Source organism: Rhodoferax sp. LB1P47, assembly GCF_056521445.1.
This window is the reverse complement of the sequence record NZ_JBWMAU010000004.1, coordinates 56,829-166,730: the sequence shown is the minus strand read 5'-3', so window position 1 is coordinate 166,730 and position 109,902 is coordinate 56,829. Positions and strand designations below refer to the sequence as shown.

Sequence of the window (109,902 nt, the reverse complement as noted above, 5' to 3'; positions counted from 1 at the left end):
ACGGTCATGGCGATGGCCGACAGGCCGAAAAACATAAAACCCAGCGCCACCCCGGGCAAGATGGCGTGGCTGAGCGCCTCGCCAAACAGGCTCATGCGGCGCAACGTGAGCAGCACCCCCAGCGGGGCCGCGCCCAGGGCCAGCGCCAGGGCCGAGACGAGTGCGCGGCGCATGAACAGGAAGTCGGCAAACGGGGCAATCGCCAAGTCGTAGAGATGTGGCATGGTGTCAAGCGGCATGGAGGTGGTCGTCCCAGCTCTCGCCCAGCAACCGGGCTTTTGCCAGATGCTGCGGGGTCAGCACCTGTGCCGTGTCGCCCCAGGCCACCACGCCACGCGCCAGCAGCAGGGTTTGCGGAAAGTGCTGATGCACTTGGGCGTGGTCGTGCAGCACCGCAATCACGGTGCGCTGGCGGGCGTGCCAGTCGGCCACCAGGGCCAGCAGCTCGGCGGTGGTTTTGCTGTCGATGGCGTTGAAGGGCTCGTCCAGCAGGATCAAATCCGCGTCTTGCAACAGCAGCCGGGCAAACAGTACCCGCTGGAACTGCCCGCTGGAGAGTGCGGCTATGGGCCGCTGCGCAAAGCCGCACAGGCCCACGGTGTGCAAGGCCGCATCGGCGGCATCCAGCACCGCGCTGTCCAAGCCCCCCAGTGCGCCCGCCGCCTGCCACGCGCCCAGCAGCACGCAGTCATGCACGGTGATGGGAAAGCTGCGGTCGATGGCCGACTGCTGTGGCAAATAGGCAATACGCTCCCGTGGCGCGTTGACCGTCAACCCGCCCTGCGCCACAGGCAGCAGCGACAAAATGCTTTTCAGCAGCGTGCTTTTGCCCGCGCCATTCGGCCCCACCACCGCCGTGAGCGAGCCCGGCGCAAAACTGCCGCTCACCCCGTGCAGGGTGGGGCGGTCGCGGTAGGTGACGCACAAGCCGTCCAGCGTTACCACGGCGCATCTCCCAATGCCCAGGCTACGGCCAGCCACAGTACCAACAAGGCGGGCAGCACGCGCCGCAGCCGTGCGGGGGCAGACAGGGCAAGAAAGGGGTGGCGGGGGTTTTTCATTTGGGGTAATAATGCAACTCGATTGCAAAAGTATATCGCAACACAGTTGCGTTTTAGAATGCGAGTAGCCATGAGCCCTTCACCTATTTCCGCCACCTCCGCCGACGACCTGCTGGTCGCCCACGGCCTGCGCCGCACCAATGCCGCCCGGCTGGTGGTCGAATGGCTGCGCGCCCATGCCGATGCCCGCTGGACCCATGCCCAGCTGCAAGAGGCGCTGGCCCGTGAATCCGGCATCACGCTTGACCGCGTCACGCTATACCGCCTGCTGGACCGCCTGTCCGAGGTGGGCCTGCTGCGCTGCAAGGTGGATGCCGAGCGCGTGCGCCACTACCAGGCGGTGGTGGAAGAAGCGGCAGAACAGGCCCCGCATTTCGAGTGCAACACCTGCCACCGCGACCTGCCGCTGGCCGGCCAGATGGACAAGACCAACGCCGAGCTGGCCGAAGCCGCCATCAGAGCCATCCAGGCGCTGAAAACCCTGGGCCAGCAAAGCGTCAGCGTGGATCTGGCGCTGCGCGGTATTTGCGGCGACTGCGCACCCGCGCAAAGGTTGGCGCGTTGATCCGCACCGCGCAGCTTGGCTATGCCTACCCCGGTGGGGCGGGGCTGGAATTCCCCGACATCGACATTCCCCAGGGCGGCGTGCTGCTGCTGCGCGGCCCGTCGGGCGCGGGTAAATCCACCTGGCTGGCGCTGGCGGCGGGCCTGCTGCGCCCCGGCAGTGGGCACATCACGGTGGCGGAGCAAGATCTGGGCACTCTCAAAAAGGTAGCTGCTGACGCATGGCGGGCGGGCGCTATCGGCTTCTTACCCCAAAAATTGCATTTGAGCGAAGCGCTCACTGTGGCCGATAATTTGGCTCTGGCCCAGTGGGCCGCTGGCGTGCCCGACGACCCGCAGGCGGTGCGCCGCACGCTGGAGGCATTGGATGTGGCCGAGCTGGCGGCCCGCAAGCCGCGCCAGCTCTCGGGGGGCCAGGCCCAGCGCGTGGCCCTGGCCCGCGCCGTGCTGTTGCAGCCGAAAGTAATCCTGGCCGACGAGCCCACCGCCAGCCTGGACGACGCGGCGGCCGAATCCGCACTGGCCCTGCTGCGGATGAGCGCCCAGCACTGCCATGCCACGCTGGTCATTGCCACCCATGACGCACGGGTCACGGCGGCGTTGTCGGGTGCAGTTACATGCCAAATCGGCATCCAGCGCACATTAAATATGCGTGAGTAGCTATGAAATTTATAGCAATCGCCTTCCGCTACCTGTGGTCGCGCCCGCTGGCCGCCGCGCTGAATCTGCTACTGCTGGCGCTGGGCCTGGCCAGCATCACCTTTGTGTGGCTGGTCAGCAGCCAAATGGACAGTGCCTTTGAGCGCGATTTGGCAGGCATTGACGCGGTGGTGGGGGCCAAGGGCAGCCCCATGCAGTTGATTTTGGCGGGCGTGTTCCACATCGACGTGCCGCCCGGCAACATCCCGCTGGAGGCGGTGCAGCAGATCGAAAAAGACCCGCGCGTGGCCCAGCTCATCCCCATCAGTTTGGGCGACACGTTTCGCGGCTTTCGTATCGTCGGCACCAGCCCGGCCTATGCCGCGCACTACGGCGCAGAGTTGGCGCAAGGCGCGTTGTGGACCCAGTCCATGCAGACTGTGGTGGGCGCACAGGTGGCCAAAAACACTGGCTTGGCGGTCGGCAACACCTTCTACGGCTCGCACGGGCTGGGCGGCACGGGGCACATCCACGGCGACTTCCCCTACACCGTCAGTGGCGTGCTGGCCCCCTGCGCCTGCGTGCTGGACCGGCTGGTGCTGACCGCCACCGAATCGGTCTGGAAAGTGCACGAGAAAGCCACCGCGCTGGACGACGAAGACCAGAAAATCCTGGAGCAAGAGCGCGAAATTACCCTGGCACTGATTACCTACAAAAGCCCGTTGGCAGCGGTCACCTTTCCGCGCTTCATCAACACCAGTACCGAGATGCAGGCCGCCGCGCCCGCTGTGGAAATCACCCGCCTGCTGCGCATGGTGGGCGTGGGCAGTGACGTGCTGCGCGGCTTTGGCGCGGTGCTGCTGCTGACGGCGGCCTTGAGCGTCTTCATCGCCCTGTGGAGCGCCGTGCGAGAGCGCCGCGCTGATCTGGCCATGCTGCGCATGTTGGGCGCGCCGCCTTACAAAGTGGCCGGGCTGGTGCTGGTAGAGGCGCTACTGCTGGCCACGATGGCCACCGCGCTGGGCCTGCTGGGCGGGCATCTGCTGGCGGAGCTGGTGGGGAGCTGGCTACAGACCGAGCGCTCGTTGCCCCTGACCGGCTGGATTTGGCTGCCCCATGAATGGCTGCTGCTGCCGCTGGCCGCCGCCATCGCCACCCTGGCCGCCGCGCTGCCCGCCTGGGCCGTGTACCGGCTGGACGTGACCACTTTGTTGAACCACCGTTAACTGGAGTTTGTATGACCAAAACCCTCGCCGCACTGATTCTCTCGGCCCTGTTTACCGCCAGCGCCTTGGCCGCCGAGAGTGCCCAAGACACCAAAGAAGATGTCGCCCGCCACCGCGCCATCGCCGGCGCCCACGAAGCCGCAGCCCAGTGCCGCGAGGCCGGAAAAGGCGAAGATGCCTGCACCAAAGCTTTGCAGGCCGCCTGCAAAGGCATCGCCATTGGCAAATACTGCGGCATGAAACACGAGCACTAGGCTGTTGGAGCAGAGTATGAAATTTGTATTTGTTCTGGTTGCCTGTGCCCTAGCCACAGGTGTGGCCTGCGCACAGCCTATGGATCTGCCTGCCGGGTCGGGGGCGGGTTTCCACAGCCCTAATAGCCCGTTTGCGCCGCTGCCCGACCGGGCCGATGTGGTGCCGTGGTCGGTGCTCACGGCGGTCAAGACCAAGGCCATCAAGAACCGCATCCTGCCCAACTTTGGCATGCCGCAACTGGAGCTGCACCAGAAAACCCAGCGCGTGCAGGGCTTCATGGTGCCGCTGGACGCGGGCGAAAAGCAGAAGCATTTTCTGCTCACGTCCGTGCCGCTGACCTGCTCGTTCTGCCTGCCCGGCGGCCCTGAGAGCATGGTCGAGGTGAAGACCAAAACCCCGGTGAAATACAGCCTGGAGCCGGTGACGGTGGAGGGTACTTTTACAGTTTTGCCCGACGACCAGTACGGTCTGTATTACCGGATGGTGGACGCGGTGGGGGTTCAGTAAGGCCTGAAGGATGCGGCTACTTCACCTGTTGCTTGTCCAGCTTGCGCGCCAGCGTGCGGCGGTGCATGCCTAGCCGCCGTGCGGTTTCTGAAATATTAAAACCGGTTTCTGCCAGCATTTCGTGGATGCGCTCCCACTCCAGGGTTTTGATGGATGTGGAGCGGTTGGTGAGTTGCACTTCTACGTTGCCGGTCGTGCGTCCAAAAGCGGCCTCAATGTCGTCTGTGTTGGAGGGCTTGGCAAGGTAGTGGCAGGCACCGAGTTTGATGGACTCTACTGCGGTGGCGATGCTGGCAAAACCCGTGAGCACAACGATCACCATGTTGGGGTTGTGCTGATTAAGTGCTTGCACGCAGGCCAGTCCGGTGGCATGGCCGTTTAACTTCAGGTCTACCACGGCGTAGTCGGGGTTGCGGTGGTGTAGCAGTATGGCCACGGCCTCCAGGTTGGTGGCCAGCATGACGGTATAGCCCCGGCGCTCAAATGAACGGCCCAGGGTGCGGGCAAAGGCGGCATCGTCTTCAACGATGAGCAGCAGGCGCTCAGGGGTTTGAATGGGCATACGCTGTACCTTCGCCTACCGTGATGGCCGCCAGCGGCAGAGAGATGGTGACTATGGCCCCGCCTTGCGGGCGGTTGCTGGCGGTCACATTGCCGCCTAATGTCCGGGCCACGTTGAGAACCAGAAACAGCCCAAGCCCACCGCCCGTTCGCCCTTTGCTGGACTGGAATGGCTTGCCAAAATGCCGCAGCATGGAGGGCGCGAAACCGGGGCCTTCGTCGGTAATGGTCAGGCGCAGGGCATCGGTATCGCGGTGCGCGTCCAGGCGCAGCCAGTTCGGGGATGCATCCAGTGCGTTGTCCAGTACGTTGTAGACCATTTGTTTGAGCGCCAGATCGGACACCATAGGGAGATCTTGGCCAAAATCATTGGCATAGTCAAATGCATAGACCGGGCGGGTGGCACGCCATTCTTCGGCCAGATCATCCAGGAACCGGCTCACCGTGGTTTTTATGGAGAATTCGCCCCGGGTTTCGCCCGCCGACAGCAGTGTGTTGCTGACGATGGCTTTGCAGCGCAGCACCTGGGCTTGCATTTCATCGATTTCTTGCAAGAGCTCTGGGTATTTGGTGAAAGGCCGCATGTGCTTCCAGTCGCCCAGAATGACCGCCAAGGTGGCCAATGGGGTGCCCAGTTCGTGTGCCGCACCCGATGCCAACAAACCGATGCGGACGATGTGCTCCTCTTCTGCGGCACGTTGGCGCAAGTCGGCCAGATGCCCATCACGCTCGCGCAGGTTACGGCTGATACGGGTGATAAAAATAACCAGCAACGCCGCATTGAGTACGAAGCAGATCAGCATGCCCTGGATATAGGGGCTGTGCAGGCCACGGCTATGGTCGAGCGGTAAATCCAGTGGTTCACCAAAGAGCACAAGGCCCGCCAGGCAGGTGGCCGTTATCGCCACCATGCTCCAGGTGGACCACGCTTTGAGAAGCACCGCACTGAGCGTGACCTGCAATAGGTAGAGAAACGTGAACGGGTTGGTGGCGCCACCGCTGAGGTAGAGCTGGGCCGTCAGCATGCCTACATCGACCAGCAGTGCAAGGAACAGCTCGTTGTTGCTGACCGCATGGTAGATTTTTGCGCGCAAAAAACTGGCCGCATTGAACAGGGCTAGGCAGCCCACGAGTACCAGCATCGGCTCCAGGGGTAGGTGGATGCCGAAGCCAAAGTGCACGATCAAAATCGTGGCAATTTGCCCGCACACGGCAATCCACCGCAACTGGACCAACTGCAGCATGTTCTTGCTGTCGGTTTCTATCTCCGGGCGCACCGTGCTGCTGCTGGCCGCAGGGGGATTCGGCACGTTAGTTGTCGCTGCCATCAACAGCGTCCTTGTTTGCTGGGTTACGCCGTCCCCATCGCGTTACACCTGAAAAATACCCGGTTGCCGCTGCCACCATCGCAGCCAGTGTGAACCAGGTGAATGCATACACCCAGTGGTTGTTATGAAACGCAATCACGGTTAAGCCGCCTACGGGGGTAATCTGTGCATTGCCGGTAGCGGGTTCGGCGGCAAGTATTGACGACGCATCTGCATCGACGAAATAGGGGGCGACCCGGCCCAAACCGTGGGCTGCTGCGATGGCTTGCACATCGCGGGAATACCAGCGGCGGTTCGTGGGGTCGTTCTTGCGTAAAAAAGCACCATCTGGCTGCGTCATGCGCAACAGTCCGGTGACGGTGACGGTGACGGTGACGGTGGATGTGCGGTTGGCCGCAGTAGGGGCGGCTGCGATCTGGTTGACCGCTTCAGGCGGTACAAAGCCGCGATTCACCATCACGATGCTGCCATCGGCTAAACGCAGCGGCGACAGGACCCAGAAGCCACTGCCCCGTTCTGTAACGGCCTGCACCAAGGTGTCTGGCGTGGCGGTAAATGCCCCTGTGATGCGGATGCGCCGGTATTCATCTTTGGCGGCATTGAGCTGCGGCCATTGTGGAACGCCGGGTGCCGCCACGGCGTCGGCATGCGCCCGCTGGTCCACACGGGCCATCAGATCCAGCTTCCATGTGCGGCGCTCTATTTGCCAGATGCCTAATGCCGCAAATAGGGTGAACGCCAATGCGGCAACCACAAGTAAAAGGCCCACATGCTGTGGGCCTGTCTGTGTTTTAGTGGTTTTGCGTACCGAGGATGTCAAGGCATGTTCTTCATGTCATGGGCCGACACCGGCATCATGTTGGCATTCAGGTGGTACATCACCCAGATAGAACCCGCCAACATAATCACCAGCAGCATGACCGTGAAGAGCAGCGCCAGTAGCGACCAGCCACCTTCCAGCTTGCTGGTCATGTGCAAAAAATACACCATGTGCACAACGATCTGTACACCGGCGATGGCCAAAATCACGATAGCCGTCACGTTGGGTTTGTCAAACACCTTTGCCATAACCAGCCAGAAGGGAATGACGGTCAATACCACCGCCAGCACGAAGCCGGTGACATAACCTTTGAGGGTGCTGTGGCCGCCTGAATCGCCATGGCCGTGGTCATCGTGGCCGGTATGGTGGTGGTTGTCGGTATTTGCGCTCATCACAGAACTCCCATCAAATATACAAAGGTGAAAACACCAATCCAGACCACGTCCAAGAAGTGCCAAAACATGGACAGGCACATCAGGCGACGGCGATTCTCAGGAATGAGTCCATGCTTACCGAGCTGGAACAGCAGGGTAATGAGCCAGATGATGCCAAACATGACGTGCAAGCCGTGCGTGCCCACCAGGGTAAAGAAGGCGGACAAGAATGCGCTGCGCTGAGGGCCCGCGCCTTCATGGATCAGATGCGCGAATTCGTACAGTTCCAAACCAATAAATACAGCGCCCAAAAGGCCGGTCACCATCAACCACGCCATAGTGGGTTTCAGGCGATTTCTTTGCATTTCCAGCATCGCGAAGCCATAGGTAATGGAGGACAGCAGCAGCATCGAGGTGTTCAATGCCACTAAGGGCAGATCGAATAAATCCGCACCTGACGGCCCGGCTGCGTAGTTGCGGCCCACCACCGCATACACCGCAAACAAGCATGCAAAAATGAGGCAATCGCTCATTAAATACAGCCAAAAACCGAGCAGAGTGCCGTTTTCAGTGTGCTGCTCAGTGGGCTCAAAGAACTGCAGATTGCTAGGTACGTTAGCTGTACCGTGGGATGTGTTGGCGGTCATTTCAGACATGGCTGGCGAGCAGTTGGGTGCGGGCATTCTCAATCCCAACGACTTCGTTGACGGGAATGTGGAAATCGCGTTTGTAGTTAAAGGTATGGGCAATACAGGCAACCAGCAAGGCGACAAAAGAGATGCCTGCCAGCAACCACATGTGCCAGATCAACGCGAATCCAAGAGCGGTACTGATACCGGCAATCACAATACCTGCCGCCGTATTTTTGGGCATGTGGATCGGGATGAAGCCTGTAGTCGGGCGCACATAGCCGCGTTTTTTCATATCCCACCACGCATCAAGGTCATGGACGCGGGGCGTAAATGCAAAGTTGTACGCCGGTGGAGGCGATGACGTAGACCATTCCAGTGTGCGGCCTCCCCATGGATCCCCGGTGGTATCACGCAAGGATTCTCGGCGCTTGTAGCTCACCACAAGTTGCACCAAGAAGCTGCCAATACCAAGCGCAATCAATAGCGCACCAAAGGCGGCAATCTGGAACCAGATTTGCAGAGATTGGTCTTCGAAGTGGCTTACCCGACGGGTTACGCCCATCAGGCCCAGAACGTAGAGCGGCATAAAGGCGAAGTAAAAGCCGATGCACCAGAACCAGAATGAGCATTTGCCCCAGAACGGATCCAGTTTGTAGCCAAAGGCTTTGGGAAACCAGAAGTTAATACCCGCAAAGACACCGAATACCACACCACCAATAATCACATTGTGGAAGTGCGCAATCAAAAACAGGCTGTTGTGCAATACAAAGTCAGCGGGCGGTACGGCAAGCAGCACACCCGTCATTCCGCCAATCGTGAAGGTGACCATGAAGCCCATCGTCCAGAGCATGGGCACGTCAAACCGAATGCGGCCCCGGTACATTGTGAACAGCCAGTTGAAAATTTTCGCTCCTGTCGGGATCGAAATAATCATGGTGGTGATGCCGAAAAACGAGTTAACGCTGGCCCCTGAACCCATCGTAAAGAAGTGGTGCAACCAAACCAGGTAAGAGAGGATGGTGATCACGATGGTGGCGTAGACCATTGATGCATAGCCAAACAGGCGCTTGCTACAGAAGGTGGCAACCACCTCGGAATACACACCAAACAAGGGCAAGATCAAGATGTAGACCTCGGGGTGTCCCCAGATCCAGATCAGGTTCACATACATCATGGCGTTGCCGCCGAAATCATTGGTGAAGAAGTTGGTTCCTACATAGCGGTCCATCGACAAAAGTCCCAAGACTGCCGTCAATACGGGGAAGGCCATGACGATCAGCACATTGGCACACAGTGATGTCCATACGAAGATGGGCATCTTCATCAAACCCATGCCAGGAGCACGCATTTTGATGATGGTGGCCAGCAGGTTAATGCCGGATAACAAGGTACCCACACCGGCGATTTGCAGCGACCAGATGTAGTAGTCCACACCCGGGTCGGGGCTGTACAAGATGCCCGAGAGCGGAGGGTAGGCCAACCAGCCTGTGCGGGCGTATTCGCCCACAAACAGGGATGCCATAGTCAAAACCGCGCCACCCGTGGTCATCCAAAAACTAAAGTTATTGAGGAATGGAAATGCGACATCGCGGGCACCGATTTGCAGCGGTACCAGATAGTTCATGAATCCGGTGATAAATGGCATCGCTACGAAGAAAATCATGATCACGCCATGGGCCGTGAACACTTGGTCGTAGTGGTGGGGGGGCAAAAACCCGTTGGAGTCCCCAAACGATAGAGCCTGCTGTAGGCGCATCATGATGGCATCGGCAAAGCCGCGCAGCAGCATCACGATCCCAAGAATCATGTACATGATGCCGATTTTTTTATGGTCAATGCTGGTGAACCATTCACTCCACAGATAGCCCCACAGTTTGAAGTAGGTTAGTGCGCCAAGTACGGCAATACCACCCAGTACGACGGCTGCAAAAGTAGCCAACAAAATGGGTTCATGGAATGGAATCGCGTCCCAGGTGAGACGGCCAAAAATGAGTTTCGTAAGATCGAGGTTGTCGAACATCGTTATTCCGGATGCCAAAAATAGTACGGCTAAGGCCGAAATGCCGTAGTAAGCGGCGCGGAGTAAAAGGCTTGTTTGACCAAAAATTTAAATGGGCTGAACACTGGGTTCAAGGACAGCGCCAGTAGGATTGCCCACGGTACACATTGCACCCACATAGGTGCGTGCGGGTGCGCTGTCTATGCCGAGACGTTTGCGCGTTGCGGCATCCAGAGAGGCGATGTTGTAGGTCCCAATTTTTCCTTGCCCGCCACCAGAATCGATCGCCATCATGTCTTTCATGCACATGCGGTTGCTCTCGACGCAGCGGTTCAAAATTGCGTCATACAGATCGGGCGCAACGGTTGCATAGCGCTGTACAGGGTTGCGTTCACTGGGTTGCGCTAACTGGGTATAGCTATCACGGTTCAGTTCACCGCCACCGGATTTGGTTGCCTTGGCCCATTCGTTAAATTTTTCAGTACCCATACCGTGGAATTTAAAGCGCATGCCAGAGAACCCCGCACCACTGTAATTGGCCGATATGCCGTCATATTCGCCCGCTTTGTTTATCACAGCGTTCAACTTGGTTTCCATGCCAGGCATTGCGTAAATTTGCCCTGCCAACGCAGGAATGAAAAATGAATTCATGACCGTTGATGCGGTGATTTTGAACAAGATAGGCCGATCAACAGGCGCCACCAATTCATTGACGGTTGCGACGCCAAGTTCTGGGTAAATGAACAGCCATTTCCAGTCCAGAGCAACCACCTCAACGACCATCGGCTTGGTGCCAGGGATGACATCTCGGTTGGCATCTATGCGCTGTAGGGGGCGGTAAGGGTCGAGGGTGTGCGTGCTGATCCAGGTGATGGCACCCAATGCAATGATGATCAACAACGGAGCGGCCCAAATGACCAGCTCAAGCTGCGTGGAATGGTGCCACTCTGGGTCGTAAGTGGCGGTCGTGTTGGATTTGCGGTAGTGCCATGCAAACCACAGAGTCAACGCAATCACCGGGACGATGATCAGCAGCATGAGGATAGTGGATACGATGATCAGATCGCGCTGTTGCATGGCCACATCGCCGGATGGATTTAGCAGAACTGCATTACAGCCAGTCAGCACAGCGATGGCAGGAAACAGGAGCAATCCACGGAATTTTTTGAAGGAGAGCATGCCGAACATTGTGAGGTTACGTGATCGCATAGTGTATGAAATTTACGTTAAATCATGGACGGCGCACCTAGGACGTTTTGTCCTATGGCATCATTCTCTTAGATGTATGGCTCAGCAGCATCTCTATGTATATTACAACCTCCGAATCACGAGTACGCACGATGTCCAGCATTAATCATGAACACACCGCTGTTGCACCGCCCACTTTTGAGCGGGATGCGAGGTCTTCTGTCGCCGACCACTCCAAAATTGCGCCTGGCGAAATCGCCATCGGTGTGATCATTGGCCGTGCGTCCGAGTACTTCGACTATTTCGTCTATGGGATTGCCTCGGTGCTGGTGTTTCCCGAGATATTTTTCCCGTTTGCCAGCCGCCTGGACGGTACGTTGTGGTCCTTTGTGATTTTCTCGTTAGCCTTTATTGCGCGGCCCATCGGCACGGTTGCTTTCATGGCCATCCAGAGCCGCTGGGGGCGAGGGGCCAAGCTAACGGGCTCCTTGTTTTTATTGGGCATTTCAACTGTCTGTATTGCCTTCTTGCCTGGCTATGCCAGCTTGGGTGTTACGTCTATCGTGTTGTTGTCAGTCTTGCGTTTTATGCAAGGCATTGCGCTCGGTGGATCATGGGATGGCTTGCCATCGCTTCTGGCGCTGAATGCCCCCAAGAATCGCCGTGGCTGGTACGCCATGATTCCCCAGCTCGGGGCCCCACTCGGGTTTATTGTGGCTAGCGGATTGTTCTTGTTTCTGCATTCCAATCTGTGGCCGGTGGACTTCATGGATTGGGGCTGGCGCTATCCGTTTTATGTGGCTTTTGCGATCAACGTGGTAGCGCTTTTTGCGCGACTGCGCTTGGTTGTGACCGACGAATATGAAAACCTGCTGAATGAGCACAAGCTGGAGCCCAGCCCGGTAGGCAAGCTGGTCAAGGCACAGGGCGGCAACCTGTTCATTGGTGCTTTTGCTGCGCTGGCCAGTTACGCCTTGTTCCATTTGGTGACGGTGTTTCCGTTGTCCTGGATCACCTTGTACGCCACGCAACCGGTGAATGACGTGTTGCTCGTTCAAATTATTGGTGCGGCAATTGCCATGCTGGGCATCATTGCTTCGGGTGTGATTGCAGACCACGTGGGTCGGCGTAACACGCTTGGTACGTTGGCGGTGTTAATCGGTATTTTTAGCCTCTTTGCGCCCATGCTGCTGGATGGCGGGCCCTTCCACCAGAATATTTTCATTCTGGTGGGTTTTGCTTTACTGGGCTTGTCTTACGGCCAAGCTGCGGGTGCCGTGAGCGCAAACTTCGACTCCCAGTACCGTTACACCGGTGCCGCTTTGACATCGGATCTGGCGTGGTTGATTGGCGCTGCGTTTGCGCCGCTGGTGGCGCTTGGGCTGTCGGCCTATTTTGGCTTGGCTTATGTCAGCATCTACCTACTCTCCGGTGCTATTTGCACCTTGGCCGCACTGCGACTGAACCGGGCTTTGGAACTGCGTGACTGAGTGAGCGGTTCGCACACGCAGCACTTTGACCCATACAAAAAAGGGGCTTACACCCATGTGGTGTAAGCCCCTTTTTTGCGTGTTGAAGACTGTGTTTTATGGCTTCTTGGCGAGCATGCCGTAGACCACCAGCAAGACCACGGAACCCACCACCGAGGCAATCCAGCCAGCCGGTGCGCCGGGCGCATACCAGCCCATTTTTTCGCCCACAAAGCTGGCACCCAAAGAGCCAGCAATGCCCAAAATGGCCGTCATGATGAGGCCGAGTTTGTCGTCACCGGGCTTCACCGCCCGGGCAATCAAGCCAACGATCAAACCGACGATGACGGTGCCAATCCAAGAAAACATAAAAACCTCCGAATACAAAAGTTGTCTGAAGGCTTACTGTACCCGGGCGAAATTAACTGGCCATGGCGCTGGTAGATTCCAACTGCTCTGACAGCGCTATCCAGCGCACTTCTAGCGCAGCCATGTCGGCGATGACTTTTTTGAGCCGTTTGCCCGCCTGGCCAATCTCAAACGGATTTTTGGCCGCAGCCAATTTTTCGTCCAGACCGTCTTTTTCCAATTGCAAGGCGGCCATCTCTACATCGATTTTGTCCAGGTCGCGCTGCAATGCCTTGGTGTTAAAGACGAGGGTGGGGGCCGCCACGGGTGCTGGCGCTGATGCGGCAGCTTTACCTGCATCTTTCAGCTCTTCGCGCATGCGCTTGGCTTCGTCCAGCAGGTAGCGCTGGTAGTCGTCGAGGTCGCCGTCGAAGGGCTCGACACCGCCGCGCGACACCATCCAAAACTCGTCGCACACGGCACGCAGCAGGGCGCGGTCATGGCTGACCAGCATCACGGTGCCTTCAAATTCGTTGAGCGCCATCGCCAGGGCTTCGCGGGTGGCCAAGTCCAGGTGGTTGGTGGGCTCATCCAGCAGCAGCAGGTTGGGGCGTTGCCAGACGATCATGCACAGCACCAGGCGGGCTTTTTCGCCGCCGCTCATGCTGCCCACGGCCTGTTTGACCATGTCGCCGCTGAAATTGAAGGTGCCCAAAAAGCTGCGCAGATCTTGCTCGCGCGTGCCTTGGCCAGCCAGTTTCCCCGCTGCTGTGGTTTCCCTGACCAGCCGGATCATGTGCTCCAGCGGGGTGTCGGCGGGGCGCAGCACGTCGAGTTCTTGCTGGGCAAAGTAGCCAATATTGAGGCCCTTACCTTCCAGGATTTCGCCGTGGATAGGCGTGAGGGCACGGGCGACCGTCTTCACCAGGGTTGATTTACCCTGGCCGTTGGCACCCAGAATGCCGATGCGCTGGCCTGCCAGCACCGATTTATTGACCTTTTGCACGATGACCGTGGGGCCGGTGCCCTCGGGCGCATCGGCGGGGGCCGGGTAGCCAAAGGTGGCATCCGACATCGACAGCATGGGGTTGGGCAGGTTGGCGGGTTCTTTGAATTCGAAAGTGAAGTCGGCCTCGGCCAGCAGCGGCGCAATCTTTTCCATGCGGTCCAGCGCTTTAACCCGGCTTTGAGCCTGCTTGGCCTTGCTGGCCTGCGCCTTGAAGCGGGAGATGAACTTCTGCAAATGGGCGATCTTGTCCTGCTGCTTGCTAAACGATGCCGACTGCTGTTCCATCTTCTCGGCGCGCATGTCTTCAAACTTGGTGTAGTTGCCGCCGTAGCGGTTCAGCTTGGCGGTTTCAATGTGCACCGTCACGTCGGTGATGGCATCCAGGAATTCGCGGTCATGGCTGATCACCAGCATGGTGCCGGTGTAGCGCTTGAGCCAGGCTTCCAGCCACACCAAAGCGTCCAAGTCCAAGTGGTTGGTCGGCTCGTCGAGCAGCATCAGGTCGGACGGGCACATCAGCGCACGCGCCAGTTGCAGGCGCATGCGCCAGCCGCCAGAGAAGCTGTTGACCGGGTTGTCCAGTTCGGTGGTTTTGAAACCCAGGCCCAAGATCAGCGCCTGCGCCCGCGCCTGCGCGTCGCCAGAACCCGCGTCATACAGCGCCATGTAGGCGTTGGCCATGCGCTCGCCGTCGTCGGTCAGCTCGGATGCGGTGACTTCCTGCTGGGCTGCCAGCAGGTTGGTGTCGCCCTCGATCACGAATTCGGTGGCGCTTTGCTCGGTTTCCGGCATGTCCTGGGCGACCTGGGCCAGGCGCCACTGCGATGGCACGTAGAAATCGCCACCATCTTCGTGCAGCGTGCCGTTGAGCAGTGCAAATAGGGTGGATTTGCCCGCGCCATTGCGGCCCACCAGGCCGACTTTTTCGCCGGGGTTGATGGTGACATTGGCGCTGTCTAACAGCACCTTGGCGCTGCGGCGCAGAACTACGTTTTTAAGGGTGATCATGGTGAACGGGATCACCACGATGCGGTGATCGAAAAAATTAAAGGAGGTTTAGCGCTTCGCGTGTTACGAGTAACACCTGGTCTTCGCCTGCGCTGGTGTCTAGCCACACGACTTCGAGCGCTGGGAAGGCGGCTTCGAAGTGTTCGCGCTCGTTGCCGATTTCCAGAACCAGCACCGCGAGAGGGGCCATTTTCGCAGAAACCTCTTGCAGCAGTTTTCGGACAAAGTCCATACCGTCTTTCCCGCCCTCCAGCGCCAGTGCGGGTTCGGCCTGGTATTCGGCAGGCAGGGCGGCCATGCTCTGGCTGTTGACGTAGGGCGGGTTGCACAGCACTAGGTCAAACGGGCCGTCCAGCTGGGCCAACCCGTCTGATTCCACCAGGGTAATGCGCTCTTGCAGGCTGTGTTTGTCCACGTTGATGCGGGCTACGGCCAGGGCATCGGGGCTGATGTCGGCGGCTGTCACCTGCACATCGGGGTAGACCATCGCCGCCAGCACAGCCAGGCTACCGTTGCCGGTGCACAGATCGAGCACGCGGTGGGTAGTCTCTAGCAACCAGTAGTCGATGCCGCCGTCCACCAGCAGCTCTGCGATGAAGCTGCGCGGCACGATGGCGCGCTCGTCCACGTAAAACGCCACACCTTGCAACCAGGCCTCTTGCGTGAGGTAGGCGGCAGGCTTGCGGCTCAGGATGCGTGCTTCCAAAAGTGTAGCTACCTGCGCTTGTCTATCCTGCGCTACAGGCTGATTTTCTACTGAATCCAGGTCGTCCAGCGGCAGACCCAGTTTCCACATCACCAGCCAGGCGGCCTCGTCAAATGCGTTGGTGGTGCCGTGGCCGAAGGACACGCCTGCGGCCTCCAGCTGGGCGGCGGATTGTTCGATGAGGGTGAGTACGTTCATAGCTGGCAGGACAAAATTTCCAGGGTGCGGCGGTAGATGTTTTTCAGCGGCTCGATGTCGGCCACGGCAATGTGTTCGTCGATTTTGTGGATGCTGGCGTTGGGCGGCCCGCATTCGATCACCTGCGGGCAGATCTGGGCCATAAAGCGTGCGTCGCTAGTGCCGCCAGTAGTGGACAGCTCGGTAGCGATGCCGGTCTCGGCCAGGATGGCGCTGCGCACCGCATCCACCAGCGTGCCGGGCGTGGTCAGAAACGGCAGGCCGCCGATGGTCCAGGCGATGTCGTAGCCCAGGCCGTGGCGGTCCAGCACCTCGTGCACGCGGCGTTGCAGGCCGTCGGGCGTAGATTCGGTGCAGAAGCGGAAGTTGAAATCCACCACCACCGTGCCAGGAATGACGTTATTGGCCCCGGTGCCCGCGTGGATGTTGCTCATTTGCCAGCTGGTGGGCTGGAAGAAGGCGTTGCCGCCGTCCCATTGCGTGGCCACCAGCTCGGCCAGGGCGGGCATGGCCAGGTGGATGGGATTTTGGGCCAGTTGCGGGTAGGCGATGTGGCCCTGCACGCCGCGCACGGTGAGCTTGCCGCTCATGCTGCCGCGCCGGCCGTTTTTCACCATGTCGCCAGTACGCTCCACCGCTGTGGGTTCGCCGACGATGCAGTAGTCGATCTGCACGCCGCGCTCTTGCAGCAGCCGGCAGACCACCACCGTGCCATCGACCGAGGGGCCTTCTTCGTCGCTGGTCAGCAGCAGGGCGATGGACAGCGGGGCGTCGGGCTGGGCCGCCACAAACTCTTCTACCGCCACGACGAAGGCGGCGATGGAGGTTTTCATGTCGCTCGCGCCCCGGCCATACAGGCGGCCGTCGCGGTGCGTGGGGGTGAACGGGTCGCTGCTCCACTGCGCCAGCGGGCCGGTGGGCACCACATCGGTATGGCCTGCGAATACTATTGTTTTAATAGCTGCCTGTGCAGGTGCTACCTGCGCTAGAGGCCTAAAACCCTTGTAAGTGCTGTGTCGGATGGCCCACAGATTGGTGACCCGGAAGTTCTCGGGTCCGCTGACGATGGTTTCAAACGCAAAGCCCAGCGGTGCCAGCCTCTCAGTAATCAGTTGCTGGCATTGCGCATCATCGGGCGTGACGGAGGGCTGGGCAATCAGTTGTTCAGCCAAATACAGGGTCTGGGACATAGAGGTTGGTAGTTAGGAGCGTACATCCAGCGTGAAGTCGGTAAACGTTGGCTCGTCGTCGGCCTCGGCTTGTCGCACATCGACTTCGGTTTTCTGGCTGGCGCGGACAAAGTCGTTTTGCAGCCGCCACATCAGGTTGGTGGCCGAATCGGCGTTGGCCAGGCCTTCCTTGCGGTCGATGGTGCCTTCGGTAATCAAGCGTGCGATGTCGCCTTCGAAGGTTTGCGCGCCCTCGGCGGTGGACTTTTCCATGGCCTCCTTCACGCCGCCAATGTCCCCTTTTTCGATCATGTCGGAAATCAGCAGGGTATTGAGCATGACCTCTACAGCGGGCACACGCTCGCCAGATGGGGTACGCAGCAGACGTTGCGAGACGATGGCGTTCAAGGCCATCGACAGGTCGGCCAGCATGGTGGCACGCACTTCAACGGGATAGAAGTTGACGATGCGGTTCAGCGCTTGGTAGGAGTTGTTGGCGTGCAGCGTAGCCATGCACAAATGGCCGGTCTGCGCGTAGGCGATGGCCGCCGACATGGTTTCGCGGTCGCGGATTTCACCGATCAGGATGACATCGGGGGCCTGCCGCAGCGCATTTTTCAGGGCCACTTCGAGCGATGCCGTGTCCGAGCCGATTTCGCGCTGGTTGACGATAGAGCGCTTGTTCTTAAACAGGTACTCGATCGGGTCTTCGATGGTCAGGATGTGGCCACCCGCGCGCTGGTTGCGGTGGTCGATCATCGCCGCCTGGGTGGTGGTTTTACCCGCGCCAGTGGAGCCCACCATCAGCAGCAGGCCGCGTTTTTGCATCACCAGGTCGCCCAGAATGGCGGGCACCTTGAGGCTGCTGAGCAGCGGTACTTCGACGTTGATGTAGCGCACCACCACCGACATACTGCCGCGCTGGCGCATGGCGCTGATCCGAAAACGCCCCACCCCGGGCACGGACACCGCCATGTTCAGCTCACCGTGGGCATCCAGTTCGGCCATGCGTTCGGGCGGCACAATTTCGCCCAACAGCGTGCGCGGGGCATCAAACTGCAACAATTGGCTGTTTACCGGCACGCACAGGCCGTTGATGCGGATCAGCGCTGGCGCGTTGGCCGACAGATAAACATCGGAGGCTTTTTTCTCCTGCATTAACCGCAGGATGCGTTCCATAGTGCTCATGGCTTACCTCCGAATGTGTGGGGCTAGATTAGTCGCGTATCAATCGCGTCTTAATCGCGCAAGAGGTCGTTCAGGCTGGTCTTGGAGCGCGTTTGCGCATCCACCCGCTTCACGATGATGGCTGCGTACAGGCTGTACTTGCCGCCATCTTTCGGCAACGTGCCGCTGATGACCACCGAACCCGAGGGAATGCGGCCATAGGTCACGGTATCGGTGGCACGGTCGTAAATCGGGGTGCTCTGGCCTATGTACACGCCCATCGAGATGACCGAATTTTCTTCGACGATCACGCCTTCTACCACTTCGGAGCGCGCGCCCACAAAGCAGTTGTCTTCGATGATGGTGGGGCCCGCTTGCAGGGGTTCCAGCACGCCGCCAATGCCCACGCCGCCGCTCAAATGCACGTTCTTGCCGATCTGTGCGCACGAACCCACGGTGGCCCAGGTATCGACCATCGTGCCTTCACCTACATAGGCGCCGATGTTCACGTACGACGGCATCAGCACCGCACCCTTGGCGATGAAGCTGCCACGGCGGGCCACGGCGGGCGGCACCACGCGCACGCCGGTGGCCTTCATTTCTTCGGCGCTCAGGTGGGCAAACTTGGTCGGCACTTTGTCGTAGAAACCGAGTGAGCCGGCCTGGATGATTTCGTTGTCCTTCAGGCGGAACGACAACAGCACAGCCTTCTTGATCCACTGGTGCACCGTCCACTGGCCCACGGCTTCGCGGGTGGCTACGCGCAGGCGGCCGTTGTCGAGCTCATTCAGCACGTGTTCCACGGCATCGCGCACTTCGGCGCTGGCGGCGGTGGGGGACAGGTTGGCGCGGTCTTCCCAGGCGGCTTCGATGGTGGTTTGGAGTTGTTGTGTCATGGTAATTTGGGCGTTTCTTCAGTTACGGGATTTAATGAATTGGCGGATGCGTTCGGCGGCTTCGACACACTCTGCGGTCTCTGCCACCAGGGCCATGCGGATGCGCTGGCGGCCCGGGTTCAGGCCATGCGCTTCGCGGGCCAGGTAGCTGCCGGGCAGCACGGTCACATTGTAAGTAGCCAGCAGGTCGCGGGCGAAGGCGACATCGCTGTCCAAGCCGTCCACAGTGGCCGGGCCGGGCACTTGCGCCCACAGGTAAAAACCGGCATCGGGCAGGGCCACATCCATCACCTCGGCCAGCATCGGCGTGACCTGGGCAAATTTGCTGCGGTACAGGGCGCGGTTCTCCACCACATGGGCTTCGTCGTTCCACGCCGCCATGCTGGCCGACTGCACCACCGGCCCCATCGCGCTACCGTGGTAGGTGCGGTAGAGCAAAAACGGCTTGATGAGTGCTGCGTCGCCCGCCACAAAGCCGCTGCGCAGTCCGGGCACATTGCTGCGCTTGGACAGGCTGGTGAAGGCAATCAGATTCTTGAAGTCATGGCGGCCTAGTTTTGCAGCCGCTTCCAGCCCGCCCAGCGGAGGTTCATCGCGGAAGTAAATCTCGCTGTAGCACTCGTCAGAGGCAATCACAAAGCCGTAGCGGTCGCTCAGCTCGAACAGTTTTTGCCATTCGCTCAAAGGCATTACTGCGCCAGTCGGGTTGCCGGGCGAGCAAACAAATAGCAGCTGCGTACGCGCCCACACGTCAAGAGGCACGCTGTCCCAGTCCACCGCGAAGTTGCGCGCCGGGTCGCTCGGCGCGTAGTAGGGCGTGGCCCCGGCCAGCAGCGCCGCGCCTTCGTAGATTTGGTAGAACGGATTCGGAGACACCACGGTGGCCCCCGGCTGGGCCGGGTCGATGACGGTCTGGGCAAACGCAAACAAGGCTTCACGCGAACCGTTGACGGGCAGGATCTGGGTGGCCGGGTTCAGCTCCAACCCGTAGCGGCGCTGAACCCACAGCGCCATCGCCGTGCGCAAAGCCGGTTCGCCGCCCGTCGCCGGGTAGCCGGACAAACCTTTAATGCCCGCCAGCATCGCCTGCTCGATAAATGCGGGCGTGGCGTGCTTGGGTTCGCCAATGCCCAGGCTGATGGCGCGGTAGGCGAGGTTGGGGGTAACGGCTGCAAAAAGCTGCTTCAGCCGCTCAAACGGGTAGGGCTGCAGGGTGGAGAGCAAGGGATTCATGGGGTGGGATTATCGTTGCAGCCACTTATCATCCCCACCACACAATTACCGAAACTTGCCATGACCGATTTCACCAAAGTAGTCCTTTTTACCGATACCGACGGCATCGCCAAGTTCCGCGACGAGCTGGTTCCACTGACTGAGGGCAAGCCCACCTCCCAACTCAGCGCCCTGCAAGCCAGCGGTGGCTTCCAGTTACGGCACAGCCCAGTAGGCTTTGCCAGTACCTTTCACTGCACCACCGACCCGCAGTGGGTGGTAATTCTGGGCGGGCAGATGGAGATTGGTTTGCAGGATGGCACGGCCCGGGTGTTTAAGCCGGGCGACCATTTTTATTCGGCGGATGTGCTGCCAGCAGGGGCGACGTTTGATGCGTTGGTGCATGGGCACCGGAGTCGGCTGGTGGGGGATGAGCCGCTGGTGACGATGTTTGTGCGGGGCTAGTTTTTCAACGGACTCCTCCGCCCCAAATCCTCCATATACCCCGCAATCCCTGCCCCCTCGCGCTCCAGAAACCGTTCCACCGCATCCGCAAACGCCGGGTGCGCTAGCCAGTGGGCGCTGGTGGTTTTGACGGGGAGCAGGGCGCGGGCCATTTTGTGTTCACCCTGCGCGCCGCCCTCGAAACGGGCCACGCCGTGATGGATGCACCACGCTAGCGGCTGGTAGTAGCAGGCCTCGAAGTGCAGGCAGTCCACGCGTTCGAGTGCGCCCCAGTAGCGGCCATAGGCGACCAGGGGCTGATTTTCAGAGTCTTTTAGGCCGCTGGCGCAAGTGGTATCTGCGCTGATAGCTATCAAACTAGTAGCAATAGGGGTTGTGACTCCGTCCACCTCGCGTTCGGCCACAAACAGCAGCCAGTGCTCCGGCATCGTGTCCGCCATGCGCTGAAAGAAGTCGCGGCTCAGGTAGGGGGCGTTGCCGTGTTCCAGGTAGGTGCGTTCGTAGCAGCGGTAGAAGAAGTCCCAGTCTTGCGGTGTGATGGCGCGGCCCTGGGCGTGGCGGAAGGTGACGCCTGCATCGGCCACTTTGCGGCGCTCTTGGCGGATTTTTTTGCGTTTGTCTGGGGCCATCGAGGCGAGAAAGTCGTCGAAGTCGCGGTAGCCGATTTCTGTGTTTGTCCAGTGGAATTGAACTGTGTGGCGCAGCATCATGCCCGCGTCGGCGCAGGCTGTTACGTCTTCCGGGTTGGCAAACAGCACGTGCAGAGACGACAGATTTTGTTCATCGCACCAGGCCACCACGGCTTGCACCAGCAGTTTGCGGGTGGCCGCATCCCGCGCCAGTAGCCGCGCACCGGGTACGGGGGTGAACGGTGCTGCCACCACGGCCTTGGGGTAGTAGGGCACGCCGTGCTGTTGGTAGGCGTTGGCCCAGGCCCAGTCGAACACGTATTCGCCGTAGGAATGGGTTTTGAGGTAGAGCGCGCAGGCTGCTTGCAGTACCTCGCCTTGCCAGATGGTGACCAGCTGGAGTGTCCAGCCGGTGGCCGGTGTGGCGCTGCCGCTGGCGTGCAGGGCGGCCAGGTATTCATGGCGCATGAAGGGGCTGGCATTGGCTTGTACGGCTAGCAGGTCGTTCCAGGCTGCGGCGGTGATCTGCGCTGGGGTGTCGAGTACCCGAATGACATAATCAGATGCGCTGTCTTCCACCCCATTTTGGCCTGCCGCCACCACTGTATTTTTTGTTTCCATGACTCTCAAACTCTGTGTTGCCCAGCTTAATTTTGTCGTCGGTGACTTGGCCGACAATGCGCAAAAAATCATTACCGCCGCCCGCACCGCGTATGCCGACGGGGCCCGGCTGGTGCTGACCCCCGAGCTGTCGATTTGCGGCTATGCTGCCGAAGATTTGTTTCTGCGCCCGGCTTTCACCGCTGCCTGTGATGATGCCGTGAAAACAGTGGCCCGCGAACTGGCCGGGTTAAAAGGCCTGCATGTGGTGGTGGGCCACCCGCAGGGCGGGGACGACCGGGGCAAGTCGGTGGCGGTGCAACACCGTTTCAACGCCGCCAGCGTGCTGTGCGAGGGCGCGGTGGTCGCCACCTACGCCAAGCGCGAGCTGCCCAATTACCAGGTGTTTGATGAGCGCCGCTACTTCACGCCGGGTCAGGGCGTGTGCGTGTTTGCAGTGGAGGGCGTGCAGGTGGGCCTGCTGATTTGCGAGGATGCCTGGTTCACCGAGCCCGCTGCGCTGGCAAAGGCCCATGGTGCCGAGCTGCTGGCCGTCATCAACGCCTCGCCCTTCCACATGGGCAAGGGGGGTGAACGCGTCCATCGCATGGCCGAGCGCGCCCGCGCCGTGGGCTTGCCGCTGGTGTATGCGCACATCGTGGGCGGGCAGGACGAGGTGGTGTTTGACGGCGGCTCATTCTGCGTGAATGCCGACGGCACTTTGAGTGGCCGCGCCCCTAGTTTTAAAGAAAATCTGTTGTTTGTGCAGGTAGTACCTGCGCAATCAGCTATTGAATTAATAGCAAGCATCGAGCCCGAGCGCAGCCTGCACGCCGACCTGTGGGACGCGCTGGTGCTGGGCCTGCGCGACTACGTGGGCAAAAACCATTTCCCTGGCGTGCTGCTGGGCCTGTCAGGCGGTATCGACTCGGCCTTGGTGCTGGCGATTGCGGTGGACGCGCTGGGCAAGGAGCGCGTGCGCACGGTGATGATGCCGTCGCCCTATACGGCCGATATTTCGTGGATTGACGCGCGCGACATGGCGGCCCGGGTGGGCGTGCAGTACGACGAAATCTCCATCCTGCCGGAGTTTGAGGCGTTCAAGGCCTCGCTGGCGGTGCATTTCATTGGCCGCGACGAGGACACCACCGAAGAAAACATCCAGGCCCGCATCCGGGGCACGCTGCTGATGGCCATGAGCAATAAGTTTGGCAGCATCGTGGTCACCACCGGCAACAAGAGCGAGATGGCCACCGGCTACTGCACGCTGTATGGCGATATGGCGGGTGGCTTCGCGGTGATCAAAGACGTGGCCAAAACCCTGGTGTTCGCCCTGGCCCGCTGGCGCAACGAAAACGATCCCTACGGCACGGGCAGCAACCCCATTCCCGAGCGCATCATCACCCGCCCGCCCAGCGCCGAGCTGCGCGCCGACCAGACCGACCAGGACAGCCTGCCGCCCTACGAGGTGTTGGATACGATCTTGGAGCGTTACATGGAAAACGACCAAAGCCTGGACGAGATCATCGCCGCCGGGTTCGCGCCCGCCGACGTGGAGCGCGTCACCCGGCTGATCAAGATCAATGAGTACAAACGCCGCCAGTCGCCGGTGGGTATCCGGGTAACCCACCGCAGTTTTGGCAAAGATTGGCGCTATCCTATTACGAGCAAATTCCGCGCTTGAAATCAAGAAACCAAAGCCTTATGAAACAAATTACCGCCATCCTGAAGCCGTTCAAAGTTGAAGAAGTACGTGAGGCCCTGGCCGAATGCGGCGTGACCGGCCTGACCGTCACCGAAGTCAAAGGTTTTGGCCGCCAAAAAGGCCACACCGAGCTGTACCGGGGCGCCGAGTACGTGGTGGACTTTCTGCCCAAGGTGAAGATTGAGGTGGTGGTGAAAACCAGCGAAGTAGACCGCTGCGTGGATGCCATCATCCGCGCCGCCCGCACTGGCAAGATTGGCGACGGCAAGATATTCGTCACCAGCGTCGAGCGCGTAGTGCGCATCCGTACCGGCGAGCAAGACGAAGCAGCGGTCTAGCTGCACACCCCGAGGAGCTGGGCGTTAGGCGTTGAAGCGCTGCACCAGCGCCAAAATCCAGACGGTGGCGGTGACCAGGATGGTCAGCAGCACGGCGGCGCTGCCCATGTCTTTGGCGCGTTTTGACAGGGCGTGCCATTCGGGGCCGATGCGGTCGATGGCGGTTTCGATACCGGTGTTGAGTAGCTCCACCACCATCAACAGAACCACCGAACCCGCCAGCAGCACAAATTCCACCCAGTTGGTGGCCAGCCATGCGGCCAGGGGCACCAGGACGATGGCGGCGATGGCTTCTTGGCGAAAGGCGGTTTCATGCCAGCCTGCCCGCAAGCCGGCGATGGAATAGCCAGCGGCATGCCAGATACGGTTGAGGCCTTTGCGGGATTTTTGGGCCGTCGTGTCGTTATGGGATTTCATGCTTATCGGCTCAAAGGCAGCGAGCCCACCAGCTGTGTGCCCGCCAGTGCGTCATGCCAAAACTGGCGTTGTGGGTGAAATCGGCTCAGCAGCGCCCAAATGGCCACCCAGCCGAGCAGCAAAACCAGGGTTTCACCCACCGGCAGTTCAAATGGGGCGACGGCGGCCAAGGGCGGCAGAAACCAGATCCAGCTGCACACATAACGCAGCAGGGCGCGCGGTTGGCTGATGGCGCGGCCATCACGGCCGACCACCCGGATGTTCCAGGTCTTCATGGCCAAGGTTTGGCCCTTGGACCAGAACCAGGTGAAGTAGATGCCAAAGATAACGAACAAAAAAGCTTGCAGGCCGGGGCGGTTGTCCAGAGCGTTGCGGGTCTGGCTGAGGGTGCCGAACAGGTAGCCGGCAATAAATACCACACCAAACATCAGCATCCCCTCGTACAGCCAGCAGGCCATACGGCGGCGCAGGCTGGGGCTGGTGAATGGGGCGGGCGGCGTGGTGGGCGGCGCAAGAGTGGTCATTGCGCTGCCGTCTTGGCCGGGAGCGGCAGCAGTGTTTTGGGGTTGATCTGGTGGGGCGCCGCCGCAATCGATGGGCCTTTGGGCTCATTGTTGCGGGGCGGGGGCACGGTGGCCAGTTTCTGCGACGGGATGAGCTTGACTCCGGTGGCTGCGCCAGGAAGCTTTTTAGGCATCTTTTTGGCCAACTTGGCTTTTTCTTCTGGATCTAGCGTTTGGTAAGCCTCCCATTTGGCCTGCTTCTCGGTGGGCGAAAGCCGTTTGGCCTGGGCGAAATTCAGGCGCGCCTGGCTGCGCTGGACCCCGCTGAGCGCGCCCCAGTCCAGCATCCGCTCTTGCAGAACGGTTTGCATAGTGGGGGACATTTTTTCAAAATTGACCGACAAGGCTAACCATTTGCGCTTTTGCGGCTCACTGATGTCGTTCCAGTGCGTGGCCAGGGGCTTGAGCGCCTGCTGCTGGGCGGGGGTGAGTTCTTTCCACAGCGGCTTTTGTTCTGGCTTGGTGGCGGTGGTCAAGGGGATGGGGGCGGCAGCGCTGGCGGGGGGCGCAGCCTGAGCCCACACCGCCGATGCCATGCCAACGCACAATAACGCCCCAATGCAGGGCGCAATCAATAAAATCCTGGGCGATGGCAGCATCCGTTGGCAGTCCAATAAATCAGGGGGCGGTGTCCAGGTTGGCTTTGAGGTATTCCACAAAGCCAGGATCGGTGTAGGCCGACGTCGGCAGGTCATCGGTGAGCAAGGCGGAATCGACTTCCGCCAGCTCGTCGGCACGGTTGTCATTTTGTACTACGTAGATGGTCAGGAGCCCGGCCACCAGTGCCAGCAGTGGCAGGGTGGCGGCAAAGCGGGTCCACCAGCTGGTGTGGTCGGCTCCAAAACCCAGGGTTGCGGTGCCCCCGCCCTGGCTGGCGACGACGGTGGTGGAGCGCATCACCGCTTGTTTGCGCTGGGCCAGGGCCTGCATGCGGGCAATACGCAGGCGCTCGGAAATGTCGTGCGGCAAGGTGGCCGAGCCTTCAGACAGGCGGGCTGTGAGATGCCGCGCAAAACGGTCTTCTGCCGACAGCATCGAAGGGGTTTGCAGCTGTGTCATAAATGTATTCCTCTGGCCTTGAGCGCCTTGCTGAGCGACTGGACTGCGCGAGAGCAGTGGGTTTTGACGCTGCCTTCCGAGCAGCCCATGGCGCTGGCGGTTTCGGCAACGTCCATCTCTTCCCAGTAACGCATCAAGAACGCTTCTCGTTGACGCGTTGGTAACTCTTGTATCTGATTGTCTATCTCACGCAAAACCTGTGCCCGGCGTGTGCTGTCTTCGGCGCTTTCGTTGCGTTCAGAGTTGCTGGAGGCCTGGAAAGTTTCCAGTAAATCGAAATCTCCGTCGCCATCGGCAGACTCGAAATCGCTCATATTGGAGAACAGGGCGTTGCGGGTTTTTTGGCGGCGAAACCAGTCCAGCGTGCAGTTCGACAGAATCCGCTGGAACAGCATGGGCAGCTCGTTCACCGGTTTGTCACCGTAGTGCTCGGCCAGTTTCATCATGCTGTCTTGCACGATGTCCAGCGCCGATTCCTCGTTGCGCACGTGGTAGACCGAGCGTTTGAAGGCCCGGTTTTCGACGCTTTTGAGGAAATCGGAAAGTTCGCGTTCAGTGGCCAAAAGGGTGGCGCCGGTGGGGCATTTCAGTGAAAAATGGACGTTTGGGGCGAAAACTTGGCCCCCGTGGCTTGCTTGTGCGGGCGGATTATGGCACTGCATTGCGTTTTTCTTGGATGTTCGCCAGGTTTTTGCATTGTGCAGTGCGATAATCCGCCTGCTAGTCAAAAAGCAAACGGATCATGGTTCGGTGTCGCAAGCAGCGCACCCATGGCTTTGGTCTTAAGTTTCGACACAACTCCAAAAGAGTGCGTGAAGAAGCACCCAAGGTATTTCGTTAGAGAAATTCACAAAGGTTCATCATGGAAATCAATAAAGCCGAAATCGCTTCGGCCGCCGCAGCATCCTCTTCTTCCAACGCCTCCACCATCATGCGTCCCGCTCCTGTCGAGCTCATGGGTGCCGAGATTCTGGTGAAGTGCCTCCAGGCCGAGAACGTTAAGCACATCTGGGGCTACCCCGGTGGCGCAGTGCTCTACATCTATGACGCGTTCTACAAACAAGACACCATCCAGCATGTGCTGGTGCGCCACGAGCAAGCTGCCGTGCACGCGGCCGACGGCTATGCCCGCGCCACCGGTGATGTGGGCGTGGCGCTGGTCACCTCCGGCCCCGGCCTGACGAATGCCGTTACCGGCATTGCCACCGCCTATATGGACAGCATTCCGATGGTGATCATCAGTGGCCAGGTGCCCACGCACGCCATTGGCCTGGATGCGTTCCAAGAATGTGACACGGTCGGCATCACCCGCCCCATCGTCAAACACAATTTTTTGGTAAAAGACCCACGCGATCTGGCTGAAACCCTGAAAAAGGCCTTCCACATTGCACGTACCGGTCGCCCCGGTCCGGTGGTGGTGGACATTCCGAAAGACGTGTCGTTCAAGAAGGCGCTCTACGCGGGCTACCCCGAAACCGTGACCATGCGGTCGTACAACCCCGTGCGTAAGGGCCACGGCGGCCAGATCCGCAAGGCCTTGCAATTGCTGTTGGCAGCCAAACGCCCTTATATCTATACCGGCGGCGGTGTTTTGCTGAGCAATGCCTCGGCGGAGTTGCGCACCTTGGTGGACATGCTGGGCTATCCCTGCACCAACACCTTGATGGGCCTGGGCGCGTACCCGGCCAGCGATAAAAAATTCCTGGGCATGTTGGGCATGCACGGCACGGTGGAAGCCAACAACGCCATGCAACACTGCGACGTGCTGCTGGCCGTCGGAGCCCGGTTTGACGACCGCGTGATCGGCAACACCAAGCATTTCGCGCAAAACGAGCGCAAGATCATCCATATCGACATCGACCCGTCCAGCATCTCCAAGCGTGTGAAGGTGGACGTGCCCATCGTCGGTGATGTGAAGGAAGTGCTGACCGAGCTGATCGCTATGATCAAAGAAGCCGGCACCCAACCCGATGCAGATGCGCTGGGTAGTTGGTGGGACACGATTGAAGGCTGGCGCAGCCGCAACTGCCTGAAGTACAGCATGGGCTCCAGCGACGTGATCAAGCCCCAGTACGTGGTTGAAACCCTGTGGAACATGACCAAGGATGCCGACACCTACATCACCTCCGATGTGGGCCAACACCAGATGTGGGCCGCGCAGTACTACCGCTTTGACGAACCCCGCCGTTGGATCAACTCGGGCGGCCTGGGCACGATGGGCGTGGGCATTCCCTACGCAATGGGTGTCAAGCTGGCCAAGCCTGACAGCGAAGTGTTCTGTATCACCGGCGAAGGCTCGGTGCAGATGTGCATCCAAGAGCTGTCCACCTGCCTGCAATACAACACGCCGATCAAAATTTGCTCGCTGAACAACCGCTACCTGGGCATGGTGCGCCAGTGGCAACAGGTGGAATACGCGGGCCGCTACAGCAGCAGCTACATGGACGCGCTGCCTGATTTCGTCAAGCTGGCCGAGGCCTATGGCCACGTTGGCATGCTGATCGAGCGTCCCGAAGATGTGGAGCCCGCCCTGCGCGAAGCCCGCAAACTGAAGGACCGCACGGTGTTCATGGACTTCCGCACCGACCCCACCGAGAACGTATTCCCGATGGTGCAGGCCGGCAAGGGCATCACCGAGATGCTGCTGGGCAGCGAAGATCTTTAAGCCAAATCAGGCTCTGGCGTAGGTTCTGCCTGCGCTAGCAGCTATTATTTCGATAGTATTAACTTTCTGACGAATCTATTGCCCGCCGAGCCTGCACATTACCGTGCGCAGGGGAGGGCGGCAAAAAGAGGAATCTAGTCTTATGAAACACATCATTGCAGTCTTGCTGGAAAACGAACCCGGCGCGCTGTCGCGCGTGGTCGGCCTGTTCTCCGCCCGGGGTTACAACATCGAGTCGCTGACGGTGGCCCCCACCGAAGATGCCACTTTGTCGCGCATGACGATCCAGACCTCGGGTTCCGACGACGTGATCGAGCAGATCACCAAGCACCTGAACCGCCTGATCGAAGTGGTCAAGGTGGTCGATCTGACCGAAGGTGCCTACACCGAGCGCGAACTGATGATGGTCAAGGTGCGGGCGGTGGGCAAAGAGCGTGAAGAAATGAAGCGCATGGCTGACATCTTCCGGGGCCGCATCATTGATGTAACCGAAAAGAGCTACACCATTGAGCTGACCGGTGACCAGGGCAAAAATGACGCGTTTTTAGAAGCCCTGGACCGCACCGCGATTCTGGAAACCGTGCGTACCGGCGCCAGCGGCATTGGCCGGGGCGAACGCATCTTGCGGGTCTAGATTTTGAAACTGTCCGTGCGCGCGTTTTGACAGGCTCAACGCGAACGGATGTGGATGGCGATGTCAAGTTACGTTCGCCCTGAGCCTGTCGTTGGGCATTTCGCCAATCCTTTATTTATTTTTGAAAGCAGAAGAACATGAAAGTTTTTTACGACAAAGACTGCGACCTCAGCCTGATCAAGGGCAAGACGGTTGCCATCATCGGCTACGGTAGCCAAGGCCACGCCCACGCGCAAAACTTGAACGACAGCGGCGTGAACGTCGTGGTCGGTCTGCGCAAGGGTGGCGCTTCGTGGTCCAAGGTTGAAAAAGCCGGCCTGAAAGTGGCTGAAGTCGCGGAAGCAGTCAAAGCCGCTGACGTGGTCATGATTTTGTTGCCCGACGAGCAAATCGCTTCGGTCTACACCGCTGAAATCGAAGCCAACATCAAGCAAGGCGCAGCCCTTGTGTTTGCCCACGGTTTCAATGTGCATTACGGCTTGGTCACGCCCCGCGCTGACTTGGACGTGTGGATGGTCGCCCCCAAGGCCCCCGGCCACACCGTGCGCGGCACCTACGCCCAAGGCGGCGGCGTGCCCCACCTGGTCGCTGTGTACCAAGACAAGTCCGGCAAGTCGCTGCAAATGGCGCTGTCGTACTCGATGGCCAACGGTGGCGGCAAGTCCGGCATCATTGAAACCAACTTCCGCGAAGAAACCGAGACCGACCTGTTCGGCGAGCAAGCCGTGTTGTGCGGCGGTGCGGTTGAGCTGATCAAGGCGGGTTTTGAAACCCTGGTGGAAGCCGGTTACGCGCCAGAAATGGCCTACTTCGAGTGCCTGCACGAGTTGAAGCTGATCGTGGACATGATCTATGAAGGCGGCATCGCCAACATGAACTACTCCATCTCGAACAACGCCGAATACGGCGAATACGTCACCGGCCCGCGCATCGTGACGGCAGAAACCAAGAAGGTCATGAAGCAAGTGCTGAATGACATCCAGACCGGCGAATACGCCAAGAGCTTTATCTTGGAAAACAAGGCTGGCGCTCCTACGCTGATCAGCCGCCGCCGCCTGACCTCGGAGCACCAGATCGAAGTCGTGGGTGCCCAGCTGCGCGCCATGATGCCTTGGATCGCCAAGAACAAGCTGGTTGACCAGACTAAAAACTAATCGCTTTTGCGATTAAACCCACTTCGGGTCTGCTAGCTTCACAGTTAGCAGGCCCGAAGTGCGTTTGGGATATGTAAATTTAGTACTATGTTTTTAATAGCTGCTTGTGCAGACACTACCTGCGCTAGAGGCCTATTTCTTCTAAATTTAACGACCCATGAGTTTTTGCGTTAAATCAGCCGTGGTGGATGCCTTGTACTTGCGCATCAGGGTGGCCCGGTAAATCTCCACCGTGCGGTGGCTGATACCCAGCACTTTGGCGATTTCTTTGGATGTGAGGCCCGTCATCACATGGGCCGCCACTTCGCGCTCACGCGGGGTAAGGGCCGCCTGCACCGGGCGGCGCGACGACAAATCCTCAAAACTCCAAATACCCGCAGCATGCGGCGCTTTACGGTCAAAGGCCCGGCCCGTGACGTGGCACCAAAACGCCTCGCCTTGCAAGCGGCCACCCACCCGTTGCATGATGCGGTCGTCGGCGTAATGGCCCTTGGCGTTCATGATTGGGGCGATGCGCTCGCCGGTGCGCTCAAACTCCACGGCGGTGGGGTAGAGCACCAGAAAAGACTGCCCTATAAGCAGCTCGCGGTCGGCCCCAAACATCTCGCACAGGTGTTGGTTGCAGTCCACAATGGCGCGGTTGCGCGACACCACCAAGCCCACGGGCGCTAATGCAAACGCCCGTTGGTAATCCACTTCCATCGCCATTTCCATAGCGCAAACCCTTTACGAAAAACTACGTAGCTGAATAGGTAGTATCGTCCTGCTTGATCTTTTAACCGGAGAACTGCGTGAACAAAATTTTCCCCTCTGCTGCCGAAGCGCTTAAAGGCGTTGTCAAGGACGGCCAACTCATGGCCGTGGGCGGTTTCGGCCTGTGCGGCATCCCCGAGGCGCTGATCGACGCGCTGCGCGACTCTGGCGTGCAGAATTTGACCGTGATCTCCAACAACGCAGGTGTCGATGGCTTTGGCCTGGGCAAACTGCTGGAGACGCGGCAGATTAAAAAAATGGTCTCCAGCTACGTCGGCGAGAACAAAGAGTTCGAGCGCCAGTACCTTGCGGGCGAGCTGGAACTCGAATTCACCCCCCAGGGCACGCTGGCTGAAAAGCTGCGTGCGGGCGGTGCGGGCATCCCGGCCTTCTTCACCAAAACCGGTGTTGGCACCTTGGTGGCTGAGGGCAAAGAGCTGCGCGAATTCGACGGCGAAACCTATGTAATGGAGCGTGCCCTGGTGCCCGAGGTGTCGTTGGTCAAAGCCTACCGGGCCGATAAGTCCGGCAACCTGCAATTCCGCCTCACCGCCCGCAATTTCAACCCCGCCGTGGCGATGGCGGGCAAGATCTGCATCGTGGAAGTGGAGGAAATCGTCGAAACCGGCAGCATGGAGCCCGACCAAGTGCACCTGCCCGGCATCTACGTGCACCGCATCGTGCGCAACGCCACGCCTGAAAAGCGAATTGAAAAACGCACCATCACCGAAACCGTTACCGAGAAAGCAGGAGCATAAACATGGCCTGGAACCAAGACCAAATGGCGGCCCGTGCGGCCATGGAGCTGGAAGACGGCTTTTACGTGAACCTCGGCATCGGCATCCCTACTCTGGTGGCCAACCATGTGCCCGCTGACAAAGAGGTGTGGTTGCAAAGCGAAAACGGCATGCTAGGCATCGGCCCGTTTCCCACCGTTGACAAGGTGGATGCCGACTTGATCAACGCGGGCAAGCAAACCGTCACCACGCTGCCTGGCTCGGCCATTTTCGGCAGCCACGACAGCTTTGCCATGATCCGGGGCGGCAAGATCAACCTGAGCATTCTGGGCGCGATGCAGGTCAGCGAAAAGGGCGACCTGGCCAACTGGATGATCCCCGGCAAGATGGTCAAGGGCATGGGCGGCGCGATGGATTTGGTGGCCGGCGTGAAGCGCGTCATCGTACTGATGGAGCACGTCGCCAAGAAACGCGACGGCAGCATCGACCTGAAAATTCTGCCCACCTGCACCCTGCCACTGACTGGCGTAGGGGTGGTAGACCGCATCATCACCGACCTGGCCGTGATGGACATCACCTCCGAGGGCCTGAAAGTGGTAGAACTGGCCCCCGGCGTGACGCTGGAAGCGCTACAGGCCCAGACGGGCGTAAAGCTGATTTAACGTCTACGGGGCCAGGCGCAGCAGCTTGCCACTGTCGGTGAGCAGCAGGATGGCCCCGTCTTGCGCTTGCACCACGTCGCGAAAGCGCTCATTGCGGTCGGCAAAGAGTGCCTCGCGGGTCAGCACCGCGCTGGGGCTGACAGTCATGCGCCACAGGGTTTGACCCGCCAGCGACCCTGAGAATAAATGCCCCTTCCACTGCGGCATCAAGTTGCCGGTGTAGAACAGCAAACCCGCCGGGGCCACCGAGGTGGGCACCCAATAGGTCAACGGCTCCACAAACGCCGGAGCATGCACTCCACCGCCGATGCGGCAGGCCGTGCCCACCGGCTCGCCGTAGTTACATCCATAGCTTTTTACCGGCCAGCCGTAGTTGGCCCCGGCGCGGGCGATGTTGATCTCGTCCCCACCTTGCGGGCCGTGTTCGCTGATCCACAAATCGCCGGTGTCGGGGTGCAAGGCGGCCCCTTGGATATTGCGGTGGCCCAGGCTCCAGATGCCGGGCAGGGCACTTGTCCCCAGCGCCGGGTTGTCGCTGGGGATGCTGCCGTCGCGGGCTATCCGTACCACTTTGCCCAGTGTCTGCCCCAGGTCTTGCGCAGGGCTGAACTTCTGGCGTTCGCCCAGCGTGATGAACAGGGTTTTGTCGCGGGCAAACACCAGCCGCGCCCCAAAGTGGCCCGAACCCGTGGTTTTAGGCTGCTGGCGAAACAGCACCTCCACCTCCCGCAGCGCATTGCCCACCAGCCGTCCTCGCGCCACTGCGGTGCCGGTCAACCCGGTCTCGGCACTGCTGCCCGGTTCTGTATAAGCCCAGTACACCCAGGGCGTGCTGGCAAAGTCAGGGTCGATCGCCAGGCCCAGCAAGCCGCCTTGGCCGCTGCTGTTCACCGGCAAGATGCCGCTGATGGGCGAGGTGCTGGAGCCATCAGCGCTAACCCGCAGCAGGCTGCCGCTCTTTTGGGTGATCAGCAGTTCGCCCGACGGCAACACCGCCATTCCCCAAGGGCTGGACAAATGGCTGTTCAGCGTGGTGATGCTGGGTGTTACCGAGGCGATGGAGGGTGTGGCCGCATTGCTGCCACCCCCACAGGCGCTAGCGACCAGCCCGATGGTCGCAGCCAAAAGCCAGCGTAAAGCCAACCAGGAGGGTGTGTGGAGATGGGTCATGCTGCGAACTCCTGAGAAGGGCTCCGCAGGCATTGGCGCGGGGCCAGAAATGCGTGGAGGTGCTTGGAGCGGGTGATGAGAATCGAACTCACGTATCGAGCTTGGGAAGCTAGCGTTCTACCATTGAACTACACCCGCTAAGGTGGCTGGATTATAGGGGGCGCAAAAACCTAGTGGGTGATGTAGCCCATGCTTTGCGGTAGCCAGAGCACGATCTGAGGAAACACTGTCATGGCCAGCAGCAGGCATAGCAGCATGAGCAAAAACGGCCAGCCCTCTTTCATCATCTCGCCGATCGGAATGCCGGTGAGCGCCTTGGTGACAAACAGCAGCATGCCAAACGGCGGATGGATCAGGCCGATCATCATGTTGAGCACCACCAGCACGCCAAAGTGCACCAGGTCCACCCCCAGCAGCTTGGCCGCAGGCAAGAGCATGGGCACAAACACCAGCAGCAGTACCGACACATCCAGAAAACAGCCCAGCACCAGAAACATGGCGTTCACCAGCAGCAGAAACTGGATGCGGGACAGGTGCATGCCGTCCACCCACATCGCCATGCTTTGCGGTACACCTTCGGAGGTGAAGGCGTAGTTCAGCATGAAGGAGCCCGCCAGAATCAGCGTGATGACGGCGCTGCCGCGTGTGGATTCCATCACCACGCCCCAGAAGCTGCGCCAGGTGAGCGCCCGAAATACCACCGCCGCCAGGATCAGTGCGTGCAGTGCTGCCACGGCGGCGGCTTCGGTGGGGGTGAACGCGCCAGAGTAAATGCCGCCCAGCAACACGATGGGCATGGACAAGGGCAGGGCACCACGGAAGATCAGGCCCGCCCACTGCGAGCGGGGCACGGGCTCGTCGCGCGGCATATTGCGTTTGACGGCAATGGTGTGCACTACGCCCATCATCAGCCCGGCCATCAGAAAACCCGGCACCACACCGCCCAGAAACAGCGCTCCGACCGACGCGCCGGACACCATTGCATAAATCACCATGGGAATGCTGGGCGGGATGATGGGCCCCAACGTGGCGCTGGCCACCACCACGGCACCGGCAAAGCCGCGCGTGTATTCGGGCTTTTTGAGCATCTGGCGGATGGTGACCAGGCCCGGCCCGGCGGCATCTGCAATGGCGCTGCCGCTCATGCCCGAGAAGATCACGCTGACCAGAATGTCCACCTGCGCCAGACCCCCGCGCATGCGGCCCACCAAGATGCGGCAGAAGTCAAAAATTCGCTCGCTCACCGTGCCCGCATTCATGATGTTGGCGGCAAACACAAACAGCGGCACAGCCAGCAGCACGTAGCTGTTGTACAGGCCGTTACCCACCTGCTCGGCCACCAGGCCCACATCCTGGCCTTTGACCAGCAGGTAGGCAATGCCGGCTGCCAGCATGGAAAAACCGATGGGCATGCGCAGCAGCAAACTGGCCACCATCACGACAACGAGAGTCCAGAGTCCAGGGGTCATAGTCGTAGCTCCGCTTCCAAGCCTATGCCGCGCACGGCGTTCCAGATGGCCCAGGCGCTGCGGATGACCAGGGCGATCAGCAGCAGCACAAACGGCAGAAAAATCCACATGAAGGACAGGCCCAGCACCGGCGAGCCTTCGCGGGACATGAAGTGCACATAGTCCCAACTGGCCGGTATCGCCACCAGTGCCAGCCCGCCCAGCATCAGGTTGCCCACGATGCGCATCACTTGGCGGGTGCGGGTGTTCACGCTGTTCCACAGCAGGTCGAACACCACGTGCTCACGCTCGGGCACCACCGTGGCCGCAGCCCAGAGGATGACCCAGACGTACAGAATCACGGCGGCCTCATCGGTCCAGGGCAGCGGCTTGTTGAAACCGAAGCGCGCCGTGATCTGGACGATGAAAACGACGAACAGGGTCAGAAAAAGGCCGCCGCCCAAGATGTTGGCGGCCTGTTGCAGTCGGCGCAGCATGGTTTACGGGCCGCTTACTTGGTCGCGTTGATGCGGTCCAGCAAACCCTTGGGCCAGACCTTGGCGTAGTCCGATGCCTGGTAGGTAGCTTGCACCGATTTGCGGAACGCATCCACATCCGGCGTGTTGACCTGCAAGCCTTCCTTTTTGAAGAACTCCACCAGTTGGCCTTCTTCCTTGATGCGGTTCTCGTTGTTGTAGGCCGCTGCGGCCTGGGCGGCGGCAGTGACCTTTTGCTTCTGCGCTGCCGTCAGGGCATTGAAGCTCTTGTTGGCGATGGCGATGAAGATCCCGTCCACCAGGTGGCTGGTCAGCACGATCTGTTTGGTTACTTCGTAAAACTTGGCTGCGCGCACCGAGGGCAGCGGGTTGTCCTGTCCGTCAATCGTGCCGGTTTTCAGACCCATATAGACCTCACCAAAGGCCAGTGGCGTGGCCGTGGCACCCAGTGCTTCGCCCAGGAATAGCCATTCTTTGGAGCCCGGCATGCGCAGCTTCACGCCTTTCAGGTCGGCGGGGGTTTTGACCGGCTTGGCTTCGCGCAGGTTGATCTGGCGGGTGCCCAGGTAGACGGTGGCCAGCGGGGTGATGTCCATCTTTTCAGACACCAGCTTGAACAGCTCGGTGCCGATGGGGCCGTTAAAAATCTTCTGCTGCTGGTCCGGGTCACGCACCACATAGCCGGCGGTGAAGATGGAGAACTCGGGCACCAGTTTGGCAATGTCAAAGGCCGAGATGCTGGACAACTCCAGGTTGCCGCGCGCCATGGCAGCAGGCTCGGTGCCTTGCTTGAACAGCGTGGCGTTCAGGTTGATCTGTACATCGAATTCGCCGGGTGCAGATTTCTCTAACTGTTCTTTGAACACGCTCCACATCTTGGCGTGCCAGTCGTCGGGCACGGCGGGGGTGGATATGCGCAGCACGGTTTTGGTTTGCGCCAGGGCGGGCAGGGCGCTGGCGCCCAGGGCGGCCACTGCGCCTAGCAGGGTGCGGCGGTTCAGGGTGGATGGGGTCATGGTGATGTCTCCTTTTATTTTGAAATGGGGCGCCGCGCGCAATTACACGGTGGCCAGTGCAGCGCCCAAGGCTTGGTAGCCGCTGCGGACTGCATGTTCTTCTGCACGGTCGAGTGGGCTGAGCGGGGCCCGCATGCGCAGCCACGCATCATCTCCGGTTTGCTCTGCCAACATCGTCTTGTAAACCCCTACGAAGGGCATGCCGGCTTGGACCGAAAGCAGGGCCAGCAGGTCGGCGATCAGTTGTACGTCCGCAGGGCTCACGCGGGAGGGCGCATCCATGACCCGTCGCATTAGCCGTGGGGCGATATTGGCCAGCCCATTGATGGAGCCAGAGCCACCTTGGCACAGGGTGGGCGCTACGTGCAGTTCGGCACCCACCAAAATGGCCAGCGCCGGAAAGGCTTTGGCCAGCGCCAGCGAATGTGCCTGGTCGCCTCCACTGTCTTTGATGCCGACCACCTGACCGGGGTGGCGTTGCACCAACTCGGCAATGGCTGCATGTGAAAAACCAAACGTGCTCATGAACGGGAAGTGGTAGAGCAGCAGCTTCAGGCCATCGTCGCCAATGCCGTGCACGACTTGCGACACGGCCTCCACAATGCCGGCATCGCGCGGCTGGTTGAAGAAAAACGGCGGCATCAGCATCTGGCGCTGCACGCCCAGGCGGCTGGCATGCTGGCCCAGCTCTATCGCATCGCCCAGGGCCAGCGCGGTGATGGTGACGATGACCTGGTCGGCGCGCACGCCGCTACCCAGCATGGATTCGAGCAGGCCCTTGCGCTCGGCGATGGTGAAGGCGGGGCCTTCGCCGGTGGTGCCAAACAGCGTGATGCCGTCGCACCCGGCTTGCAGCATGCGGTGTGCGTGGGCCACGGCGCGGGGCGTGTCCAGTGCACCGGTGGCGCTGATGGGTATCAACAACGCGGGCCAGAGGCCATGGATATCAGGGTTCAAAAGCGTCTCCTTGGGGTGGGTTGGTGGTTAAAGCGGTGGGGGTCTGCGGGGCGGTGGGCCATTCGCTGCGCACTTGCTCCAGCGGGGCGTCCATCACGCGGCTGCGCGCGCTGTGGATGTGGGCCTCCAGCAATTCGACGGCCAGCGGGGCATTGCGGCTGCGCAAGGCATCTATAAAACGCAGATGCTCCTGCATGGCGGGAATCAGCCGGCTGGGGGTGATCACGCTGTGTTCCAGCTTGATCAGCCGCACCCGCAGGCTGTTCACGCGGTACATCTCGGAGATGATGTCGTTGCCCAGCGCGTCCACCATGCGGTCGTGCAAGCCCCAGTCCACCGCCTGCGCATCGTCCAGCAGGCTGTGGTCGTCCAGGGCACCGGGCGCGTTGGCGCGCTCCAGAATCTGGCGGTGGCTGGCTTCAATGGCGGCCAGTTCCGCATCGCTGGCGCTATGCGCAAAGTGCACTACCGCTTCGCGCTCGACCATGGAGCGCACCTGAAAGGCGTTGCGGATCAGTTTGAGGTCTACATGCGTCACCTGCAGGCCGCGCTGGGGCACGGTTTTCAGCAGGCCACCCGCCTCCAGCCGGGGGATCATCTCGCGCACGGCACCCAGCGGCATGTCCAACAGCAGCATCAACTCGCGCTGTGAAATGAACTGGCCGGAACGGATGCCGCCGTTGAATATTTGCTGGGTAAAACCTTGGTACGCACGGGCACGTTGGTTGGTTATGGGTGTGTAAACAGGGGTGCTAGCAGGCTGCATGATGACTGACATGTTAGTGTGTCGATGGTGTTTCCAGCTCAGAGAAAACCCTGTGTTGGTAGGGCACAGGGTCGATTTTTTGGCCAGCCGACACCGTGGGCGAGGCGGCGATAATAGAAGGCTCCACAGACCCACAGGACTTACGCAAGCTCCTCTTTGCGCCCAGAGGGCGGCACAGAGGAGCTGCGAAAGTCCTAACCCACACGCCCGAAGAATGCACGACATGACCCAGCCCGTTTTCACCGTTGCCGACATCCGCAAAACCTTCCTCGATTTCTTTGCCTCCAAGGGCCACACGGTGGTGGCCAGCAGCTCGCTGGTGCCCGGCAACGACCCGACGCTGATGTTTGTCAATTCCGGCATGGTGCAGTTCAAAGACGTGTTTTTGGGCACCGACAAGCGCCCCTATGTGCGCGCCGCGTCGGTGCAAGCTTGCCTGCGCGCCGGTGGCAAGCACAACGACCTGGAAAACGTGGGCTACACCGCCCGCCACCACACCTTCTTTGAAATGCTGGGCAACTGGAGCTTTGGCGACTATTTCAAGCGCGAGTCGCTGAAATGGGCCTGGGAGCTGTTGACCGAGGTCTACAAACTGCCCGCCGACCGCCTGCTGGCCACGGTGTACCAAGAAGACGACGAAGCCTATGACATCTGGACCAAAGAAATCGGTCTGCCCCCCGAGCGCGTGATCCGCATCGGCGACAACAAGGGCGGCCGTTACAAGAGCGATAACTTCTGGATGATGGCCGACACCGGTCCTTGCGGCCCGTGCAGCGAAATTTTTTACGACCACGGCAACCACATCCCCGGCGGCCCGCCCGGCAGCCCGGATGAAGACGGCGACCGTTTCATCGAGATCTGGAACAACGTGTTCATGCAGTTCAACATGGCGGAAGACGGCTCGGTGACCCCGCTGCCCGCCCCCTGCGTGGACACCGGCATGGGCCTGGAGCGCCTGGCGGCCATCTTGCAGCATGTGCACAGCAATTACGAAATCGACATCTTCGCCGCGCTGATCAAGGCTGCAGCCCGTGAAGCAGGTGAGGCAGACCTGGGCCACAAGAGCCTGCGCGTCATCGCCGACCACATCCGCGCCACCGCGTTTTTGGTCAGCGACGGCGTGATTCCCGGCAACGAAGGTCGGGGCTACGTGCAGCGCCGCATCATCCGCCGCGCCATCCGCCACGGCTATCTGCTGGGCCAAACGAAACCGTTCTTCCACAAACTGGTACCTGATTTGGTGGCGTTGATGGGCGCGGCATACCCAGCGCTGGCAGCGCAGCAAGAGCGGATTGCCGAAGTGTTAAAGGCCGAGGAAGAGCGCTTCTTTGAGACCTTGGCGATGGGCATGGAAATTTTGAACGAAGCCCTGGCCGACGGCGTGCAAGTGCTGCCCGGCGAAGTGGCCTTCAAGCTGCACGACACCTTTGGCTTTCCGCTAGATTTGTCGGCCGACGTGTGCCGCGAGCGTGGCTTGTCGGTGGACGAGGCGGGCTTCCACATCGCGATGGAAGCGCAAAAGGCCAAGGGCCGCGCCGCAGGCAAGTTCAAGATGGACCGCGCGCTGGAATACACCGGGGCAGACAACCAGTTCGTGGGCTACACCGCGTTGGAGTCTGCCGCGAAAGTTGTAGCTATCTATGTAGATGGCACCAGCGCTACCAGCATAAAAGAAGGCCAAACCGGCACGGTGGTGTTGGACACTACGCCGTTCTACGCCGAGAGCGGCGGCCAGGTGGGCGACGAAGGCACTTTGGTGTCTGCCAGCGGCCGCTTCAATGTGGGCGATACGCAAAAGATCAAGGCCGATGTGTTTGGCCACCAGGGCACGCTGGAGTCGGGCACGCTGGCCGTGGGCGACAGCGTGGCCGCCCAGGTCAACACGGCTTTGCGCGCCGCCACCCAGCGCAACCACTCTGCCACCCACCTGATGCACGCCGCCCTGCGCGAAGTGCTGGGCACGCATGTGCACCAAAAGGGCAGCCTGGTGAATGCCGAACGCACCCGTTTCGACTTCACCCACAACGCTCCAGTGACCGACGCGCAAATTCTGCACATCGAAGCGATCGTGAATGCCGAAATCCTGGCCAACGCTGCCACGCAGGCCGCGCTGATGGACATTGAATCGGCCCAAAAAACCGGCGCGATGATGCTGTTTGGCGAAAAGTACGGCGAAGTGGTGCGCGTGCTCGACATCGGCAGCACCCGCGAACTCTGCGGTGGCACCCACGTGCAGCGCACCGGTGACATTGGCCTGTTCAAGGTGGTGGGCGAGGGCGGCGTGGCCGCTGGCGTGCGCCGCATCGAGGCGTTGACCGGCCAGGGCGCTTTGAAGTACCTGCAAGACCTGGAGCGCACCGTGACACAGGCAGCGGGCAGCTTCAAGGTGCAACCCGCCGAATTGCAAGCCCGCGTGGCGCTGGCGTTGGACCATATCAAGGCGCTGGAAAAAGAAGTCACCCAGCTCAAGGGCAAACTGGCCTCCGCCCAGGGCGACGAGCTGGTCAACAGCGCCATCGACATCAATGGCATCAAGCTACTGGCAGCCAAGCTCGAAGGTGCCGACACCAAGACCCTGCGCGACACGATGGACAAGCTCAAGGACAAGCTAAAAACCGCCGTCATCGTGCTGGCCGCCGTGGACGGCGACAAGGTGCAGGTGGCCGTGGGCGTTACCAAGGACACCACCGACCGCGTCAAGGCGGGTGAGTTGGTTAACTTTATTGCCGGGCAGATGGGCGGCAAAGGCGGCGGCAAGCCCGACATGGCGATGGCCGGTGGCACCGAGCCGGGCAAGCTGCCGGCGGCGCTGGCATCGGTACAGGCCTGGGTGGCCGAGCGGGTGTAACTGGCATCCGCCTTGCGGCGGATTGCTATTAAAAAGCGAGCTTCCAGCGCAGGTTATACATGCGCTGGAGGCTCTTTTTACTCAGCCCTCACTGGCTGGATGTCGGTGACCACCAGCGCACCGTCCACTTGCTCGGCGGTGAATTTCACTTTGTCTCCGGCTTTTACCTTCTCTAGCAAGGCCGGGTTTTTGACCTGGAACACCATGCTCATGGGCGGCATGTCGAGGTTCTTGATTTCCCCGTGTTTGAGGGTGATTTTCTGGGCCGACAGGTCTACTTTGCGGACCTCGCCGTCGGTGAAGGGCAGGGGGGCCTGGGCTTGAGCCAAGAGGCTGAAGGCGGCTATCGCCAGCGCTCCGAGGGAAGATGTGATTAATCGCATGGGGACTCCTTGGGCTTATTTGGCGGCGACGGTGATCTTGCCGACCATGCCGGCCTGGTAATGCCCGGCAATCAGGCAGGCAAAGTCGAAGTTGCCGGGGCGGTTGAAGTTCCAGATGATCTCGCCTGCGCCGTTGGCCCCCACATGCGCCATGTAGGGCGCGTCGTGCTCCATCATGGGGAACTTGACCATCAGGGCGGCGTGCTCGTCTAGCGCGGCCTTGGTGCCAATCACCAGCTCGTGCCCTAGCGCGCCAGTGTTTTTCATCTTAAAGCGGATGGTGTCGCCTTGTTTGACGGCAATGTTGTCGGGGCTAAAGCGCATGCTGTCCAGCATGGTGATGACCACCGTGCGTTTGGCGGCTTTGGCATCGCCTGCAATGCCCCATTCGGTTTGCTCTTTTTTCACCGGGCCGTGGGGTTTGTCGTGGCCGGGCCCGGCCAGCAGCGGACCGGCAGTGGCCAGGAGTGCGGTGGATGCAAGGGCGTGGAGGGCAAGTCTGCGGTGGGTCATGGAATGCTTTCGGTTAATTTAAGAGAAATCGGGCTCTGGCGCATATTTAATATGCGCTAGCAGCTATTATTTTGATAGCAATTGAGGTCAATGGCCGCTGTGTGCGCCTGCGCCGGGCTTGCGCACTTGCACGGTATCGGCCGGTGCAATGGCGGCGGGGCGGGCGGGCTCGGCCAGGCTGCCTGTCCATTCAAACGCCCGCGTACCCGGCGGCTGCTGGTAGGCACCGGGGTCGCGGTAGTCGCCCGGTTTTTGGTCTTTGCGCACTTTCAGGGTGGTGAACATGCCGCCCATCTCGATGGGGCCGTACGGGCCGGTGCCGGTCATCATGGGCAGGGTGTGGTCGGGGATGGGCATTTGCATCTCGCCCATATCTGCCATGCCGCGCTCGCCCATCAGCATGTAGTCGGGCACCAGTTTCTGGATTTTTTGCACCAGGCCACGGTGGTCCACGCCAATCATGTTGGGCACGCCGTGGCCCATAGGGTTCATGGTGTGGTGGCTTTTGTGGCAGTGCAGGGCCCAGTCGCCGGGCTCATCGGCCAGAAATTCAATCTGCCGCATCTGGCCTACGGCGATGTCGGTGGTCACCTCGGGCCAGCGGGCGCTGGGGGGCACCGGGCCGCCATCCGTGCCGGTGACCACAAATTCATGGCCGTGCAGGTGGATGGGGTGGTTGGTCATCGTCAGGTTGCCCACGCGGATGCGCACTTGGTCGCCCTGTCGCACGTTGAGCGTGTCGATGCCGGGGAAGGCGCGGCTGTTCCAGGTCCACAGGTTCTGGTCCAGCATGGTGTTGGGCTTGGGCGTGGTGCTGCCGGGGGTGATGTCGTAGGCGTTCAGAAGGAAGCAGAAGTCGCGCTGCACCTCGGCAATCAGCGGCGTTTTGGTTTTGGGATGCGTGACCCAAAAACCCATCATGCCCATCGCCATTTGTACCATTTCATCGGCGTGCGGGTGGTACATGAAGGTGCCGGGGCGGCGGGCCACAAATTCATACACAAAAGTCTTACCTACCGGAATCTGCGGCTGCGTCAGCCCGCCCACGCCGTCCATGCCGTTGGGCAGGCGCTGGCCGTGCCAGTGGATCGTGGTGTGCTCGGGCAGGCGGTTAGTGACGAAGATGCGCACGCGGTCGCCTTCCACCACCTCAATCGTCGGACCAGGCGACTGGCCGTTGTAGCCCCACAGCGTGGCCTGCATGCCGGGGGCGATTTCGCGCACCACGGGCTCGGCCACTAGGTGGAATTCTTTCACCCCCGCGTTCATGCGCCACGGGCAGGTCCAGCCATTCAAGGTGACCACCGGGTTGTAGGGGCGGCCTGTCGTAGGGATGAGCGGCGGGGCGGTGGCGGGGGTGGTGGCGATCACCGGCTCGGGCAAGGCAGCCAGGGCCACTTTGCTCACGCTGGCAGCGGCTACAGCTGAGAGTGCAGCGCCACCGAAAAAAGTTCTGCGGTCCATATCAATGTCCTTGGGGGGTTGCGGTGTCGGCGGCTGCGCCAGACGATAGGGATGCCAGCGCGCCGGGCGAGGTGCCGGTCAACGCGGTTTGCAAGTCGGCATCGGCCAGCCAGAAGTCGCGCTGTGCCTCGATGGCGCTGTTCACGGCCAGGCTTTGCTGCCGGGTCTCAGTTAGCAGATCCCACACGCTGGCCAGCATGCCGTTGTAGCGCAGCACCTGCTCTTCAACGATGAACTTGCGCAGCGGCACGATCTCGTCGCGGTAGTGCACCGCCAGGTCGAACGCGGTGCGGTAGCCAAAATAGGCCTCGCGCGCTTCCGAGCGGGCCTGGATGGCCACGGCCCTTACCTGGGCGGTGGATTGCAGATACACCGCCTTGGCGCGGGCATGGCGGGCACCGCCCCAGTCGAACAGCGGCAGGGGCAGCTCCAGTTCCCAGCCGCGCTTGGCGGATTTGCTGCCGTGGGCGTTGTCGAAAGTGGTGTTGCGGCTGTAGCTGAGCGCCAGGCCGTCGAAATAGCCCACCACCTTGTCAAAGCCTTCTTGCCGGGCGATGTACCCCGTGCGTGCCACGGCGGCGCGCACGTCCAGCCGCTCGCGCAGTGCCTGGGTTTCGATATCGGTCATGTCAGTGGCGGTTTTGGGGATGTTGGGCAAGCGGTCCAGCAGGGTAAAGCTGGTTTGTACGCCCCACAGGCCCATCAGGCGGGTGAGCTTTTCGCGGGTACTAAAGGCGGTTTGCTGGGCGCGGGCGAGCTGCGCGGTGGCCTCCGCCAGCAGCAGCTGTTCGCGGGCCTGCTCCAGGCGGCTCCAATTTCCCACCCGGGCCATGCGCCGGGCCAGCTCGGCGCCAGTCTCGGCGGCATCTTTTACATCGCGCAGGTACAGGGCGCTTTGCTGGGCGGCCACAGCGGTGATCCAGGCTTTGCGGGTGTCTGCGGCCAGCCGCACCACGTCTTGCGCGGCCTGCAGCTTGGCCATTTCGTGCTGCTGGCCTTGCCACTGGGCGCGCCAGGGCAGGGCCAGCAGCCCGAGCACGTTGAAGCTGAGCATGCGTTCGATCTCGCGCGTGTCGCCCTCGGTGAAGCGGCCAATGGCGAAGTGCGGGTTGGGCAGGCGGCCCATTTGCACCCGGTCAGCGTCGCTGATACCCAGCGTCGCCAGCGAGGCTTGCAGTGGCGGGCTGTTCAGCAGGGCGATGCGCACGGCGGCCTCAGCGCTGAGTGGCTGGGCCAGCAGGTCGGCAATGGCCTGCGGGTTGGGAACCAACTGCGGGCTGACACCGCCCGTTTTGCCCTGGGCGAGCTGCTGTACCGCCCCCAAGTCGCCATCGGGCGATAGCGTGGCGCAGCCGCTGAGTACCAGCAGGGCCAAGGCCATGCCGGTGGTGGTAAAGCGGCGGCTCATTTCGCGGCCTGCGGCTTTTGCGCTGCACGGGCGGCGGCCTGCTCCCACTTGAGCACATCTGCATGGCCCCGGGGGAACTGGGCTACGTCGGCATGGGCTTTTTTCCAGTCCACCAACTGGGTTTCCACTCCGGTGGGCGTGTCGGCAAATACCGAGCGGTAGGCCACAGCGGGTGCGGGGGCCGACGGGTCGGCGGGGTTTTGTGCCCACGCGGCTGCACTTAGCAGCACACTGGTGCTTAAAAATAAAGTTTTCAAAATAATCTCCTGAACGACACAAGCTACGCCCGCAAAGCTGCCGATTTAGGCAGATTGCGGACGGACTACGGCTAGGGGGTTCAGGAAATCGGTGGTTTCAGCGCAAACGCAGCAGGTGCGCTGGCAAAACGGGCGTGGCCGGTGGTGGGCTGCGCATGCGGCAACCAAGGGGTGGGCATTGTGCCTAAGGGGGCAGGCGCGGCCACGGTGTGGCACATCTGGCACAGCGGGCAGGTGCCGCAGGGGGATGCGCCGGGGTCGGTGGTGGCGGCGGTCTCGGGGCTGGCCTCGTTGCAGTGAGCCTGCACTTCAGCATCAAAAGTGCTGCTGGCGCTTATATGGTGTGCGAATGTCGCTACTTTTTGTATAGCAAATGCACTCTGCGCCAGCATGTCCATCGCCATCGCCTCACCCACCCAGCCGCGCAAGGGCAGCAGGACGAGCATGAGGATGAGGACGAAGCGGCGCATGGTGGACCGATTTTAGCGGCTGCGCGACTTCATCGCCCGCTCCACCTCGCGCTTGCCTTCTCGGTCCTTGATGGTGTCGCGCTTGTCGTGCTCGGCTTTGCCCTTGGCCAGGGCGATTTCGCACTTGATCTTGCCGGCCTTCCAGTGCAGGTTCAGCGGCACCAGGGTGTAGCCTTTTTGCTCCACCTTGACGATCATTTTCTTGATCTGCTCTTTGTGCAGCAGCAGTTTTTTGGTGCGCACCTTGTCGGGGCTGATGTGGGTGGAGGCCGAATTCAGCGGGTGGATCTGGCAGCCAATCAAGAACAGCTCGCCTGCGCGCACCACCACATAGCCGTCGGTCAGCTGCACCTTGCCTTCACGCAGCGACTTGACCTCCCAGCCCTCCAACACCAGGCCGCACTCGATGCGCTCCTCGAAGAAGTAGTTGAAGGCGGCCTTCTTGTTATCGGCAATGCGGGTGTTGAGTTCGGGTTTTTTGGCCATGGAGGAGAGGGATGCACAGACAGTGTGCTGGGGGCAAATAGGGGCGGTAAGCAGGTTCTACAATCCCGCGCAGCCTTCCATTCTATGAAAAACGTCCACAAGTCCGTCCTCATCTGGTACAGCCCCGAAGAAATGTTCGCCTTGGTCACCCAGGTGGCGCAGTACCCGCAGTTCCTTCCCTGGTGCGACCAGGCCGCCGTGTTGTCGGAGGATGCCAGGGGCATGACCGCCGAAGTCGGCATCGCCTTTGGCGGTATCCACCAGAAATTCGTCACCCAGAACATCCATGTGGTGGGCCCAGAAGCCTGCCAGGTGGGCATGCGGCTGATCAAGGGACCATTCTCGAAGCTGGACGGCACCTGGACTTTCACTCCTGTGGGCGACGGCACGCAGCGCGCCTGCCGGGTCGATTTGCAACTCAACTACGGTTTTGACAACATCGCGTTATCGGCCCTGGTCGGCCCGGTGTTCGACCGCATTGCGGGCAGCCTGGTGGATGCCTTTGTCAAGCGTGCCGAGCAGGTGTATGGCGGATAGCGTCTTGCACATCACCGTGGTCTGCGCCGTAGCGGCAGGCCAGGTGGTCGAGGTACTGGTGGATTTGCCCCCCGGGGCCAGTGTGGCCGATGCGCTGGGCGCCCGCAGCGTGGTGGCGGCATGGGCCGGGGCGGATGTGCAGGGCTTGGATGCTGGGGTGTGGGGCAAGCTGGCGGCAGCGACCCAGTTGCTGGCAGATGGGGACCGGGTGGAGCTCTACCGGCCCCTAACCGTAGACCCCAAGGTCGCTCGCCGCGAGCGCTTTACCCGCCAGGGGGCGGGCCGCGCAGGGCTTTTTACCAAGAAGCGGGCGGGGGCGAAAGCCGGATATTGAGCCAGGTAGCTATTTGCACTCCGAGGCCATCACGTCTTGCACGCGTTTGACTTCTACGGCCCGGGCCGCATCGTCCAACACCTCGCGCTCGCCTTTTTCGTTGGTCCGGGCGATGCGCATGCCGGAGTCGAAGTTGGCTTTGGACTGTTTGGCCAGCTTGCAGTTTTCTGCGCGGGCGGCGGCTTGTTTGTCGAGTTCGGTTTTGCGTAGCGCGGCTTCGGCATCTTCCGCCTGCTTTTTCTTTTCTTCCAATGCCTTGTCTACGCCGCTGATTTTCGGGGCTGAAGCTGCCGATGCGGGCCGCTCTGGCGCCAACGCCGGCTGGGCTTTGGGTGCGCCGCCAGGTTGTTTGGTAATATTTTTAGCCGGAATATCTGGCGGTGGTGCCCGGTCGCTGAACACTTTGCTGCCGCTGTTGTCGATCCATTGCCACTGGGCTGCCGCACTGAAAGCCAGGGTGCATCCGAGGGCCATTGCAAGCAATTTGTACAGTTTCATGCAACGAGTTTAGCCGTGGCGTGTGGAGTTTTTCATGTTTTGCGCTGGTTCATCCGCTTTGGGCTCGTACTTGTTACAGAAAAGAGGGGCTTGCCGGGCAAGTACAATCCGACTTTTGGAGCTTTCTATATGCGTCTGCTAGGAAAAGCGCTCACTTTCGACGATGTGTTGTTGGTGCCAGCGTTCTCCCAAGTCCTGCCCAAGGACACGTCTCTTGCGACCCGTCTCTCCCGCAACATCACACTGAACCTGCCCTTGGTGTCTGCCGCCATGGACACCGTGACAGAAGCCCGTCTGGCCATCGCTATGGCCCAAGAGGGCGGTATGGGTATCGTGCACAAAAACTTTACACCCAAGCAGCAAGCTGCCGAAGTGCTTAAGGTCAAGCGCTACGAATCCGGTGTGCTGCGCGACCCGGTCATCATCACCCCCAACCACACGGTGCGCCAGGTCATCGACATGTCGGCACAGCTCGGTATTTCCGGCTTCCCGGTGTGCGACGGCGGCAAGGTGGTCGGCATAGTGACCAGCCGCGATTTGCGCTTTGAAACCCGCTACGACGTGTTGGTCAGCGAAATCATGACCCCGCGTGAAAAGCTGGTCACGGTGCAAGAAGGCGCATCCCTGGCCGAAGCCAAGGCGCTGCTGAATAAGTCCAAGCTGGAGCGCCTGCTGGTCATCAACGACGCCTTCGAGCTCAAGGGCTTGATCACGGTGAAAGACATTACCAAGCAAACCAGCTTTCCCAATGCCGCACGCGATGCGCTGGGCCAATTGCGTGTGGGCGCAGCGGTAGGCGTGGGCGAGGGCACCGAAGAGCGCGTCGAAGCGCTGGTGCGTGCCGGTGTGGATGCCATCGTGGTGGACACGGCCCACGGCCACAGCAAGGGTGTGATCGAACGCGTGCGCTGGATCAAGCAAAACTACCCCCAAATTGATGTTATTGGCGGCAACATCGCCACCGGCGCAGCGGCTCTGGCCCTGGTCGAAGCGGGCGCAGATGCGGTCAAGGTCGGCATCGGCCCCGGCAGCATTTGCACCACCCGCATCGTGGCGGGCGTGGGCGTGCCACAAATCATGGCCATCGACAGCGTGGCCACCGCTTTGCTCGGCACAGGCGTTCCCCTGATTGCCGACGGCGGCATCCGTTACAGCGGCGACATCGCCAAAGCCATCGCCGCCGGTGCCAGCACCGTGATGATGGGCGGCATGTTTGCGGGCACCGAAGAAGCACCCGGCGAGGTCGTACTGTTCCAGGGCCGCAGCTACAAAAGCTACCGGGGTATGGGCAGCATCGGTGCCATGCAGCAAGGCAGTGCCGACCGCTATTTCCAAGAGGTCAACACCGGCAACCCCAACGCCGACAAGCTGGTGCCCGAAGGCATTGAAGGCCGGGTGCCTTACAAGGGCTCTATGGTCTCCATCATTTTCCAAATGGCCGGTGGCATCCGTGCCAGCATGGGCTACTGTGGCTGTGCCACTTTGCAAGATATGCAGAACAAAGCCGAGTTTGTGGAAATCACCTCTGCCGGTATCCGCGAAAGCCATGTGCACGACGTGCAAATCACCAAAGAAGCGCCTAACTACCGGTCGGAGTGAATTCCATCGGTAAGTAGTCCCTATCCGGGCAGCCCATGCGCTGCCCGTTTTACATTTTTGACATCCCATTCCCACGCTATGTCCACCCACCAAAAAATCCTCATCCTCGACTTCGGTTCGCAAGTCACCCAGCTCATCGCCCGCCGCGTGCGCGATGCCCATGTGTTTTGCGAAGTCCACCCCTGCGATGTGACGGACGACTGGGTGCGTGCCTACGCCGCCGATGGCAACCTCAAGGGCATCATCTTGTCTGGCAGCCACGCCAGCGTGACCGAAGACACCACCGACCGTGCGCCCCAGGCCGTATTCGATCTCGGTGTGCCGGTGCTGGGCATTTGCTACGGCATGCAGACCATGGCCCAGCAGCTGGGTGGCAAGGTAGAAACCGGTCTGACCCGCGAATTCGGCTATGCCTCCGTGCGTGCCCGGGGCCACACCGCTCTGCTGAAAGACATTGCCGACTTCACCACCCCCGAGGGCGAGGGCATGCTCAACGTGTGGATGAGCCACGGCGACAAGGTCACCGAGCTGCCCCCCGGCTTCAAACTGATGGCCAGCACCGACAGCTGCCCCATCGCCGGTATGGCGGATGAGGCGCGCCAGTTTTACGCGGTGCAGTTCCACCCCGAAGTCACCCACACCGTGCAAGGCCAAGCGCTGCTGAACCGCTTTGTACTGGGCATCTGCGGCACCCGGCCCGACTGGATCATGGGCGACTACATCAGCGAAGCCGTAGCCCGCATCCGCGAGCAGGTGGGCGATGAAGAGGTCATTCTGGGCCTGTCCGGCGGTGTGGACTCCAGCGTGGCCGCCGCCCTGATCCACCGCGCCATTGGCGACCAGCTGACCTGCGTATTCGTAGACCACGGCCTGCTGCGCCTGAACGAGGGCGACATGGTGATGGAGATGTTCGTCGGCAAGCTCAACGCCAAAGTAATCCGCGCCGATGCCAGTGACCTCTTCCTGGGCAAGCTGGTGGGCGTGACCGACCCCGAAGCCAAGCGCAAGATCATCGGCGGCGAGTTCGTCACCGTGTTCAAGCAAGAAGCCGCCAAGCTCAAGGGCGAGGGCGCCAAGGGTGCCAAATGGCTGGCGCAAGGCACGATTTACCCTGACGTGATCGAGTCCGGTGGTGCCAAAAGCAAAAAAGCCGTCACCATCAAAAGCCACCACAACGTCGGCGGCCTGCCCGCCGAACTGGGCCTGAAACTGCTGGAGCCCTTGCGCGAGCTGTTCAAAGACGAAGTGCGCGAGTTGGGCGTGGCCCTGGGCCTGCCGCATGACATGGTCTACCGCCACCCCTTCCCCGGCCCCGGCCTGGGCGTGCGGATTCTGGGCGAGGTTAAAAAGGAATACGCCGACCTGCTGCGCCGCGCCGACGCGATCTTCATCGAAGAGCTGCACAACTTCAAGGACGAAGCCACCGGCAAAACCTGGTACCAGCTGACCAGCCAGGCGTTCACCGTGTTCTTGCCGGTCAAGAGCGTCGGCGTGATGGGCGACGGCCGCACCTACGACTACGTGGTAGCCCTGCGTGCCGTGCAAACCAGCGACTTCATGACCGCCGACTGGGCCGAGCTGCCCTACGCGCTGCTCAAAAAGGTGTCGGGCCGCATCATCAACGAAGTGCGTGGCATCAACCGCGTGACCTACGACGTGAGCAGCAAACCGCCTGCCACGATCGAGTGGGAATAGTAATTGCTATGCATTAAATAGCTGCTAGCGCATTTTCCATATGCGCTAGCAGCCAATTTGATGCGAAATTTCTAGGCCGCCACCAGCAGCTGCGGCCGACGCTCCAGCAGGGCGATGATCTGCGGCAGCAGGGCCTCGGTGGCGCGCCGTCCGGCCTCCACCAGGTAGGGCATGGCGGCGGTGTCGAACAGGCTGACGCGGCGCTCCAGTTGCGGAAACACGCGCAGCAGGCGCATGCCGTCGGCCTCGGCAGCGGCTAGGCGGGCGTACATCAGGTTGTTGGTCATGGCCGAGGTGGTTTGGGCCAACAGGCGGGCGGGTTTGTTGACGCGGTGCGGCATCAGCGCGTCAAAGCCCAAGGCGATCACGGTGTGCGCGTCGCTGGCGGCGCTGACCGGCAACGGGTCGGACACAAAACCGTCGATCAGCCGCTGGCCCGCAATCTGCTGCGGCGCAAACATGAACGGCATGGCCACGCTGGCGCGCAAGGCCTCAACCAGGCCACCCCGGCGAATCACCACCGCAGCACCCGTGGCGGCATCGGTGGCGCTGACGCGCAGGGGAGTGGGCAAGTCTTCGAGCTGCATGTCGCCAAACGCTGCGCGCATGCGGGCCAGGATGAGCCGGTCGTCGCGCAGGCTGAAGTCGGCATCAAAGCGGCCCCAGCCCGGCCACAGCATCTGCGGAATCGCCCGCCAGCGCTGGGTTTGGGTGATTTCGGCGGTCCACAGCGTGGTGGCGATGCGCACCGCGTCAGGCATCGCCATACCCAAGGCTATGGGCGCGCCAAACAAGGCCCCGGCGCTGCACCCCACCACCATATCCGGCCGTATGCCTTCGCGCGCCAGCACCTCGGCCATACCCAAGGCGGCCATGCTGCGCACCCCGCCGCTGCCCAGCACCAGGGCCAACTTGGGCTCGGTCGGCTTGACTGCGGGGCTATGCACGGTGGGCTCCGGCCATGTGGCGCAGCCGTGCGCTCCAACCATGCATGGCTGCAGGTGCCGGGGCCAGGCGCAGGGCCGATTCGGCATGCACCAGGTGCGGATCTTCGGCATCGGGCGTGCAGCAAAAGCGGCAGCGCTGCATCAGGCCCAGCATGGCCCGGTTGTCGGCCAGCACTTCGCCGTGCAGCCAGTGCAGACCGGCGTGGGCCGCTGTGCTGGTTAAGGCGCGCATGGCGCGTTCGCCCAGGCCCCGGCGCTGCCAGCGGTCGTCCACCACCAGGGCGAATTCGGCGCTGTCTTCGCTACCGTCTACCGAATACCGGGCCTCGGCCACGATCTGGATCGGCCCAAAGCGTTGGGCTGTCAGTACAAAAGCCACCTGGCCGCTGCGCTCCATTGGCTCCAGCAGGGCAGGGCGGCTGTTGACACCGCCGTGGAAACGGTGGTGCCGGGCACGCGGCGACAGGCGTTCCAGAAGGGCATCCAGCAGCGGGCCGTCCTGGTGCTGTAGGGGGCGCAAAGTAAGCAGCGTGCCATCGCACAAGCGCCAGCTGTCGTGGGCGGGGTCTGGCGGGCGTAAAGAGGTAAACATGGCCGATGGCTCCTAGCTGAGCGGCCATTTTTGAGGTTTTAGCGGGACTGGTCTGTCCCCATCCGTAGCGACACCGGGGGCCTGCGATGTCGTGCGCAAGCTGCCTCTGCCACCACCGGCGGTCACCGATTGAGGGTTTTGGGGAGAGGTGTGCCCGCGAACTGTGCTGGCGTGTCGCCCATGACCTGCTTGAACGCAGCCACAAAAGCCGATGGGCTGCCAAAGCCCGCCACCGAAGCCACCGTTTTGGTGGAGTCTCCTGCGCCCACCCGGTCCAGGCTAGCAATGATCCGCGCACGCTGTCGCCACGCGCGAAAGCTCATGCCCACCTCGGTGCCGAAATGGCGGGTAAAGCTGCGCTCGGTCATGTGCGCTACACGGGCGATATCGGCCAGGGGTTTGTTCCATTGGCGATGGGCCAGCACGGTTTGGGCGACGTGCAGCAGCGCCGGACTGCTGGGCATCGCCAAATAACTCGGCAGCTCTTGGGCAACCGGTACAAGGCAGAGCAACAAGGCCACCACGCGTTCGCGGATGGACGGTCCGAGTTGGGCATCAAACAGCGCCAGTACCAGTTCGCGCAGCAGCACGCTAGTCACCATGGCCTGCACGCCCGGTATCTCAGGGCAGAGAGACGAACTGAAATACACGGTGCGCATTTCGGTGTCCGACAGCATGGTGACCTGGTGCGCCACCCCAGGTGGTATCCACAGCGCGCGTTGCGGCGGCACAGTCCATTGGCCCTGGTCGGTCTGCACCTGCATGACACCGGATACGGCGAACAGCAACTGCGCGTCTGCATGCTGGTGGCGTTGCAGCACACGGCCACGCAAATGGGTTTTGCCCAGCGTGCGCCAGGCGGGTACGGGTTGGCTGTTCGGCAACATCATTTGGCGTTTGGGGTGCGAGCCGCACCATAGCATGGGGGCACATTCACCCCAAGGAGGTCTCCATGCCCAAACGTGTTGCAGTGTTTTTTTATGGCAGCTTCATGCACCCGGAAGTCATGGCCCAGGCCGAATTCGCCCCTGACTCGGTACAGGTGGCCCAACTGCACGGCCACGACATCTGCCTGGACCCCCACGCCAATGTGTTTGCCAGCCCCATGCACAGCGTGTACGGCATCGTGGTGCAGATCAGCCATGCCGAGCTGGACCGGATGTACGGCAGCCAGGGCGTTGGCTGCTTTTTGCCCGAGGCCGTGCTGGTCACCCTGGCCGATGGCCGTTGGCTACCGGCCATGTGTTACATGCCCCCCAGTCGCAGCAACCAACCAGCCGATCAAGCCTATTTGGCACGGCTGGTAGAGGCAGCCAAGCTGCATGGTCTGCCGCGCGACTATATTTTGCGTCTCCGCTCCTATGCACGTTGACACGCAACTTATCCAGCTGGGCCGCAGCAGTGCTAGGCACGCGGTCAACCCACCTTTGGTGCGTGCACTGGCTCCTACCGAAGCCTGGAGCGTGTACGCCACGCATGCGATCTGAACGGCCAGCATGCGGCGCCCGACGCGTGTTGGTTGGCGCTGCGCGGTCCACGTCGCCGGGTGGCTGCAACAGCAGCCGCAGATCAAACGCCTGCTGTTCCCCGCGCTACCGCAAGACCCAGGTTATGCGCTGTGGCGGCAGCAGTTCAGTGGCACAGCCGGGCCTTTCACGGTAGAGCTTCAGCCCTGTAGCGGGGCGGCGTTTGAGGCCATGGTCAATGCGCTCCAGCTGTTTGGTCTGGGCACCAGTTGGGGTGGGTTCGAGAGCCTGGTCATGCCAGCGATCCCGCACGCCTTGCGTACGTTAAACGCACAGCCAGACGCAGGGCGCCTGCTGCGTTTGCACATAGGCGTGGAAAATGCCGACGACCTGTGCGCAGATCTGGCCCAGGCTTTGCAGCACATACCCACAGTGGCTTAGGACCGTTCGCGCCTGCACTGCAAGGGCCAAGCGCATGTATGGGTGCTATATAAAAAATAGCTGCTTGCGCCGATGGAATAAGCGTGATTACCCTAAAAGGCATGAAGAGGTGAACATGGCCGATAGCTCTTGGCTGAGCGGCCATTTTTGTTGTTTACCCGGGCAAGTCTGTCCCCATTCGTAGCGACATCGCAGCCCGCACATTTTGCGCCAGTGCCCACACGGTAAGCGGTGCAGAGCCTTCGGCCTTGTTGCTGATGGTGACGAAAGTATTCTGTCCCCGGTTGATGGTGCCCGCCACGGCTTTGGCCAGGGTGAGGCGGGTGTCCGGGCCGGGGTCCACGATGCCATTGAACGGGGCGTACAAGTCGCGCACTTCCACCGCCAGCACTTCCGGCATCCGGGCTAACAGGGTCGGCATCGTCGTCGGGTACCTGGGCTGCATATGCTGCATATTGGCTGGCGCTGAGGGCGCGGTAGAAGTTGCGGTCCACGCTCACGGTGCGCAACAGCGGGTGCTGGTCCGGTGGCTTGGGTCGACGAGCGCGCTACAGAAGCTGGCGGTTGCGCGTCGCTGTTGTTATCACCAAACTCGGCAAAGAGCGGGGGTTGATGTGGGGGGGGCGGAGGGTGATGGGCCATGCATCAACCCGGCTGGTAACGGAAGCAGCGTGCGCTGTGGTCGTCCACCATGCCCACGGCCTGCATCGCTAGGTAGGCCTAGGCCTAGGCGTTGCCGATGGTGGCTTCGATCTTGGCGCAGGAACGCACGATGCCGGGGTCTTGCATCAGCCGGTCTACATCGGCCGGGGTGAAGTGGGCCACCGCCACCGTGTCGAACTGGGTGAAGGCGGCACGAAAGCCCTCGCGTTTGCGCAGGATGGTGGCCCACGACAGCCCGGCCTGGAAACGGTCGAGCACCAGCTTTTCCCACAGCTTGCGGCAATCGCGCGCGGGCACGCTCTATTCTTCGTCGTGGTAGGTGGCCATCAGCGGGCTGCTGTCGGCCCAGGTGCAGCGGTAGATTGGTGTGTTCATGGGGCGCTACTCTGGGCCACCCAAGGTGTAAGCCCAGGTAAGCTAGTAAAAATACGTAATACGTGACAAAGTGCCTTGCTATAACTGGCTAAAAGCTTGTAGCTATTTGTAGTGACAAGCCCACAGACGAAGGCATGCGCCCCGACAATGGCCCTACACCGACCGACCGCCGCCCATGCCCGACACCGCCCTTGCTTCCACTATCCAGGTCGCCCTGGTCGAGGACGACGCATTTTTTGCGCGGGCCCTGGCGGATGCCATCCAGGCCGCGCCGGGCATGCATTTGCAGGCCAGCGCCGCCAATTGCCAGCAGGCGCGGCAGATGCTGGCGCTGCCCGCCGCCGATGTGCTGTTGGTCGATCTGGGTCTGCCGGACGGGCCGGGCATCGACATCATCCGCGCCGCCCAGCGCCAGTGGCCGCGCTGCCTAGTGATGGTCAGCACCGTGTTTGGTGACGAAGCCCACGTGATCCAGAGCCTGGAGGCCGGTGCCAGCGGCTATTTGCTCAAAGACAGCTCGCCCACCCTCACGGTGGAAGAAATTCGCAACGTCTACGCCGGGGGCAGCCCCATCAGTCCGCTGATTGCACGCCAGCTGCTGACCCGGTTTCGCCACGCGATGGCCAGCGAATCCACGCCCATGCCGCTCGTGCCCCCGTCATCCAGCCCGCTGCCACAGGAGGAGCAGGCCCGCCTGTCGCCGCGTGAGCGCCAGGTGCTGGACTACATCACCAAGGGTTTCAGCTACGAGGAAATCGGCGTGCTGATGGGCGTGTCGCGCAACACGGTGTTGAGTTTTGTGCGCCGCATTTACGCCAAGCTCAAGGTGCGTTCGCAGCTGGAAGCCATTTATGAAGCCCGCGTTCAAGGCCTACTGGCTCCTTAGCCTGGCCCTGCTGGCACTGGCCGCTGGCGTGGCGCTGTGGCTGGTGCACCACCTGGACCGCCCCGGTGCACAGCATTTTGTGCAGGCGCAACGCATGAGCGGCCCCGGCGGCTCGTTTGCGCCGCTGCCGCCCACCGCAGTGGCGGCCATTGGGGCAGGGCAGACCGTGGCGCTGCCGTACACCTGGTCGCAGCCTCTACAGCCCACGCTGGGGGACGCCCCGCGCGTCACCTGGTTACAGGTGGCGTTGGCCGATCTGCCTGCCTCCTCCACAAGCCCCGGCGGTCTGGTGCTGTACCTGCCGCGCTGGCAAACCATCGGCCGCATCGCGGTGTATGGCGACGACAAGCTGCTGTTTCGTTCGGTGGGCGACGTGGTCTGGAACGGCTTCAACCACCCGCTGTGGGTGCCGCTGGATGCCGCTGGCACAGCCCCCGCGCCCCGGCTGCTGCGCCTGCGCATCGACAGCCTGGCCAGCGCGGGCGGCACCGTGTCCAGCCTGTGGGTGGGTCCGGCCGAGGTGCTGCTGCCCCGCTACCGGCTGCGGCGCATGCTGCAAACCGGCGTTGCCGAGGTGATGGGCATGGCGTTTCTGGGGCTGGGGGGATTCGCCTTGGCGGTGTGGCTGCTGCGCCGGGAGCGCACCTATTTGCTGTTTGCGCTGTTTACCCTGCTGTGGGTGCTGCGCAGCCAGCGTTTTCATGTGGGGCTGGAGCCGCTGGCCCTGCCCAGCGCTTGGTTTGGCTGGATGACCATCAACGCGGGCAATGCGCTGCTGGTCACCTGGTATGCCTTCATGTGCACGCTGGTGCCCACCGCGCCACGCTGGCCGCTGCGGGCGCTGCTGGGTTTGCTGCTGCTGTCGAGCACGCTGACCCTGCCGGTGTGGACCGACCCGGCGTGGATCAGCGCGCTGGCCCCGCTGCCGTACCTGGTGACGAATCTGGCGGGCCTGCCCGCCACCCTCTTGATGGCTTGGGCCGCGTGGCGACACGGTGGGCGGGAAGGCATAGTGGCGGCCAGCATCGGCCTGCTGCATGTGCCGGTGGCCTGGCACGACTGGATGCTGCAAAGCTACCTGGTGGACCCCGAGCACATTTACGCCTGGCCGTTTTCCACCACCTTGCGCCTGGGCATGTTTTTGTACGTCATATTGAACCGGTATGTGGGCGCGCTGAACACCGCCGCGCAGGCCAACCTGCACCTGGCCCAGCGCCTGCGCGAGCGCGAGGCCGCGCTGGCAGCCAGCTACGAGCAACTGCACGCCGTGCAGCAGCGCCAAGTGCTCAGCCAAGAGCGCCAGCGGCTGATGCAAGACATCCACGACGGCATGGGCTCGCAGCTGATGAGTGCCCTGAAAGTAGCCGAAGCCGGCGGCCTGAGCGAGGCGCAAATGGCCCTGGTGCTGCGCGAATGCATCGACGACCTGAAGCTCACCGTGGATTCACTGGAGCCGGTAGAGGCCGACCTGTTGCTGCTGCTGGCAACGCTGCGCTACCGCTTGGCACCGCGCCTGGAGGGCTCGGGTCTGCACCTGCGCTGGGAGGTGGTGGACGTGCCCGCACTCACCTGGCTAGACCCGCGCAGCGCCCTGCATGTGCTGCGCATCCTGCAAGAGGGCATTGCCAACACCTTGCAGCACGCCTGCGCCACCGAACTGCGGGTGGCCACGGGCGAGGCCGATGGTGGGGTGTTTGTGCTGCTGGTGGACAACGGCCAGGGCTTTGTGCCCAAGGCCGACGCTGGCGATGGAGGCCGGGGCCTGTCCAACATGGCCCGGCGCGCGCATGCGATTGGCGGCACGGTGGCCTGGGCGGCCGTGCCGGGCGGCACGCAGTTTCGGCTGTGGTTGCCGCTGCGTGCAGACACCAGCCTTACTGGCTAGCCTGCTGGGTGCTGTCTTTGGGCCAGTAGTCGGCCACTTCCAGCGCGGTGAAATAGCGGCATTGCCCGCTGGCCGATACCAAGAACGCCTTTTGCTTGGCGCTAAGTTCGGGCGACGCGGCTTTGAAGCAGCGCTCCGCATCGCACATGATGCCGGTGCTCTGCCCCACTGCCGCCATGATGCTGGGTGGGCAGAAAAACACCAGTTCTTCATCGGCAGCGGTGGCTGACAAGGGCAGGCAGGTGGCTAGGCCGAGCAGGGCGGTGGTTTTGACAATGGCGTGCAGCATGTTGGGCTCCTGGTAAATGCATGCGGCAAAGTATGGAAGAGGGGCCTGAATTGGTCTGTAGCTATCCATAGCGACAGCCCAAAACCGGCGGGTCAGACCGTAAAATCCGCCCTTGTTTTTCACTGGGGTATGGGATGCGCGCCGTCTTTAGCGTTGTCGGTTTATTGCTGGTGGTGCTGCTCGTCAGCCTGCTGGCCAAGAAGCAAATGGCCCCCACCGTGGCCACGCCGCAAGGCCCGGCATCGGTCCAGAAAATCCCGCAGCAAGTGCAGCAAGCGCTGGATGCCGCGCTGCAAACACCCCGCGCCATGCCCGATGAAAAACCTTAAGACTTTTAGGCCTCTAGCGCATATTGCACCTTCGCTAGTAGCTATAAAAATACTAGCAACCATCCGATGACTGATTTGGATGCCATGCAACTCGCGCTGGACCAGGCGCGGCTGGCCGCTGCGGCGGGCGAGGTGCCCGTGGGCGCGGTGGTGCTGAAAGACGGCGTGGTGATTGCCACCGGCCGCAACACCCCCATCGACGGCCACGACCCCACGGCGCATGCCGAAATCAACGCCTTGCGCGCGGCCGCCCAGGCGCTGGGCAACTACCGGCTGGACGGCTGCGAACTCTTCGTAACCCTGGAGCCCTGCACCATGTGCAGCGGGGCCATGCTGCATGCGCGGCTCAAGCGCGTGGTGTTTGGCGCGGCAGATGTAAAAACCGGCGCGGCCGGCTCGGTCATCAATGTATTTGCCCAAACTGAGCTCAACCACCACACCCAGTTGCAGGGCGGCGTGCGGGCCAACGAATGCGCCGGGCTGCTGCAAAGCTTTTTCCAGCAGCGCCGTGCCGATCAGCGCCAGACCCACATCCCCCTGCGCGAAGACGCGTTGCGCACGCCCGATGCCTGCTTTGCCGATGCGGCGCAGCATTACACCGACATGCACGGTTTGCGCATGCACTACCGCGCAGCAGGTCCGGTGGATGCCACCATCCCCGTGCTGTGCCTGCACAACCGCAGCGGCAGCGGCGCACAATTTCAAACCATGCTGCCCGCCCTGGCCGCTGCGGGCCACCGCGTGCTGGCCCCCGACCTGCTGGGCTTTGGCCGCAGCGACAAACCCAAAAAAGTGGCCTTTCACCGCTGGGACAGGCACCGCGAGGTGCTGTGCGCTTGGCTGGACCAGCTCGGTATTGCCAAGGTGGTGCTGGTGCTGCAAGGCGACGGCCCGCCGCTGCTGCCCGCCGAACGCATCCACACCCTGGTGCGGCTGGATGCCGATACCGCCCCCCCAGATGCCGCCCCGTTCCCCGACAACGGCCACCGCGCCGCGCTGCGCGCCTTTGCCGCCAAAGGCTGGGAGCCGGTCGCGCCTTTCGATGGCCCCACCTTGCGCCTCCACCACCCCCCGGGCGAAAAGGCGGCAGCACTCTTTATCAACCTGTAATTACACAAGCCCAGGCAAACGCCAGAGCGGACACCTAAAGGGATGACGTGGAACCGGCTTTGCCGGGCCACTGGTATCGCCCCCTGCAAGGGGGTTGGCGTAGCGAAGCGCAGCCTGGGGGTGTGTAGACTTCCAGCTGTGACCAAACATATCTATATCTACTCCCCCTCCGGCGCGGTGCGCGACAAAGCCGCCTTCAAACGCGGTGTGGCCCGGCTCAAAACCCTGGGCTACGCGGTCGAAATCGACCCCGATGCCCTCAAGAGCCATATGCGCTTTGCCGGTGACGATGCCGCCCGCGTGGCCGCCATCCACCGGGCAGCGGCCAGCGGTGCCGACATTGCGTTAACCACCCGTGGCGGCTACGGCCTAACGCGCCTCCTGGGCAGCATTGATTACAAAACCGTGGCCAAGGCGATTGAAAACGGCACCCAGTTCGTGGGCTACAGCGACTTCACCGCCCTGCAAAACGCCGTGTTGGCGCAGACCGGGGCCATTACTTGGGCGGGCCCGGCGCTGCTGGAAGGCTTTGGTGTGGACGGCACGCCCGACGACATCATGGAAGCCTGCTTTGACGACCTGGTAGACGGGCAGGGCGAAGGCACCGGCTGGCGGCTGGGCCGCGAGGATACCCAGCTTGCTATGGATTCCGTAGCTGCTAGCGCAGATTCCATAAGCGCCGAGGGCGACTTTTATTTAAAAGACGCGGTTTTGTGGGGCGGCAACCTGTCGGTGCTGGTGTCGCAGATCGGCACGCCGTACTTCCCGCAGATCAATGGCGGCATTCTGTTTCTGGAAGACGTGGGCGAGCACCCGTACCGCATTGAACGCATGCTGACCCAGCTGCTCTACAGCGGCGTGCTGGCGCGGCAACAGGCGATTGTGTTGGGCCAGTTCACCGAATTCACCAAGGTGCCGCACGACGGTACGTTCCGGCTGGCCACTGTGGTGGCCTGGCTGCGCAGCCAGCTCAAGGTGCCGGTGCTGACCAACTTGCCCTTCGGCCACGTGCAAACCAAGGTGCTGCTGCCGGTGGGGGCCAAGGTAGAGCTGGCGGTGCAGGGCCGCGAGGCGCTGGTGGTTTGGGGCCATGTGTCACACGCTGGCGGTGGGCACGATCACCACGACGATCACCACCACCATGGCCATGCACACCATGACTGCTGCGGTCACCCCGACCATGCCTGAATTCGGCTTCAGCCCCGCAGCGGGCTAGACCGCGACATCAAGCCCTTGGGCAACAAGCCTTTGAACAACAGGGTGACGCGGTCCAGTTGGGCCCGCGCGGCGGTTTCGCCATCGCGGCTGGCCAATACGGCCATCAGGTCGGCGCGCAAGTACCACAGGGTTTGGACATCTTTGGCGTGGGCCATGCGGATGTGCAAAATCGACGGCGGCTGGCCATCCACCACCTCGCCCAGACTCGCCAACATGGCGGCCCGCAGCTGCTCCAGCGACTGCACACGCCGCGCATCCACCCGCACCGGCTCCACGCCGAGGATGCTGTAGAGGCTGTTTTTGATGGAGTGGGTGTCCCAGGCCATGGGGTGTTTGCGATGGGTTGGGACTTGTGTCAGTCCGAGTGTGGATGGATGTGGATTAAACGGCGAAACTGTGACAGCTTACCCCGCGCATTTGCGAAAAATGTTTGCAAATGCGCATGGAATGTGGTTCTTTTCGTGGCTTCCGGGGTCCGAAAATCTATCTACCCCGTTTGGCTAGTCGCATTTCACCCCCATAATTTGCATTGAAAAGTGCATGCACTTTTATTGGTTTTAATCGATTCGACCACCAACCACATCTCCAACATGGGCGTTCAGGCCACCGTCGTATTTGCCGATCTCACGGGAAGCACTGCTTTCTACGTGGCACTGGGCAATGAAAAAGCCACCCGTGCGGTAACCCGCATTACGCAGTGGATTGGCGAGGTGTGCGAGGCCCACCAAGGGCGGGTGGTCAAAAAGCTGGGTGACGGTGTGCTGGCCGTATTTGTCGATGCAGGCGATGCGGCCAACGCGGTGATCGCCATCCAGCGCGGGCACCAGCAGCGCCTGCTCAAGTGGCCGGATGCCATCCGCATGGAGATCAAGGCCGGTGTCGCCCGTGGCGAGGTGGTCGAGGTGGATGGCGACTGCTATGGCGATGCGGTCAATGTGGCGTCCCGCCTGAGCGATTTATCCGGGGGCAACCAGATTTGGGCCACCGAGTCGGTGGTGGCGCAAGTAGATGGCGCACAGGGGCTGCGGTTTATGAGCCTGGGTCCGGTCACCCTGCGCGGGCGCAGTGAAGCGGTGCCGCTGTACAAGATTGAATGGCAAGAAGATGCCCAGACCGAATTCGTCACCATGCAGGCCCATCTGGCCAATATCGAGCGGCCCGAAACCCATGTGCCAGGGTCTATCCATCTGGCCTATCTGGGCACCAGCCGCAGCTTTGTATCGACCGAGATGCCGGTGTACCTGGGGCGTGCGGAACAGGCCGAGTTTTTCATTAACGACCCACGGGTGTCGCGTCTGCACGCAAAAATAGAATGGCGCAATGGCGCGTTTTTTATCACCGATCTGAGCAGCTTTGGCACCTGGGTACGGTTTGCCGGTAGCGACACCGACGTGCCTCTGCGCCGCGACGACTGCCAGCTGCATGCCACTGGTGAAATTGCCCTGGGCATGCCGTTCAACGACATCAGCGGCCCCACCGTGCACTTCAACTTCGGGCCGCACGCGCCCTCGTTTTACTGAGCGCTCGCTAGGCCGGGACTAGAATTTGCATACAGCGCCAGAAACCATGTGTTTCTGAGCAACCTATGAACAACCCCGCCCCTTATTGCCATGACGAAAAAATCGACTATTGAGTTTGAAGACATGAACCTGCAGGTGGGGGTGCGGTTGCAAATCATGCCCAGCCAGACCAGCAATCCCACGGTGCACTACACCACGCTGATCGGCTTTGTGTCGGGCGAGTATTTGCTGCTGAAGGTGCCGCAGGAAAGTGCCTCCATGCAGGCGGGCGAAAGCGTCATCATCCGGGTGTTTTCGGGCGTGTCGGTGTTTACCTTTGGCACCAAGATCGAGTCGGTACTGACCACCCCCCGGTCCTTGATGGTGCTGGAGTTTCCGAGCAGCATCCAGAAAGTGGGCCTGCGCAAGGCGGTGCGGGTCAAGGCCAATTTGCCGGTCAAGATCAAAAATGCGCTGGACCCACACAACTTCAAAATGGCCACGCTCTCCGATATCAGCTTGAGCGGTGCCCTGGTCTCGACAGCCCGGCCCTTGGGCACTTCGGGGGATCTGATCGACATCGAATTCTCGCTGCGCGACCAGGCGTCTGACCAGGACGTGACCATTGCCACCACCGCGTCGATCCGCAGCGTGCAGCAGTCGGCAGGCAGCACCGCCGATGGGGCCACCTTCCGCACGGTGTACTCGCACGGCATCAACTTCCACGATATCAGCGCTGCCGACCAGATCATTCTGCAAAACTTTGTCTATGAGACGTTGCTGATCCATCGCACCTGATTTTTTGTCATACAAAATGCTATTAAGTATGTAGCATGTTATGCTTATTCCATATGCGCTAGAGGGCTAAATTACATGTAATTTAGCCCTCTTTGCTTGTGTGAAATGCGTCACGCTCATGTCATTAATTTGACATCAAAACAACGCACACTGGCCGCTACTATTCGCGGCCTTATGTTTGTAACAATTTGATGTCCCCATTGCCAAAAAACCGTGTTTCCCTGGATCCTTCCGCAACGGTAGCGCTGCTAGACCGCGACCACAGCATTCTGGCGTTCAACGAGCGGGTACTGGACTGGGCGGTGCGCGCCGATGTGCCGCTGCTGGAGCGGCTGCGCTATTTGTGCATCGTGTCGGCCAATCTGGACGAGTTCTTCGAGGTGCGCGGTGCTCCGCACCTGATCGCCGCGCAAAGTAACGATTACCAGGGTGTCTACACCGTGGATTCGTTCAAGGCGCTGGCTGCGGCGGCGCATGCGCTAGTGGCCCGCCAGTACGCGCTGTACAACGACCAGTTGCAGTCGGCATTTGCCGAGCAGGGTTTTCAGATCATCTCCCACGGCGAGCGCAATGCGGTGCAGCGGCGCTGGGTCAAAAGCTACTTTGAGCGCGAGGTGCGGCCTCTGCTGGTGCCGGTGGGGCTGGACCCCTCGCACCCGTTTCCCCAGGTGGCCAATAAGTCGCTGAATTTCATCGTCCGCCTCAGTGGGCAAGACGCGTTTGGCCGCGAGAACGACATCACCATCGTCAAAGTGCCCCGGGTGCTGCCGCGCTTTATCCGCCTGCCCGATGCGGTGGCGGGCGAGCGCATGCTGTTCGTGTCGCTCTCCAGTGTGATCCGTGCGCATCTGCAAGAAATGTTTGCGGGCCGCCAGGTGGGGCAGTTCTCGCAGTTCCGCGTAACGCGGCACTCCGATCTGGCGGTAGACGAAGACGAAGTGCGCAACCTGCGCACCGCGCTGCGCCAGGGCCTGGAAGTGCGCCATTTTGGCTTGGCCGTGCGGCTGGAGGTGTCGGCCGATTGCTCGGAGTATTTGTCGCAATTTCTGCTCAAGCAGTTTGACCTGCCCGAGCCGGCCCTGTACCGGGTGCCGGGTCCGGTGAACCTGGCCCGCCTGACGCAGCTGATCGACTTGGTGAACCGCCCGGAACTGCTGTTTCCGGCATTCCATGCCAGCTGGCCCAAACAGTTGGTGCCGGGGCAGTCATTTTTTGAACGCCTGCAACACGGCGATGTGCTGGTACACCAGCCGTTTGAAAGCTTTGATGCGGTGCTGGCGTTTTTGCGCGAGGCTGTGCACGACCCGGCCGTGCTGGCCATCAAGCAAACCATCTACCGCACCGGGCCCGATTCCGAGCTAATGGCCTTGCTGCGCGAAGCCGTGCGCCGGGGCAAAGAGGTGACGGTGGTGGTGGAGCTAAAAGCCCGCTTTGACGAAGAGGCCAACATCAATTGGGCCGAAATGCTGGAATCCATCGGCGCGCAGGTGGTGTACGGTGTGGTGGGCCTGAAAACCCACGCCAAGATGCTGCTGGTAACCCGCCGTGAGGGCAAGCAACTGCGCCGCTACGGCCATTTGTCTACCGGCAACTACAACCCTCGCACCGCCCGGCTCTACACCGACCTGAGCTACCTCACCGCCGATACGGCGCTGACCGGCGACATGGAGCAGGTGTTTTTGCACATCGCCGGGCAAAGCAAGCTGCCGCGCCTGCGCAGCCTGCTATTGGCCCCGTTCCAGCTGCACCGCAAGCTGATCGCAAAAATCAACGCCGTGGGCAAGGCCGCTGCGCAGGGCACGCCGGGGCGCATTGTGGCCAAGATGAATGCCTTGACCGACGAGGCCCTGATCGAAGCCCTGGTGCGCGCCGGGCAGCAGGGTGTGCGCATCGACCTGGTGGTGCGTGGGGCCTGCATGCTGCCCGCCCAAGTGCCGGGCTGGACCGACAACATCCGGGTGCGCTCGGTGATTGGGCGGTTTCTAGAGCATTCGCGCATCTTCTACTTCGGCAGTGGTGAACACGAGGAGCTGTACCTGTCCAGCGCCGACTGGATGAACCGCAATATGATGCGCCGCATCGAGCTGGCCTGGCCGGTCACGGACCCCGTGCTGCGCCAGCGCGTGATTGACGAATGTCTGGTGCCCTACCTGCATGACGGGCGTGATGCCTGGGACCTGGGGGCCAACGGCCGCTATACCCGCACCCATACCGACGGCCACAGCGCGCAGGCCGCCTTGATGAACCGTTACAGCCAGCGCCATCGAAGGTAAGGATCAATATGTTGGAGCCTACGCAAGATACCCTGCTCGCCCTGAACACGCCACCAGGGGGGCTGCGTAAGTCTTCTATGGATTTGATTCTGTGGCGCCATGCCGAAGCCGAAGAGGGCAGCGATGTTTTGGCCGACATGGACCGCCCCCTGACCCCGCGTGGAACCAAGCAAGCCCAGCGCATGGCCCAGTGGCTAGACCGCCATTTGCCCGAAAGCACCCGTGTGCTGGCCAGCCCGGCGCGGCGTACCGACCAAACCGTGCAGGCGCTGGAGCGCAAATTCAAGTTGCGGCCTGAATTGGCCCCCGGCTGCACCCCCGGGCAGTTGCTGGCTGCGGCCCAGTGGCCCGACAGCAAAACGGCTGTGCTGGTGGTGGGGCACCAGCCTGTGCTGGGCCAGGCCATCGCCCAGTTGCTGGGCATGGACCGGATCGAGCTATCGGTGCGCAAAGGGGCTGTGTGGTGGCTGCGCTACCGCGAGCGCGATGGCTGCTGCCAAACGGTGCTGGTGGCCGTGCAGGCCCCGGAGATGCTGTAACGAGAAAAACAAACTTTCAGAAGCCGGGGTGCGCTGCATCCCGGCATGAACGTTAGGCTTTTTTGACCGTCTTTTTAGCGGCGGGCTTAGGGGCTATTTCCGCTGCTGGGCGGCCGGTCTTGATAGCTGGCACGGCCTGCAAAGCGGCCCGCAAAGCGGCATCCGACATTGCCGCCAGCGCCTTGATGCCGGCGCGCAGCAATTCACTCTTTTTGGCCGGTTGGGCCAATGCGATGGAGCGCAGCTTCAGATCGTCCAGCACGGTGTATTCGGTTTTGGGAATGGTGAAGCTGTCGCGCACCAGCTTGGGCTTTTTGACCTTGCTGGGCTTGGCCACGGCGACCGGCTTGGCTTTTGCTACTGGTTTGACCTTGGTTACCGGCTTGGCGACCGGGGGCTTGGCTGGGGCAGCGGCGGGCGGGGTGGCCTTTGCGGCCTTGGCGCGCACGACCGGCTTTTTGGCCGCAACCGGCTTGTCGATTACCACCGCAGGTGCTGCGGCAGCGGGTGTTGTGGGGGCGGGGGGCGCAGTGGCTTTGGGTGCAGTGGTCATCAATAAACTCCATTTAAACGATTTATATAGTTTATATGGTTTTTTATCGCCAATGAAGCTTCTGCTTACATTTTCATCAAGCTGTCATTGCTGTAACTTAGTGTTACGGATTTATTGCTTCTGATGGAGTGGCGCTGTGGATACTTTTGCTGTGGATCTGCCAAGTTTGGCGCGTGACTACTTTCCCGGCAAGGTGCGCCACGGGGTGGGGCCGCTTGCCGATTTGATGCGCAAGAACGCATTGAAGTCGGTGTTTCAACCGATCGTGGATTTGCGCAATGGCGGCATGTATGCGCATGAAGCGCTGATTCGCGGTGTTGAAGGTACGGCCTTGTTTGGCGCCGATGCTTTGTTCAGTGCGGCGCGCAACGAGCGCTTGCTGTTTGAATTTGAACTGTATTGCGCAGGTGTCGCCCTGGAGAGCTGGGGCCGCTTGCAGGAGCCTGGCCGCTTGTTTGTCAACATTAGCGCAGATGCCCTGGTGGACGTGGTGCAGAGCCAGGGCTGCTCCACGTTAGTTGAGTGGGTGCGCAGCTTCGGCGTGTTGCCGCGCATGCTGGTGCTGGAGCTGACCGAGCACGAGCGCGTCAACAATATGGACCAGTTGATCGAAGTGGCGCGGGAGGTACGTGCCGCCGGTTTGTCGTTGGCGCTGGACGACTTTGGCGACGGGCGTTCCAGCCTGCGGCTGTGGTCGCAGGTGAAGCCGGAGATCGTCAAGATCGACAAATACTTCACCAAAGACATCGCCAACCATGCCGACAATTTGCAGACCTTGCAGGCGCTGAAGCAGATTGCCACGATTTTTGGCACCCAGTTGGTGGCCGAAGGCATTGAAACCCAGGATGACCTGCGGGTGCTGCGCGACCTCGATCTGGCCTATGGACAGGGCTATTTGCTGGGGCGGCCCGAGTCAGCGCCCCGGGTCAAGGTTCTTAGCGAGGCGATGGAGGTGTTAAACGATACGCTGGTGTCGATTTTTCCGGCATCCGGGCGGGTGTCGCGCTCGGGGGTGTTGCGCGGCCTGGCGGTGCAGCAGGCACCTTGTGCCGATCTGCACACCACCAACGACCAGCTATCGGCCCTGTTTTTGCAGCACCCAGAGCTGCACGCGATTGCGATTGTGGACAACGGCCGCCCATTGGCACTGGTGAACCGCCACCAGTTCATGACCCATTACGCCACCCAGTATTACCGCGAGGTGCATGGGCGCAAACCCTGTCTGGCCAATGCTAACCACGCACCGCGCCTGGTGGAGCGGGACCACAACGTCGATGAGCTGGTGGGTATCCTGACCTCGCAAGACCAGCGTTATCTGACCGAAGGCTTCATCGTGACCGAAAACGGCCGCTATATCGGGCTAGGCACGGGCGACCAGTTGGTGCGCTCTGTCACCGAGGTGCGGCTGGAGGCGGCCCGCCACGCCAATCCGCTGACTTTTTTGCCAGGCAACATCCCCATCAGCCAGCATATAGAGCGCTTGATGGATGCCGGGGCCGACTTTGTGGCCTGCTACGGCGATCTGAACCACTTCAAGCCCTTTAACGACCATTACGGCTACTGGCGCGGTGACGAAATGATCCGCCTCGTGGCTAAGCTGGCTCTGTCGCACTGCGATGCCAAGCGCGATTTCGTCGGGCATGTAGGGGGCGATGACTTTATTTTTCTGTTCCAAAGCAGCGACTGGGTGCAGCGCTGTGAAGCCATCGTGCAGGAGTTTGCCGAGCGTGCTTTGACCTTGTTTGATGCGCCGGCCCGGCTGGAGGGCGGCATCCACGCCGAAGACCGCCAAGGCGTACCGCGATTTTTTCCGTTCACCACGCTGTCAATTGGTGCGGTGCGTATCCAGCGGGGGCAGTATGGGCATGCGGAGGAGGTTGCCAACGCCGCAGCCCTGGCCAAACACGATGCCAAGGTGCATGGCGCGGGTTTGTTTATCCGGGAAGCAGTGGGCGCAACAGCCGCTTGAGAAGGGCGAATGTACGGCCCTGGGCAGGGCCGTAAACGGCTCTATAAAATGGGGGCATGGCCACCAAAACACCCAAAAAGCCACCGCAGCCCGTAACCCCCACATCCATACCCGATGATGGCGGTTCGGTCGTGCTGGAGCGGCGCACTGAAAAAATCCAACCTCCGCAAATGCACCAGGTGCTGATGCTCAACGACGACTACACCCCGATGGAATTCGTGGTGGTGGTGATCCAGGAGTTCTTCAGCAAAGACCGCGAAACAGCCACCCAGATCATGCTCAAAATCCATCTGGACGGCAAAGCCATCTGCGGCGTGTACTCCAAAGACGTGGCCGCCACCAAGGTGGACCAGGTGCTGGAAGCCGCCAAACAAAACGGCCACCCTTTGCAATGCGTCAGCGAACCCGTGGGTTGATTTGAATGGCTTGAATAAGGCAAAGCACAACCCATGTAGAGTGCGTAGCAAGAGAGTCACAAAGAGTTGTTAGGTGTCGAAATCAGCATGGCAAAAAAGGAATTCACATGATTGCCCAAGAATTGGAAGTTAGTTTGCACATGGCATTTGTGGAAGCGCGCCAGCAACGCCACGAATTTATTACGGTTGAGCACCTGTTGCTGGCTTTGCTGGACAACCCCAGCGCCGCTGAAGTGTTGCGCGCCTGCTCGGCCAATATTGATGATTTGCGCAAGTCGCTGAGCAATTTCATCAAGGACAACACGCCCCAGGTGGCCGGCACCGACGATGTGGACACCCAGCCCACGCTGGGCTTTCAGCGCGTCATCCAGCGCGCCATCATGCACGTGCAGTCCACTGGCAGCGGCAAAAAGGAAGTCACCGGCGCGAACGTGCTGGTCGCGATTTTTGGCGAAAAAGACTCACATGCCGTGTACTACCTGCACCAGCAGGGCGTTACCCGCCTGGACGTGGTCAACTTTATTGCCCACGGCATCAAGAAGAGCGACCCACCCGAACCCGTTAAAGCCGCTGAAAACCAGGCCGAAGGCGAAGAGGGCGGTGGCGAGAAGAACGAGAAAGCCTCGCCGCTAGAGCAATTCACCCAAAACCTGAACCAAATGGCCAAAGAGGGCAAGATCGACCCGTTGATCGGCCGTGAGTACGAGGTCGAGCGCACCATCCAGATTCTGTGCCGCCGCCGAAAAAACAACCCGCTGCTGGTAGGCGAGGCCGGTGTGGGCAAAACGGCGATTGCCGAGGGCCTTGCCTGGCGCATCACGCAAAAAGAAGTGCCTGAAATTTTGGCGGAAGCAATTGTCTATTCGCTGGATATGGGAGCTTTGCTGGCCGGCACCAAGTACCGAGGCGACTTCGAGCAGCGCCTCAAAGGCGTGCTCAAGTCGCTCAAAGACAAACCCAATGCGATTTTGTTCATTGACGAAATCCACACGCTGATTGGCGCGGGTGCAGCGTCGGGCGGCACGCTGGATGCGTCTAACTTGCTCAAGCCAGCCCTCTCCAACGGCCAGCTCAAGTGCATTGGTGCTACCACCTTCACCGAATACCGTGGCATTTTTGAAAAAGACGCCGCCCTGTCGCGCCGCTTCCAAAAGGTCGATGTGGTCGAGCCCACCGTGCAGGAAACCGTGGAAATCCTCAAGGGCTTGAAGTCGCGCTTTGAAGAACACCACGGCGTGAAATATGCCTTGGCAGCGCTGCAAGCCGCCGCCGAGTTGAGCGCCAAGTACATCAACGACCGCCATTTGCCCGACAAGGCGATTGATGTGATCGACGAAGCCGGTGCTGCCCAGCGTATTCTGGCTCCCAGCAAGCGCAAGAAAACCATTACCAAGACCGAGGTGGAAGAGATCGTAGCCAAGATCGCCCGCATCCCGCCCGCCAATGTGTCTAATGATGACCGGGGCAAACTCAAGACGCTGGAACGCGACCTGAAGAGCGTGGTATTCGGCCAAGATAAAGCGCTGGACGTGTTGGCTTCCGCCGTGAAGATGGCGCGTTCGGGTCTGGGCAAGGGCGACAAGCCAATTGGCTCGTTTCTTTTCAGCGGCCCCACGGGTGTCGGCAAGACCGAAGCCGCTAAGCAACTCGCCTACATCATGGGCATCGAGCTGATTCGCTTTGACATGTCCGAGTACATGGAGCGCCATGCGGTGAGCCGTTTGATCGGTGCGCCCCCAGGCTACGTGGGCTTTGACCAAGGCGGTTTGCTGACCGAGGCCGTCACCAAGAAGCCGCATTGCGTCTTGCTGCTGGACGAAATTGAAAAAGCCCACCCGGACATTTTCAATGTACTTCTCCAAGTGATGGACCACGGCACGCTGACCGACAACAACGGGCGCAAGGCCGACTTCCGCAACGTCATCATCATCATGACGACCAACGCGGGAGCCGAAACCATGAACAAGGCCACGATTGGCTTTACCAATCCGCGCCAGTCGGGTGACGAAATGGCGGACATCAAACGCCTGTTCACCCCCGAGTTCCGCAACCGTCTGGACGCAACCGTCAGCTTCAAGGCGCTGGACGAAACCATCATCCTGCGGGTGGTGGACAAGTTCCTGCTGCAACTGGAAACCCAGTTGGCCGAAAAGAAGGTGGACGTCACCTTTACCGACACCTTGCGCAAGTACCTCGGCAAGAAGGGCTTTGACCCGCTGATGGGTGCGCGCCCGATGCAGCGCCTGATCCAGGACACGATCCGCCGCGCCTTGGCCGACGAATTGCTGTTCGGCCGCCTGATCGACGGTGGCCGCCTGACGGTGGACATGAAAATAACTACCGACGAAAAGGGCGTTGAAACCGGCGAAGTCGAACTCGACATCCAGCCGCTGCCCAAGCGCGAAGGCCGTGCCAAGCCCGAGGCCGAGGAAGCCACCGCAGGCTAGTTGCACGCACCCACAAAAAAGGGGCTACACCATGCGGTGCAGCCCCTTTTTTTATAGCACTTCGCGCAATAGGCTAGAGCGGTAGCGTGTCAAAACCTGCATAGGCTTTGCGCAGCCAGGTCTTGACGCGCTGGCGCTCCAGTATGCCCAGGCCATCGGTTTCGCTGCGTTCATGCACGGCGCTCCAGAAGCTGGCACTTTGCCGGTCGATTTTGCGCATGCTGGCATCTTGCAATTGCGGCAACTCGATCACCCGTGCGCCATAGGCCAGGGCTTGCTGCATGGCGGCCGACGACTGCATTAGCGAGAAATCTGAGCCACGGCCGTGGTTCAGCACAATGATGTAGTTGGGCGTGTTGCCCACGCTGGCCATCAGATCGGCCAGCAGGTTGACGGAATCCTTGCCTTCGTCGATGACGTGCCAGAAGTTAATCGACACCCCCATGTCGCCCAGTACCTCGAACAGGTCGGAGTCGTGGATCCAGCGGGCCAGCGGTGCGGCGGTTTGGGCGGCCAAATCCACAATCACGTTTTGCGCGGGATTGGCTTCAAACGCCTCGGCAATCACGTCCAGTCCTTCAAAGCTGTCTACCACCACGGGCGAGGCAAAGTCTGGGTAGAAACGGGTGAAGGAGTTGTGCGAACGGTCGGTGTCAAAGCCGGTAAAGGCCTTGCCGGTATCCAGGAAATACTGCGCCAGTACGCGGGCGGTGACTGATTTGCCCACGCCGCCTTTTTCGCCGCCAATAAAATTGATTGAACTCATGGGTTTTCCTGGGTGTTGCGCATGGAATGGGTCCATACGCGTAAGTTGTCGCGCAGATTCTACGGGGCAGCTTCTATTGATTAGCCGGATTTTAGAAATACGCAAGAACCATGCGCAATGCATAGGCTTCTGGGCAATCCATCGCGTAATTTGGATGTAAAGGCCCGCATATTGCCGTTGAAACAACGCTAAGGGCTCGCTTGCGCCCGGCAATCGGACCTAAAATAAACACCTTAAAAAGCTTATCTAAGTCTTTGATCTTGCGTGAAGTTTTTGGTTTAGATACACTTACTCACATTTGTTTATGCCCGGAGATGACCGCCATGCACTCCTCTGAAAGCCCCGTTTTGAAACGTCTGCTACAAATTGTTGCCACATTGGCTTGCTCTCTGACTTTGATAGCCGCACCCGCGCAGGCGGTGGAGCGCAAAAAAGTGGAAATCAAAAAAACCAGTGCAGTGAAAATTGCCGCAAAGCGCAGCAGCATCAAACCGGTCCGCACCGCCCGCTCGCCCGCTGTGGTGAAAAGCGCGGTCCGCGTAAAAGCCAGCAAATTCCCCAAAGTGGGCGTGTCTGCCAAATCCCGAGTGGCGCTGCGCCCGGTTGCGGCCACCATTCCCGCCCAGCCCTCGTTTGGCGCGTTGGCGGGTTTGCACGGCGCACCTGACGCGCTGGCACTCAAGTCCAGCGTGGCCTTGGTGATCGACCAAGATACCCGTGAAGTGCTGTTCAGCAAAAACGACCAGGCGGTTTTGCCCATTGCATCTATCACCAAGTTGATGACCGGCGTGGTCATCAATGATGCCGCACTGCCAATGGACGAAGAAATCACCATCACCCAGGATGATGTGGACACCGAAAAACGCAGCCGTTCGCGCCTGACCGTGGGCTCCACCCTCAGCCGGGGCGAGTTGCTGCACCTGGCCTTGATGTCTAGCGAAAACCGCGCCGCCCACGCACTGGGCCGCACCTATCCCGGCGGCATGCCTACTTTTGTGGCCATGATGAATGCCAAGGCTAAAGGCCTGGGTATGAAAGACACCCGCTATGTAGAGCCCACCGGTTTGTCTAGTGGAAACCAGTCCAGCGCCCGTGATTTGGCCACTCTGGTGAGTGCCGCCTACAACGATCCCATGCTGCGTGAGCTGACGACATCGCCTGGCTACCAGGTAGAGATCGGCAGCCGCATGATGCAGTTCAACAATACCAACCGCTTGGTGAAAAACCCCGACTGGGATATTGGCCTGCAAAAAACCGGCTTCATTAACGAAGCGGGCCAATGCCTGGTCTTGCAGGCCAAAGTGGCTGGCCGCAAATTGATCATGGTGTTTCTGGATTCCGCAGGCAAGCTCAGCCGCATTGCCGATGCCGAGCGGGTGCGCCACTGGGTGGAAGCCAACCACATGATGACCACCCCCACCACCACTACTACCCGCGCATCGGTCAAGGTGGCAGGTTAAGTACTGGGCAGTTCAGCGGCTGCTGGCCACTTTGTAGCCCAGGGCTGACGAAATCGCGTTGGCGGTGGTCTGCAACTTGGGCAGCCAGCTTTCGTCCAACCGGTCTGCGGGGGCCGATATGGACAGCCCGGCAACCAGTTTGTTTTGGTCGTCATACAAGCCGACGGCCATACACCGCACCCCTAGTTCCAACTCTTCATTGTCCCGGGCGATGCCGTATTGGCGGACCCGTGCCAGTTCCCGCTCCAACTGGCCTAGGTCGGTCAGGCTGTTTTTGGTCTGGCCGCTGAGGCCGGTGCGCGTGGCGTAGGCCCGCACACGCTGTGGATCGTCTATGGCTAAAAACAGTTTGCCCACGGATGTGAGGTGCAAAGGCGCACGGCCTCCAATGGCGCGCACCACCTGCATGCCCGAGCGCTCGCTAAAGGCACGCTCCACATACACAATTTCATCGCCCTGGCGCAGGCTCAGGTTGACCGGTTGCTGGGTCAGGCGGTGCAGTTCACGCATGGGGGTCAGGGCGGCATCGCGCACGCTCAGGCGGCCTTTGACCAGATTGCCCAATTCCAGCAGGCGCATGCCGAGCCGGTAGCTGCCCGGCTCAGGACGGTCTACAAAGCGGCCAGTGGCCAGGTCGTTGAGGATGCGGTGGGTGGTAGACGGGTGCAGGCCCGTTTTTTCGCTGATTTCTTTGAGTGACATGGCTTCTTCGCGCGAGGCCAACACGTCGATCAGCGCGAACATGCGCTCGATGACCTGGACGGTCGGTGTGGCGGGAATACTCGGGTCGGTCACTTTCATGGGCATTTCTCAAAAGATGTGCTGCATCTTACCTTGTGAAATGCCGAATTGCATGATGTGAAATGGGGCGGACTTACCCAGCGTCCTTTGTGTCGCACTCTGGGCGCGCAGAGGGTCTTGCGTAAGTCCTGATGGCCTGGCTTAGCCCTCGGCCCAAACGCCGTTGCTCAGCACCTCGTGGGGCAAAAAGCGGGCCTTGTACAGCATCTTTTGGCTTTGGGCGATCCAGTAGCCCAGGTACACATAGGGCAAACCCAGCTGCTGGGCCTGCTCTATTTGCCACAGTACGTTGTAGGTGCCGTAACTGGCGCGTTCTTCAGGTTCATAAAAGGTGTAGACCGCCGACAGCCCATCGTCCAGCACATCCAGAATGGACACCATTTTGAGTGCGCCCAGCGTGCCGTCTGCCGCTGTTTCGCGGAACTCCACCAGCCGTGAATCGACCCGGCTTTGGAGTAAAAACTGGGTGTATTGGTCGATGCTGTCCTGGTCCATGCCGCCACCCGCGTGGCGGCCATTTTGGTAGCGCAAATACAGCTGGTAGTGCTCTGGCACAAAGCCCAGATGCAGCACGCGGACCTGCAACGCGCCGTGCTGCACTTTGGCCCGGCGTTGGCTACGGTCGGGCAGGAAGCGGTCCACCGGCACACGCAGCGGAAGGCAGGCTTGGCAGCCGTCGCAATATGGGCGGTAAGTGAACAGGCCGCTGCGCCGAAACCCGGTGCGCACCAGCGCGGAATAGGTGTCGCTCTGCACCAGATGGCTAGGGGTGGCCACCTGGGAGCGGGCCTGCCGCTCGGGCAGGTAGCTGCACGGGTAGGGTGCGGTGGCGTAAAACTGCAAGGTTTGCAGGGGCAGGTCGGTCAGTTGTGTCACGGTGGGCAGTGCAGTTGGGGGGACAGCGCATTCCAATACAAGGGGTCGAATTGCCAGACGGGCCCCGGCTGAGCGGCATTGCGTGTCACCTGTGCACAAAACGCCGCCCGGGGCATTTCGCGCGCGCCCAGCGATGCCAAGTGGGCTGTATTTTGTTGGCAATCGACCAGCGGAATGCCGTGGACGCGGCAAAAACACACCAGCGCGGCCAGGGCGATTTTGGAGGCATCGGGCACGCGGGTGAACATCGACTCGCCAAACACCGCCCGCCCTATGGCCACACAGTACAGCCCGCCGACCAGTTGCCCGTTGATCCAGGTCTCTACGCTGTGTGCATGGCCGGCCTGGTGCAGGGCTTCGTAGGCCTGCACCATCTCGGGCACGATCCAGGTGCCCGACTGGCCGGGACGCGGGCTGCCCGAGCAGGCGCGGATGACGGCTGAGAATTGGGTGTCAAAACGCACCTCTGCGCTTATGCTACCTGCGAATGCAGCTATGGTTTTTTTTAATGACCGGTGCAGCCGAAACGCATCGGTATGCAGCACCATGCGCGGGTCGGTGCTCCACCAAAGAATCGGCTGGCCGGTGCTAAACCACGGAAAAATTCCTTGGCTGTAGGCCCGCAGCAGGCTGTCTACATCCAGCGCGCCGCCAGCGGCTAACAAACCCGGTGCGGGGTCCATCGGTCCCCAGGCCTGGCTGACAGGCGGGAAGTCTTCGCCGGGCGTGAGCCAGGGCACTGGTGCGTCAGGGGTGTTCTTGCGTGACATGCCAGCGGGGTTTAAACGATTAAGGGGCCAAGCGCTCACGCTGCCAGCATGAGGTGCTATCTAATGTGTAGCGAAGGCGGTCGTGCAGGCGGCTTTTGCGGCCTTGCCAGAATTGCCAGTTGTCGGGCTGTAGCCGGTAGCCGCCCCAGTGCGGTGGGCGCGGCGGGTTGAGTAAAAATTTAGCGCCGAATTTGGCCGCATTGGCCACCAGTACCCCGCGCCCGGAGATCACCTGCGACTGCGGCGAGGCCCAGGCCCCGATGCGCGAATCCAGCGGGCGGCTGTGGAAGTAGGCATCGGCCTCCTCGTCGCTCACCTTGGTCACCAGGCCCTCGATGCGCACCACGCGCTCCAGCTCCACCCAGTGGAATTGCAGGGCAGCAAACGGGTTGCCTGCCAGCTCGTGCCCCTTGCGGCTCTCAAAATTGGTGTACCAGACGATGCCGCGCGCATCAAAACCCTTGACCAGAACGATGCGGGTGGACGGGCGCAGATCCTGCCCCACGGTGGCCAGGGTCATGGCATTGGGCTCGGGCACTTGGGCGGCGATAGCTTCGTTCAGCCATTGGCCAAATTGCAGCAGGGGGTCGGCGTGCGACGCATCTTCATTGAGCTCGGCGCGTTCGTAACTTTTACGCAAATCGGCAAGCGGGGTGTTGGGTAGACTCATAGACGCGATTGTGCCGCTGAACCATGCCCGTGGGTCCAGACGGCACGTTGACGGATACGGACCGCCTCCGTTAACCTGTTGTTGCAATTTGCCTGACAGCTGGAACACCATGACTACTGTATCCGCCACCCCGGTCCCTGTGCCAGATGCGCCCATAGGCTGGCGTGATTCGCTCACGGTCCACACGCTGCTGCAAATGGCGGTGCGCATCACGGCGGTGGTGCTGGCCGTCACGCTCATTTCGTATTTCCATATCGTCAGCACCCTGAGCGTAGAGACCCAGGACAAACTGCACAAATACATCGCCGAGCGCGGTGCCAAAGAGGGCGCGGTGTTCAAGCTGGCGATGGACAACCTGGATGTGCTGAAGCTGAGCTTTCTGGACGACTACCGCCGCATGGCCCCGGTGTCCGAGGCCGATTTCAACCATCTCTATGAAACCCTGGCCGATGGCTCTACCCGGCTGCGCAAAGAGGTTTTCAATGGATTCCCCCGCCCAGACGGCACGCAAAGCCGCCACATCAGCGGCTTTGTCGGCATGCCCCCGGAGCAGATAGATGCCGACCTGCGCAACCGGCTGGTGCTGTCGTGGCGTTTACTGGACCGGTTTGGCCCGGCCTGGGTGAACCGCTTTGCCAATGTGTATGTGCACTCGCCCGAGAACTTCAACATCGTTTACTGGCCCAGCCTGCCCTGGGGTCTGAATGCCGAAGCCGGGCTCAATATGGCGCTGGAAGAATGGATGGAGATTGCCACGCCTAAAAACAACCCCCAGCGCGCCACCGTATGGACCGGCATGTATTTTGACCCCACCGCCAACGAATGGATGGTATCGGCCGAAGCCCCGGTAGACCTGGACGGCCGCCATCTGGCCACCCTGGGGCAAGACATTTTGCTGAATGCGGTATTCAAACGGGTGTTTGACGACCATTTAACCGGGGCCAAAAACTTCATCATCCGCCCCGATGGCCGGCTGGTGGCCCACCCCGACAAAATCAAAGAGATGGATGCCGCCAAGGGCGTGCTGGAAGTCCAAAAAATGGGCGATCCGGTGCTCTCCAGCATGTACGCGCAGATCACGGCGGCACTGCCCGCCGGTGGTGCCAGCAGCGTGTTGGTGGACGACACGGTGAACGACGCGTTCCTGGCGGTCGGGCGGCTGGACGGGCCCAACTGGTGGTTTGTCACCGTCTACCCCAAGTCGCTGCTGACCTCTACCGCGCGGCAAACCGCCGCCTTCATTCTGGCCTTGAGCGTGGCGGCCTTGCTGCTGGAATTGCTGGCCTTGTACCTGGTGCTGCGCCGCAAAGTGGTGCAACCTTTGCAGGCTTTTGTGGAGGCCTCGCGCAAGGTTGCAGACGGCGACCACCACGCCGTGGCCAGTGGTGCGCTGGCCTTGCCGGTAGAGCGGCGCGATGAAATGGGCGTGCTGGCCCGCACCTTTCGCAGCATGGCCCGGCAGGTGGACGAAAACAGCGAAACCCTGGAGCGCAAGGTCGAAGCCCGCACCCAACAGCTGGCGCTGGCGATGGAAGACGTGCGCAAGGCCAACGAGGCCAAATCCAGCTTCCTGGCCCGCATGAGCCACGAAATCCGCACCCCCATGAACGCCGTGATGGGCATGAGCCGCCTGGCGCTGAAAACCGACCTCAGTACCAAACAACGCGATTACCTGGACAAAATTTTCACCTCGGCCGAATCCCTGCTCAACATCATCAACGACGTGCTCGACTTTTCCAAAATCGAAGCCGGCCGCATGGCGCTGGAGCACCTGCCGTTCCATTTGCTGGATGTCTTCAAAAGCGTCTCCAGCGTGGTTTCGTTGCGGGCCCAGTCCAAGGGCCTGGAGCTGCTGTTCGACGTGGCCCCCGACGTGCCCCGGCACATGGTGGGCGATGCGCTGCGGCTGGGCCAGGTCATCATCAATCTGGCCACCAACGCGGTGAAGTTCACCGAACATGGCGAAGTGGTGCTGCGGGTGCGCTGCACCAGCCGCACCCCGCAGCAGGTGCAGATGTGCTTTACCGTGCTAGACAGCGGCACCGGCGTGGCGGCCGACCGGCTGGAAGCGCTGTTTGAACCCTTTACCCAGGCCGACGACTCCATCACCCGCAAATACGGCGGCACCGGCCTGGGGCTGGCCATCTGCAAAGAGCTGGTGGAGATGATGGGCGGCAGCATGGCGGTGGACAGCGTGGTGGGGCAGGGCAGCGCCTTTAGCTTTACTGTGCCCCTAGCCCTAAATACCCAGGTGGACGGTGATGGCCAAAACTGCCCCGTGGTGGATGGCCTGCACAAGGCCCGCGCCCTGGTGGTGGACGACAACGGCATGGCCCGCAATGTCCTTACCGGCATGCTCAGCCAGATGGGCTTGCGCCCCGACAGCGCCGCCTCGGGCGAAGAAGGCCTGGCCATGATCCGCCAGGCCCAGACCAGCGCAGACCCGTATGCGCTGATGCTGCTGGACTGCAATATGCCGGGCATGGACGGCGTAGAAACCGCCCGCCGCATCGGCTTGGATGCGCACGCCGAGGCCCCCATGGCGATTCTGATGGTCACCTCCTACAGCCACGAAGGCCTGGGGGCCGAAGCCGCCGCCGTGGGCATCGAACAGGTGCTGACCAAGCCGGTGAATGAATCCACCCTGCACGATGCCATCGTCGAATCCCTGCTGGGCAGCGAGGTGATGCGGGCACGACGGCAAGAGCGGGTGCTGCAACTGGTCAAACCCATCGAACTGCTGCGCCAGCGCGGCGCGCGTATCTTGCTGGCCGAAGACAGCCCGCTGAACCGCCAGGTGGCACTGGAGTTTTTGGCCGAGGTCGGCATCATGGCCGACGTGGCGGTGAACGGCCTGGAGGCCGTCGCTATGGCCCGCACCAACGCCTATGACCTGGTGCTGATGGACATCCAGATGCCCGAAATGGACGGCTTCAGCGCCACCCGGCTGCTGCGTGCCGATTCCCGCTTTGCCCAGCTCCCCATCATCGCCATGACCGCCCACGCCATGGGCGGCGACCGCGAGTTAAGCCTGCAATCCGGCATGAACGACCACCTCACCAAGCCCATCGACCCCAAGCAACTCTTCGACACCCTGGCGCGCTGGCTGCCCCGCCGCCGCGCCAGCGACCCCGACAACGGCACCCCGGTGAGCCAGCCCATGCCGCTCGCCCCATCTGCATCCAGCGACCCGCATGCAGCGGTTTTTGTCAAACTGGCCGCCTTTGGCATCGACACCGACTCCGGCCTGGCCCACCACATGCGCCGCAAGCCCTTCTACCTGAGCGTGCTGCGCGGTTTTGCCTCGGAATATGGCGGGGCACCGGCGCTGCTGCAAGAGTGGCTGGCCGCTGGCAAGCGCGAAGACATCTACCGGCTGGCCCACACCCTCAAGGCCAATGCGGAAGGGATTGGCGCGCCAAACCTGGCCGATGCCGCGCGGGCGGTCGAAAAATCCGCCAAAGACCAGCTCCCCGCTGCCACCGAAGTTACCGCCTTGCTGCGGGCATTGGCCAACGTGCTGGACGCCCTGCGAGGGCTGGCGCCAGAGGATGCCGCCGCCGCACCCGACATCGCCTTTGACACCGTGCAGGCGCTGGAACAGCTGTTGCAGTGCTTGCAGCAAGACGATGCCTTGTCCATCGACCTGGTGCGCCGCTTGCAGCAAGGCAGCCGAGCCACGCCCCACGCCGCCGCCGTGGCCGAGCTGGTGCGGCTGGTGGAAGATGTGGAGTACGAGCCAGCCATCGCCCGCACCCAGGCCCTGCTGCAACGCGTACTGGCAGAAAACACGACACCATGAACACCGAGCGGGTCAAAATTTTGGTGGTGGACGACGAACCCAGCAACCGGGGCCTGCTGGCCGAGGTGCTGAAAGACGACTACAAGGTCATTCTGGCCAAAAACGGCGAAATGGCCTTGGCCCTGGCCGCCCGCCACCGCCCGGACATCGTGCTGCTGGACGTGGTGATGCCCGACATCGACGGCTACCAGGTACTGCGCATCCTGAAAAGCCAGGACGATACGCGCCACATTCCGGTCATCTTCATCTCGGCCCTGGACAGCGTGGCCGACGAAGAAAAAGGCCTGCTGCTGGGCGCGGTGGACTACATCACCAAGCCGTTTCACGCGCCCATCGTGCGGGCCCGGGTGCGCAACCACGTGGAAGCCGTGTCGCACCGCCGCCTGCTGGAGCGCCTGGCGCTGGTGGACGCACTGACCGAAATCCCTAACCGCCGCCGCCTGGAGCAAGCCCTGCAACTGCGCTGGCCGCCGGGGCAGCACGTGTCGGTGGTCTTGCTCGACGTGGACCACTTCAAGCTCTACAACGACCACTACGGCCACAGCGGCGGTGACCGGGTGTTGCGCCAGGTGGCCGGTGCGGTGCAGCAAACCCTGAAGCGCGAAGACGATTTGGTGGCCCGTTACGGGGGCGAAGAGTTCGTGCTGTTTCTGCCCAACACCGATGCCGAAGGCGGCCGGGCCTGCGCCGAACTGGCCCGCCAGGCGGTGGAGGATCTGGCCATTCCGCACGAGAAATCGCTGGCCGGCCCGTATTTATCCATCAGCCTGGGCGGCACCTCGGTGCTGCTGCCGCCCGGTGGCGCGGTGCCTGCGGGCGTGCTGGAGCACAGCGACCAGCAGCTGTACCTGGCCAAGCAACTCGGTAGAAACCGGGTTTGCTGGACCAGCTGATGCTTATTTTTAGGCCATTTTTCAGGCACTAAAAATACTGCTGGCGCTTATTTAATATGCGCTACAAGCTATGCTTTTTGATATAAAAAAGCATAGCACCACACCTCTTTAGAAGAACCCGAGCTTGTTGGGGCTGTAGCTGACCAGCAGGTTCTTGGTCTGCTGGTACTGGTCCAGCATCATCTTGTGGGTTTCGCGGCCGATGCCCGACTCTTTGTAGCCGCCGAAGGTGGCATGCGCGGGGTAGGCGTGGTAGCAGTTGGTCCACACGCGCCCGGCCTTGATGCCCCGGCCCATGCGGTAGGCCACGCTGCCGTCGCGGCTCCACACACCGGCACCCAGGCCGTAGGGCGTGTCGTTGGCCAGGGCCAGGGCCTCGGCTTCGTCCTTGAAGGTGGTCACGGCCAGCACTGGGCCAAATATTTCCTCCTGGAAGATGCGCATCTTGTTGTGCCCCTTGAACAGCGTGGGCTGCACGTAGTAGCCACCGGCCAGGTCAGCCGGCATATCGGCACGCTGGCCGCCCGCCAACAGCTCGGCACCTTCGTTGAGGCCGATGTCCATGTAGGACATGATTTTGTCCAGCTGGATCTGCGACGACTGCGCGCCCATCATGGTGTCGGTGTCCAGCGGGTTGCCTTGCTTGATCAGCTTGACGCGGGCCAGCACGCGGGCCATGAACTTGTCGTAGATGGATTCGTGGATCAGCGCCCGCGACGGGCAGGTGCAGACCTCGCCCTGGTTGAAGGCAAACAGCACCAGGCCTTCGATGGCCTTGTCAAAAAACGCATCGTCGGCATCGGCAATGTCGGCAAAAAAGATGTTGGGCGACTTCCCGCCCAGCTCCAGCGTGGCCGGAATCAGGTTGGTGGCCGCCGCCTGGGCAATGCTGCGGCCGGTGGCGGTGGAGCCGGTGAAGGCAATCTTGGCGATGCGTTTGCTGGTGGCCAGGGCCTTGCCCGCGTCGCGGCCATAGCCGTTAACGATGTTCAGCACGCCTGGCGGCAGCAGGTCGGCAATCAGCTCCATCATCACCAAAATGCTGATCGGGGTGGATTCGGCGGGCTTCAGCACCACGCAGTTGCCTGCGGCAATCGCCGGGGCCAGCTTCCAGGCGGCCATCAACAGCGGGAAGTTCCAGGGAATGATCAGCCCCACCACGCCCAGCGGCTCGTGGAAGTGGTAGGCCACGGTGTTCTCGTCCAGCTGGCTCAAGGCACCTTCTTGTGAGCGCAGGCAACCGGCAAAGTAGCGGAAGTGGTCCACCGCCAGCGGAACGTCGGCGTTCAGGGTTTCGCGGATCGGCTTGCCGTTGTCTACGGTGTCGGCGTAGGCCAGGATTTCCAGGTTCTTTTCCAGCCGGTCGGCAATGCGCAGCAGCACATTCGAGCGGTCGGCTGCCGCCGTTGCGCCCCAGCTGTCGGCAGCGGCGTGCGCGGCATCCAGCGCCAGCTCAATGTCTTCGGCCCCTGAACTGGCAGCCTGGGTATAGACCAGGCCGCTGATGGGCGTGATCACATCAAAATATTCGCCTTTGACCGGGGCCACCCATTGGCCACCGATGAAGTTGTCGTAGCGGCTTTTGAATTGCAAGGGGGCGTTGGCACTGCCGGGGTTAGGGTAAAGCATAAAAGTCTCCTGATTGGTATGGTTGCACCGCATATCGGCACGGTCGGCTCTTTGCATAGCGCATGCCAATCGGGGCTTGCGGCGCAACAGCCCGGTTTCTGGCTGAAACCCACCCCGCACCGGGCCTGCGCGGCGGACTGTGTCAGCCCGTTGTGGCACAGGTGTTCCAAAATGGAGCACATGCCGTGTTGCATTGGCTGAACCGCTAGGCACAAGCACCGCCACCCACTAAAGTGCAGCGCTACAGACTGCCCCGGCACGTACCGGTGGTGGCAAGGAGACACATGACCATGCATCCCGCTATCCCCCTCGTTCGGTCCACCCCCGTGGCGCTGCGCCAGGCCCGCCGCCAGTTGCTCAACCAGGGCGATCTGCCCACCGGCCTGCTCGACGAGCGCCTGGCCCGCTCCTGGAGCCGCAGCCTGGACTTCGGCCTGCAAGCCAGTGGCCGCACCCCCGGCGCACCGCACGCGTCCACCGCCCAGCTGGCCCGCGCCCTGGAGCACCAGCGCGAACTGGTGGCCCACGCCCGCCCGGTGATGGAGTTTGTGTTCGAGCAAACCCAGGGCAGCGACAGCATGGTGATCCTGGCCGACAGTGGCGGCATGCTGCTGCACACCCTGGGCGACGCCGTGTTTTTAGACCGCGCCAGCCGCGTCGCTCTGCGCCCCGGTGCCACCTGGCACGAGCAGTACCGGGGCACCAACGCCATCGGCACCGCTATGGCCGAGCAGGTACCGGTGGCCGTACACGCCAGCGAACATTATTTGGAGCGCAACGGCTTCCTGACCTGCGCCGCCGCCCCCATCCACGACCCCGCAGGCCGCCTGCTGGGCGCGCTGGACATCTCCGGCGACCACCGGGGTTACCACCCACATACCCTGGGCCTGGCCCGGTCGGCGGCACGAATGATCGAGCACAAACTGTTTGAAACCCGCCACGCCAGCCACATCCGGCTGCGCTTTCACAGCCAGATTGAGGGCATCGGCAGCGTCACCGAATGCCAGCTGGCGGTGTCGGCCGAGGGCTGGCTGCTGGGGGCCAACACCGCCGCGCTGCAATGGCTGTGCCTGGGGCGCGACAGCATTGGCCGGGTGCCGCTGGAAGCCGTCTGGCCGCTGGCCCATGCGCTGCTGCTCCAGCCCGGCCCGGCCACCGTGCGCCAGGTGGTGGGCCCCAGCGGTGGCCAGGTCTGGCTGCGGGTAGACGGGGGCCGCAGCCGCGCCTTGCCGTTGCCCCGCACGGCCACATCCACCGCAGCATCCACCGAACCCGCCGGCAGCGATGCCCTGTCGGCCCTGGACAGCGGCGATGCCACGTTTCGCGCTGCCCTGGACAAGGCCCGCCGGGTGGTCGGCAAACCCATTGCGCTGCTGCTGCAAGGTGAATCGGGTGTCGGCAAAGAGGTGTTCGCCCGCGCCGTACACGCAGCCGGGCCGCGCAAAGACGGGCCGTTTGTGGCCGTCAACTGCGCCGCCTTGCCCGAATCGCTGATCGAAGCCGAGCTGTTTGGCTACAGCCCCGGGGCCTTCACCGGGGCCCGCCGCGAAGGCTCGCCCGGCCGCCTGCGCGAGGCCCACGGCGGCACACTGCTGCTGGATGAAGTGGGCGACATGCCGCTGGCCTTCCAGGCGCGCCTGCTGCGCGTGCTGCAAGAGCGCCAGGTGCAGCCCTTGGGCGGCGGCAAAACCGTGCCGCTGGACTTCTTTTTGGTCTGCGCCACCCACCGCCAGCTGCGCGATGAAATGCAGGCCGGGCGCTTCCGCGAAGACCTGTACTACCGCATCAACGGCCTCACCCTGCACCTGCCCCCCCTGCGCAGCCGCAGCGACCAGCCCGCGCTGGTCGAGCGCCTGCTGGCCACCTTGGCCCCGGGCCAAAGCCTGCAACTGGCCCCCAGCGTGGTGGCGGCCTTTTTGCAATTTAACTGGCCCGGCAATGTGCGCCAGCTGGCCAACGCCCTGCGCACCGCCTGCGCCTTGTTGGACGAGGGCGAGAGCCTGATCGACTGGCAACACCTGCCCGACGACCTGGCCCAAGACCTGCGCGGCAAAAATGCGCCCCCCGACAGCGCCCCCGATGCCCCGCTGCGCGCCCAGTCGTTGCGCACGATGGAGCGGGTTTTGCAAGAGTGCGACGGTAACGTCTCCCAAGCCGCCCGCCAGCTGGGCGTGAGCCGCAACACCCTGTACCGGAAACTTGGGGCCCCGTAATTTTAAGTGTCAAATTTCCCTCTAGCGCATATATTGCATGCACTAATAGCTATATTTTTGATAGTACCTGCCGAGCTGTTTTTACGCCTATTCTGGGGGCTTTCGTACCCTACTGGTAACTCCTAGGCAGTCCGCTCCCATTGTTCGGGGGTACTATGCGGGCTGTAATTTTGTTACCAAAAGACCATGACACTCCACCCCACGGTAGCGGCGGTCACAGACCGCATTCGTGCGCGTAGCGGCCCCAGCCGCAGCGCTTATCTAGAACGCTTGGACGCAGCCGCCCAGCGCAAACCGGGGGCCGAGCGCATGGGTTGCGCCAACGTGGCCCACGCATTTGCCGGCATGCCGGTGAACGACAAGCTCAAGGTTGTCACCGAAAAAGCCCTCAACATCGGCATCGTCACCGCCTACAACGACATGCTGTCGGCCCACACGCCGATGCAAACCTATCCCGACATCGTCAAAGCCGAGGCCCGCCGTTGGGGGGCCACAGCCCAGGTGGCGGGTGGCGTACCCGCCATGTGCGACGGCGTGACCCAGGGCACGCCGGGCATGGAGCTCAGCCTGTTCAGCCGCGACGTGATCGCCATGGCCACCGCCGTGTCCCTGAGCCACGACATGTTCGATGCCGCTTTGATGCTGGGCGTGTGCGACAAGATCGTGCCCGGCCTGCTGATCGGCGCGCTGCAATTCGGCCACCTGCCCACCGTGTTTGTGCCCGCAGGCCCCATGCCCACCGGCCTGTCGAACAACGCCAAATCCAAGGTGCGCGAGCAAGCCGCCCAGGGCCTGGTGGGCCGCACCGAGCTGCTGCAAGCCGAGTCCGCCGCCTACCACGCGCCCGGCACCTGCACCTTCTACGGCACCGCCAACAGCAACCAGATGCTGCTCGAAGCGATGGGCCTGCACGTGCCCGGCACCGCCTTCGTGGCCCCCGGCGGTGCGATGCGTGACGAGTTGACCCGCGAAGCCACCCGCACCGTACTGGCCGACGTAAAAGCCAAGCGCTACGCCCCTATCGGCCATGTGGTGGACGAGCGCTGCATCGTCAACGCGATGGTCGCCTTGCTGGCCACCGGCGGCTCTACCAACCACCTGATCCACTGGGTGGCTGTGGCATCCGCTGCAGGCATTGTGATCGACTGGGATGACTTCAGCGCCTTGTCGGACGTTGTGCCCACGCTGTCCCACGTATACCCCAACGGCAGTGCCGATGTGAACCAGTTCCAGGCCGCTGGCGGCCCCGGTTTCATCATCCGCGAGCTGCTGGACGCGGGCTTCATGCACGCCGACGTGCTTACCGTGCGCCCCGGCGGCCTGCGCGAATACGGCAGCGAACCCATGTTGGTCGATGGCAGCTTGCAGTGGACCACCGTGCTGGAGTCCAAAGACGACAGCATCGTGCGCCCCGCATCCAACCCGTTCAGCCCCACCGGCGGCTTGAAGCTGCTCAAAGGCAACCTGGGCCGCAGCGTGATCAAAGCCTCTGCCGTGCCCGACGACCGCCACATCATCGAAGCCCCGATCCGCCTGTTCGACTCGCAAGATGCCCTGCATGTGGCCTTCAATGCGGGCGAGTTGAACCGCGACGTGATTTGCGTGGTGCGCTGGCAAGGCCCGCAGGCCAACGGCATGCCCGAGTTGCACAAACTCACCCCGCCGCTGGCCGTGCTGCAAGGCAAGGGCTACCGCGTGGCCCTGGTCACCGATGGCCGCATGAGCGGTGCATCTGGCAAGGTGCCCGCCGCCATCCACGTCTCGCCCGAAGCCCTGGCCGGTGGTCCGCTGGCCAAGTTGCTGGACGGCGATGTGGTGCGCCTGGATGCCGTGGCCGGTACGCTGCAGGCTTTGGTGCCGGATGCCGAATGGGCCGCCCGGCCCCTGGCCACCATGCCCGAAGCCCTGCGCGACTCGAACGCCTTCGGTATGGGCCGTGAACTATTTTCGGGCATGCGCCGCAATGCCCTCACCGCTGAACAAGGAGCTCTCACATGGGTTTAAGCAACCACACTGGCCGCTGGACGGCCCTGCAAGTCATGCAAGATGCGCCGGTCATCCCGGTCATCGTGCTCAACGACGTGGCCCACGCCGTGCCCCTGGCGCGCGCGCTGGTCGCTGGCGGCATCCGCATGCTGGAAGTCACGCTGCGCACCCCGCAGGCGCTGGAGTGCATTGAGCGCATCGCCAAGGAAGTGCCCGAAGCCGTGATCGGCGCAGGCACCATCCGCTCTGCCGCCGACGCGCAAGCCGCCGCCAAAGCCGGTGCGCTGTTTGGTGTCAGCCCCGGCTACACCCGCGACGTAGGCCAAGCCTGCCGCGATGCAGGCATCGCCCTGTTGCCCGGCGTAGCTACCGGCAGCGAAATCATGATGGCGCAAGAAGACGGCTTCACCGAACTCAAGTTCTTCCCCGCGATGCAAGCCGGCGGCCCCGCCATGCTGAAGGCCTGGAGCGGCCCGTTCTTCGACGTGAAGTTCTGCCCCACCGGCGGTGTCACGCTGCAAAACGCACCAGAATTCTTGGCGCTGCCGAATGTGGTGTGTGTCGGCGGTTCGTGGATCGTGCCCACCGATGCCATGCTGGCAGGCGACTGGGGGCGTATCACCCAGCTGTGTTTGGACACGGTGGCCTTGAAGAAAAAGGCCTAATACAAAAAAGCGCCTTTTTAGGCGCTTTTTTAATGGTCAGATTAGCATCTGGCGCATATTCTATAAGCGCAAGCAGCTATCAAATTTAAACAAAGAAGGGCGTCTGCACCGCCCACTTGCCCGTCCGGCCCAGGGTAAACAGGTTGGGCGATTGGGTGGCGGGCAACCCTGCTTTGACCCGCGCGTGGAACTGCTTGTACGTGCCTTTGAATGCGCCGTGTGCCCAGACCTTCAGCACCTGCTCGGTGAACGCGCCGTTGTGCTCGCCGTCCATCGAGGTCTGGTTGTCCTGGCAGCCCGAAATCAGCAGCAGCCCGGGCTTGAACTGGGCCACTACGCCGGTCAGGCGGTTGCTCACCGTGACCTGCTCCAGGGCGGCATCGGGGTCGGCGACCTGGCTGCCTGCGGCTTTGGCCACATCGTGCTGGAGCTTGTCGTAGAAGGCCTGGTGGTCCCGGTAGACCCGCATGGCCACCGGCAAAGGCATGGCCCGCGAGCCCGGGCCGCCCAGCGTGGCCTTGGCCACCGTGCCACTGTGGCAGCTGTCAGACAGCACCAGAATGCGCACGCCTGCGGCAAATTTGCTGTATTCAAAATACAGCTCGTCGTCGAGGATTTGGCCGTCAAACAGGCACCAGGTTTCGTCCTTGCCGTCGGGCTCGTCGCGGTTGATGTCAGTGACCTGCCCGCCGTGGCCAGAGTAGGTCAAAAAGAACAAATCCCCGGTTTTCAAGGCCTTGGCCGCTGCCCGCATGGCCGCCAGCACCTTGCTGCGGGTGGCGTGCCGGGTCAGCAGGGTGGTGGCTTGCATGCCCTTGGTTTGGGCGATGGCGGCCATGTCGTTGGCATCGAACTCGCAGGCCGCCAGCGGCCCGGTCCAGCCCGAATAGGCGGCGGCACTAACGGCATTGAGCCCGATGTGCAGCGAAATGGCTTTGGCGGCGGCGGGCAGCGCGTTGGCTTTTTTGGTGGCCATGGTGGTTCCTCAAAAAAGAAACCATGTTCTGCCCGGCGCTAGGCCCGGTCAAGATGCCGGGCGGGTGCTTCATCCTTCATAAAGAGGATAAGTGTTAGATGCCTGCGCCGCCCGCGTGCTCCGTGCGCTGGATCAGCTCGATCTTGTAGCCGTCGGGGTCGGTAACGAATGCAATCACCGTGTTGCCGCCCTTGACCGGCCCGGCCTCGCGGGTTACCTGGCCACCGGCGGCCCGGATCTTGTCGCAGGCGGCATAGGCATCGGGTACGCCCAGGGCGATGTGGCCATACGCCGTGCCCAGTTCGTAGTGGTCTACGCCGTGGTTGTAGGTCAGCTCCAGCTCGGCATGCTCGGGGTTGGAGCCAAAACCGACGAAGGCCAGGGTGTACTTGTATTCGGCGTTCTCGGAGATGCGCAGCAGTTGCATGCCCAGCACCTGGGTGTAGAAGTCGATAGAGCGTTGCAGGTTGCCAACGCGCAGCATGGTGTGGAGGAGTCGCATAGTGTGGGGGAGGGTGTGGTTATGGTTATGGCGCGGGTAGCGCGGTGTCAAATGCCAGCGCGGCAATTTCACCATGGCGCAGGCCCGTGCCCTGGGTTTTCAGGCGTTCGAAGCTGGAGGGGTCCAGGGTTTCGCGGGCCAGGTGCTCGGCGCACTGGGCGCAGCGGGCCTCGTTAACTTCGCGGGCTTTGCCGTGGGCGGCATGCACGGTGTCGGCATAGCCCAGCAAGCGGGCGGCGGTGTGCGGGCGGTTTTCCAGCGCCGCCAGCAGGGCCAGGTTGTCGGCCGCATACACCTGGGCATCAAAGTGCAGCACCTGCGGCCAGCAGACCTCCATCAGTGCGCGGGCCTGAGCGGTGTCGCCCTTGGCCAGCCATGCGCCGGTCAGGTGCAGTTGCACCAGCAGCAGGGTGGCCATGTGGCGGGTGTTGACCAGCCGGGCCTGTAGGGCCAGATAGCGGGCTATGGACGCATCGACCCGGCCAGCGGCCAGCTCCATGTAGGCAATGATGTCTTCGCCGCGCAGCAGGGCTTCCGAGTAGCCCGCCAGCGCATCCAGTGCGGCTTTTTGCAGTAGCTGTTCGATGGCCAGGTCGAACGCGCCTTCAACAAAGTTGCAGGTCAGGGATGCAAACAGGCCGTAGCTGCGCACGATGGGGGGCCAGGCGGGGTCTTCAATGGCCCACAGCTCGTTCAGCACTTCGCGCTGTTCCTGGCGCTGCTCGGCGCCGTAGGTCAGGGCGTAGACCAAGGCCGCCAGTGCGTGGTACAGATTGCGTTTTTCGCCCGGCTGGGCGCGGTACAGGGTGGCGGCGCGGCGGGCCAGGCGGCAGGCCAGGGCTGGTTGGCGGTAGGCCCAGAAGTAGGCGGCCCGGCTCGACCAGCGGGCTTGCAGACCAGCGGGGAGCTGGTCGGTGACTAGCAAGGCGGTGGCCTGCCAGACGTAGCGGCGCTCGCGGCGGCGGTCGCTGGTCAGGGCTTCGGCCAGGCCGGGGGCAATGGCGACGGCGGTTTGCGGGTCAAACTGGATGGCCCAGGCCAGGGCTTCGCGGCCATTGCCCAGATCGGGGGCCAGCGCGGCGTACCAGTCGTCGATGCGTTGTTGGCCGCTAAAAAAGTCGGTGTCGGCCTGCTCGAACAGGTGTCGCATGGCCAGCGCATGGCGTTGGCGCAGGGCGGGTTCCTCAAAGGCGGCGGTGAGCTGCTCCAGCGCGTAGCTACGGGGCGTGTCAAGCAGGCGGTAGCGCGGGCATTCATTGGTGTTGGAGCCGCCATCGGCTATGACCAGCGAGCGGTCTACCAGCGCGCCCAGTACGTCCACCACGGCCCAGGTATCTAGCGTGTCATCGGCCACCACCTGCTGCGCCAGTTCGAGCGAAAAACTGCCCACAAAAACACCCAGGCGGCGGAACACGGTTTGCTCGGTGGCATCCAGCAGGCCATAGCTCCATTCGAGTGCGGCGCGCAGGGTTTTTTGCCGTGCGGGTGCGCCTCGGCCACCGCCGTTGAGCAGGCGCAGGCGTTCGTTGAGTGAGCTGGCCAGCGGCACAAGGCCCAACAGTGGCACGCGGGCGGCGGCTAGTTCGATGGCCAGCGGCAGGCCGTCCAGGCGGCGGCAAATCTCGACCACTGTGGCCAGGTTGTCCGGGCCGAGTTCAAAGCGCCGGTCGGCGGCCTGGGCGCGCTGGGCGAACAGGGCCACGGCGCCGCACTGGCGGGCCACGTCCAGAGGTGCACTGTGTTCGGGCAGGGCCAGCGCATCCAGCCGGTAGACCCATTCGTTGGCCAGTTTGAGCGGGGCCTGGCTGGTCACCAGTACCTGTAGCTGCGGCGCGGCCTGGTGCAGGGCTTGCAGAATGCGGGCGACTTCGTCCAGCAGGTGCTCGGCGTTGTCGATGGCGATCAGCATGGACAGCGGGCGCACCGCCTCCATCAGCCCTTTGAGCGGGTCGCCGTGGCCGGATTGCAGGCCCAGGGCACCGGCTACCGTACTGGCGACAAATTCAGGCGAAGTTTGCGAAGCCAGGTCCACCCAGGCCACGCCGTGCTGGTGGGCGCTGCGCCGGGCATGCAGCAGCCATTGGGCCAGCAGTGATTTACCAATGCCGCCCGCGCCCACGATGGTCAGCAAGCGGTGTTGTCCGAGCAGCGTATCCAGGTTGGACACGTCCAGCGTGCGGCCGATCAGCGGTGTCAGCACCAGCGGCAAGTGCGTCAGATGGGGGGTGGGGGCGCTTGCCGGTGGCGGTGCAAGGGCCGGGGCGGCATCGCTGGCTTCCAGCACAAACCGGTAGCCCCGGCCCGGAATGGTCACGATGGCTTGTGGCCCGAGCAGTTTGCGCAGGGCCGACACCTGGGCTTGCAGGTTGTTTTCTTCGACCACCAGGCCGGGCCAGGCCAGATCCAGCAATTCGTCTTTGGAAACCACTCGGTCGCGGTGGTGCAGCAAGGCCATCAGCACGTCAAAGGCCCGTGCGCCAGGGCTGGTGGCGGCTCCGTCCACCAGCACCAGGCGCTGGGATGGACGCACTTCAATGCGACCAAATCGATAACTGTTTAACAACAAAACTCCCTTGGATATCAATTTCCGAGAACCACCGCAACCACCCCGGCGTGTCCAGCGGGTGCTGGTAAATCCTTATTTCCAAATGTATCGCACGCGATGGTTTGGGGTACTTATGTGCTTTTTTGCACAGTTTCAGAAGTTTTCAGGCTGTTTTCAGGCGGGCTAAGTACGTAACGGTGCAAGCAGCGGAAAGTCCATACCTGTTGCAGCAGCCCTTACTGCTGCCCATTGTCAAGGACATTTTCTATGAACTTTGAACCTTTTACGTCTTTTGAACATGTTGACTCTGCGCTGCCGTCGCCCCCTGTTGCCACATCCAGCCAGCCGCCATCCCATTACTTTGACCGGACCGGATGGCTCTGGATGGTGGCCTGCGTGTTGTTCAGCACAACCACCGGGCAGCTTTTGCCCAAGCTGTTTGAGCCGGACGGTTGGCACCGTACTTTGGCCAGCATGGGGCTGAACGTGCCCAGCATGCCGCCAGAAGATGTCAACCCGGCGCAGCCTACACGTGCGGCACTGGCCAAGCAAGAGTCAGAGGCATTGAGCGTCGCCGGTTTTCGTCAATTTTGAGGATGCGGACGATGCCCCGCCTTACTAATATGGCCGCTCCTCACCGGTTTTTCGCCAGCGGTTTCGTCCCCCATTTGCTGCAATCTTTGCAGAGCGTATCGGTCTCTTTAAGTACTTCCGTCAGGGAGTTGAGGAAAACAACCATGTTGTCCCGTAGCACTATCCGCGTTTTGATCGCCGAAAGCCATTCCGACTGTTTGCTGCGTTGTGCCGATGCGGTGCAGTCGGATGCACGGCTCACCCTGGTGGCGGCCGTGTCTACCGGGTTTGCCGCCATCGCCATGATGGACCAGTGCGTGCCCGATGTGGTGGTGGTCGATCTGGGCTTGCAAGATATTTCGGCGATCGAGGTGATCCACCACGCAGCCTGGCATTTCCCGCAGGCCGACATCGTGGTGCTGACCCCGTTTGGCAACGACGAGCAGGTGCTGCAATGTATTGAAGCCGGGGCAACCGCCTATCTGTTCAAAGACAGCGCGCCCGAGAGCCTGGTCCAAAGCATCCATCGCTGGCGTGCCGGTAGTGCACCCATCAGCCCTAGCATGGCGTACCGGGTGTTGGGGCGCTTTCGCTTGCGCTTGGGCACCGAGACCGGATCGGCCTGGGCCGCGCCGCTGCGTGAGTCAAACCACCCGCTGACCGCTGACGAGGCCGGCATCTTGCGCTGGATAGCCCGTGGCATGGCGCTGGAGCATGTTGGCGACCGGGTTTTCAGCATCCAGCCCGACCTGCTGCTCCATGTGAAGTCGATTTACCGCAAGCTGAGCGCCTATGCGCGCGGGGACAGCTTGGGCCACGCAAACGAAGGCGAGATCCAGCGGGTGGCCCTGGGTTCCCCCTCCGAGCGGTCGGTACACGCCCCTTGAATGATCCAAAGGAGTTTTCATGCGAATAACCTCTGCGCGCCCTAAACCCATGCCCCGGGCCCGGGCTGAACCGCTGCCGTGGGTGTCAGCCTTGTTGTGGCTGGTGTTTTGTGCCGCTATGGTGGCGGTGTCACTGTATTTAACCCCCGGAGTTGGTGCGGTGAATGCGGCGGAAGATATGTACTGGCCGACCGAGTCCGGCCCGCCCCAGCCGGTCAGCACCGAAAACGAACATGCCGTGCCTATGGCCATGACCGTGCTCTACCCGAACGAAACGGTAGAGATCAAGCGCTAAGGCTGTTCACCAAGGGTTTTCGTGCTCTCAAACTGCCGCGCCTGGCCGGTCACCGGGTCGGTAAACGCAATCGACCGGGCCAGCAGCTGCAAGGGAGCGCGGTAGTCGTCGTCGGCAATGTTGACCACCTCGGGGTAGAAGCGGTCGTTGCGGATGGGCACGCCCAGCGCCGCCATATGCACCCGTAGCTGGTGGGTGCGGCCGGTGATGGGCGACAGCCGGTAGCGGGCCCAGTCACCCATGCGTTCCAGCACAGCGATATGGGTTTCAGAATTGGCTTCGCCCGGTGCTTCACCGTAGCGAAAAAACGGCTCGCCAGGCACGATCTGGCTGCGGTAGATAGGCGGCAGGTCGGCGCGCCAAGGCGCAATTGCTTCGTATTGCTTGTGAACTTCGCGCTGTTTGAACAGCGCGTGGTAGGCCGCCCGCTCAGCAGGTTGGATGGCAAACAGCGTGACCCCAGCAGTCTCGCGGTCCAGCCGGTGCAGCGGGGCCAGGGTGTCTAGCCCCAAGCTTTGCTTGAGCCGCACCAGCAGGGTTTCTTGCACATAGCGCCCGGCCGGCATGGTAGGCAGAAAATGCGGCTTGTCCACCACCAGCAGATGCGCGTCCTGGAACAAAACCTGCGCCTCGAACGGAATGCGTGGCTCGACCGGCAAATGGCGGTAGTAATACAGCCGGGTGTGCGGGCGGTAGACGGCATCGGGCGGCACGGGCAGGGCCTGTTCGTCCAGCACCAAGCCGTCACGCATGCGCTCCAGCCAGACCGTGCGCTCTACGGTGGGAAAGCGTTCGGCAAAGAAGTCGATGACGCTGGGCCAGCTACCACCGGGCAGACCGACGGTGCTGGGGCCAACACCATTGCGCGTAGGGAGTGTCACACCCTTTTAAATACGACATCCCACACGCCGTGGCCTAGCTTGATGCCCCGGTTCTCGAACTTGGTGAGCGGGCGGTAGGCGGGCTTGGGGGCGTAGTCGGCGGCAGTGTTTTGCAGCAGCGGCTCGGCGCTCAGCACCTCCAGAATCTGCTCGGCGTAGTTTTGCCAGTCGGTAGCGCAGTGCAGGTAGCCGCCGGGTTTGAGGCGGGCGGCCAGCTTGGCGACCAGCGGGGCTTGCAGCAGGCGGCGCTTGTTGTGCTTCTTTTTGTGCCAGGGGTCGGGGAAGAATACGTGCACGCCGTCCAGGCAGGCCAGTGGCAGCATGTGGTCTAGCACCTCCACGGCGTCGTGCTGGCAGATGCGGATATTGGTTTGCCCCTCTTCGCCAATGCGCTTGAGCAGCGCACCCACGCCGGGCGTGTGGACTTCGCAGCACAGAAAGTTGTTTTCCGGCAGCAGCGCCGCGATGCTGGCCGTGGCTTCGCCCATGCCGAAGCCGATTTCCAGAATGGTGGGGGCGCTGCGGCCAAAGGTGGCATCCAGGTCCAGCGGCGCACTGCGGTAGGGCAGCAAAAACTGCGGCCCCAGAGTGTCAAACGCCTTGGCCTGGCCGACCGTGGTGCGGCCCGTGCGGAGGACGAAACTTTTGATGGTTTTGGGGTAAGCGGGGGCCGCAGGGGGGCTGTCAGGGGAGATTGCGGGGGGGAGTTCGGTCTGCATGGAATACGTCAATGAAAAAAGAGGAGGTTAAACACCGCTAAGCACCACATCCATCGCCTCAACAACCTCATAGCCGACATGGTGGAGCGATGCCACTGCGTCTTTGAGGCTGCGTGCGTCTACCGGCGCGGCGGCGTGGGCGAGTAAAAAAAAGCTTTCGCCTTCAATGGTGAATTGCTTTACCAAGCGGCGCGACATGGGCGCGTGGATGCCCACCCGCGACAAGGGCATGACCAAGCGGCTGGGCAGTGCCGAGAGCAGGTTGCTTTGCACGTCCACCACGTAGGGCATAGACGATTTAGAGCGCGGACTGGGGTTGGGGTACACATCAAACTGGGCCACGGGCAGGTTCTACAGTTAGGTTTTACCAAGTACGGATGTCATCGCACCATAAACCTTGTTCGTCCATGTGCTGTTGCTGTGCACCAATCCATTCCTTGTATGTTTCACCGAATTGCTCAGGCGTCAATTTGGGGCTGGCGGCATTGGCGCGGCGCTCCAGATCGGCGAACTGCTCGGCGGACACGATCAAGGCTTCCAGGCGGCCATTTTTCTCGATGCGGACCGGGCTGATCTTGGCTTGCGATAGGCAATGGCCAAAACGGTTTTTGGCTTCGGTAGCGGTGAGGTGCATGGCGGGCCTTGCGAATGGGTGGGTGTAATGGCTATTTTAGCCATTGTGGCGGTACCGCCATTCCACCACCCAAGCCGCCAGCGCATCGCCGCACCCACCCTGCCTAGCCGCTAAACCCAGCACCTGTGCGGCCGCATTCAACGCTGCTAGCGGCGACTCCAGATCCAGCGCTTGCGCACCATTCTGCTTAGACAATTTTTCGCCATTCGCGCCGCGCACCAGCGGTGTGTGCAAATACTGCGGCGTGGGTACACCCAGGGCCTGTTGCAGCCACATCTGGCGGGGCGTGTTGTCGGCCAGGTCTTGGCCGCGCACCACGTGGGTGATGCCTTGGGCGGCATCGTCCACCACCACGGCGAGCTGGTAGGCCCACAGGCCGTCGGCGCGGCGCAAGATGAAGTCACCCACCTCGGCGGCCAGGTTTTGCTGCTGGGGGCCGAGCAGGCGGTCGTTCCACGCCAGTACCTCAGCCACTATTGATTTCATAGCTACTTGCGCAGATGCAATGTGCGCTTGAGGCCTATTTTCTATAAATTTATCAGTCCACAGTCTCCAGGCGCGGGCGGGCCGTTCGTGCAAGCCGGTGCGGCAGGTGCCGGGGTAGACGAGCTCCGTATTGCGGTTGCGCTGCTGGCCGAGTGCCGCGCAGGCGGCTTCGATTTCTTTGCGCGAGCAAGCGCAAGGGTAGGCCCAGCCACCGGCGACCAGTTGGTCTAGCGCGTGTTGGTACAGCGGGTTGCGTTGCGATTGGTAGGTGGGCGGCGCGTCGGGTAGCAGGCTGCAGGCGGCGAGCTGTTGCAGGATCAGTGCGTCCACGCCGGGCAGGCAGCGCGGGGTGTCCACGTCTTCGATGCGCACCAGCCATCGGCCACCACAAGCCCGGGCATCGAGCCAACTGGCCAGGGCGGCAACCAAAGAGCCCGCATGCAGCGGGCCCGTGGGGGACGGAGCGAACCGTCCGGTGTAGCCTGGATTAGGCAATTGCCAGCGCCATCTCCAGGCCGGAGATGAAGGCGTCTTCCACCCGGTGGCCGATGCACCAGTCGCCACAGGCTCCGATGTTGGACTTGTCGTCCCACAGATGGCTGCGGCCCAGCGGTTGCAGGGTTTGGGCGTAGCGCCAGCGGTGTACGGCGGCGTGGGCGGGTTCGGCGCGGATGCCGGTGACCTCGGCAAAGGCCTTGATCAGCTTGGCCTGCACGCGGGCGGCATCGTCTTCCAGGTGTTCGTGCGACCAGGCCGGGCTGGCCTGCACCGTCCAGCGCTCCACGCCGCCGCGCCCGGGCTTGCTGGATTCACGCGCCAGCCAGGCAATGCGGTGGTGGTTGCTGCGGGCGGCGTTCCACTGCGGGCCGATGTGGGCCATCGTGGGCTGGATGGCCTGTGGGAAGGCCAGCATCAGCGTCCAGCAGGGGGCAACTTGCACCGGGTGGATCTCCCGCACCAGCCGGGCGGCCTGGGCCGATTTTTGCAGCAGGTCTACGGTTTGTGGGTGGGGCATGGCCAGCACCACGGCATCGAAACCCGAGAACACATGGCTTGCGTCGGGCGCACCGGGCATGCCGGTGGTGCGCAGCTGCCATTTTTTCTTATCCATCGGGTCGCGTTCGATGCGGGTGACCTGGGTTTCCAGCTCTAGGCGGCCATCGTTGGCCAGCGGTAGGGCCCAGTGCTTGACCAGCGCGTTCATACCGGGTGACGCGACCCAGTGCGCATCGCGCGAGGGCAGGCCGGCCGAGGCCACCTGGCCAAAAGTGTCGAGCACCCGCACCGAGCTGGCACTCCAAGGTTTGCACAGGCCTTTGGCCGTTTCCAGGGCCAGCGCAAAACGCGGGTCGCGCACGGTGAAGTACTGCGCACCGTGGTCAAACGTGCCAAACGCGGTGCTGCGGGTAGACATGCGCCCGCCCACGCCCCGGCTTTTGTCGAACACCGAGACGTTGTGGCCGGCCTGCACCAGCGTGCGGGCGCAGGCAATACCCGCCATACCTGCGCCAATGACGGCGATCTGGCGGGGAGCTGTAGCACTGGTTTTGTTTGTCATAGGTATTGGTTTTCTCTGGAGTGGCTACTGGGGAACGACCAAGCACACTCTACACGCACTGCGCAGCCAATTTCCTTGGGGACTCCCCGCAGGTCAGTTGCTTTGCTGCCGCTCCAACAGTGCTGCCCGCGTAGCCGGGCTTTTGAGCTGTTGCAGCCACCATTGCAGCGCCCGCCCGTGGGTGCCGCTGGCCTCGGTCCGCCAAGCGTAGTTGATCGAAATAACGCGGCTGGGCCGCTCTACCGTGCGGCTGACCAGACGGCCGGTTTCCAGGTAGGGGCGGGCCAGGCCTTCGGGCAAAAATCCGCAGCCCAGGCCGCGCAATTGGGCCTCAAGTTTGGCCCGCATGCTAGGCACGGTAAACACGTCTTGCCCGCCCAGCAGGCCCAAGGTGAGGGCGTTGCCGCGCTGGGTGGAGTCGGCCACGGCCACGGCGCGGTGCTGCTGGATCAGCGCATCGCTCAGCGGCTCGGGCAACTGGGCCAGCGGGTGGTGCGGGGCCACGGCAAAGATGAAGCGCATATCGCCCAGCGGCGCACCGAGGATGTTGCTGTTGGTGATGTTGTCCATCGCCACGCCAATCGCCACATCGGCCTGGCCGGTGACCAGCGCGTCCAGCGTGCCGTACAGCACCTCTTCGCGGATCTTCACGCGGGTGGGCGGATTGAGGGCAAAAAATGCCTCGCACAGCTCCATCACCGTGGCGCGCGAGATCACGCTGTCTACCGCAATCGTTAGCTGCGGCTCCCAACCGGTGGCCACGCGTTTGACGCGGTTGGCCACCGCGTCAATATCTTCCAGCAGGCGCTGGCCTTCGCGCAGCAGCTCGGCTCCGGCCACCGTGAGTTTGGCCTGGCGCGAGCTGCGGTCGAACAGCAGCACGTCCAGCGCGTCCTCGATATTGCGCACCCGGTAGGTCAGGGCGCTGGGCACCATGCCCAGGCTGCGGGCGGCCGCCGCAAAGCTGCCCTGGGCGTGGATGGTGACCAGCATGGACAGGGCATCGGGGGTGAGTGCGTCGCGGGCGTTTTGCATGGTTGTTCTTATTTCGTTCAAATTAATAGAATGATGCCATCAAACGCGGTGGACAGCCACGGGGGTGCCCAAGCCCAAAATTCAGGCATGGATTCGATACGCGGATCTACCACCCACCAGGAGTTTTTAGATGCTCACCCTCCGTAAATCCCAAGACCGTGGCCACGCTGACCATGGCTGGCTCAAGTCGCACCACAGCTTTTCGTTTGCCGGTTACATGGACCCCAAGCACATGGGCTGGGGCAATCTGCGCGTCATCAACGAAGACACCATTACCCCCGGCGCAGGCTTTGGCACCCACGGCCACCGCGACATGGAAATCATCAGCTACGTGCTGCAAGGCGAGCTGGCGCACCGCGACACGATGGGCAACGTCAAGGGCATTCCACCCGGCGACGTGCAACGTATGAGCGCCGGGCGGGGCGTGCAGCACAGCGAGTTCAACCATGCCGCCGACCAGACCACGCACTTTCTGCAAATCTGGATCGAGCCGAATGTGAAAGGCATTGCGCCCAGCTACGAGCAAAAAACCTTTGCCGACATTGAAAAGCGCGGTGCGTTGCGGCTGGTGGCCTCGCCCGACGGGGCCCAGGGCTCGGTGACCATCCATGCCGATGCACACCTGTATGCCGGGCTGCTGGACGGTGCGGAATCCGCCACCCTGGCGCTGGACCCGGCGCGCAAGAGCTATGTGCACCTGATCAGCGGTGCGCTGGAAGTGAATGGCACGGCGCTCACCACCGGGGATGCGCTGTTGATCGAAAACGAAGCCCTGCTCACCCTGGGCAATGCGGCGAGTGCCGAAGTGCTGGTTTTTGATTTAGCCGCTTGAATTTTTTAACCCAACTTTGAAAGAAAACCATGTTTAAAACCCTCCAAAACCCCCTGAGCCTTGCCGGTCGCCAGCTGTTGGCCGTGTTGTTTTTACCTGCGGGCATCAGCAAAATTACCGGCTTTGCTGGCACGGTGGGCTACATCGCCTCGGTCGGCCTGCCGTTCCCCACGCTGGGTGCACTGGCGGCCATTGCGGTGGAAGTGCTGGGCGGCCTGGCGCTGATCTTCGGCCTGGGCACCCGCTGGGCGGCGCTGGTGCTGGCCGGGTTCACCCTGGTGGCTAGCTTCTTCTTCCACGCCTTCTGGGCCGTACCGGCCGAGGCAGTGATGGTGACGCAGCTGCTGTTCATCAAGAACATCGCCGTGGTGGGTGGCCTGCTGACCCTGGCCGCCTGGGGGCCTGGTGCATGGAGCCTGGATGCCCGTCGGCTTGGTTAAGTCGGTTTAAAGTGTTTCCCGTTCGTTGTTTTCACTTACTTTGAAAGTCTGTATGACCAAAACTGTTGTTGTGTACCACTCTGGCTACGGCCACACCCAGCGCGTAGCCCAGGCCGTGGCCGAAGGTGCCAGCGCCGAACTGATCGCCATTGATGCCGAGGGCAATGTGTCCGAAGCCGGTTGGGCATCGCTCAACGCCGCCGATGCCATCCTCTTTGGCACACCCACCTACATGGGTGGCCCGAGCTGGCAGTTCAAGAAGTTTGCCGATGCCACCAGCAAAGCCTGGTTCACCAGCGCCTGGAAAGACAAAGTGTTTGGCGGCTTCACCAACAGCGCCAGCTTCAGCGGCGACAAGCAAGTCACGCTTATCTATCTGCAAACGCTGGCTTCGCAGCAAGGTGGCATCTGGGTCAGCCTGGGCCAAATGCCCAGCAATACCAAGGCCGCTTCCCGCAACGACCTGAACAACCTGGGTGGCTCGGTGGGCGTGCTGGTGCAGTCCCCTTCGGATTCCAGCCCGGCTGAAATGTCGCAAGGCGACCTGGACACCGCCAAGCTCTACGGCAAGCGCGTGGCCGACATCACCGCTAAATTTCTAGCCTAACTTTCATGCCGGGATGCCGCGCACCCCGGCTTATGAAAGTTTGTTCTTTTACGTTAATTCCACAGGAGCCCGACCATGCCCATCACCCTGCAACTCACCGGCCAGGCCAAAGATCTTGGCGGCGGTTTTGTGGTGCGCCGGGTGCTACCTGCCGCCGCGCGGCAATCGGTCGGGCCTTTTTTGTTTTTTGACCACTTTGGTCCGGTGGCCGTGCCGCCCGGTGGGGGCCACGCGGTGCGCCCGCACCCGCACATCGGGCTGGCCACAGTGACCTACTTATTTGACGGCGCGATGCTGCACAGCGACAGCCTGGGCTGCGTGCAGCACATCGAACCCGGCGCCATCAACTGGATGACTGCCGGGCGCGGCATCGTGCATTCCGAGCGGCCACCACCCACGCTTGCCGCCAGCGCGTACACCAACCACGGCATCCAGCTCTGGGCCGCGCTGCCGCAGGCCTTTGAAGAGGTGGAGCCCAGCTTCACCCACACCCCGGCCGCAGATATTCCCGAGCTGACTGTGGGCGATACGCAAGTGCGCGTGCTGATTGGCAGCGCCTGGGGCAAAACGTCTCCGGTGGTCACCTTCGCACCCACCCTGTACCTCGACATCGCGCTGCCCACCGGTGGCTTGCTGGCCCTGCCGCCGCTGGCGCAGGAGCTGGCCGTGTACCCGGTGGATGGCGATGTGGAGGTGGACGGCGTGGTGCTGGCCGCCCGCACCCTGGCGCTGCTGGAGCCGGGCCAGACCACGCAGATCTGCGCCACAACGGCTACCCGCCTGCTGGTGATCGGCGGCGACGCGCTGGACGGCCACCGCTTCATCCGATGGAACTTTGTGTCCAGCCGCAAAGAACGCATCCTGCAAGCCGAAGCCGACTGGCAAGCCCAGCGCATGGGCCAGGTGCCCGGCGATGCCGAGTTCATCCCGTTGCCATAATTACGGATACCCGTTCTACCTGTATGGGGGTGTCGAATCCATATGCCATTTAGGCTTCTGGCGTATATTCCACCTGCGCCAGTAGCTCACTTTTCAATAGCATTCGACATGCTGGCCGTGAGGTCGGCTTTTAGTGTTCGGCGTTCATCAAACACAAAGCAATTACCCTGGTAGTGGGCGCCATCGGTTTCCTCGAAGTATTTGAGGATGCCGCCTTCCAGCTGGTAGACGTGCTCCAGCCCTTCTTCGCGCATCAAAATTGCGGCCTTTTCGCACCGGATGCCGCCGGTGCAGAAGCTGACCACCGTCTTGCCGGCCAGTTCGGCCTTGTGCTCTCGCAAGGCCTGGGGGAATTCGGTGAATTTGTCGATCCGCCAGTCGATGGCCCCGACGAATGTGCCGTGGTCTACCTCGAAGGCGTTGCGGGTGTCCAGCGTGACCACCGGGCGGCCGTTGTCGTCTACGCCCTGGTCGAGCCAGCGTTTGACGGTGCGGGCATCGACCGCCGGGGCGCGGCCTGCGCTGGGCTGGATGGCCGGGTGGTCCATGCGGATGATTTCGTTTTTTACCTTCACCAGCATCTTCTTGAACGGCTGGTGGGCCGACCAGCTTTCTTTGGGGGCGATGTCGGCAAAGCGCGGATCGGCGTGCAGGCGGGCGATGAAGCTGCGCACACCGGCTTCGGGTGCGGCTAAAAACAGGTTGATACCCTCTGTGGCCAGCAGGATGGTGCCTTTGAGCTGGAGCTCGGTGGCCCAGCCGTGCAGCAGGTCGCGCAGGGCAGGGGCATCGGGCAGAGGAACGAATTTGTAGGCGGAGATATTCAGGATGGTGTTCACCCGCCGATTTTAGGAGGCCGCCAGTGCCATACCGCCACCCGCTTCCAATCGAAAGGCGCTGACCAGGCTGGTCAAGCCCAGCGCCGAGCGCTTCAGGTTTTCGGCCGAGGCCGCGCTTTCCTCGACCAGGGCCGAGTTTTCCTGCGTCATCTGGTCCAGCAGGGCCACGGCCTGGTTGATCTGGCCGATGCCTGCGCCCTGCTCGGATGCCGCAGCGGTGATTTCGGCAATGATGCCGCTGACCCGCTGCACCTGGCTGACGATTTCGGTCATGGTGCTGCCCGCTTCAAACACCAGCTTGCTGCCCGATTCGACCCGGCCCACGCTGTCATCGATCAGGCTTTTGATCTCTTTGGCGGCCTCGGCGCTGCGCTGAGCCAGCATCCGGACCTCGCTGGCAACCACCGCAAACCCGCGCCCTTGCTCGCCCGCCCGGGCCGCTTCCACGGCGGCATTCAAGGCCAGGATGTTGGTTTGGAAGGCGATGCCGTCAATCACGCTGATGATGCTGACGATCTTGCGCGAACTGTCGTCGATGCCCTGCATGGTGGTGACCACCTGGCCGACCAGGTGGCCACCGCGCTCTGCCACGGTGACGGCCGAAGCGGCCAGATGGTTGGCCTGCCGGGCGGATTCGGTGTTTTGGGTCACTGTGGAGGTGAGCTGCTCCATCGCTGCCGCCGCTTGCTCCAGGCTGGCGGCGGTGCTTTCGGTGCGGGCGCTCAGGTCCATACCGCCGCTGGCGATTTCTGCGCTGGACATCTTGATGTCTTCAGACGAGGTACGCACTTCACCCACCATCTGGCGCAACGCGGTTTGCATGGCTGCCAGGGCTTCTTGCAGCGTACCGATCTCGTCGTTGCGGGTTTTGCTGATGGGCGCAAACAAATTGCCGGCGGCCACCTCTTGGGCGATCCGGGTGCATTCCGCAATCGGTTTGCGGATGCTGACCAGCACCGGACCCGAGACCCAGGCCAGTACCACCAAGGCCACGACCACGACGATCAACGAGGTTTTTGACACGTCTTCCCCGGTTGCCGTAAAGGCCGCAATCATGCTGTCTGAAATTTTGGAAGCTACGACGCTGGTTTCATCCACCCCGGCCCGGTGCTCCAGGTACAGCGCATGCGCCAGGAGCAACTTTTCACGGGCACCGGCAACATCGTCTTTCTCCAGCAGCGGCAGGATGCCTTCGCGGATGGCCGCAATGAACTTCAACGCAGCCTGGTGCTGGCGACCCAGGATTTGCGCCTCCAGGCCCAGGGGGGCGTTTTGCGTCCAGAACCTGACCCGGGTTTCATACTCGTCCATCAAGCGGGTGAGCTGCTTTTTGGCTTCGGGCAACGCCATCGTGCCCTCGACGGCCTGCGACAACACCAGCCGCAGCTCAATCAGGTACAGCGGGGGCGGCAAGATGTCAGCGACCACATCTTTGGCCACAAAGGTTTTTTGGGCGATGTCGTTGAGGCGACTAAAGCCCCAATACGACTGCAATGCAATGACTAGTGCGGCAAGAATGCCAACGGCGGCCAAACACAGGGTGGAACTGCGGATAGTACGGAACATGGTGTCTCTCCCAATGGTTCTACGGTGGATTTCTCCCTATCGCGGGGGTGCTTGTGCAGGCCTCTGGTGGAGCTTGCCCGCTCTAATTTCAATGCTTGGGCATGCTAGCAGTTGTACACAAAGTGTTTCAACTATTTCTTGAAAATCACAAACTCGGTGTGTCGCTGGCAGCGGGCCTCCAGGCCAAACCCGCCACCTAAAATGGAGACATGTTTGTCCATCTCCGCCTCCATACCGAATTTTCTGTCGTTGACGGCACCAACCGCATCGACGACACCGTCAAAGTAGCCGCCAAGGACCAGCAGCCCGCGCTGGCCATTACCGACCTGAGCAACCTGTTTGGCGCACTCAAGTTTTACAAAGAAGCCCGGGGCAAGGGCCTCAAACCCATCATCGGTGCCGAGATATTTCTGGAAGGGCTGGGGCAAGACACCAGCGCCCTGTCGCGCGTCATCGTGCTGGTGCAAAACAAGCAGGGCTACCTCAATCTGTCGGAGCTGCTGGCACGCGGCTTTACCCAAAACATCGTTAAAAACCAGGCCACGATCAAGTGGGCCTGGCTGCAAGAACTGAACGCTGGGCTGATGTGCCTGGCCGGTGCACAGGCCGGGCCGGTGGGCCAGGCCCTGGTGCAGGGCGATACGGTGCGGGCCGATGCGGTCGCCACACAGCTGGCCGCCGTGTTCCCGCAGCGCTTCTACATCGAACTCCAACGTGCGGGCCGGGCCGATGACGAAGCCCATGTGGTGGCCGCCGTGCAACTCGCCGCCCGTCTGCAACTGCCCGTGGTGGCCACGCACCCGTCGCAGTTCACCGAACCCGACGACTACGAGGCCCACGAAGCCCGGGTGTGTATTGCCGACGGTGAAATTCTGGGCAACCAGCGCCGGGTGCGCCGCTTTACCCGCGAGCAGTATTTCAAGTCCAGCGCGCAAATGTTGGCCCTGTTTGCCGATGTGCCGACGGCCATTGCCAACACGGTGGAAATTGCCCGGCGCTGCAACCTCACGCTGGTGCTGGGCAAGCCGCAGCTGCCCGACTTCCCCACGCCGCTGGTCGATGGCGTGCGCATGAGCCCCGAGGACTACTTCCGCTACGCCTCGCACGAGGGCCTGAAAGAGCGCCTGCTACACCTGTACCCTGTTGATGCCAAGCGCGAAGAAGTGCGCCCCGGCTACATCGAGCGGCTGGAGTTCGAGATCACCACCATCCTGAAGATGGGTTTCCCAGGCTACTTTTTGATCGTGGGCGACTTCATCAACTGGGCCAAGCTCAACGGCTGCCCGGTCGGCCCCGGCCGGGGTTCCGGTGCGGGCTCTTTGGTGGCCTACGCGCTGAAGATCACCGATTTGGACCCGTTGCAGTACAAGCTGCTGTTTGAGCGGTTTTTGAACCCCGAACGCGTCTCCATGCCCGACTTCGACATCGACTTTTGCCAGGGCAACCGCGACCGGGTGATCGACTATGTGAAAGAAAAGTACGGCAAAAACGCCGTCAGCCAGATCGTTACCTTCGGCACCATGGCGGCCCGCGCGGCCATCCGCGACGTGGGCCGGGTGCTGGACCTGAGCTACAACTTTTGCGACGGCATCAGCAAGCTGATTCCCAACAAGCCCGGCATGTCGGTCACGCTGCAATACCCGCCAGATCCCAAGAAAGACGGCGACAAAAACAACTACGCCATCGAGATGGAGCCGATTCTGGCCGCCCGTATCGAGGCCGAAGAAGATGTGCGCACCCTGATCGAGATGGCGCAAAAGCTGGAGGGCATGACCCGCAACGTCGGCATGCATGCCGGGGGCGTGCTGATTGCGCCCGGCAAGCTGACCGACTTTTGCCCGCTGTACCAGCAGCCGGGCAGCGACTCGGCGGTGAGCCAGTTTGACAAGGACGACGTGGAGGCTATCGGCCTGGTGAAGTTCGACTTTTTGGGCCTGGCCACGCTGACCATTTTGGAGATTGCCAAAGACTTCATCGTTGCCCGCCACCCGGGCCAAGAGAACTTTGCGTTTGAAAACATCGCCCTGGACGATGCCAAAACCTACCGCCTGTTCTCCGAGGGCAAGACCGAGGCCGTGTTCCAGTTTGAAAGTACCGGCATGCAACGCATGCTGAAAGACGCCAAACCCACCCGGCTAGAAGACCTGATCGCCCTGAATGCGCTGTACCGCCCCGGCCCGATGGACCTGATTCCCAGCTTCGTGGCGCGCAAGCACGGCCGCGAGGTGGTGGAGTACCCGCACCCACTGGTGGCCGAGATGCTGAGCGAGACCTACGGCATCATGGTCTACCAGGAGCAGGTGATGCAGACCGCGCAGATTCTGGGCGGCTACTCACTGGGCGGGGCCGACATGCTGCGCCGGGCGATGGGTAAAAAGAAGCTGGAAGAAATGGCCGAGCACCGCGCCATCTTCCGCGCCGGGGCCGCCAAGAACGACATTACCGAGGCCAAGGCCGACGAAATCTTCGACTTGATGGAGAAGTTTGCGGGCTACGGCTTCAACAAGTCGCACGCCGCCGCCTATTCGCTGCTGGCGTACCACACCGGCTGGCTCAAGGTGCACTACTGCGCCGAATTCTTCTGCGCCAACTTGACGGTGGAAATGGACGACACCGACAAACTCAAACTGCTGTTTGAAGATGCCGGCAAGATGGGCCTGACGTTCGAGCCGCCCAACGTCAACCTGGGCCGCCACCGCTTCGAGCCGGTCACCGACAAATGCATCCGCTACGGCCTGGGGGCCGTCAAAGGCACGGGCCAGCAGGCCATCGAGGCCATCGTGGCGGCCAGAGAAGCCGGTGGGCCATTCACCAGCCTGTTCGACTTCTGCGTGCGCGTGGATAAATCCAAACTGAACAAACGCACCGTAGAAGCGCTGATCAAGGCCGGGGCGTTTGATGCGATTGAAATCAACCGCGCCGCGCTGAGCGCCTCGGTAGACCGCGCCTTCGCCTTCGCCGCCGCCACGCTGGCCAACGCCAACCAGGGCGGCCTGTTCGACATGGACGACAGCCACGGCTCCAGCACCCAAGAGCCCGAGCTGGTGGACACGCCCATGTGGGGCATCAAGGAGCGCCTGACGCTAGAGAAAACGGCGGTGGGCTTCTATTTGTCGGGCCACTTGTTTGACGAGGTACGCAAAGAAGTACGCCGCTTCGCCAAATACGACCTGTCACAGGCCGTGGACAGCCGCGACATTGTGATGTTTGCGGGCATCGTCAGCGACCTGCGCGTCATCAACGGCCAGCGCGGCAAACTGGGCCTGTTCAGGCTGGAAGACGGCAGCGCCATGATCGATGCGCGGGTCAGCGATGCGCTGATGCAGGCGAATAAAAACCTGTTTCGGGACGATGAACTCATCATCGCTATGGGCAAGGTGCAAACCGACCGCTTTGGCGGCGGCGGCCTGCAAATGAGCATCACCGATGCCTACAGCCTGGCCACCGCCCGCTGCCGCTATGCCAAGTTTTTGCGGCTGCAACTGCCCCCCAACGCCACCGGGGCCGGGCTGGACTTTGACCGGCTGGTGAAAGACTTTCCGCCCGCATGCGAAACCACGGAGCAGGGCGATGTGGTGTATGGCCTGCCGGTGCGGGTGTCGGTGCAGTGCCAAACCGCGCAAGGTAGCGCCCAGGCCGTGCTGCAACTGGGCGAGCGCGCCCGGTTTTACCCCACCGATGAAGCCCTGGCCTACTGCCTGTCCCAGGCATCCCAAGCGGTAGTGGCCTACGAGGAATAAGCCTGCACTGTGGGTGTATTGGTGCGGATGGTTTGCTATATTTTAAATAGCTGCATCCGCACATGCAATAAGCGCTAGCGGCCTAAAACATCCATAATCATCAGCAGGGCACGCCGTTGCGTTCCACTAGCCAGGCCGGTGCGTCTTGCAAGGCTACGGGGCGCAGGAAGCGGTCTACCGCCGCAAAGCCCACCGAGGTGGTGAACGGCTGGGTGGAGGCCGGGAACGGTCCGCCGTGCAGTTGGGCTTCGGTCACGGCCACGCCGGTGGGCACGCCCGCAAACAGCACGCGGCCAGCGATCTGGGTGGCGGCGCGGACCAGGTTGCGGGTGGCTTCGTCTGCTACTTCGGCGCCCCACAGCGTGACAGTCAGCGAGCCGCCGATGGCGCGCAGCACGGCGATGCTTTCATCTACCGATGCCACACGCACCACCAGGGCCGCAGAGCCAAAAACTTCTTCATGCAGGGCCTGGCTGGCGATGAAGTCGGCGGCTTGCACTTCGGCAAGAAATGGACGTGGCGCGGCAGCGTCCGACACATCGGCGACCAGCGGAGTCAGGGCCGCGTCGGCGCGCCAGCGGGCCACACCCTTGTCGAAGGTGGAGCGGATGGCAGCCGACAGCATGGTGTGCGGTTGCAGGGCTTGCAGCGCGGTGGCGAGGGCCGCCACAAACGCATCGGACGCGGCATCTTTGTGCACCAGGATGATGCCGGGGCTGGTGCAGAACTGGCCTGCACCTTGGCAGATGGACGCGGCCAGCGTGCTGGCCAGCTCGGCACCGTTTTTGGCAGCGGCTGCGGGCAGCACCACCAGCGGGTTGACCGAGCCGAGTTCGCCGTAAAACGGGATGGGGCGAGGGCGGTCGCCCGCAATCTTGGCCAGCGCCGTGCCGCCCTTGAATGAGCCGGTAAAGGCCACAGCGGCGATGGCCGGGGCCTGCACCAGTTGCACGCCCACCGCGATGGAGCCACCTTGCACAAAGCCGAACACGCCTGCGGGCAGGCCCAGCTCGGCCACCACGCGTTGGGCCAGGGCGACGGTCAGGCGCGACAGCTCGGGGTGCGCGGGGTGGCCCTTGACGACCACCGGGCAGCCCGCAGCCAGGGCGGCCGCCGTATCGCCGCCGAGCACCGAGAAGGCAAACGGAAAGTTGCTGGCCGAGAACATGGCCACCGGGCCTACGGGCACGCGCACTTTGCTGATGCGGGGGCGGCCTGCGGGGGGCGCACCGGCTACGGCGGCGTCATCCACCGTGGCGTGTACCGTACCGGCATCCAGCACATCGGCAAAGCCGCGCAGCTGGAAGGTGGTGCGGTCGAGTTCGCCGTTCAGGCGGGGCAGGCCCAGACCGGTTTCACGGTCGGCCACGGCCACCAGGGCTTCGCGCTCGGCTTCCAGTGCGGTAGCCAAACCGCGCAGCAGGCCCGCGCGCTGGGCGGCGGAGGTGGCGGCAAACGCATCGGCCACGGCAGCAGCCGCTGCGACGGTCTGGTCGATGTCGGCTTGGGTGGATTCGGACCATTGCGCGCCGACGGGGTTGCCGGTGCGGGCTTCGATA

Annotated in this window: 113 protein-coding genes and 1 tRNA gene (2 of these 114 running past the window's edge); 48 read left to right on the top strand and 66 right to left on the bottom strand. The window is 61.9% G+C overall.

Features of this window, described 5'->3' with window-relative positions:
• The 3 genes in view from AC0969_RS07480 to AC0969_RS07470 are tightly spaced (at most 4 nt apart) and all read right to left on the bottom strand, a layout consistent with a single transcriptional unit that may run on beyond the window.
• Positions 1-224 carry the start of a metal ABC transporter permease gene (locus AC0969_RS07480; RefSeq protein WP_479623517.1) on the bottom strand. The gene continues 628 nt to the left of window position 1, outside the view, so the window shows 224 of its 852 coding nt (coding positions 1-224); it begins with the start codon at positions 222-224; the stop codon falls past the left edge of the window.
• A 4-nt stretch (positions 225-228) separates the two neighbouring features.
• Entirely contained in the window at positions 229-945 is a 717-nt protein-coding gene (locus AC0969_RS07475) for a metal ABC transporter ATP-binding protein (RefSeq protein ID WP_479623516.1), read from the bottom strand.
• On the bottom strand, positions 939-1,061 hold the full coding sequence (locus tag AC0969_RS07470) for a hypothetical protein (protein WP_479623515.1): 123 nt from the start codon (positions 1,059-1,061) through the stop codon (positions 939-941). The genes AC0969_RS07475 and AC0969_RS07470 overlap by 7 nt, the downstream gene beginning before the upstream one ends.
• A 70-nt stretch (positions 1,062-1,131) precedes the next feature.
• Here AC0969_RS07470 and AC0969_RS07465 point away from each other — a divergent pair, with 70 nt between their 5' ends.
• The 5 genes from AC0969_RS07465 to AC0969_RS07445 are packed head-to-tail and all read left to right on the top strand — an operon-like array spanning position 1,132 to position 4,252.
• A complete protein-coding gene (locus AC0969_RS07465; RefSeq protein ID WP_479623514.1) occupies positions 1,132-1,626 on the top strand; it encodes a Fur family transcriptional regulator in 495 nt (164 codons plus the stop codon).
• A complete protein-coding gene (locus AC0969_RS07460) occupies positions 1,623-2,285 on the top strand; it encodes an ABC transporter ATP-binding protein (RefSeq protein WP_479623513.1) in 663 nt (220 codons plus the stop codon). The genes AC0969_RS07465 and AC0969_RS07460 overlap by 4 nt, the downstream gene beginning before the upstream one ends.
• 2 nt (positions 2,286-2,287) lie before the next feature.
• On the top strand, positions 2,288-3,490 hold the full coding sequence (locus AC0969_RS07455; RefSeq protein ID WP_479623512.1) for an FtsX-like permease family protein: 1,203 nt from the start codon (positions 2,288-2,290) through the stop codon (positions 3,488-3,490).
• Positions 3,491-3,501: 11 nt separating this feature from the next.
• Entirely contained in the window at positions 3,502-3,744 is a 243-nt protein-coding gene (locus AC0969_RS07450) for a hypothetical protein (RefSeq protein WP_479623511.1), read from the top strand.
• A gap of 16 nt (positions 3,745-3,760) precedes the next feature.
• Positions 3,761-4,252, top strand: coding sequence for a DUF3299 domain-containing protein (locus tag AC0969_RS07445; protein ID WP_479623510.1), 492 nt, complete (start codon positions 3,761-3,763; stop codon positions 4,250-4,252).
• 16 nt (positions 4,253-4,268) lie between these two features.
• Here AC0969_RS07445 and AC0969_RS07440 read toward each other — a convergent pair whose 3' ends face one another.
• The 7 genes from AC0969_RS07440 to cyoA form a co-directional block, all read right to left on the bottom strand.
• Positions 4,269-4,814, bottom strand: a complete 546-nt coding sequence (locus AC0969_RS07440; RefSeq protein ID WP_479623509.1) for a response regulator transcription factor — start codon at positions 4,812-4,814, stop codon at positions 4,269-4,271.
• Positions 4,795-6,141 carry an ATP-binding protein gene (locus AC0969_RS07435; protein WP_479623508.1) on the bottom strand — a complete coding sequence of 449 codons (1,347 nt, stop codon included), beginning with the start codon at positions 6,139-6,141 and terminating at the stop codon, positions 4,795-4,797. The genes AC0969_RS07440 and AC0969_RS07435 overlap by 20 nt, the downstream gene beginning before the upstream one ends.
• Positions 6,125-6,883 carry an SURF1 family protein gene (locus tag AC0969_RS07430; protein ID WP_479623507.1) on the bottom strand — a complete coding sequence of 253 codons (759 nt, stop codon included), beginning with the start codon at positions 6,881-6,883 and terminating at the stop codon, positions 6,125-6,127. The genes AC0969_RS07435 and AC0969_RS07430 overlap by 17 nt, the downstream gene beginning before the upstream one ends.
• A 74-nt stretch (positions 6,884-6,957) precedes the next feature.
• Positions 6,958-7,353, bottom strand: coding sequence for a cytochrome o ubiquinol oxidase subunit IV (cyoD, locus tag AC0969_RS07425; protein ID WP_479623506.1), 396 nt, complete (start codon positions 7,351-7,353; stop codon positions 6,958-6,960).
• On the bottom strand, positions 7,353-7,991 hold the full coding sequence (gene cyoC, locus AC0969_RS07420) for a cytochrome o ubiquinol oxidase subunit III (RefSeq protein ID WP_479623505.1): 639 nt from the start codon (positions 7,989-7,991) through the stop codon (positions 7,353-7,355). The genes cyoD and cyoC overlap by 1 nt, the downstream gene beginning before the upstream one ends.
• The gene (gene cyoB / locus AC0969_RS07415; RefSeq protein WP_479623504.1) at positions 7,984-9,987 is read right to left on the bottom strand and encodes a cytochrome o ubiquinol oxidase subunit I; all 2,004 of its coding nucleotides are present in this window, start codon (positions 9,985-9,987) and stop codon (positions 7,984-7,986) included. The genes cyoC and cyoB overlap by 8 nt, the downstream gene beginning before the upstream one ends.
• An 87-nt stretch (positions 9,988-10,074) precedes the next feature.
• Positions 10,075-11,145: a ubiquinol oxidase subunit II gene (cyoA, locus tag AC0969_RS07410; protein ID WP_479623609.1), complete on the bottom strand. Its 1,071-nt coding sequence runs from the start codon at positions 11,143-11,145 to the stop codon at positions 10,075-10,077.
• 161 nt (positions 11,146-11,306) lie between these two features.
• On the opposite strand from cyoA, the gene AC0969_RS07405 reads away from it, so the two are divergent.
• Complete coding sequence (locus AC0969_RS07405; protein WP_479623608.1) at positions 11,307-12,644, top strand: MFS transporter; 1,338 nt, start codon at positions 11,307-11,309, stop codon at positions 12,642-12,644.
• Positions 12,645-12,740: 96 nt separating this feature from the next.
• On the opposite strand, the gene AC0969_RS07400 is transcribed toward AC0969_RS07405, so the two are convergent.
• Genes AC0969_RS07400 through dapC form a run of 7 tightly spaced genes read right to left on the bottom strand, consistent with a single transcriptional unit; the run spans position 12,741 to position 20,357 of the window.
• A complete protein-coding gene (locus AC0969_RS07400; protein ID WP_479623503.1) occupies positions 12,741-12,992 on the bottom strand; it encodes a GlsB/YeaQ/YmgE family stress response membrane protein in 252 nt (83 codons plus the stop codon).
• 52 nt (positions 12,993-13,044) lie between these two features.
• Entirely contained in the window at positions 13,045-14,988 is a 1,944-nt protein-coding gene (locus tag AC0969_RS07395) for an ABC-F family ATP-binding cassette domain-containing protein (protein ID WP_479623502.1), read from the bottom strand.
• A 37-nt stretch (positions 14,989-15,025) separates the two neighbouring features.
• A complete protein-coding gene (gene prmB, locus AC0969_RS07390) occupies positions 15,026-15,892 on the bottom strand; it encodes a 50S ribosomal protein L3 N(5)-glutamine methyltransferase (protein ID WP_479623501.1) in 867 nt (288 codons plus the stop codon).
• On the bottom strand, positions 15,889-17,082 hold the full coding sequence (gene dapE, locus AC0969_RS07385; protein ID WP_479623500.1) for a succinyl-diaminopimelate desuccinylase: 1,194 nt from the start codon (positions 17,080-17,082) through the stop codon (positions 15,889-15,891). Before dapE ends, prmB begins: the two co-directional genes overlap by 4 nt.
• A gap of 12 nt (positions 17,083-17,094) precedes the next feature.
• Positions 17,095-18,249 carry a PilT/PilU family type 4a pilus ATPase gene (locus AC0969_RS07380; protein ID WP_479623499.1) on the bottom strand — a complete coding sequence of 385 codons (1,155 nt, stop codon included), beginning with the start codon at positions 18,247-18,249 and terminating at the stop codon, positions 17,095-17,097.
• 50 nt (positions 18,250-18,299) lie between these two features.
• Entirely contained in the window at positions 18,300-19,124 is an 825-nt protein-coding gene (gene dapD / locus AC0969_RS07375) for a 2,3,4,5-tetrahydropyridine-2,6-dicarboxylate N-succinyltransferase (protein WP_479623498.1), read from the bottom strand.
• A gap of 18 nt (positions 19,125-19,142) precedes the next feature.
• Positions 19,143-20,357, bottom strand: a complete 1,215-nt coding sequence (gene dapC, locus AC0969_RS07370) for a succinyldiaminopimelate transaminase (RefSeq protein WP_479623497.1) — start codon at positions 20,355-20,357, stop codon at positions 19,143-19,145.
• 60 nt (positions 20,358-20,417) lie between these two features.
• Between dapC and AC0969_RS07365 the strand changes: the two genes are divergently transcribed.
• Positions 20,418-20,801 (top strand): cupin domain-containing protein, encoded by a 384-nt coding sequence (locus AC0969_RS07365; protein ID WP_479623496.1) that lies wholly within the window; start codon positions 20,418-20,420, stop codon positions 20,799-20,801.
• On the opposite strand, the gene AC0969_RS07360 is transcribed toward AC0969_RS07365, so the two are convergent.
• On the bottom strand, positions 20,798-22,051 hold the full coding sequence (locus AC0969_RS07360; RefSeq protein WP_479623495.1) for a GNAT family N-acetyltransferase: 1,254 nt from the start codon (positions 22,049-22,051) through the stop codon (positions 20,798-20,800). The genes AC0969_RS07365 and AC0969_RS07360 overlap by 4 nt on opposite strands.
• On the opposite strand from AC0969_RS07360, the gene AC0969_RS07355 reads away from it, so the two are divergent.
• Both AC0969_RS07355 and AC0969_RS07350 read left to right on the top strand, forming a co-directional pair.
• Positions 22,050-23,714 (top strand): NAD+ synthase, encoded by a 1,665-nt coding sequence (locus AC0969_RS07355; protein WP_479623494.1) that lies wholly within the window; start codon positions 22,050-22,052, stop codon positions 23,712-23,714. The two genes, AC0969_RS07360 and AC0969_RS07355, sit on opposite strands and share 2 nt — an antisense overlap.
• Before the next feature lie 20 nt (positions 23,715-23,734).
• Positions 23,735-24,073 carry a P-II family nitrogen regulator gene (locus AC0969_RS07350; RefSeq protein WP_479623493.1) on the top strand — a complete coding sequence of 113 codons (339 nt, stop codon included), beginning with the start codon at positions 23,735-23,737 and terminating at the stop codon, positions 24,071-24,073.
• Positions 24,074-24,097: 24 nt separating this feature from the next.
• Here AC0969_RS07350 and AC0969_RS07345 read toward each other — a convergent pair whose 3' ends face one another.
• The 5 genes from AC0969_RS07345 to AC0969_RS07325 all read right to left on the bottom strand — a co-directional run bounded on the left by AC0969_RS07345 (position 24,098) and on the right by AC0969_RS07325 (position 26,675).
• Positions 24,098-24,490 (bottom strand): diacylglycerol kinase, encoded by a 393-nt coding sequence (locus AC0969_RS07345; RefSeq protein ID WP_479623492.1) that lies wholly within the window; start codon positions 24,488-24,490, stop codon positions 24,098-24,100.
• A 2-nt stretch (positions 24,491-24,492) separates the two neighbouring features.
• Positions 24,493-25,014 (bottom strand): RDD family protein, encoded by a 522-nt coding sequence (locus tag AC0969_RS07340; RefSeq protein ID WP_479623491.1) that lies wholly within the window; start codon positions 25,012-25,014, stop codon positions 24,493-24,495.
• Positions 25,011-25,529, bottom strand: a complete 519-nt coding sequence (locus AC0969_RS07335) for a DUF3106 domain-containing protein (protein WP_479623490.1) — start codon at positions 25,527-25,529, stop codon at positions 25,011-25,013. The genes AC0969_RS07340 and AC0969_RS07335 overlap by 4 nt, the downstream gene beginning before the upstream one ends.
• A gap of 142 nt (positions 25,530-25,671) precedes the next feature.
• Positions 25,672-26,112 carry a DUF3619 family protein gene (locus AC0969_RS07330; protein ID WP_479623489.1) on the bottom strand — a complete coding sequence of 147 codons (441 nt, stop codon included), beginning with the start codon at positions 26,110-26,112 and terminating at the stop codon, positions 25,672-25,674.
• The gene (locus tag AC0969_RS07325; RefSeq protein WP_479623488.1) at positions 26,109-26,675 is read right to left on the bottom strand and encodes an RNA polymerase sigma factor; all 567 of its coding nucleotides are present in this window, start codon (positions 26,673-26,675) and stop codon (positions 26,109-26,111) included. The genes AC0969_RS07330 and AC0969_RS07325 overlap by 4 nt, the downstream gene beginning before the upstream one ends.
• A 299-nt stretch (positions 26,676-26,974) precedes the next feature.
• Here AC0969_RS07325 and AC0969_RS07320 point away from each other — a divergent pair, with 299 nt between their 5' ends.
• The 3 genes from AC0969_RS07320 to ilvC all read left to right on the top strand — a co-directional run bounded on the left by AC0969_RS07320 (position 26,975) and on the right by ilvC (position 30,565).
• A complete protein-coding gene (locus tag AC0969_RS07320; RefSeq protein ID WP_479623487.1) occupies positions 26,975-28,777 on the top strand; it encodes an acetolactate synthase 3 catalytic subunit in 1,803 nt (600 codons plus the stop codon).
• Between the two features lie 142 nt (positions 28,778-28,919).
• Positions 28,920-29,411 (top strand): acetolactate synthase small subunit, encoded by a 492-nt coding sequence (ilvN, locus tag AC0969_RS07315; protein WP_315240916.1) that lies wholly within the window; start codon positions 28,920-28,922, stop codon positions 29,409-29,411.
• A 137-nt stretch (positions 29,412-29,548) separates the two neighbouring features.
• Positions 29,549-30,565, top strand: a complete 1,017-nt coding sequence (gene ilvC, locus AC0969_RS07310; protein ID WP_479623486.1) for a ketol-acid reductoisomerase — start codon at positions 29,549-29,551, stop codon at positions 30,563-30,565.
• 147 nt (positions 30,566-30,712) lie between these two features.
• Here ilvC and AC0969_RS07305 read toward each other — a convergent pair whose 3' ends face one another.
• A complete protein-coding gene (locus tag AC0969_RS07305; protein WP_479623607.1) occupies positions 30,713-31,267 on the bottom strand; it encodes a helix-turn-helix transcriptional regulator in 555 nt (184 codons plus the stop codon).
• A gap of 89 nt (positions 31,268-31,356) precedes the next feature.
• Here AC0969_RS07305 and AC0969_RS07300 point away from each other — a divergent pair, with 89 nt between their 5' ends.
• Positions 31,357-32,076 carry a CoA transferase subunit A gene (locus tag AC0969_RS07300; protein WP_479623485.1) on the top strand — a complete coding sequence of 240 codons (720 nt, stop codon included), beginning with the start codon at positions 31,357-31,359 and terminating at the stop codon, positions 32,074-32,076.
• Positions 32,077-32,078: 2 nt separating this feature from the next.
• On the top strand, positions 32,079-32,717 hold the full coding sequence (locus AC0969_RS07295) for a 3-oxoacid CoA-transferase subunit B (RefSeq protein WP_479623484.1): 639 nt from the start codon (positions 32,079-32,081) through the stop codon (positions 32,715-32,717).
• Positions 32,718-32,720: 3 nt separating this feature from the next.
• On the opposite strand, the gene AC0969_RS07290 is transcribed toward AC0969_RS07295, so the two are convergent.
• The 7 genes from AC0969_RS07290 to AC0969_RS07260 form a co-directional block, all read right to left on the bottom strand.
• Positions 32,721-33,887, bottom strand: a complete 1,167-nt coding sequence (locus tag AC0969_RS07290) for a PQQ-dependent sugar dehydrogenase (protein ID WP_479623483.1) — start codon at positions 33,885-33,887, stop codon at positions 32,721-32,723.
• 64 nt (positions 33,888-33,951) lie between these two features.
• Positions 33,952-34,025, bottom strand: a tRNA-Gly gene (locus tag AC0969_RS07285).
• A 32-nt stretch (positions 34,026-34,057) separates the two neighbouring features.
• Entirely contained in the window at positions 34,058-35,356 is a 1,299-nt protein-coding gene (locus AC0969_RS07280) for a TRAP transporter large permease (RefSeq protein WP_479623482.1), read from the bottom strand.
• Positions 35,353-35,832: a TRAP transporter small permease gene (locus AC0969_RS07275; RefSeq protein ID WP_479623481.1), complete on the bottom strand. Its 480-nt coding sequence runs from the start codon at positions 35,830-35,832 to the stop codon at positions 35,353-35,355. Before AC0969_RS07275 ends, AC0969_RS07280 begins: the two co-directional genes overlap by 4 nt.
• Positions 35,833-35,846: 14 nt before the next feature.
• Complete coding sequence (locus AC0969_RS07270; RefSeq protein ID WP_479623480.1) at positions 35,847-36,848, bottom strand: sialic acid TRAP transporter substrate-binding protein SiaP; 1,002 nt, start codon at positions 36,846-36,848, stop codon at positions 35,847-35,849.
• Between the two features lie 42 nt (positions 36,849-36,890).
• The gene (locus tag AC0969_RS07265) at positions 36,891-37,805 is read right to left on the bottom strand and encodes a dihydrodipicolinate synthase family protein (protein WP_479623479.1); all 915 of its coding nucleotides are present in this window, start codon (positions 37,803-37,805) and stop codon (positions 36,891-36,893) included.
• Positions 37,795-38,583, bottom strand: coding sequence for a GntR family transcriptional regulator (locus AC0969_RS07260; protein WP_479623478.1), 789 nt, complete (start codon positions 38,581-38,583; stop codon positions 37,795-37,797). The genes AC0969_RS07265 and AC0969_RS07260 overlap by 11 nt, the downstream gene beginning before the upstream one ends.
• Before the next feature lie 211 nt (positions 38,584-38,794).
• On the opposite strand from AC0969_RS07260, the gene alaS reads away from it, so the two are divergent.
• Positions 38,795-41,419: an alanine--tRNA ligase gene (gene alaS, locus AC0969_RS07255; protein ID WP_479623477.1), complete on the top strand. Its 2,625-nt coding sequence runs from the start codon at positions 38,795-38,797 to the stop codon at positions 41,417-41,419.
• 77 nt (positions 41,420-41,496) lie between these two features.
• Here the strand turns inward: alaS and AC0969_RS07250 are convergent, their stop codons facing one another.
• The 7 genes from AC0969_RS07250 to smpB form a co-directional block, all read right to left on the bottom strand.
• Positions 41,497-41,802 (bottom strand): copper-binding protein, encoded by a 306-nt coding sequence (locus AC0969_RS07250; protein WP_479623476.1) that lies wholly within the window; start codon positions 41,800-41,802, stop codon positions 41,497-41,499.
• 15 nt (positions 41,803-41,817) lie between these two features.
• Positions 41,818-42,315, bottom strand: coding sequence for a cupredoxin domain-containing protein (locus AC0969_RS07245; RefSeq protein ID WP_479623475.1), 498 nt, complete (start codon positions 42,313-42,315; stop codon positions 41,818-41,820).
• A gap of 87 nt (positions 42,316-42,402) precedes the next feature.
• A complete protein-coding gene (locus AC0969_RS07240; protein WP_479623474.1) occupies positions 42,403-43,779 on the bottom strand; it encodes a multicopper oxidase family protein in 1,377 nt (458 codons plus the stop codon).
• A 1-nt stretch (position 43,780) separates the two neighbouring features.
• Positions 43,781-45,187, bottom strand: a complete 1,407-nt coding sequence (locus AC0969_RS07235) for a TolC family protein (RefSeq protein WP_479623473.1) — start codon at positions 45,185-45,187, stop codon at positions 43,781-43,783.
• Positions 45,184-45,444: a hypothetical protein gene (locus tag AC0969_RS07230; protein WP_479623472.1), complete on the bottom strand. Its 261-nt coding sequence runs from the start codon at positions 45,442-45,444 to the stop codon at positions 45,184-45,186. Before AC0969_RS07230 ends, AC0969_RS07235 begins: the two co-directional genes overlap by 4 nt.
• A gap of 80 nt (positions 45,445-45,524) precedes the next feature.
• The gene (locus tag AC0969_RS07225; RefSeq protein WP_479623471.1) at positions 45,525-45,914 is read right to left on the bottom strand and encodes a hypothetical protein; all 390 of its coding nucleotides are present in this window, start codon (positions 45,912-45,914) and stop codon (positions 45,525-45,527) included.
• 12 nt (positions 45,915-45,926) lie between these two features.
• Positions 45,927-46,400, bottom strand: coding sequence for an SsrA-binding protein SmpB (gene smpB, locus AC0969_RS07220; protein ID WP_479623470.1), 474 nt, complete (start codon positions 46,398-46,400; stop codon positions 45,927-45,929).
• A gap of 84 nt (positions 46,401-46,484) precedes the next feature.
• On the opposite strand from smpB, the gene AC0969_RS07215 reads away from it, so the two are divergent.
• Together AC0969_RS07215 and AC0969_RS07210 are read left to right on the top strand one after the other, a co-directional pair.
• Positions 46,485-46,937: a type II toxin-antitoxin system RatA family toxin gene (locus AC0969_RS07215; RefSeq protein WP_479623469.1), complete on the top strand. Its 453-nt coding sequence runs from the start codon at positions 46,485-46,487 to the stop codon at positions 46,935-46,937.
• The gene (locus AC0969_RS07210; protein ID WP_479623468.1) at positions 46,927-47,271 is read left to right on the top strand and encodes an RnfH family protein; all 345 of its coding nucleotides are present in this window, start codon (positions 46,927-46,929) and stop codon (positions 47,269-47,271) included. Before AC0969_RS07215 ends, AC0969_RS07210 begins: the two co-directional genes overlap by 11 nt.
• 9 nt (positions 47,272-47,280) lie before the next feature.
• On the opposite strand, the gene AC0969_RS07205 is transcribed toward AC0969_RS07210, so the two are convergent.
• Positions 47,281-47,769 carry a DUF4124 domain-containing protein gene (locus tag AC0969_RS07205; RefSeq protein ID WP_479623467.1) on the bottom strand — a complete coding sequence of 163 codons (489 nt, stop codon included), beginning with the start codon at positions 47,767-47,769 and terminating at the stop codon, positions 47,281-47,283.
• Between the two features lie 129 nt (positions 47,770-47,898).
• Here AC0969_RS07205 and guaB point away from each other — a divergent pair, with 129 nt between their 5' ends.
• Both guaB and guaA read left to right on the top strand, forming a co-directional pair.
• Positions 47,899-49,368: an IMP dehydrogenase gene (gene guaB / locus AC0969_RS07200; protein WP_479623466.1), complete on the top strand. Its 1,470-nt coding sequence runs from the start codon at positions 47,899-47,901 to the stop codon at positions 49,366-49,368.
• 78 nt (positions 49,369-49,446) lie between these two features.
• A complete protein-coding gene (gene guaA, locus AC0969_RS07195) occupies positions 49,447-51,063 on the top strand; it encodes a glutamine-hydrolyzing GMP synthase (protein WP_479623465.1) in 1,617 nt (538 codons plus the stop codon).
• 71 nt (positions 51,064-51,134) lie between these two features.
• Here the strand turns inward: guaA and AC0969_RS07190 are convergent, their stop codons facing one another.
• From AC0969_RS07190 to AC0969_RS07180, 3 genes are all read right to left on the bottom strand, one after another.
• Positions 51,135-52,010: a patatin-like phospholipase family protein gene (locus tag AC0969_RS07190; protein WP_479623464.1), complete on the bottom strand. Its 876-nt coding sequence runs from the start codon at positions 52,008-52,010 to the stop codon at positions 51,135-51,137.
• Positions 52,003-52,602: an N-acetyltransferase family protein gene (locus AC0969_RS07185; RefSeq protein WP_479623463.1), complete on the bottom strand. Its 600-nt coding sequence runs from the start codon at positions 52,600-52,602 to the stop codon at positions 52,003-52,005. The genes AC0969_RS07190 and AC0969_RS07185 overlap by 8 nt, the downstream gene beginning before the upstream one ends.
• 122 nt (positions 52,603-52,724) lie before the next feature.
• Entirely contained in the window at positions 52,725-53,492 is a 768-nt protein-coding gene (locus AC0969_RS07180; protein ID WP_479623462.1) for an AraC family transcriptional regulator, read from the bottom strand.
• Between the two features lie 62 nt (positions 53,493-53,554).
• Between AC0969_RS07180 and AC0969_RS07175 the strand changes: the two genes are divergently transcribed.
• Genes AC0969_RS07175 through AC0969_RS07165 form a run of 3 tightly spaced genes read left to right on the top strand, consistent with a single transcriptional unit; the run spans position 53,555 to position 54,509 of the window.
• On the top strand, positions 53,555-53,974 hold the full coding sequence (locus AC0969_RS07175) for a gamma-glutamylcyclotransferase family protein (protein WP_479623461.1): 420 nt from the start codon (positions 53,555-53,557) through the stop codon (positions 53,972-53,974).
• Positions 53,964-54,089, top strand: coding sequence for a hypothetical protein (locus AC0969_RS07170; protein WP_479623460.1), 126 nt, complete (start codon positions 53,964-53,966; stop codon positions 54,087-54,089). The genes AC0969_RS07175 and AC0969_RS07170 overlap by 11 nt, the downstream gene beginning before the upstream one ends.
• A gap of 9 nt (positions 54,090-54,098) precedes the next feature.
• On the top strand, positions 54,099-54,509 hold the full coding sequence (locus AC0969_RS07165) for a PLP-dependent transferase (protein WP_479623459.1): 411 nt from the start codon (positions 54,099-54,101) through the stop codon (positions 54,507-54,509).
• 154 nt (positions 54,510-54,663) lie between these two features.
• Here the strand turns inward: AC0969_RS07165 and AC0969_RS07160 are convergent, their stop codons facing one another.
• Positions 54,664-54,930 (bottom strand): hypothetical protein, encoded by a 267-nt coding sequence (locus tag AC0969_RS07160; protein ID WP_479623458.1) that lies wholly within the window; start codon positions 54,928-54,930, stop codon positions 54,664-54,666.
• 305 nt (positions 54,931-55,235) lie between these two features.
• Positions 55,236-55,469: a DNA-3-methyladenine glycosylase I gene (locus tag AC0969_RS07155; RefSeq protein ID WP_479623457.1), complete on the bottom strand. Its 234-nt coding sequence runs from the start codon at positions 55,467-55,469 to the stop codon at positions 55,236-55,238.
• Between the two features lie 253 nt (positions 55,470-55,722).
• Between AC0969_RS07155 and AC0969_RS07150 the strand changes: the two genes are divergently transcribed.
• Positions 55,723-56,433 (top strand): response regulator, encoded by a 711-nt coding sequence (locus AC0969_RS07150; RefSeq protein ID WP_479623456.1) that lies wholly within the window; start codon positions 55,723-55,725, stop codon positions 56,431-56,433.
• Positions 56,399-58,318 carry a sensor histidine kinase gene (locus AC0969_RS07145; RefSeq protein WP_479623455.1) on the top strand — a complete coding sequence of 640 codons (1,920 nt, stop codon included), beginning with the start codon at positions 56,399-56,401 and terminating at the stop codon, positions 58,316-58,318. Before AC0969_RS07150 ends, AC0969_RS07145 begins: the two co-directional genes overlap by 35 nt.
• Here AC0969_RS07145 and AC0969_RS07140 read toward each other — a convergent pair.
• Positions 58,308-58,607, bottom strand: coding sequence for a hypothetical protein (locus AC0969_RS07140; protein WP_479623454.1), 300 nt, complete (start codon positions 58,605-58,607; stop codon positions 58,308-58,310). The two genes, AC0969_RS07145 and AC0969_RS07140, sit on opposite strands and share 11 nt — an antisense overlap.
• 134 nt (positions 58,608-58,741) lie before the next feature.
• On the opposite strand from AC0969_RS07140, the gene AC0969_RS07135 reads away from it, so the two are divergent.
• From AC0969_RS07135 to AC0969_RS07125, 3 genes are all read left to right on the top strand, one after another.
• A complete protein-coding gene (locus AC0969_RS07135; protein WP_479623453.1) occupies positions 58,742-58,936 on the top strand; it encodes a hypothetical protein in 195 nt (64 codons plus the stop codon).
• Positions 58,937-59,002: 66 nt separating this feature from the next.
• Entirely contained in the window at positions 59,003-60,046 is a 1,044-nt protein-coding gene (gene tadA / locus AC0969_RS07130) for a tRNA adenosine(34) deaminase TadA (RefSeq protein ID WP_479623452.1), read from the top strand.
• Between the two features lie 138 nt (positions 60,047-60,184).
• A complete protein-coding gene (locus tag AC0969_RS07125) occupies positions 60,185-61,234 on the top strand; it encodes an LD-carboxypeptidase (protein ID WP_479623451.1) in 1,050 nt (349 codons plus the stop codon).
• A gap of 8 nt (positions 61,235-61,242) precedes the next feature.
• On the opposite strand, the gene AC0969_RS07120 is transcribed toward AC0969_RS07125, so the two are convergent.
• Entirely contained in the window at positions 61,243-61,590 is a 348-nt protein-coding gene (locus AC0969_RS07120) for a hypothetical protein (protein ID WP_479623450.1), read from the bottom strand.
• Positions 61,591-61,815: 225 nt separating this feature from the next.
• On the opposite strand from AC0969_RS07120, the gene AC0969_RS07115 reads away from it, so the two are divergent.
• From AC0969_RS07115 to sixA, 4 genes are all read left to right on the top strand, one after another.
• The gene (locus AC0969_RS07115) at positions 61,816-62,784 is read left to right on the top strand and encodes an adenylate/guanylate cyclase domain-containing protein (RefSeq protein ID WP_479623449.1); all 969 of its coding nucleotides are present in this window, start codon (positions 61,816-61,818) and stop codon (positions 62,782-62,784) included.
• A 90-nt stretch (positions 62,785-62,874) separates the two neighbouring features.
• Positions 62,875-63,561 carry a flagellar brake protein gene (locus tag AC0969_RS07110; protein ID WP_479623448.1) on the top strand — a complete coding sequence of 229 codons (687 nt, stop codon included), beginning with the start codon at positions 62,875-62,877 and terminating at the stop codon, positions 63,559-63,561.
• Positions 63,562-63,752: 191 nt separating this feature from the next.
• Positions 63,753-65,834: a polyphosphate kinase 1 gene (ppk1, locus tag AC0969_RS07105; RefSeq protein ID WP_479623447.1), complete on the top strand. Its 2,082-nt coding sequence runs from the start codon at positions 63,753-63,755 to the stop codon at positions 65,832-65,834.
• A 77-nt stretch (positions 65,835-65,911) separates the two neighbouring features.
• Positions 65,912-66,373, top strand: a complete 462-nt coding sequence (gene sixA / locus AC0969_RS07100) for a phosphohistidine phosphatase SixA (RefSeq protein WP_479623606.1) — start codon at positions 65,912-65,914, stop codon at positions 66,371-66,373.
• A 52-nt stretch (positions 66,374-66,425) separates the two neighbouring features.
• Here the strand turns inward: sixA and AC0969_RS07095 are convergent, their stop codons facing one another.
• Positions 66,426-66,926: a hypothetical protein gene (locus AC0969_RS07095; protein ID WP_479623446.1), complete on the bottom strand. Its 501-nt coding sequence runs from the start codon at positions 66,924-66,926 to the stop codon at positions 66,426-66,428.
• Between the two features lie 226 nt (positions 66,927-67,152).
• On the opposite strand from AC0969_RS07095, the gene AC0969_RS07090 reads away from it, so the two are divergent.
• From AC0969_RS07090 to clpA, 3 genes are all read left to right on the top strand, one after another.
• Positions 67,153-68,895: a GGDEF domain-containing protein gene (locus AC0969_RS07090; RefSeq protein WP_479623605.1), complete on the top strand. Its 1,743-nt coding sequence runs from the start codon at positions 67,153-67,155 to the stop codon at positions 68,893-68,895.
• Between the two features lie 56 nt (positions 68,896-68,951).
• Positions 68,952-69,311 (top strand): ATP-dependent Clp protease adapter ClpS, encoded by a 360-nt coding sequence (gene clpS / locus AC0969_RS07085; protein ID WP_479623445.1) that lies wholly within the window; start codon positions 68,952-68,954, stop codon positions 69,309-69,311.
• A gap of 107 nt (positions 69,312-69,418) precedes the next feature.
• Positions 69,419-71,758: an ATP-dependent Clp protease ATP-binding subunit ClpA gene (gene clpA / locus AC0969_RS07080; protein WP_479623444.1), complete on the top strand. Its 2,340-nt coding sequence runs from the start codon at positions 69,419-69,421 to the stop codon at positions 71,756-71,758.
• A 73-nt stretch (positions 71,759-71,831) separates the two neighbouring features.
• Here clpA and AC0969_RS07075 read toward each other — a convergent pair whose 3' ends face one another.
• A complete protein-coding gene (locus AC0969_RS07075) occupies positions 71,832-72,524 on the bottom strand; it encodes a nucleotide-binding protein (RefSeq protein ID WP_479623443.1) in 693 nt (230 codons plus the stop codon).
• Between the two features lie 323 nt (positions 72,525-72,847).
• Here AC0969_RS07075 and pbpG point away from each other — a divergent pair, with 323 nt between their 5' ends.
• The gene (pbpG, locus tag AC0969_RS07070; protein ID WP_479623442.1) at positions 72,848-73,984 is read left to right on the top strand and encodes a D-alanyl-D-alanine endopeptidase; all 1,137 of its coding nucleotides are present in this window, start codon (positions 72,848-72,850) and stop codon (positions 73,982-73,984) included.
• Between the two features lie 12 nt (positions 73,985-73,996).
• Here pbpG and AC0969_RS07065 read toward each other — a convergent pair whose 3' ends face one another.
• The 4 genes from AC0969_RS07065 to pdxH form a co-directional block, all read right to left on the bottom strand.
• The gene (locus tag AC0969_RS07065; RefSeq protein WP_479623441.1) at positions 73,997-74,785 is read right to left on the bottom strand and encodes an IclR family transcriptional regulator; all 789 of its coding nucleotides are present in this window, start codon (positions 74,783-74,785) and stop codon (positions 73,997-73,999) included.
• Between the two features lie 141 nt (positions 74,786-74,926).
• Positions 74,927-75,661, bottom strand: coding sequence for an arginyltransferase (locus AC0969_RS07060; protein WP_479623440.1), 735 nt, complete (start codon positions 75,659-75,661; stop codon positions 74,927-74,929).
• The gene (aat, locus tag AC0969_RS07055; protein WP_479623439.1) at positions 75,658-76,431 is read right to left on the bottom strand and encodes a leucyl/phenylalanyl-tRNA--protein transferase; all 774 of its coding nucleotides are present in this window, start codon (positions 76,429-76,431) and stop codon (positions 75,658-75,660) included. The genes AC0969_RS07060 and aat overlap by 4 nt, the downstream gene beginning before the upstream one ends.
• Positions 76,432-76,450: 19 nt before the next feature.
• The gene (pdxH, locus tag AC0969_RS07050) at positions 76,451-77,101 is read right to left on the bottom strand and encodes a pyridoxamine 5'-phosphate oxidase (RefSeq protein WP_479623438.1); all 651 of its coding nucleotides are present in this window, start codon (positions 77,099-77,101) and stop codon (positions 76,451-76,453) included.
• Positions 77,102-77,210: 109 nt separating this feature from the next.
• On the opposite strand from pdxH, the gene AC0969_RS07045 reads away from it, so the two are divergent.
• Together AC0969_RS07045 and AC0969_RS07040 are read left to right on the top strand one after the other, a co-directional pair.
• Complete coding sequence (locus AC0969_RS07045) at positions 77,211-80,903, top strand: response regulator (protein ID WP_479623437.1); 3,693 nt, start codon at positions 77,211-77,213, stop codon at positions 80,901-80,903.
• Positions 80,900-81,796: a diguanylate cyclase domain-containing protein gene (locus tag AC0969_RS07040; RefSeq protein WP_479623436.1), complete on the top strand. Its 897-nt coding sequence runs from the start codon at positions 80,900-80,902 to the stop codon at positions 81,794-81,796. Before AC0969_RS07045 ends, AC0969_RS07040 begins: the two co-directional genes overlap by 4 nt.
• 108 nt (positions 81,797-81,904) lie before the next feature.
• Here AC0969_RS07040 and exaC read toward each other — a convergent pair whose 3' ends face one another.
• Complete coding sequence (exaC, locus tag AC0969_RS07035) at positions 81,905-83,425, bottom strand: acetaldehyde dehydrogenase ExaC (protein WP_479623435.1); 1,521 nt, start codon at positions 83,423-83,425, stop codon at positions 81,905-81,907.
• Between the two features lie 290 nt (positions 83,426-83,715).
• Between exaC and AC0969_RS07030 the strand changes: the two genes are divergently transcribed.
• The 3 genes from AC0969_RS07030 (at position 83,716) to eda (ending at position 88,289) form a co-directional block, all read left to right on the top strand.
• On the top strand, positions 83,716-85,638 hold the full coding sequence (locus tag AC0969_RS07030; protein WP_479623434.1) for a sigma-54-dependent Fis family transcriptional regulator: 1,923 nt from the start codon (positions 83,716-83,718) through the stop codon (positions 85,636-85,638).
• A gap of 186 nt (positions 85,639-85,824) precedes the next feature.
• A complete protein-coding gene (edd, locus tag AC0969_RS07025) occupies positions 85,825-87,642 on the top strand; it encodes a phosphogluconate dehydratase (protein ID WP_479623433.1) in 1,818 nt (605 codons plus the stop codon).
• A complete protein-coding gene (gene eda / locus AC0969_RS07020) occupies positions 87,633-88,289 on the top strand; it encodes a bifunctional 4-hydroxy-2-oxoglutarate aldolase/2-dehydro-3-deoxy-phosphogluconate aldolase (RefSeq protein WP_479623432.1) in 657 nt (218 codons plus the stop codon). Before edd ends, eda begins: the two co-directional genes overlap by 10 nt.
• 85 nt (positions 88,290-88,374) lie before the next feature.
• On the opposite strand, the gene AC0969_RS07015 is transcribed toward eda, so the two are convergent.
• The 3 genes from AC0969_RS07015 to AC0969_RS07005 all read right to left on the bottom strand — a co-directional run bounded on the left by AC0969_RS07015 (position 88,375) and on the right by AC0969_RS07005 (position 92,297).
• On the bottom strand, positions 88,375-89,265 hold the full coding sequence (locus AC0969_RS07015) for a caspase family protein (RefSeq protein WP_479623431.1): 891 nt from the start codon (positions 89,263-89,265) through the stop codon (positions 88,375-88,377).
• A gap of 94 nt (positions 89,266-89,359) precedes the next feature.
• On the bottom strand, positions 89,360-89,767 hold the full coding sequence (gene gloA, locus AC0969_RS07010; protein ID WP_479623430.1) for a lactoylglutathione lyase: 408 nt from the start codon (positions 89,765-89,767) through the stop codon (positions 89,360-89,362).
• Between the two features lie 25 nt (positions 89,768-89,792).
• Positions 89,793-92,297 carry an ATP-binding protein gene (locus AC0969_RS07005; RefSeq protein WP_479623429.1) on the bottom strand — a complete coding sequence of 835 codons (2,505 nt, stop codon included), beginning with the start codon at positions 92,295-92,297 and terminating at the stop codon, positions 89,793-89,795.
• Between the two features lie 282 nt (positions 92,298-92,579).
• Between AC0969_RS07005 and AC0969_RS07000 the strand changes: the two genes are divergently transcribed.
• The 3 genes from AC0969_RS07000 (at position 92,580) to AC0969_RS06990 (ending at position 94,067) form a co-directional block, all read left to right on the top strand.
• Entirely contained in the window at positions 92,580-92,906 is a 327-nt protein-coding gene (locus AC0969_RS07000) for a hypothetical protein (RefSeq protein WP_479623428.1), read from the top strand.
• Positions 92,907-93,049: 143 nt separating this feature from the next.
• Positions 93,050-93,772: a response regulator gene (locus AC0969_RS06995; RefSeq protein WP_479623427.1), complete on the top strand. Its 723-nt coding sequence runs from the start codon at positions 93,050-93,052 to the stop codon at positions 93,770-93,772.
• A 19-nt stretch (positions 93,773-93,791) separates the two neighbouring features.
• Positions 93,792-94,067: a hypothetical protein gene (locus AC0969_RS06990; protein WP_479623426.1), complete on the top strand. Its 276-nt coding sequence runs from the start codon at positions 93,792-93,794 to the stop codon at positions 94,065-94,067.
• Here the strand turns inward: AC0969_RS06990 and AC0969_RS06985 are convergent.
• The 7 genes from AC0969_RS06985 to AC0969_RS06955 form a co-directional block, all read right to left on the bottom strand.
• Positions 94,064-94,948 carry a pseudouridine synthase gene (locus AC0969_RS06985; protein ID WP_479623425.1) on the bottom strand — a complete coding sequence of 295 codons (885 nt, stop codon included), beginning with the start codon at positions 94,946-94,948 and terminating at the stop codon, positions 94,064-94,066. The genes AC0969_RS06990 and AC0969_RS06985 overlap by 4 nt on opposite strands.
• Positions 94,945-95,667: a tRNA (guanosine(46)-N7)-methyltransferase TrmB gene (gene trmB, locus AC0969_RS06980; RefSeq protein ID WP_479623424.1), complete on the bottom strand. Its 723-nt coding sequence runs from the start codon at positions 95,665-95,667 to the stop codon at positions 94,945-94,947. The genes AC0969_RS06985 and trmB overlap by 4 nt, the downstream gene beginning before the upstream one ends.
• Positions 95,668-95,694: 27 nt before the next feature.
• Entirely contained in the window at positions 95,695-96,009 is a 315-nt protein-coding gene (locus AC0969_RS06975) for a CcdB family protein (RefSeq protein ID WP_479623423.1), read from the bottom strand.
• A gap of 22 nt (positions 96,010-96,031) precedes the next feature.
• Positions 96,032-96,301 (bottom strand): type II toxin-antitoxin system Phd/YefM family antitoxin, encoded by a 270-nt coding sequence (locus AC0969_RS06970; RefSeq protein WP_479623422.1) that lies wholly within the window; start codon positions 96,299-96,301, stop codon positions 96,032-96,034.
• A gap of 36 nt (positions 96,302-96,337) precedes the next feature.
• The gene (gene gluQRS, locus AC0969_RS06965; protein WP_479623421.1) at positions 96,338-97,282 is read right to left on the bottom strand and encodes a tRNA glutamyl-Q(34) synthetase GluQRS; all 945 of its coding nucleotides are present in this window, start codon (positions 97,280-97,282) and stop codon (positions 96,338-96,340) included.
• Positions 97,275-98,345 carry an NAD(P)/FAD-dependent oxidoreductase gene (locus tag AC0969_RS06960; protein ID WP_479623420.1) on the bottom strand — a complete coding sequence of 357 codons (1,071 nt, stop codon included), beginning with the start codon at positions 98,343-98,345 and terminating at the stop codon, positions 97,275-97,277. Before AC0969_RS06960 ends, gluQRS begins: the two co-directional genes overlap by 8 nt.
• A 93-nt stretch (positions 98,346-98,438) precedes the next feature.
• Complete coding sequence (locus AC0969_RS06955) at positions 98,439-99,380, bottom strand: LysR family transcriptional regulator (RefSeq protein ID WP_479623419.1); 942 nt, start codon at positions 99,378-99,380, stop codon at positions 98,439-98,441.
• A gap of 130 nt (positions 99,381-99,510) precedes the next feature.
• On the opposite strand from AC0969_RS06955, the gene AC0969_RS06950 reads away from it, so the two are divergent.
• From AC0969_RS06950 to AC0969_RS06935, 4 genes are all read left to right on the top strand, one after another.
• Positions 99,511-100,212, top strand: coding sequence for a pirin family protein (locus tag AC0969_RS06950; RefSeq protein ID WP_479623418.1), 702 nt, complete (start codon positions 99,511-99,513; stop codon positions 100,210-100,212).
• Between the two features lie 29 nt (positions 100,213-100,241).
• Positions 100,242-100,652, top strand: a complete 411-nt coding sequence (locus AC0969_RS06945; RefSeq protein ID WP_479623417.1) for a DoxX family protein — start codon at positions 100,242-100,244, stop codon at positions 100,650-100,652.
• A 52-nt stretch (positions 100,653-100,704) separates the two neighbouring features.
• Positions 100,705-101,259 (top strand): flavodoxin family protein, encoded by a 555-nt coding sequence (locus tag AC0969_RS06940; RefSeq protein ID WP_479623416.1) that lies wholly within the window; start codon positions 100,705-100,707, stop codon positions 101,257-101,259.
• Between the two features lie 75 nt (positions 101,260-101,334).
• Positions 101,335-102,198, top strand: a complete 864-nt coding sequence (locus AC0969_RS06935; protein WP_479623415.1) for a pirin family protein — start codon at positions 101,335-101,337, stop codon at positions 102,196-102,198.
• Between the two features lie 86 nt (positions 102,199-102,284).
• Here the strand turns inward: AC0969_RS06935 and AC0969_RS06930 are convergent, their stop codons facing one another.
• Together AC0969_RS06930 and AC0969_RS06925 are read right to left on the bottom strand one after the other, a co-directional pair.
• Positions 102,285-103,037: a sulfurtransferase gene (locus tag AC0969_RS06930; RefSeq protein WP_479623414.1), complete on the bottom strand. Its 753-nt coding sequence runs from the start codon at positions 103,035-103,037 to the stop codon at positions 102,285-102,287.
• Between the two features lie 9 nt (positions 103,038-103,046).
• Positions 103,047-104,603: a methyl-accepting chemotaxis protein gene (locus AC0969_RS06925; RefSeq protein ID WP_479623413.1), complete on the bottom strand. Its 1,557-nt coding sequence runs from the start codon at positions 104,601-104,603 to the stop codon at positions 103,047-103,049.
• A gap of 209 nt (positions 104,604-104,812) precedes the next feature.
• On the opposite strand from AC0969_RS06925, the gene dnaE reads away from it, so the two are divergent.
• The gene (gene dnaE / locus AC0969_RS06920; RefSeq protein ID WP_479623412.1) at positions 104,813-108,343 is read left to right on the top strand and encodes a DNA polymerase III subunit alpha; all 3,531 of its coding nucleotides are present in this window, start codon (positions 104,813-104,815) and stop codon (positions 108,341-108,343) included.
• A 100-nt stretch (positions 108,344-108,443) separates the two neighbouring features.
• Here the strand turns inward: dnaE and AC0969_RS06915 are convergent, their stop codons facing one another.
• A protein-coding gene (locus tag AC0969_RS06915) for an aldehyde dehydrogenase (NADP(+)) (protein WP_479623411.1) crosses the window boundary here: on the bottom strand, positions 108,444-109,902 show its 3' portion. The gene runs 11 nt beyond the window's last position; 1,459 of the gene's 1,470 nt are visible here — the last part of the coding sequence; its start codon lies beyond the right edge, outside the window; its stop codon occupies positions 108,444-108,446.

What these genes read in the sequence shown, in the direction of transcription:
- AC0969_RS07135 (WP_479623453.1), top strand. Translation starts at nt 58,742, where the DNA reads ATGCGCGCCGTCTTTAGCGTTGTCGGTTTATTGCTGGTGGTGCTGCTC.
- aat (WP_479623439.1), bottom strand. Translation starts at nt 76,431, where the DNA reads ATGTCACGCAAGAACACCCCTGACGCACCAGTGCCCTGGCTCACGCCC.
- smpB (WP_479623470.1), bottom strand. Translation starts at nt 46,400, where the DNA reads ATGGCCAAAAAACCCGAACTCAACACCCGCATTGCCGATAACAAGAAG.
- AC0969_RS07450 (WP_479623511.1), top strand. Translation starts at nt 3,502, where the DNA reads ATGACCAAAACCCTCGCCGCACTGATTCTCTCGGCCCTGTTTACCGCC.
- AC0969_RS06990 (WP_479623426.1), top strand. Translation starts at nt 93,792, where the DNA reads ATGCGAATAACCTCTGCGCGCCCTAAACCCATGCCCCGGGCCCGGGCT.
- AC0969_RS07065 (WP_479623441.1), bottom strand. Translation starts at nt 74,785, where the DNA reads ATGAAAGTGACCGACCCGAGTATTCCCGCCACACCGACCGTCCAGGTC.
- exaC (WP_479623435.1), bottom strand. Translation starts at nt 83,425, where the DNA reads ATGCTTTACCCTAACCCCGGCAGTGCCAACGCCCCCTTGCAATTCAAA.
- clpS (WP_479623445.1), top strand. Translation starts at nt 68,952, where the DNA reads ATGGCCACCAAAACACCCAAAAAGCCACCGCAGCCCGTAACCCCCACA.
- alaS (WP_479623477.1), top strand. Translation starts at nt 38,795, where the DNA reads ATGACCCAGCCCGTTTTCACCGTTGCCGACATCCGCAAAACCTTCCTC.
- ilvN (WP_315240916.1), top strand. Translation starts at nt 28,920, where the DNA reads ATGAAACACATCATTGCAGTCTTGCTGGAAAACGAACCCGGCGCGCTG.
- AC0969_RS07040 (WP_479623436.1), top strand. Translation starts at nt 80,900, where the DNA reads ATGAACACCGAGCGGGTCAAAATTTTGGTGGTGGACGACGAACCCAGC.
- AC0969_RS07120 (WP_479623450.1), bottom strand. Translation starts at nt 61,590, where the DNA reads ATGGCCTGGGACACCCACTCCATCAAAAACAGCCTCTACAGCATCCTC.
- AC0969_RS07165 (WP_479623459.1), top strand. Translation starts at nt 54,099, where the DNA reads ATGCGGCGCCCGACGCGTGTTGGTTGGCGCTGCGCGGTCCACGTCGCC.
- AC0969_RS07000 (WP_479623428.1), top strand. Translation starts at nt 92,580, where the DNA reads ATGAACTTTGAACCTTTTACGTCTTTTGAACATGTTGACTCTGCGCTG.
- guaB (WP_479623466.1), top strand. Translation starts at nt 47,899, where the DNA reads ATGCGTCTGCTAGGAAAAGCGCTCACTTTCGACGATGTGTTGTTGGTG.
- AC0969_RS07030 (WP_479623434.1), top strand. Translation starts at nt 83,716, where the DNA reads ATGCATCCCGCTATCCCCCTCGTTCGGTCCACCCCCGTGGCGCTGCGC.
- AC0969_RS06970 (WP_479623422.1), bottom strand. Translation starts at nt 96,301, where the DNA reads ATGCACCTCACCGCTACCGAAGCCAAAAACCGTTTTGGCCATTGCCTA.
- pbpG (WP_479623442.1), top strand. Translation starts at nt 72,848, where the DNA reads ATGCACTCCTCTGAAAGCCCCGTTTTGAAACGTCTGCTACAAATTGTT.
- AC0969_RS07210 (WP_479623468.1), top strand. Translation starts at nt 46,927, where the DNA reads ATGGCGGATAGCGTCTTGCACATCACCGTGGTCTGCGCCGTAGCGGCA.
- AC0969_RS07225 (WP_479623471.1), bottom strand. Translation starts at nt 45,914, where the DNA reads ATGCGCCGCTTCGTCCTCATCCTCATGCTCGTCCTGCTGCCCTTGCGC.
- AC0969_RS07160 (WP_479623458.1), bottom strand. Translation starts at nt 54,930, where the DNA reads ATGCCGACCCTGTTAGCCCGGATGCCGGAAGTGCTGGCGGTGGAAGTG.
- AC0969_RS07045 (WP_479623437.1), top strand. Translation starts at nt 77,211, where the DNA reads ATGACTACTGTATCCGCCACCCCGGTCCCTGTGCCAGATGCGCCCATA.
- ilvC (WP_479623486.1), top strand. Translation starts at nt 29,549, where the DNA reads ATGAAAGTTTTTTACGACAAAGACTGCGACCTCAGCCTGATCAAGGGC.
- AC0969_RS07330 (WP_479623489.1), bottom strand. Translation starts at nt 26,112, where the DNA reads ATGACACAGCTGCAAACCCCTTCGATGCTGTCGGCAGAAGACCGTTTT.
- AC0969_RS07295 (WP_479623484.1), top strand. Translation starts at nt 32,079, where the DNA reads ATGGCCTGGAACCAAGACCAAATGGCGGCCCGTGCGGCCATGGAGCTG.
- AC0969_RS07360 (WP_479623495.1), bottom strand. Translation starts at nt 22,051, where the DNA reads ATGGAAACAAAAAATACAGTGGTGGCGGCAGGCCAAAATGGGGTGGAA.
- AC0969_RS07270 (WP_479623480.1), bottom strand. Translation starts at nt 36,848, where the DNA reads ATGACCCCATCCACCCTGAACCGCCGCACCCTGCTAGGCGCAGTGGCC.
- dnaE (WP_479623412.1), top strand. Translation starts at nt 104,813, where the DNA reads ATGTTTGTCCATCTCCGCCTCCATACCGAATTTTCTGTCGTTGACGGC.
- AC0969_RS06940 (WP_479623416.1), top strand. Translation starts at nt 100,705, where the DNA reads ATGACCAAAACTGTTGTTGTGTACCACTCTGGCTACGGCCACACCCAG.
- cyoB (WP_479623504.1), bottom strand. Translation starts at nt 9,987, where the DNA reads ATGTTCGACAACCTCGATCTTACGAAACTCATTTTTGGCCGTCTCACC.
- AC0969_RS07240 (WP_479623474.1), bottom strand. Translation starts at nt 43,779, where the DNA reads ATGGACCGCAGAACTTTTTTCGGTGGCGCTGCACTCTCAGCTGTAGCC.
- AC0969_RS07185 (WP_479623463.1), bottom strand. Translation starts at nt 52,602, where the DNA reads ATGTTTACCTCTTTACGCCCGCCAGACCCCGCCCACGACAGCTGGCGC.
- AC0969_RS07445 (WP_479623510.1), top strand. Translation starts at nt 3,761, where the DNA reads ATGAAATTTGTATTTGTTCTGGTTGCCTGTGCCCTAGCCACAGGTGTG.
- AC0969_RS07455 (WP_479623512.1), top strand. Translation starts at nt 2,288, where the DNA reads ATGAAATTTATAGCAATCGCCTTCCGCTACCTGTGGTCGCGCCCGCTG.
- AC0969_RS06945 (WP_479623417.1), top strand. Translation starts at nt 100,242, where the DNA reads ATGTTTAAAACCCTCCAAAACCCCCTGAGCCTTGCCGGTCGCCAGCTG.
- AC0969_RS07235 (WP_479623473.1), bottom strand. Translation starts at nt 45,187, where the DNA reads ATGAGCCGCCGCTTTACCACCACCGGCATGGCCTTGGCCCTGCTGGTA.
- gloA (WP_479623430.1), bottom strand. Translation starts at nt 89,767, where the DNA reads ATGCGACTCCTCCACACCATGCTGCGCGTTGGCAACCTGCAACGCTCT.
- AC0969_RS06935 (WP_479623415.1), top strand. Translation starts at nt 101,335, where the DNA reads ATGCCCATCACCCTGCAACTCACCGGCCAGGCCAAAGATCTTGGCGGC.
- AC0969_RS07405 (WP_479623608.1), top strand. Translation starts at nt 11,307, where the DNA reads ATGTCCAGCATTAATCATGAACACACCGCTGTTGCACCGCCCACTTTT.
- AC0969_RS07215 (WP_479623469.1), top strand. Translation starts at nt 46,485, where the DNA reads ATGAAAAACGTCCACAAGTCCGTCCTCATCTGGTACAGCCCCGAAGAA.
- AC0969_RS07275 (WP_479623481.1), bottom strand. Translation starts at nt 35,832, where the DNA reads ATGCTGCGCCGACTGCAACAGGCCGCCAACATCTTGGGCGGCGGCCTT.
- AC0969_RS07150 (WP_479623456.1), top strand. Translation starts at nt 55,723, where the DNA reads ATGCCCGACACCGCCCTTGCTTCCACTATCCAGGTCGCCCTGGTCGAG.
- AC0969_RS07170 (WP_479623460.1), top strand. Translation starts at nt 53,964, where the DNA reads ATGCACGTTGACACGCAACTTATCCAGCTGGGCCGCAGCAGTGCTAGG.
- AC0969_RS07440 (WP_479623509.1), bottom strand. Translation starts at nt 4,814, where the DNA reads ATGCCCATTCAAACCCCTGAGCGCCTGCTGCTCATCGTTGAAGACGAT.
- AC0969_RS07110 (WP_479623448.1), top strand. Translation starts at nt 62,875, where the DNA reads ATGACGAAAAAATCGACTATTGAGTTTGAAGACATGAACCTGCAGGTG.
- AC0969_RS07470 (WP_479623515.1), bottom strand. Translation starts at nt 1,061, where the DNA reads ATGAAAAACCCCCGCCACCCCTTTCTTGCCCTGTCTGCCCCCGCACGG.
- trmB (WP_479623424.1), bottom strand. Translation starts at nt 95,667, where the DNA reads ATGCAGACCGAACTCCCCCCCGCAATCTCCCCTGACAGCCCCCCTGCG.
- prmB (WP_479623501.1), bottom strand. Translation starts at nt 15,892, where the DNA reads ATGAACGTACTCACCCTCATCGAACAATCCGCCGCCCAGCTGGAGGCC.
- AC0969_RS06995 (WP_479623427.1), top strand. Translation starts at nt 93,050, where the DNA reads ATGTTGTCCCGTAGCACTATCCGCGTTTTGATCGCCGAAAGCCATTCC.
- AC0969_RS07075 (WP_479623443.1), bottom strand. Translation starts at nt 72,524, where the DNA reads ATGAGTTCAATCAATTTTATTGGCGGCGAAAAAGGCGGCGTGGGCAAA.
- AC0969_RS07435 (WP_479623508.1), bottom strand. Translation starts at nt 6,141, where the DNA reads ATGGCAGCGACAACTAACGTGCCGAATCCCCCTGCGGCCAGCAGCAGC.
- AC0969_RS07290 (WP_479623483.1), bottom strand. Translation starts at nt 33,887, where the DNA reads ATGACCCATCTCCACACACCCTCCTGGTTGGCTTTACGCTGGCTTTTG.
- ppk1 (WP_479623447.1), top strand. Translation starts at nt 63,753, where the DNA reads ATGTCCCCATTGCCAAAAAACCGTGTTTCCCTGGATCCTTCCGCAACG.
- AC0969_RS07260 (WP_479623478.1), bottom strand. Translation starts at nt 38,583, where the DNA reads ATGTCAGTCATCATGCAGCCTGCTAGCACCCCTGTTTACACACCCATA.
- AC0969_RS06960 (WP_479623420.1), bottom strand. Translation starts at nt 98,345, where the DNA reads ATGACAAACAAAACCAGTGCTACAGCTCCCCGCCAGATCGCCGTCATT.
- guaA (WP_479623465.1), top strand. Translation starts at nt 49,447, where the DNA reads ATGTCCACCCACCAAAAAATCCTCATCCTCGACTTCGGTTCGCAAGTC.
- AC0969_RS07400 (WP_479623503.1), bottom strand. Translation starts at nt 12,992, where the DNA reads ATGTTTTCTTGGATTGGCACCGTCATCGTCGGTTTGATCGTTGGCTTG.
- dapE (WP_479623500.1), bottom strand. Translation starts at nt 17,082, where the DNA reads ATGTCCCAGACCCTGTATTTGGCTGAACAACTGATTGCCCAGCCCTCC.
- AC0969_RS07140 (WP_479623454.1), bottom strand. Translation starts at nt 58,607, where the DNA reads ATGCTGCACGCCATTGTCAAAACCACCGCCCTGCTCGGCCTAGCCACC.
- AC0969_RS07340 (WP_479623491.1), bottom strand. Translation starts at nt 25,014, where the DNA reads ATGACCACTCTTGCGCCGCCCACCACGCCGCCCGCCCCATTCACCAGC.
- AC0969_RS07205 (WP_479623467.1), bottom strand. Translation starts at nt 47,769, where the DNA reads ATGAAACTGTACAAATTGCTTGCAATGGCCCTCGGATGCACCCTGGCT.
- AC0969_RS07350 (WP_479623493.1), top strand. Translation starts at nt 23,735, where the DNA reads ATGAAACAAATTACCGCCATCCTGAAGCCGTTCAAAGTTGAAGAAGTA.
- AC0969_RS07090 (WP_479623605.1), top strand. Translation starts at nt 67,153, where the DNA reads ATGCGCAAGAACGCATTGAAGTCGGTGTTTCAACCGATCGTGGATTTG.
- dapC (WP_479623497.1), bottom strand. Translation starts at nt 20,357, where the DNA reads ATGAATCCCTTGCTCTCCACCCTGCAGCCCTACCCGTTTGAGCGGCTG.
- AC0969_RS07320 (WP_479623487.1), top strand. Translation starts at nt 26,975, where the DNA reads ATGGAAATCAATAAAGCCGAAATCGCTTCGGCCGCCGCAGCATCCTCT.
- AC0969_RS06955 (WP_479623419.1), bottom strand. Translation starts at nt 99,380, where the DNA reads ATGCAAAACGCCCGCGACGCACTCACCCCCGATGCCCTGTCCATGCTG.
- AC0969_RS07015 (WP_479623431.1), bottom strand. Translation starts at nt 89,265, where the DNA reads ATGGCCACCAAAAAAGCCAACGCGCTGCCCGCCGCCGCCAAAGCCATT.
- AC0969_RS07145 (WP_479623455.1), top strand. Translation starts at nt 56,399, where the DNA reads ATGAAGCCCGCGTTCAAGGCCTACTGGCTCCTTAGCCTGGCCCTGCTG.
- AC0969_RS07355 (WP_479623494.1), top strand. Translation starts at nt 22,050, where the DNA reads ATGACTCTCAAACTCTGTGTTGCCCAGCTTAATTTTGTCGTCGGTGAC.
- tadA (WP_479623452.1), top strand. Translation starts at nt 59,003, where the DNA reads ATGACTGATTTGGATGCCATGCAACTCGCGCTGGACCAGGCGCGGCTG.
- pdxH (WP_479623438.1), bottom strand. Translation starts at nt 77,101, where the DNA reads ATGAGTCTACCCAACACCCCGCTTGCCGATTTGCGTAAAAGTTACGAA.
- AC0969_RS07365 (WP_479623496.1), top strand. Translation starts at nt 20,418, where the DNA reads ATGACCGATTTCACCAAAGTAGTCCTTTTTACCGATACCGACGGCATC.
- clpA (WP_479623444.1), top strand. Translation starts at nt 69,419, where the DNA reads ATGATTGCCCAAGAATTGGAAGTTAGTTTGCACATGGCATTTGTGGAA.
- AC0969_RS06925 (WP_479623413.1), bottom strand. Translation starts at nt 104,603, where the DNA reads ATGTTCCGTACTATCCGCAGTTCCACCCTGTGTTTGGCCGCCGTTGGC.
- AC0969_RS07245 (WP_479623475.1), bottom strand. Translation starts at nt 42,315, where the DNA reads ATGACCCACCGCAGACTTGCCCTCCACGCCCTTGCATCCACCGCACTC.
- AC0969_RS07175 (WP_479623461.1), top strand. Translation starts at nt 53,555, where the DNA reads ATGCCCAAACGTGTTGCAGTGTTTTTTTATGGCAGCTTCATGCACCCG.
- cyoC (WP_479623505.1), bottom strand. Translation starts at nt 7,991, where the DNA reads ATGTCTGAAATGACCGCCAACACATCCCACGGTACAGCTAACGTACCT.
- AC0969_RS07395 (WP_479623502.1), bottom strand. Translation starts at nt 14,988, where the DNA reads ATGATCACCCTTAAAAACGTAGTTCTGCGCCGCAGCGCCAAGGTGCTG.
- AC0969_RS07095 (WP_479623446.1), bottom strand. Translation starts at nt 66,926, where the DNA reads ATGACCACTGCACCCAAAGCCACTGCGCCCCCCGCCCCCACAACACCC.
- AC0969_RS07380 (WP_479623499.1), bottom strand. Translation starts at nt 18,249, where the DNA reads ATGAGCACTATGGAACGCATCCTGCGGTTAATGCAGGAGAAAAAAGCC.
- sixA (WP_479623606.1), top strand. Translation starts at nt 65,912, where the DNA reads ATGGATTTGATTCTGTGGCGCCATGCCGAAGCCGAAGAGGGCAGCGAT.
- eda (WP_479623432.1), top strand. Translation starts at nt 87,633, where the DNA reads ATGGGTTTAAGCAACCACACTGGCCGCTGGACGGCCCTGCAAGTCATG.
- AC0969_RS07305 (WP_479623607.1), bottom strand. Translation starts at nt 31,267, where the DNA reads ATGGAAGTGGATTACCAACGGGCGTTTGCATTAGCGCCCGTGGGCTTG.
- dapD (WP_479623498.1), bottom strand. Translation starts at nt 19,124, where the DNA reads ATGACACAACAACTCCAAACCACCATCGAAGCCGCCTGGGAAGACCGC.
- edd (WP_479623433.1), top strand. Translation starts at nt 85,825, where the DNA reads ATGACACTCCACCCCACGGTAGCGGCGGTCACAGACCGCATTCGTGCG.
- AC0969_RS07280 (WP_479623482.1), bottom strand. Translation starts at nt 35,356, where the DNA reads ATGACCCCTGGACTCTGGACTCTCGTTGTCGTGATGGTGGCCAGTTTG.
- cyoD (WP_479623506.1), bottom strand. Translation starts at nt 7,353, where the DNA reads ATGAGCGCAAATACCGACAACCACCACCATACCGGCCACGATGACCAC.
- AC0969_RS07250 (WP_479623476.1), bottom strand. Translation starts at nt 41,802, where the DNA reads ATGCGATTAATCACATCTTCCCTCGGAGCGCTGGCGATAGCCGCCTTC.
- cyoA (WP_479623609.1), bottom strand. Translation starts at nt 11,145, where the DNA reads ATGCTCTCCTTCAAAAAATTCCGTGGATTGCTCCTGTTTCCTGCCATC.
- AC0969_RS06950 (WP_479623418.1), top strand. Translation starts at nt 99,511, where the DNA reads ATGCTCACCCTCCGTAAATCCCAAGACCGTGGCCACGCTGACCATGGC.
- AC0969_RS07465 (WP_479623514.1), top strand. Translation starts at nt 1,132, where the DNA reads ATGAGCCCTTCACCTATTTCCGCCACCTCCGCCGACGACCTGCTGGTC.
- AC0969_RS07180 (WP_479623462.1), bottom strand. Translation starts at nt 53,492, where the DNA reads ATGATGTTGCCGAACAGCCAACCCGTACCCGCCTGGCGCACGCTGGGC.
- AC0969_RS07345 (WP_479623492.1), bottom strand. Translation starts at nt 24,490, where the DNA reads ATGAAATCCCATAACGACACGACGGCCCAAAAATCCCGCAAAGGCCTC.